The 115,343-nt window shown below is 59.9% G+C and carries 94 protein-coding genes and 3 pseudogenes (1 of these 97 running past the window's edge); 52 read left to right on the forward strand and 45 right to left on the reverse strand.

Annotated features, from left to right (window positions below; genetic code table 11):
• Positions 1-1,554, forward strand: a pseudogene (locus HU765_RS10875) (hypothetical protein); the annotation flags it as partial.
• 214 nt (positions 1,555-1,768) lie between these two features.
• Here the strand turns inward: HU765_RS10875 and HU765_RS26785 are convergent.
• Positions 1,769-1,921 (reverse strand): annotated as a pseudogene (locus tag HU765_RS26785) (RES family NAD+ phosphorylase); the annotation flags it as partial.
• Between the two features lie 549 nt (positions 1,922-2,470).
• Between HU765_RS26785 and HU765_RS10880 the strand changes: the two are divergent.
• Positions 2,471-2,830 carry a hypothetical protein gene (locus HU765_RS10880; RefSeq protein ID WP_186620359.1) on the forward strand — a complete coding sequence of 120 codons (360 nt, stop codon included), beginning with the start codon at positions 2,471-2,473 and terminating at the stop codon, positions 2,828-2,830.
• An 840-nt stretch (positions 2,831-3,670) separates the two neighbouring features.
• On the opposite strand, the gene HU765_RS10885 is transcribed toward HU765_RS10880, so the two are convergent.
• The 4 genes from HU765_RS10885 to HU765_RS10900 form a co-directional block, all read right to left on the reverse strand.
• Complete coding sequence (locus HU765_RS10885; protein ID WP_346727528.1) at positions 3,671-5,791, reverse strand: autotransporter outer membrane beta-barrel domain-containing protein; 2,121 nt, start codon at positions 5,789-5,791, stop codon at positions 3,671-3,673.
• 347 nt (positions 5,792-6,138) lie between these two features.
• Positions 6,139-8,076, reverse strand: coding sequence for a hypothetical protein (locus HU765_RS10890; protein WP_238344687.1), 1,938 nt, complete (start codon positions 8,074-8,076; stop codon positions 6,139-6,141).
• A 147-nt stretch (positions 8,077-8,223) separates the two neighbouring features.
• Positions 8,224-10,143, reverse strand: coding sequence for a hypothetical protein (locus HU765_RS10895; protein ID WP_186620361.1), 1,920 nt, complete (start codon positions 10,141-10,143; stop codon positions 8,224-8,226).
• A 399-nt stretch (positions 10,144-10,542) separates the two neighbouring features.
• On the reverse strand, positions 10,543-18,405 hold the full coding sequence (locus tag HU765_RS10900; RefSeq protein ID WP_186620371.1) for a retention module-containing protein: 7,863 nt from the start codon (positions 18,403-18,405) through the stop codon (positions 10,543-10,545).
• Between the two features lie 532 nt (positions 18,406-18,937).
• Between HU765_RS10900 and HU765_RS10905 the strand changes: the two genes are divergently transcribed.
• The 3 genes from HU765_RS10905 to HU765_RS10915 all read left to right on the forward strand — a co-directional run bounded on the left by HU765_RS10905 (position 18,938) and on the right by HU765_RS10915 (position 24,280).
• Complete coding sequence (locus tag HU765_RS10905) at positions 18,938-20,296, forward strand: TolC family outer membrane protein (protein WP_186620373.1); 1,359 nt, start codon at positions 18,938-18,940, stop codon at positions 20,294-20,296.
• A gap of 218 nt (positions 20,297-20,514) precedes the next feature.
• A complete protein-coding gene (locus HU765_RS10910) occupies positions 20,515-22,674 on the forward strand; it encodes a type I secretion system permease/ATPase (protein WP_186620375.1) in 2,160 nt (719 codons plus the stop codon).
• A gap of 244 nt (positions 22,675-22,918) precedes the next feature.
• On the forward strand, positions 22,919-24,280 hold the full coding sequence (locus HU765_RS10915; RefSeq protein ID WP_186548727.1) for an HlyD family type I secretion periplasmic adaptor subunit: 1,362 nt from the start codon (positions 22,919-22,921) through the stop codon (positions 24,278-24,280).
• A gap of 139 nt (positions 24,281-24,419) precedes the next feature.
• On the opposite strand, the gene HU765_RS10920 is transcribed toward HU765_RS10915, so the two are convergent.
• Together HU765_RS10920 and HU765_RS10925 are read right to left on the reverse strand one after the other, a co-directional pair.
• A complete protein-coding gene (locus HU765_RS10920; protein ID WP_186620377.1) occupies positions 24,420-25,016 on the reverse strand; it encodes a DTW domain-containing protein in 597 nt (198 codons plus the stop codon).
• A gap of 5 nt (positions 25,017-25,021) precedes the next feature.
• Positions 25,022-25,915, reverse strand: coding sequence for a LysR family transcriptional regulator (locus tag HU765_RS10925; protein WP_007956593.1), 894 nt, complete (start codon positions 25,913-25,915; stop codon positions 25,022-25,024).
• Positions 25,916-26,282: 367 nt separating this feature from the next.
• On the opposite strand from HU765_RS10925, the gene speB reads away from it, so the two are divergent.
• From speB to HU765_RS10945, 4 genes are all read left to right on the forward strand, one after another.
• Positions 26,283-27,233 (forward strand): agmatinase, encoded by a 951-nt coding sequence (speB, locus tag HU765_RS10930; protein WP_003222717.1) that lies wholly within the window; start codon positions 26,283-26,285, stop codon positions 27,231-27,233.
• Between the two features lie 10 nt (positions 27,234-27,243).
• Positions 27,244-27,666: a nuclear transport factor 2 family protein gene (locus HU765_RS10935; RefSeq protein WP_186620379.1), complete on the forward strand. Its 423-nt coding sequence runs from the start codon at positions 27,244-27,246 to the stop codon at positions 27,664-27,666.
• 51 nt (positions 27,667-27,717) lie between these two features.
• The gene (locus tag HU765_RS10940; protein WP_186620381.1) at positions 27,718-29,220 is read left to right on the forward strand and encodes a cytosine permease; all 1,503 of its coding nucleotides are present in this window, start codon (positions 27,718-27,720) and stop codon (positions 29,218-29,220) included.
• Positions 29,221-29,370: 150 nt separating this feature from the next.
• Positions 29,371-30,750, forward strand: a complete 1,380-nt coding sequence (locus HU765_RS10945; protein ID WP_186620383.1) for a sodium:solute symporter — start codon at positions 29,371-29,373, stop codon at positions 30,748-30,750.
• Between the two features lie 161 nt (positions 30,751-30,911).
• On the opposite strand, the gene HU765_RS27030 is transcribed toward HU765_RS10945, so the two are convergent.
• Positions 30,912-31,040, reverse strand: coding sequence for a PA1414 family protein (locus tag HU765_RS27030; protein ID WP_003184145.1), 129 nt, complete (start codon positions 31,038-31,040; stop codon positions 30,912-30,914).
• Positions 31,041-31,181: 141 nt separating this feature from the next.
• Positions 31,182-32,075: a LysR substrate-binding domain-containing protein gene (locus HU765_RS10950; RefSeq protein WP_186620385.1), complete on the reverse strand. Its 894-nt coding sequence runs from the start codon at positions 32,073-32,075 to the stop codon at positions 31,182-31,184.
• Between the two features lie 104 nt (positions 32,076-32,179).
• Between HU765_RS10950 and HU765_RS10955 the strand changes: the two genes are divergently transcribed.
• On the forward strand, positions 32,180-33,361 hold the full coding sequence (locus HU765_RS10955) for an MFS transporter (protein WP_186620387.1): 1,182 nt from the start codon (positions 32,180-32,182) through the stop codon (positions 33,359-33,361).
• On the opposite strand, the gene HU765_RS10960 is transcribed toward HU765_RS10955, so the two are convergent.
• The 3 genes from HU765_RS10960 to HU765_RS10970 all read right to left on the reverse strand — a co-directional run bounded on the left by HU765_RS10960 (position 33,306) and on the right by HU765_RS10970 (position 35,881).
• Positions 33,306-34,238 (reverse strand): EamA family transporter, encoded by a 933-nt coding sequence (locus HU765_RS10960; protein WP_186620389.1) that lies wholly within the window; start codon positions 34,236-34,238, stop codon positions 33,306-33,308. The two genes, HU765_RS10955 and HU765_RS10960, sit on opposite strands and share 56 nt — an antisense overlap.
• A 282-nt stretch (positions 34,239-34,520) precedes the next feature.
• A complete protein-coding gene (locus HU765_RS10965; RefSeq protein ID WP_186620477.1) occupies positions 34,521-34,913 on the reverse strand; it encodes a DUF2177 family protein in 393 nt (130 codons plus the stop codon).
• Positions 34,914-35,044: 131 nt separating this feature from the next.
• Positions 35,045-35,881: a S1-like domain-containing RNA-binding protein gene (locus HU765_RS10970; protein ID WP_016771157.1), complete on the reverse strand. Its 837-nt coding sequence runs from the start codon at positions 35,879-35,881 to the stop codon at positions 35,045-35,047.
• A gap of 339 nt (positions 35,882-36,220) precedes the next feature.
• Between HU765_RS10970 and HU765_RS10975 the strand changes: the two genes are divergently transcribed.
• The 3 genes from HU765_RS10975 (at position 36,221) to HU765_RS10985 (ending at position 38,279) form a co-directional block, all read left to right on the forward strand.
• Positions 36,221-36,409, forward strand: coding sequence for a hypothetical protein (locus HU765_RS10975; protein ID WP_016985943.1), 189 nt, complete (start codon positions 36,221-36,223; stop codon positions 36,407-36,409).
• Between the two features lie 206 nt (positions 36,410-36,615).
• On the forward strand, positions 36,616-37,332 hold the full coding sequence (locus HU765_RS10980; RefSeq protein WP_186548745.1) for a TorF family putative porin: 717 nt from the start codon (positions 36,616-36,618) through the stop codon (positions 37,330-37,332).
• Between the two features lie 77 nt (positions 37,333-37,409).
• On the forward strand, positions 37,410-38,279 hold the full coding sequence (locus HU765_RS10985) for a DUF6279 family lipoprotein (protein ID WP_186620390.1): 870 nt from the start codon (positions 37,410-37,412) through the stop codon (positions 38,277-38,279).
• 131 nt (positions 38,280-38,410) lie between these two features.
• Here the strand turns inward: HU765_RS10985 and HU765_RS10990 are convergent, their stop codons facing one another.
• Positions 38,411-38,803, reverse strand: coding sequence for a transcriptional regulator (locus HU765_RS10990; RefSeq protein WP_186620479.1), 393 nt, complete (start codon positions 38,801-38,803; stop codon positions 38,411-38,413).
• A gap of 175 nt (positions 38,804-38,978) precedes the next feature.
• Here HU765_RS10990 and HU765_RS10995 point away from each other — a divergent pair, with 175 nt between their 5' ends.
• The 4 genes from HU765_RS10995 to HU765_RS11005 all read left to right on the forward strand — a co-directional run bounded on the left by HU765_RS10995 (position 38,979) and on the right by HU765_RS11005 (position 41,023).
• Positions 38,979-39,722 (forward strand): thioredoxin family protein, encoded by a 744-nt coding sequence (locus HU765_RS10995; RefSeq protein WP_186620391.1) that lies wholly within the window; start codon positions 38,979-38,981, stop codon positions 39,720-39,722.
• 156 nt (positions 39,723-39,878) lie between these two features.
• Positions 39,879-40,049 (forward strand): YhfG family protein, encoded by a 171-nt coding sequence (locus HU765_RS26790; protein WP_225922823.1) that lies wholly within the window; start codon positions 39,879-39,881, stop codon positions 40,047-40,049.
• A complete protein-coding gene (locus tag HU765_RS11000) occupies positions 40,046-40,657 on the forward strand; it encodes a Fic family protein (protein WP_186548753.1) in 612 nt (203 codons plus the stop codon). The genes HU765_RS26790 and HU765_RS11000 overlap by 4 nt, the downstream gene beginning before the upstream one ends.
• A 90-nt stretch (positions 40,658-40,747) precedes the next feature.
• Positions 40,748-41,023, forward strand: coding sequence for a hypothetical protein (locus HU765_RS11005; RefSeq protein ID WP_186548755.1), 276 nt, complete (start codon positions 40,748-40,750; stop codon positions 41,021-41,023).
• Between the two features lie 51 nt (positions 41,024-41,074).
• On the opposite strand, the gene HU765_RS11010 is transcribed toward HU765_RS11005, so the two are convergent.
• Complete coding sequence (locus HU765_RS11010; protein ID WP_186548757.1) at positions 41,075-42,415, reverse strand: DEAD/DEAH box helicase; 1,341 nt, start codon at positions 42,413-42,415, stop codon at positions 41,075-41,077.
• A 192-nt stretch (positions 42,416-42,607) separates the two neighbouring features.
• Here HU765_RS11010 and HU765_RS11015 point away from each other — a divergent pair, with 192 nt between their 5' ends.
• Positions 42,608-43,906 (forward strand): mechanosensitive ion channel family protein, encoded by a 1,299-nt coding sequence (locus HU765_RS11015; protein WP_186548759.1) that lies wholly within the window; start codon positions 42,608-42,610, stop codon positions 43,904-43,906.
• 15 nt (positions 43,907-43,921) lie between these two features.
• Here HU765_RS11015 and HU765_RS27095 read toward each other — a convergent pair.
• Both HU765_RS27095 and HU765_RS11020 read right to left on the reverse strand, forming a co-directional pair.
• Positions 43,922-44,011: pseudogene (locus HU765_RS27095) on the reverse strand (metal ABC transporter ATP-binding protein); the annotation flags it as partial.
• Between the two features lie 22 nt (positions 44,012-44,033).
• Entirely contained in the window at positions 44,034-44,900 is an 867-nt protein-coding gene (locus HU765_RS11020) for a carboxylate/amino acid/amine transporter (RefSeq protein ID WP_186620392.1), read from the reverse strand.
• A 39-nt stretch (positions 44,901-44,939) separates the two neighbouring features.
• Between HU765_RS11020 and HU765_RS11025 the strand changes: the two genes are divergently transcribed.
• Positions 44,940-45,191 carry a hypothetical protein gene (locus HU765_RS11025; protein WP_186620393.1) on the forward strand — a complete coding sequence of 84 codons (252 nt, stop codon included), beginning with the start codon at positions 44,940-44,942 and terminating at the stop codon, positions 45,189-45,191.
• A 53-nt stretch (positions 45,192-45,244) separates the two neighbouring features.
• Here HU765_RS11025 and HU765_RS11030 read toward each other — a convergent pair whose 3' ends face one another.
• Together HU765_RS11030 and HU765_RS11035 are read right to left on the reverse strand one after the other, a co-directional pair.
• A complete protein-coding gene (locus HU765_RS11030; RefSeq protein WP_186548763.1) occupies positions 45,245-45,844 on the reverse strand; it encodes an FMN-dependent NADH-azoreductase in 600 nt (199 codons plus the stop codon).
• Between the two features lie 232 nt (positions 45,845-46,076).
• The gene (locus HU765_RS11035; RefSeq protein WP_101158571.1) at positions 46,077-46,391 is read right to left on the reverse strand and encodes a 3-phosphoglycerate kinase; all 315 of its coding nucleotides are present in this window, start codon (positions 46,389-46,391) and stop codon (positions 46,077-46,079) included.
• Between the two features lie 49 nt (positions 46,392-46,440).
• Here HU765_RS11035 and HU765_RS11040 point away from each other — a divergent pair, with 49 nt between their 5' ends.
• The 4 genes from HU765_RS11040 (at position 46,441) to HU765_RS11055 (ending at position 50,670) form a co-directional block, all read left to right on the forward strand.
• Entirely contained in the window at positions 46,441-47,364 is a 924-nt protein-coding gene (locus tag HU765_RS11040) for a LysR family transcriptional regulator (RefSeq protein ID WP_186548765.1), read from the forward strand.
• Between the two features lie 14 nt (positions 47,365-47,378).
• The gene (locus HU765_RS11045; RefSeq protein WP_186620394.1) at positions 47,379-48,182 is read left to right on the forward strand and encodes an alpha/beta hydrolase; all 804 of its coding nucleotides are present in this window, start codon (positions 47,379-47,381) and stop codon (positions 48,180-48,182) included.
• A 3-nt stretch (positions 48,183-48,185) separates the two neighbouring features.
• Complete coding sequence (locus HU765_RS11050) at positions 48,186-48,749, forward strand: peptidylprolyl isomerase (RefSeq protein WP_186548769.1); 564 nt, start codon at positions 48,186-48,188, stop codon at positions 48,747-48,749.
• An 88-nt stretch (positions 48,750-48,837) separates the two neighbouring features.
• A complete protein-coding gene (locus HU765_RS11055; protein ID WP_186620395.1) occupies positions 48,838-50,670 on the forward strand; it encodes an ABC transporter ATP-binding protein in 1,833 nt (610 codons plus the stop codon).
• Between the two features lie 117 nt (positions 50,671-50,787).
• Here the strand turns inward: HU765_RS11055 and HU765_RS11060 are convergent, their stop codons facing one another.
• Positions 50,788-51,912, reverse strand: a complete 1,125-nt coding sequence (locus HU765_RS11060) for a GNAT family N-acetyltransferase (RefSeq protein ID WP_186620397.1) — start codon at positions 51,910-51,912, stop codon at positions 50,788-50,790.
• Positions 51,913-52,192: 280 nt separating this feature from the next.
• Here HU765_RS11060 and HU765_RS11065 point away from each other — a divergent pair, with 280 nt between their 5' ends.
• Positions 52,193-53,515, forward strand: coding sequence for a putative porin (locus tag HU765_RS11065; protein WP_186620399.1), 1,323 nt, complete (start codon positions 52,193-52,195; stop codon positions 53,513-53,515).
• Positions 53,516-53,767: 252 nt separating this feature from the next.
• Here HU765_RS11065 and HU765_RS11070 read toward each other — a convergent pair whose 3' ends face one another.
• The 5 genes from HU765_RS11070 to aceK form a co-directional block, all read right to left on the reverse strand.
• Positions 53,768-54,004, reverse strand: a complete 237-nt coding sequence (locus HU765_RS11070; protein WP_186620401.1) for a zf-HC2 domain-containing protein — start codon at positions 54,002-54,004, stop codon at positions 53,768-53,770.
• Positions 53,998-54,609 (reverse strand): sigma-70 family RNA polymerase sigma factor, encoded by a 612-nt coding sequence (locus HU765_RS11075; protein ID WP_186620403.1) that lies wholly within the window; start codon positions 54,607-54,609, stop codon positions 53,998-54,000. The genes HU765_RS11070 and HU765_RS11075 overlap by 7 nt, the downstream gene beginning before the upstream one ends.
• A 135-nt stretch (positions 54,610-54,744) precedes the next feature.
• Entirely contained in the window at positions 54,745-55,866 is a 1,122-nt protein-coding gene (locus HU765_RS11080; RefSeq protein WP_186548782.1) for a beta-ketoacyl-ACP synthase III, read from the reverse strand.
• A gap of 403 nt (positions 55,867-56,269) precedes the next feature.
• A complete protein-coding gene (hrpA, locus tag HU765_RS11085; protein WP_186620406.1) occupies positions 56,270-60,181 on the reverse strand; it encodes an ATP-dependent RNA helicase HrpA in 3,912 nt (1,303 codons plus the stop codon).
• A 139-nt stretch (positions 60,182-60,320) separates the two neighbouring features.
• Complete coding sequence (aceK, locus tag HU765_RS11090; RefSeq protein ID WP_186620408.1) at positions 60,321-62,042, reverse strand: bifunctional isocitrate dehydrogenase kinase/phosphatase; 1,722 nt, start codon at positions 62,040-62,042, stop codon at positions 60,321-60,323.
• A 198-nt stretch (positions 62,043-62,240) separates the two neighbouring features.
• Here aceK and HU765_RS11095 point away from each other — a divergent pair, with 198 nt between their 5' ends.
• Positions 62,241-63,134, forward strand: coding sequence for an EamA family transporter (locus tag HU765_RS11095; protein WP_186620410.1), 894 nt, complete (start codon positions 62,241-62,243; stop codon positions 63,132-63,134).
• 115 nt (positions 63,135-63,249) lie between these two features.
• Here the strand turns inward: HU765_RS11095 and HU765_RS11100 are convergent, their stop codons facing one another.
• Positions 63,250-64,113, reverse strand: a complete 864-nt coding sequence (locus HU765_RS11100; protein ID WP_186620412.1) for a DMT family transporter — start codon at positions 64,111-64,113, stop codon at positions 63,250-63,252.
• Positions 64,114-64,208: 95 nt separating this feature from the next.
• Positions 64,209-64,373 (reverse strand): hypothetical protein, encoded by a 165-nt coding sequence (locus HU765_RS11105; RefSeq protein WP_186620414.1) that lies wholly within the window; start codon positions 64,371-64,373, stop codon positions 64,209-64,211.
• A 304-nt stretch (positions 64,374-64,677) separates the two neighbouring features.
• Between HU765_RS11105 and HU765_RS11110 the strand changes: the two genes are divergently transcribed.
• Positions 64,678-65,106 carry a hypothetical protein gene (locus HU765_RS11110; RefSeq protein ID WP_346727529.1) on the forward strand — a complete coding sequence of 143 codons (429 nt, stop codon included), beginning with the start codon at positions 64,678-64,680 and terminating at the stop codon, positions 65,104-65,106.
• A gap of 241 nt (positions 65,107-65,347) precedes the next feature.
• Here HU765_RS11110 and HU765_RS11115 read toward each other — a convergent pair whose 3' ends face one another.
• Together HU765_RS11115 and cysK are read right to left on the reverse strand one after the other, a co-directional pair.
• Entirely contained in the window at positions 65,348-66,286 is a 939-nt protein-coding gene (locus tag HU765_RS11115; protein WP_186548796.1) for an aspartyl/asparaginyl beta-hydroxylase domain-containing protein, read from the reverse strand.
• Positions 66,287-66,515: 229 nt separating this feature from the next.
• Complete coding sequence (cysK, locus tag HU765_RS11120) at positions 66,516-67,490, reverse strand: cysteine synthase A (protein WP_186548798.1); 975 nt, start codon at positions 67,488-67,490, stop codon at positions 66,516-66,518.
• A gap of 139 nt (positions 67,491-67,629) precedes the next feature.
• Between cysK and HU765_RS11125 the strand changes: the two genes are divergently transcribed.
• From HU765_RS11125 to HU765_RS11135, 3 genes are all read left to right on the forward strand, one after another.
• Complete coding sequence (locus tag HU765_RS11125) at positions 67,630-68,706, forward strand: DUF748 domain-containing protein (protein ID WP_186620417.1); 1,077 nt, start codon at positions 67,630-67,632, stop codon at positions 68,704-68,706.
• Between the two features lie 255 nt (positions 68,707-68,961).
• The gene (locus HU765_RS11130; protein ID WP_186548802.1) at positions 68,962-69,807 is read left to right on the forward strand and encodes a MoxR family ATPase; all 846 of its coding nucleotides are present in this window, start codon (positions 68,962-68,964) and stop codon (positions 69,805-69,807) included.
• Between the two features lie 10 nt (positions 69,808-69,817).
• Positions 69,818-70,996: a VWA domain-containing protein gene (locus tag HU765_RS11135; protein WP_007956512.1), complete on the forward strand. Its 1,179-nt coding sequence runs from the start codon at positions 69,818-69,820 to the stop codon at positions 70,994-70,996.
• Positions 70,997-71,086: 90 nt separating this feature from the next.
• Here HU765_RS11135 and HU765_RS11140 read toward each other — a convergent pair whose 3' ends face one another.
• The 4 genes from HU765_RS11140 to HU765_RS11155 all read right to left on the reverse strand — a co-directional run bounded on the left by HU765_RS11140 (position 71,087) and on the right by HU765_RS11155 (position 74,809).
• Positions 71,087-72,010, reverse strand: a complete 924-nt coding sequence (locus HU765_RS11140) for a biotin-dependent carboxyltransferase family protein (RefSeq protein ID WP_186548804.1) — start codon at positions 72,008-72,010, stop codon at positions 71,087-71,089.
• Entirely contained in the window at positions 72,007-72,711 is a 705-nt protein-coding gene (pxpB, locus tag HU765_RS11145; protein ID WP_186620418.1) for a 5-oxoprolinase subunit PxpB, read from the reverse strand. Before pxpB ends, HU765_RS11140 begins: the two co-directional genes overlap by 4 nt.
• Positions 72,708-73,460, reverse strand: coding sequence for a 5-oxoprolinase subunit PxpA (locus HU765_RS11150; RefSeq protein WP_186620420.1), 753 nt, complete (start codon positions 73,458-73,460; stop codon positions 72,708-72,710). Before HU765_RS11150 ends, pxpB begins: the two co-directional genes overlap by 4 nt.
• 62 nt (positions 73,461-73,522) lie before the next feature.
• Positions 73,523-74,809 carry an MFS transporter gene (locus HU765_RS11155; protein WP_186548810.1) on the reverse strand — a complete coding sequence of 429 codons (1,287 nt, stop codon included), beginning with the start codon at positions 74,807-74,809 and terminating at the stop codon, positions 73,523-73,525.
• 158 nt (positions 74,810-74,967) lie between these two features.
• Between HU765_RS11155 and HU765_RS11160 the strand changes: the two genes are divergently transcribed.
• Positions 74,968-75,882, forward strand: a complete 915-nt coding sequence (locus HU765_RS11160) for a LysR family transcriptional regulator (RefSeq protein ID WP_186620422.1) — start codon at positions 74,968-74,970, stop codon at positions 75,880-75,882.
• A 192-nt stretch (positions 75,883-76,074) separates the two neighbouring features.
• On the opposite strand, the gene HU765_RS11165 is transcribed toward HU765_RS11160, so the two are convergent.
• Genes HU765_RS11165 through HU765_RS11175 form a run of 3 tightly spaced genes read right to left on the reverse strand, consistent with a single transcriptional unit; the run spans position 76,075 to position 77,919 of the window.
• Positions 76,075-76,617: a DUF2937 family protein gene (locus HU765_RS11165; RefSeq protein WP_034153178.1), complete on the reverse strand. Its 543-nt coding sequence runs from the start codon at positions 76,615-76,617 to the stop codon at positions 76,075-76,077.
• A 12-nt stretch (positions 76,618-76,629) separates the two neighbouring features.
• Complete coding sequence (locus HU765_RS11170) at positions 76,630-77,406, reverse strand: class II glutamine amidotransferase (RefSeq protein ID WP_186620424.1); 777 nt, start codon at positions 77,404-77,406, stop codon at positions 76,630-76,632.
• 15 nt (positions 77,407-77,421) lie between these two features.
• Positions 77,422-77,919: an MFS transporter gene (locus tag HU765_RS11175; RefSeq protein WP_186548817.1), complete on the reverse strand. Its 498-nt coding sequence runs from the start codon at positions 77,917-77,919 to the stop codon at positions 77,422-77,424.
• Between the two features lie 225 nt (positions 77,920-78,144).
• On the opposite strand from HU765_RS11175, the gene HU765_RS11180 reads away from it, so the two are divergent.
• A complete protein-coding gene (locus HU765_RS11180; protein ID WP_186620426.1) occupies positions 78,145-80,199 on the forward strand; it encodes a S9 family peptidase in 2,055 nt (684 codons plus the stop codon).
• Between the two features lie 193 nt (positions 80,200-80,392).
• Positions 80,393-80,866 (forward strand): cyclic nucleotide-binding domain-containing protein, encoded by a 474-nt coding sequence (locus HU765_RS11185; protein WP_186620428.1) that lies wholly within the window; start codon positions 80,393-80,395, stop codon positions 80,864-80,866.
• Here the strand turns inward: HU765_RS11185 and HU765_RS11190 are convergent.
• Positions 80,863-81,147: a hypothetical protein gene (locus HU765_RS11190; protein WP_186548824.1), complete on the reverse strand. Its 285-nt coding sequence runs from the start codon at positions 81,145-81,147 to the stop codon at positions 80,863-80,865. The genes HU765_RS11185 and HU765_RS11190 overlap by 4 nt on opposite strands.
• A gap of 80 nt (positions 81,148-81,227) precedes the next feature.
• Between HU765_RS11190 and HU765_RS11195 the strand changes: the two genes are divergently transcribed.
• The 9 genes from HU765_RS11195 to HU765_RS11235 all read left to right on the forward strand — a co-directional run bounded on the left by HU765_RS11195 (position 81,228) and on the right by HU765_RS11235 (position 88,582).
• Positions 81,228-81,914: a hypothetical protein gene (locus HU765_RS11195; RefSeq protein WP_186620430.1), complete on the forward strand. Its 687-nt coding sequence runs from the start codon at positions 81,228-81,230 to the stop codon at positions 81,912-81,914.
• Positions 81,915-81,964: 50 nt separating this feature from the next.
• Positions 81,965-82,336, forward strand: coding sequence for a YajD family HNH nuclease (locus HU765_RS11200; protein WP_007944009.1), 372 nt, complete (start codon positions 81,965-81,967; stop codon positions 82,334-82,336).
• Positions 82,337-82,518: 182 nt separating this feature from the next.
• The gene (locus HU765_RS11205) at positions 82,519-82,989 is read left to right on the forward strand and encodes an RNA methyltransferase (protein WP_007911337.1); all 471 of its coding nucleotides are present in this window, start codon (positions 82,519-82,521) and stop codon (positions 82,987-82,989) included.
• Positions 82,990-83,070: 81 nt separating this feature from the next.
• A complete protein-coding gene (locus HU765_RS11210; RefSeq protein WP_186620432.1) occupies positions 83,071-83,448 on the forward strand; it encodes a DUF2892 domain-containing protein in 378 nt (125 codons plus the stop codon).
• A gap of 264 nt (positions 83,449-83,712) precedes the next feature.
• Positions 83,713-85,146, forward strand: coding sequence for a PLP-dependent aminotransferase family protein (locus tag HU765_RS11215; protein ID WP_186620434.1), 1,434 nt, complete (start codon positions 83,713-83,715; stop codon positions 85,144-85,146).
• Between the two features lie 123 nt (positions 85,147-85,269).
• Complete coding sequence (locus HU765_RS11220) at positions 85,270-85,563, forward strand: putative quinol monooxygenase (protein ID WP_186551684.1); 294 nt, start codon at positions 85,270-85,272, stop codon at positions 85,561-85,563.
• 235 nt (positions 85,564-85,798) lie between these two features.
• Positions 85,799-86,200, forward strand: coding sequence for a cupin domain-containing protein (locus HU765_RS11225; protein WP_186620436.1), 402 nt, complete (start codon positions 85,799-85,801; stop codon positions 86,198-86,200).
• A 269-nt stretch (positions 86,201-86,469) separates the two neighbouring features.
• Complete coding sequence (locus HU765_RS11230) at positions 86,470-87,024, forward strand: hypothetical protein (RefSeq protein ID WP_186620437.1); 555 nt, start codon at positions 86,470-86,472, stop codon at positions 87,022-87,024.
• A 325-nt stretch (positions 87,025-87,349) separates the two neighbouring features.
• On the forward strand, positions 87,350-88,582 hold the full coding sequence (locus HU765_RS11235) for a hypothetical protein (protein ID WP_186620438.1): 1,233 nt from the start codon (positions 87,350-87,352) through the stop codon (positions 88,580-88,582).
• Between the two features lie 67 nt (positions 88,583-88,649).
• On the opposite strand, the gene HU765_RS11240 is transcribed toward HU765_RS11235, so the two are convergent.
• On the reverse strand, positions 88,650-93,545 hold the full coding sequence (locus HU765_RS11240) for an NAD-glutamate dehydrogenase (RefSeq protein WP_186620440.1): 4,896 nt from the start codon (positions 93,543-93,545) through the stop codon (positions 88,650-88,652).
• A 504-nt stretch (positions 93,546-94,049) separates the two neighbouring features.
• Here HU765_RS11240 and HU765_RS11245 point away from each other — a divergent pair.
• From HU765_RS11245 to HU765_RS11290, 10 genes are all read left to right on the forward strand, one after another.
• Positions 94,050-94,403 (forward strand): hypothetical protein, encoded by a 354-nt coding sequence (locus HU765_RS11245; protein ID WP_186620442.1) that lies wholly within the window; start codon positions 94,050-94,052, stop codon positions 94,401-94,403.
• A 336-nt stretch (positions 94,404-94,739) separates the two neighbouring features.
• The gene (locus HU765_RS11250; protein ID WP_007913915.1) at positions 94,740-95,699 is read left to right on the forward strand and encodes a MoxR family ATPase; all 960 of its coding nucleotides are present in this window, start codon (positions 94,740-94,742) and stop codon (positions 95,697-95,699) included.
• 5 nt (positions 95,700-95,704) lie between these two features.
• The gene (locus HU765_RS11255) at positions 95,705-96,649 is read left to right on the forward strand and encodes a DUF58 domain-containing protein (RefSeq protein ID WP_186551679.1); all 945 of its coding nucleotides are present in this window, start codon (positions 95,705-95,707) and stop codon (positions 96,647-96,649) included.
• Entirely contained in the window at positions 96,646-97,143 is a 498-nt protein-coding gene (locus tag HU765_RS11260; protein ID WP_186620444.1) for a DUF4381 domain-containing protein, read from the forward strand. The genes HU765_RS11255 and HU765_RS11260 overlap by 4 nt, the downstream gene beginning before the upstream one ends.
• A complete protein-coding gene (locus tag HU765_RS11265) occupies positions 97,136-98,215 on the forward strand; it encodes a VWA domain-containing protein (RefSeq protein WP_186620445.1) in 1,080 nt (359 codons plus the stop codon). Before HU765_RS11260 ends, HU765_RS11265 begins: the two co-directional genes overlap by 8 nt.
• Positions 98,212-99,948 carry a tetratricopeptide repeat protein gene (locus HU765_RS11270; protein ID WP_186551676.1) on the forward strand — a complete coding sequence of 579 codons (1,737 nt, stop codon included), beginning with the start codon at positions 98,212-98,214 and terminating at the stop codon, positions 99,946-99,948. The genes HU765_RS11265 and HU765_RS11270 overlap by 4 nt, the downstream gene beginning before the upstream one ends.
• Positions 99,945-101,576 carry a BatD family protein gene (locus HU765_RS11275; RefSeq protein ID WP_186620446.1) on the forward strand — a complete coding sequence of 544 codons (1,632 nt, stop codon included), beginning with the start codon at positions 99,945-99,947 and terminating at the stop codon, positions 101,574-101,576. Before HU765_RS11270 ends, HU765_RS11275 begins: the two co-directional genes overlap by 4 nt.
• Before the next feature lie 270 nt (positions 101,577-101,846).
• On the forward strand, positions 101,847-103,091 hold the full coding sequence (locus tag HU765_RS11280; RefSeq protein WP_186620448.1) for an exonuclease SbcCD subunit D C-terminal domain-containing protein: 1,245 nt from the start codon (positions 101,847-101,849) through the stop codon (positions 103,089-103,091).
• Positions 103,088-106,729 (forward strand): AAA family ATPase, encoded by a 3,642-nt coding sequence (locus HU765_RS11285; protein ID WP_186620450.1) that lies wholly within the window; start codon positions 103,088-103,090, stop codon positions 106,727-106,729. Before HU765_RS11280 ends, HU765_RS11285 begins: the two co-directional genes overlap by 4 nt.
• The gene (locus HU765_RS11290; RefSeq protein ID WP_186620452.1) at positions 106,726-107,322 is read left to right on the forward strand and encodes a glutathione S-transferase; all 597 of its coding nucleotides are present in this window, start codon (positions 106,726-106,728) and stop codon (positions 107,320-107,322) included. Before HU765_RS11285 ends, HU765_RS11290 begins: the two co-directional genes overlap by 4 nt.
• 202 nt (positions 107,323-107,524) lie before the next feature.
• On the opposite strand, the gene HU765_RS11295 is transcribed toward HU765_RS11290, so the two are convergent.
• From HU765_RS11295 to HU765_RS11330, 8 genes are all read right to left on the reverse strand, one after another.
• Complete coding sequence (locus HU765_RS11295) at positions 107,525-107,782, reverse strand: hypothetical protein (protein ID WP_186551671.1); 258 nt, start codon at positions 107,780-107,782, stop codon at positions 107,525-107,527.
• A complete protein-coding gene (locus tag HU765_RS11300; protein ID WP_186551670.1) occupies positions 107,779-107,991 on the reverse strand; it encodes a hypothetical protein in 213 nt (70 codons plus the stop codon). The genes HU765_RS11295 and HU765_RS11300 overlap by 4 nt, the downstream gene beginning before the upstream one ends.
• A 332-nt stretch (positions 107,992-108,323) precedes the next feature.
• On the reverse strand, positions 108,324-108,503 hold the full coding sequence (locus HU765_RS11305; protein WP_016775003.1) for a hypothetical protein: 180 nt from the start codon (positions 108,501-108,503) through the stop codon (positions 108,324-108,326).
• Between the two features lie 155 nt (positions 108,504-108,658).
• Complete coding sequence (locus HU765_RS11310; RefSeq protein WP_186620454.1) at positions 108,659-109,834, reverse strand: lactonase family protein; 1,176 nt, start codon at positions 109,832-109,834, stop codon at positions 108,659-108,661.
• Positions 109,821-110,132: a DUF5629 family protein gene (locus tag HU765_RS11315; protein ID WP_076562525.1), complete on the reverse strand. Its 312-nt coding sequence runs from the start codon at positions 110,130-110,132 to the stop codon at positions 109,821-109,823. Before HU765_RS11315 ends, HU765_RS11310 begins: the two co-directional genes overlap by 14 nt.
• Before the next feature lie 168 nt (positions 110,133-110,300).
• On the reverse strand, positions 110,301-111,881 hold the full coding sequence (locus tag HU765_RS11320) for an aldehyde dehydrogenase (NADP(+)) (RefSeq protein WP_186620456.1): 1,581 nt from the start codon (positions 111,879-111,881) through the stop codon (positions 110,301-110,303).
• A gap of 9 nt (positions 111,882-111,890) precedes the next feature.
• A complete protein-coding gene (araD1, locus tag HU765_RS11325) occupies positions 111,891-112,883 on the reverse strand; it encodes an AraD1 family protein (protein WP_186620458.1) in 993 nt (330 codons plus the stop codon).
• Between the two features lie 144 nt (positions 112,884-113,027).
• Positions 113,028-114,350 carry an MFS transporter gene (locus HU765_RS11330; RefSeq protein WP_186620460.1) on the reverse strand — a complete coding sequence of 441 codons (1,323 nt, stop codon included), beginning with the start codon at positions 114,348-114,350 and terminating at the stop codon, positions 113,028-113,030.
• Positions 114,351-114,543: 193 nt separating this feature from the next.
• Here HU765_RS11330 and HU765_RS11335 point away from each other — a divergent pair, with 193 nt between their 5' ends.
• Positions 114,544-115,343 carry the 5' end (the start) of an IlvD/Edd family dehydratase gene (locus tag HU765_RS11335; protein ID WP_186551665.1) on the forward strand. Its footprint extends 937 nt past the window's final position, so 800 of the gene's 1,737 nt are visible here — the first part of the coding sequence; its start codon is at positions 114,544-114,546; its stop codon lies off the right edge, out of view.

Raw genomic sequence — 115,343 nt, forward strand, 5'->3', positions numbered from 1 at the left:
GAAGTCCCGTTCAACATCGAAGCCAAGTTGATCAAGGACAATGAAGGCGGAACGGTGATCGCCCGGTACGAAATCAAACGCGCGGCGGGCGGGACGAGTTATGCCGAGCCGCTGGAGTTCCGTGTTGGGGTGGCGATGGACCTGACCGCCCCGCGCATCAAGGAAGCGCCGAACGACACCAGCCTGAATCCCGTGGACGCCCAGACCGGCCTCACGGCCTTGGTGGACTATGTGGGGATGCTGGCCGGAGACAAGATCACCGTGACCTGGACCGGCGCCCCCGGCACGCCTGCCGGCGGCTCGCACACCGCCGCGCCGTGGCCGGTGACGACGGTCGGGGTGCAGGAGATCGCGCTAGTGAACTCGGTCATTGCCTTCAACCTCGGCAAACCGGTGACGGTGAGCTACACCGTGACCCGTGGCAGCAGTGAACCGGTACCATCGCAACTTCGTACCCTGGCGGTTGGGCGGCTGCCCGACAGCGCGTTGCGTGCACCCACCATCCTCCAAGCCGCCAACAATGGCGAAGGTCCGGAATTCGACGTGACCAGTCTTACCCAAAATGCCGTCATCCGGATCCTCAACTGGCCGCTGATTGCGCTGGGTCAGTATGTGTGGCTGCGCCTGCAGGGCACGAAGGCGGACAATACTGCCTGGAGCAAAACAGTGTTTCAGCCGCCGAGCGGGCAGACCAACCCTACCTGGATCGCCGCTGGCCGCTATGAGCACGCAACCGACAAGGCCGAGCTGCAAGAGTTGAAGGACGGTTCAAGCCTGACCCTGGAGTTCAAGGCCGCGCTGGGAGGCAGTCAGGTGGAAGCCGAAGCGGTGACCTTACCGGTGAGAACCTATATCGTGGCGCTCAAGCCTGTAATCACCTCAGTGAAGGACTCCAAAGACGTCGAGATTCCCAACGCAGGTTCCACCACCTACTACAGCGTGACACTGACCGGTACAGCGGAAAAAGGCCAGAGGGTGCAAGTGTTGGATGGTGACACGCCGAAAGGCGAGCCGACTGTAGACACGGCGACAGGGATCTGGGTATTGCCGGTATACGCCCTCAGTCCTGGACATCACAGTTTTACCGCCAAGGCGCTGTATGGCGGGGGGCACACCTCTCAACCACCTCGGACCATTACGGTCGTTGACTACACCTCTTTTGATGGTGGGGATTGGAATGAGTGGCGGCCGGTTAGAACTCAGCTAGTAAATGAAGGGGGTAACTATTTTGTTCGCCTGATTCCGGACAAGAACTCATGGTTTGACGGGATAATTAAAGATTACAGCTACTTAGTAAACGGAAGTAGATACAAAATCAGTTTCAAATTCCGATCAAGCCACGCGGGACACAATATCCTTATATATGCTGGGTATAAATTTGAGCCTATAGGAATAAGCCAGCCGACAATCGGATGGGAAAGTCACTCTGTGTCGATTACCTACGGTTTCGATGCATCTAATCCACAGTATTACTTTAGATTTGCCTTTACTCCCGGTGTTGTGGACGGCGCCTCATATGATTTAGATGATATAAGAATAGAACGCTTGGGATAGTATATAAATATTTATTATTGCTTGATTCTGTTGACTTTAAAAAACTGCATCTATTTTTAATGCTTTTATACAAAGCTGTTAGGCCTGAGCGGAAACCAGGGACAGGAAAACCAGGGACAGACCAATCGTGGTCTGTCGTTTCATGCCCCGGAAGGCGCACCAGGGTCTTATCGTTAAAACCAAGAAAAAGGGACACCCGTAGCCGGTCACGTCGTCAAGCAACGCTGACTTTATTCACGCTGGTGATTGATCCGTTCCAGATCATCTCGTAGTGGGCTGTTTGAATGACCGATAAGATGGGTCTGGGGGGCATCAGCGCCCAGCAGTAGTTGCCCTGCAGACGCACGGAGTTGTACCGAAGGCCAGGCAGAAACAGAAGGCAGAAAAAGTAAGCAGAACGCCAGGCCAGTAGCGACAAAGGGCGCGACAAAGGGGACGCATTTATTTATCGCGGCAGGGCTGGCCCCTTCGCGAGCAGGCTCGCTCCCACAGGAATCTTCAGTGGCATGAGGTTTTGCCTACAACAAGGATCAACTGCGTGCGAGCTTGCTCGCGAAGGGGCCATCAAGTCCGACGCAACTCTTCGTTTAAACGAAGCTGTTTAAAAGACACCTGCAGACACGGTCTCAAGGCTACAAATCCTTGCGCCATTGCCTACAGCCGAGCCAGAATCCGCCGGCTTGTGCGCCTTGGGGGCGGGTTCTATTGTGGGTCGTCGCTGACACATCAGCGATCGGGTCTCGCAGCCCGTCGATCTCTGGACGCACAACATCCGCCTTCCTTATGGCGGCTGTACGTGGGAGACCTTCGGGTCTGCCGGTTCTAGAGTCCCGGTCTGCGACCCGCGTATAGCTGCCACCTTACTTTTCGTATCGCAGCGAAATGTGGCGGCTCCATCGACTCTAGGAGCTTCACCATGATTAAACCAACACCCAACCCACCCGAATCCGACCCCACCTCCCCCTACGAATCCCTCGATTCAAAAAAACTCCACGGAGCCGCCGACCGCGCCCTCGATCACTACCTCTGCCCGCCCGGCGCCACACCGCCGCCCCGCAGTTCCCGCGCAATGTACGCTGTAACCGCCGACTTCAAAAACGAAGACCTGCTGGCCAACGCCTGCGAAACGCTCGCTTCGGCGAAAAACATTGCCAACGACTTCGCCAGCCTCATGCCAACGTCGCAGCGCCGAACGCTGCTGGGCATTGCGCAACTGATTATGCTGGGGGAACTGGCGGTGAACCGGGTGCTGGATAACCTGGAGTTACCAGGGTGATGCCGGCTGGCTGAGTTGTTCGGCGATCATGCCGGCCTCTTCGCGAGCAGGCTCGCTCCCACATTTGATCCTTGTCCGGCACAAAACTGAAGAACCCTGTGGGAGCGAGCCTGCTCGCGAAGGTTGACTCTCAGCCAACACATGGCTTCAGGCAGAAAAAACCCGCCGCCCAATCAACCGGGCCGGCGGGGTCAGGCCGTTTCCGTCCCACTGTGTCCACCTTCACTGGGTGCCCCGACAGCATAACCGTTGGTCGCAAAGGGGCATTCCCCTGTCAGATCTGACAGGTGCGCAAATCAAACAACACGCGTTCAATCATTCCATCCACGGATGCGAGTGTCAGTCCCATGAAGAGGGAACAAGCTCGAAATCTATTGCAACGGCGCGAAGGTCCTTGAGCGGTTTGTCGCGGCCGACGAAGTCAATGATCGGGCGTTCTTTTACTTGCCGGCGCCTGAGCAATCTGGATGATTGAAGATTGCCATTATGTGCTGACACGTGCAGGTGAGACCGTATCCGATCCACCTTCGGCGTCCCTGCGCTTACTGGTCAAGCTTTACAAGCCCGGGAACTTTGACAGAACGCCGCATTTACCCGGCATTCAGAGTTGCACATCGTCCAATTGCCTGCGGAACTGGTCGAACAGGGTGTCATCGGTGCGAAGTGGGCGAAAAAAGGCAGTCGATACAAATTTTCAATCAGGATCCATTTAACTGGCGCAACATCGGCAATTCTGCAGTATGAAAAATGCGCAAAAGCCGCTGACTTCTTACGAAGCCAGCGGCTATCTGATGAACAGCTCAGGTTTCAGTCAAGCAATAGTCCTGACGAGCACAACTACTACCAGCTGTACTTTATCCCCACATTCACCCCATAAGGCTGCTCAATATGCTCCCCTCTGGAGTAATCAAAATCAGCACGCACCTGCCATTTCTCCGACATGGCCACTGCCAGCCCTGCGCCGAACTCGGCCCGCGAACCTGACAAATCATTGTTGAACACGTTGTCGTTGACCTTCACCTCGTTGTTCGTAGCGAACTCATGGGCAATGGCGGCACGTACATATGGCCGGACAACGGTGCCGTTGCCGACGGCGAAGTTACGCCCGAATGTGGCACCGGCCTTGCCGAGCAATGAGCGCGTGCGATCACCATCGGCGCGCATGTCGTTATCGAGTGTGTAGCGCTTGTCCTGAATCTGCACCGCCGACCACTGAGTGAAGGGCTGGACAAAATACCCATCGGCCAATGTGAATTGACGACCGAACTCCACCGAGCCACCCACGCCCCAGTTGTCGTAATCGCCCTTGGCGCGACTGCCATCGCTCAGGCCGACTTTGGACTCGTTGCGATAGCGGTTGAACTTGAGCACGCCGTCCAGGTAGTAACCTTTGGCGCTGTCAAACCAGGTAACGTAAGGGCCGAAGTAGTAGCTTTTCACTGTGCCCGAGGTGCCGTTTTTCAGGTCCAGATCCGACTCGCTCGTACCCGCCAGAACCCCCACCAGCACATCGCTTTCACCCAGCCGCGCATCGGCGCCAAGGGACAGGCCCTGCTGCGTCTGTTGATAGCCCGCGCCGGAGCCATCAGCCACGTTGTATTTATTGCCATAGGTGCGGATCCAGCCACCGGAGCGGTCGCCGTTGAAATGCAACTCATCCAGACGGTTGCGTAACGGCCCCATGTCGCCGTACCACACGGTAAGCGCGGTGTTGAACAGCGCCAGTACCGAACGCGCACCGGGGCTGATCACCTCGGTGGTCGGGTCGAGAAACCACTCCTTCGCCCCCCCCTCGATTTCCCGACTGGCCAAACCGTAGGACCAGGTGCCGACATCCACCCTCTGCTCACCCGCCAGGGCAAAATTGGCACTGTCAGTGGTGGCGGTACGCACCAGCGTCAAGGCCTGTGGCGACGCGGCATCCAGGCCAGAGGCCGCAACTGCCAACGCGAAGTTCCCCGCCGAAGCGCCGGTCACGTTGAGAAAGTCATGCTCACCACTGGCGAAATTGCCCTTCATCAAAAACGTACCTGTACCCGCGAGCGCGCCGACGTTCAACTGGTAATAGGTATCGGGAGCATCCGCCGCGCCGAATGTCACACGCCCGCCGTCCATGCTCAGCGCGCCGATCGAGTCGTTGCCGGTCAGGGTCCAGTTCGAATTGCTGTTGATACTGACGCTGTCGACGTTGTCGAGGCGTCCCGTCAATTGCGAGTTGTTTTCCAGCGTGACGCTGGCAGTAGAGCTGCCGTCAACCAGCACATTGCCTGTTATTTCCCCTCGGTCGAAAAGAAGATTGGCCGTACTGTTATCCGCCACATTGACGTTTCCATTCAACGTGCTGTTGGCCACGGTCAGGCTCGCGATCGATGAGCCTTGAACATCCAATAATCTGCCGTTGCCAGCAACAAGGCTGGAACCGTCGAGAACGTTTATCGTGGCCTCAGTACCACGATCCACCAGAATCGCAGAACCACCAATACCTTGCACCGTGGAATTATCCAGCGAAAGGGTACGGCTTCCCACATTGAGGGCGTCATTGACCATCCGCACCCCTGTCGCCTGGCCGGTGATGGTCGTACGCGCGGAAGCACTCACCTCTCCACCAAGGATATTCACACCAATGCCATCGCTGGCCGCGCCCATGACTTGCGTATTGGTCAATGACAGGGAGCTCAGGCCCGTAACCTGCGAACCAATCAGTTGTCCACTGATCTGGCTGTCGGACACGGTCACGGTGGCTCCGCCCGCGGCGACACTGGAGCGATTGACCGCCAGCCCGATTTCATCACTGGTCACCGTCGTTCGATCGATGCTTGCCCGACTGCTGGTCACGGTTACGCCATCACCACCGTCGTTACCAACGATGGTGCTGCCGTTGATGCTTAGCGACGAACCGGATTGCGCCGTGATCGATCGGGTATTGGCATCGGAGGCATTCAGTACGCCTTTGTTGCGCACCAGGTAGTCGGTAGGCGCGGTAGACGAATCGATATTCAGCGTGGTGTTATCAACGATAGTGGCCGAATGGGCAAAGTTTGCGAAAAAAAAAACGGCTGGCAGGCAAAGCAATACTCCAGACCGTGCTGAAAAAGCGCGAACGTGTGATACATCCAACATTTTCATGATTGATTCACCTAGAAATTATTACGGGCCCGAGCAACTCAATAGCATTGACGGAAGCGAACGATAACCTGACCTCTCCACAACAAAATGTAGGAATAGTCTTCGATGCGCTCGGAAACTTCCTACCACTTGGTAATCCTTCAAAAAAAAGGGAGGCACAAATGCCTCCCTAACATCAACGATCAGATATCACAGACTGCCCCGTCGCCTTTCTTCATGTGTACCCTGACCAAGTGTCTCTGAGCTGATACCGGGCGCCCGTCAATCATTGCCGAATAAGTGATATCGCCCCAAGCGCTCTCCGTAGCCAATATTTTCTGATAGGGAATTTTTACGATAAACCCGTCATTCGCTTCCTGTGGTGTCGGCGCGTAAGAGACTTTTTGATCAGTGTTGGGTTTTACTACCGTACCGGCCGAATCGGTATAACCCTGATATGTAAATTCCAGAGTTTGACCGGCCAATTGCGGCTCGCCACCGGAAACCAGCACTTCTGCACATAGGGTCAGAACCGGGTCCGGGCGCAGTGAACCACAGTTAAACCATTCAATGAAGTCCGGATCAAGATGCTGAAACTTGACTTCGGGAATCACACCCTGCCGAATGAGCACGTCGACGTCCTGAGGCAATGAGTGCACTTCGTTTTGATTGATGTCAGGGTTGGTAATCTTGTAGGTGACCGGCAGCGGATTACCATTGCCACCCGCGTCTGCGACCTCCCAAAGTAAACTGAAAACCAAGTTCCCGGTTTCCGTCCCGTCCAACTCTTTTACACCACCTTGCGCGTCCGTAACGTCAACGCCTTTCCATATCAGTGTCATAACATCGTTGGCTTTGATACCGCCGAAAACCGGAACAGTTACAGTTACCTCCTGGTCTTTGTCCTCTTCCCGCAGAGTATTCGGAGTAGTCGTAACCGCACCTTGCACAATCGCAAGCGCCAGAGTTGGATCCGGATTCTCGCCGCCGTCGCCGTCTCCGGGCCGGCGCAGGTCAACGTCCACGTCTTTTGAAGGTGGCGTTGCGCCAAGTGGATAGCGCAGGTTATGGCGTTTGATCCGATAACTTACGGGTACCTTTTTTTCATCGAGGTTGCCGTTGAATACATCCCGATAAGGAATGTTCACGTAGAACGGAAACGTATTGATCTTCTGCGCCGGTTGCACGACCCCGTCGAAAGTCACTTCCAACTCGTCGACATCCGTCATATAGTTTGTATATTCAGCCAGAATACCGACCCCCAGAGGGGCCTGGGCATCAGCCAGATCTATCAGCTTGGGGGCGGCATCGTCATCAAACAAAGGGATACTGGGTGCTATAAGCCCTTCAGGCGGATCGGTCAGCGAGACATTGAGTTCCGTGTAGTACACTGGCGTGTTTCGGTTACCTTTACGGTCGCTGAGGTAATAAAAAATGGATCTCAGACCTTCCTCGGTTCCGACCAGTGCAGGGGTCAATTGAAATGTTATCGGAGCTGCCGGATCAGTTATGGTCACTGTTCCGATTAGCGTCGGAGTTGGCAAACTCGATCCAAAGAAACACTCAACGAGGTCACCAAGCTTTTTGCTTCCATAATTTGGAACGGTTACCAATACGAACCCGTGATCGTCGAGGTATTTTTTTGTAATGCCGTCTCTCTCCACCTCAGGAGGAACAGTTGCTTTGCCGAAAGCTACTGGGGGCGTTGTATCAATGTTGATTGGGAGTGGTGTTACATCCGATGGATTACCGCCAAAATTCAATACATAACTCAACTCATGAGGTCCTGAGGATGATGTGTAGCCCTCAGGCAAAACCAGATCAAACACCGTCGTAGCCGGATCAACCGGAGTTGTAAAATTGAACCGGATACCCCGGCTGGTGCCATCCCACAAAAGTTGAAGAAATCCTTGAACACCGTTTGGATCATCCGCTTCGGCAAATCGCGGGATCTGCACTTTCAGCGGAAATCCTTGAAAGCTTGAGTGCAGTTGGTTGGGAGCATCATCCGTTTCATCAGCCAGCAGCGGATTATCCGGATGAAGTTTCGGGGGCAATGCCGCCGCTTTCGGCCTGCGAAAACGAACATTAGAGAAACGTTCGCGGTTCTGCGCCGGTGTCAACGAGTGAAAACTTGTCATTTTTTATCATCCTCTGAGCAACTTTTTGATTGGCACAGGGCGAACAGCTTCCTGGCCAGAGCTTTGTACACAACGACTGCATGGGTGAAAAAAATTGAATAAAGCCTTGAATCAACTTCGACCGAACATCGTCAACCCGCCTGTAAGTTAAACTTCACACAGGTCATTGTCCGGGCTGCAAACGGCGCCACTCGGCCACGTTCGATTGATAAGGACAAACTCAGGCATTGAATTACCTATGCCACCATTAGCTTTTTTCAGGTGATAACTGCACAACGCCGAGCCATCGTTTACCATGGGCGCAATCAAACGCTCGTAGTCACTGACATGCACATCAAAACCTTCGCGAGCCTGCTCGGCGGTCAGCGTTGTTTTGAATGTTTCGTCCGTTCCGTCAATCGGATCGGTTCCATTCAGACCGGAACACCCCTGCCAAGACAACTCCACGATATCGTCTTCATCGAAGGCTGCATTACCGCTGATATGTACGAACACGCCTTCCCATAATCTGGGTTTGCTGCAGCAATGAAGTTGGCCATGCATGTTGGCATGAGGAAATGTCGGCTCTGGCAAGTTCTCGATAACAATGATCGCAATGTCAACGGTCGTTGCATCCGCCTGCTGCAGGTTCACGCCATTACTGGTGGTATACCAGGTCGGCAGCGACGGATTCACTTTGTCCTGCTCGATCGCCTCCCAGGGAACGATGAAGATGAGCAGCTTGCCGGCGACATCACCGGCTTGAACTTCATACTCTGCGATGGGCGTACTGATTGCGCCCCAGTAGAGGAACAGCTTTTCACCGAGTAACGGTGCGTCATACAGCCTTAGATGTGCCTCGGCTGGCTCCCCGAAATCGATGGTGAGTAGTTTGTTCAATTGCCTGGATCGGGCACCGTAAACTTCAACCTTGGCCAACGTGGTATTCAATAGTGCCGGGGCGTTGGCATGATCCTGCCCAGCGATCGTCAGATTCACCATCACCCGCGTATCGGCTGATGGCAAAGTCGGCGTACCGCCGCGCTGTATGCGGTAGCTCACGCGAACGTTCAGTGGCCCTAGTCCGTCTGCTGTCAGGGTCATCCAGGGCACAATAGCCACTTGCGGGAACTTGCCGGGATCGACGTCGAGCGGGGTGAGTGCGTGACCGTTCCAGTCAATCAACACCTTGTCGGAAGGATCCGGGTTTTCATACTCATCGATTTCGACGGTGACAGCCCGTTGGTTTACGGCGCCTTCACGGGCATGTTCACGGTCAATGAAGCCACGCACTGACAATGGCACCTTAGGCGGTTTGAGTTTGCCCGGGGCCGGATTCAGATTGACGAAAGCCGGCAGCAAAGTTGAGCGCGGCCCGCGATTTCCAGACCAGTCGCGGAGCCGGTAGTAAATGAAGCGCTGCCCGGGACCGCTATCACGAATATCTGCCTCAGTCATGGTGATGATCAAACGTTTCTGGTCGATGTCCTCCTGGCTGAACTCCTGCTCAGCTATTTCGATTTCCGAATCCGGGGGATCCGGGTCTTCCGTCCAGTAATAGATCGCACGATCCTTCCCCCTGGCGTCGACGTAGAACGGTACCTGAAACCGTACTTCGCCATGCTGGGAGAGGTAGTCGTCAGTGATGTCGCCAGCCACATCCAGCAAAATCAGAGGATCGGGTTCCTGATTATCGTTCGGCGGCGATCTGTCGACTGTGACTCGCTTTATCTCTGAGTCCAGCGGGTTGCCGCCATAGCTGACTCTGTACGACAGGGAATAAGTGCCGTGATCGAAGTTCAACTTGTCCCGGGGGACAACCAGCGTCTTCTCTCCGGGATCGTCGAAAGGTTCACGGTAGACTTCCGTGAACGGTCCGCCCTGTGCTACCCAGCTAATGATAACGATGAAGGGAATGGGATCTTCGAAGGGAGCGCTCCAATCCGGGATGACGACCGTCAGGTCTTCGGCCAACACGGAACGCGGCAACAGCCCATCGGGGCTTTCCTTGCCTTCTTCATCTTTGAGAATGGCAGGGACTTGAGGCACCTCAAGCAGGTCATCATCCGTGTATTCAGAGCGTTGCATTGAACGACCTCCCTCGCCTCATCCCGAGCAGAACATGCACGAATCACCAGGGGTGATGGGTTGCTGCTGGAATTGATTTAACGACGTTGAAGACGTCCTGCCTACTGTCAGAAATTACAGGTATTGCTACCGTTTGTCGGAAGGCGATTTGCAGGGGAAGGGTATTGGGCGGTGGATCGGGCGTCAGATAATCTGGAGTTGAGGCAGGCCGGCGCAATTATGCGCTGTTCACACGGGCCTCTTCGCGAGCAGGCTCGCTCCCACCGTTTGACCGCGTTCCAATGTGGGAGCGAGTCTGCTCGCGAAGTCTGATTCACAGGCAAGACACCTCTGCGCACAGACAAAACCCGCCGTCCCGAATCAACCGGGGCGGCGGGTTTTGTGTTTTCAGACCTCAGATCAAACGGTATCCACCTTCAGCGAATGGTCATTGAGCATCCCGCTGATGATCGTCGCCGTGTCGTGCCCGCTAGCGACCATCCCGCCGGCGCCCGGCGTGACACCATAGTGGCTGGCAAGGTTGACGCCGGCCAGGTCAATGGTCTGGTTCGGCGTGGCGCCGGCCATGGCGCTGACGTCGATGCTGGTGAGTACCGAAGCGCCGCTGCCAGTGACGGTGAAATGCAGGTAATCATCCAGCGACTCCGTGCTGCCGTTTTCACCTTGCAGCAGTTGCGACAGGTCGAGCTTGTCGGTGCCGGGAGTGAAGTCGGTGATCAGGTCATGGCCGCTATTGCCTTTGAGCCACTGGAACGTATCGGCCCCTGCCCCGCCGGTCAGGGTGTTGTTGCCCAGGCTACCGATCAGCAGGTCGTCACCGCCGCCGCCATTGAGCACGTCGTTACCCAAGCCGCCGTTGATCACGTTGCTATTGCCGTCGCCGCTGAGGCTGTCATTGAAGTTCGAGCCGAGCAGGTTTTCGATGCCGGTCAGGGTGTCCGTCCCGGCACCGAGGGTGTTTTGCGCACCGAGCAGGCCGAGGTTGACCGTGACCGCCGCCGTGGCGTGGGCATAGCTGGCGGTGTCGCTGCCCGTGCCGCCGTCGAGCAGGTCATTGCCGGCGCCGCTGTAGAGCAGATCGTTGCCGGCACCGCCGTGCATTTCGTTGTTGCCGGAACCTGCGGTGAGTACGTCGTTGCCGTCGCCAGCGTTGATCACGTTGTTGCCAGCGCCCGCCATCAAAATATCGTCGCCGGCAGTCCCGGTGAGGGTGTGGCCGTCCTGATAGCTGATGCCGACGTTGGCGGTGTCGCTGCCGCCGTGGTTGTCGCTGGCGGTGTAGCTGCCGTTGAAATCCGGGGCGACGTCGTGGGCTCCGGTGTAGTTGAGGGTCATGGTCAACTGATAGTTTTCCGCCGCATTGGCGTTGCCGCCACCGCCGTTGCTGATGTTGGTGATGTGGATCTGGTAGATGCCATCGGCTGAGGCGGTTAGGGTTTGCCCATCCGTCAATGGCAGGTAGGCGCCGCCGTTGAGCGAATACTCCAGGCTGATCTGACCGGCGCCCAGGTTGTGATCCAGGTTGAGGGTTTCACCCTGGCGCAGGTGGACGGTGATGCGGTCTTCATCGTTGGCGTTGCTGTTGCTCACCATGCCGAGGTAGCCGCTGACCACCAGCACCGCGGTCATGGTCGCGGCATTGGCACTGAAGGCGTTGCGCACGTTGGCCAGGGTCTGATTGGCGCTGTTATTGGCATTGGTGCCGGTGAAGTTGATCGTGCCAGTGCCGGTGAAATCCGCCGCTTTCGAGACCCAGCCGGTGTTGAAGCTGGTCGGCGTGGCGTTGAGGGGATCGCCGTTGGGGTCGGTGTCGTTGGCCAGCAACAGCTCGCCCGGCACCACGATATTGCCCGAGAGCACGTTGGTGATGACGTGGTCATCCATCGCCACGGGCGGCGCGTTCGGGATCACTTTCACGGTCAGCGTCGAACTGGCCAGGTCGCCGTCGTTATCGCTGACGGTGAAGCCGATGTTTTCGGTGATGACCACGGCGGTGGTTTTCTGCGAGATGTAGCTGTATTCGCCGGTGTCGAGGTTGATCACCAGAGTGCCGCTGTTGTTGGTGGCGATGCTCACGGTGTTATTCGCGGTGTTGAAGGTGCCGTGGTTGGCGCCGCCGCTGGCGGTCAACGAACCCTGACCGCTGAGGGATTTCGGATCGTAGGTGTAAGTGGTGCCGTCGACCACGATGGATTTGATGAAACCGCCATCGGCGCCAAACGAACCGCCCTCGCCCAGCAACGAACCGGTGACCGGTGCGCCCTGCACAGTGCCGGACAGCACCGAATTGAGTTGGTTGAGGTCGGTGACCACCACCGCGTTGGTGTTGGTGTGGCTGATACCGTCGTAGGCCAGCGGATCGAGGTAGGCGTTGCTCACACCACTGCCCAGGCCGATCGCGTAGTTCTTGATGTTGTTGGCATCGAGGAAATTTTTCAGCGCAGCTTCTTCGGCGGCGTTGATCTCGCCTTCATTGGGTTTGCCGTCAGAGAAGAAGTAGCCGACGTTCTGCGCCCCGGTGAGTTTGCCCGAGGTGTTGAATGCGCTCTGCATCACCGCCACAGCGGCGTCGTAGTTGGTGCCGCCGCCGGCATTGAGGCCGGCAAGAATTGTTTTTGCCGTCGCCACATCCACCCACACCGCCGTGCGGTCCGTGGCATCGCTGCTGAAGGTGACAAGCTGCACTTTCACATCGCCCAGATCGTCGTACTTGTCGAGCAAGGCGCTGATCGCCTGCTTGGCCAGCGCCAGTCGCGACAGGCCCGGCACGCCGGAGGGGTCGGCCATGCTGCCGGAGATGTCGAGGACGATCAGCAGGTTGGAATCGATCTCCACCGCCGCCACCGAACGGTCCGACGCCACCGCTTTGGGCACGTCATCGACAATGTTGACGACGAGGGTGCTGGTGGTGCTGTTGCCCAGCGAATCGGTGGCTTTATAGGTGAAGCTTTCACTCAGGGTGTTCGGCCCGTCGTTGGCGTTCGGCGCGGTTTTCGGTGCCGAGGTCAGCGTGTAGGTATAGGTGCCGTCAGCATTGAGCAGCAGTTGCCCATAACTGCCGGTGGCGCTGCCAACCAAGGTGTAAGTGATCGCGCCGCTGCCGCCGCTGACCGAACCGACCAGCGTGCCGCTCGCGGTTTCGCCGCTGTTGCCCGGTTCGCTGCCGGTGACCGTACCGGGGGCGAGATCCTGGCCGTCCTGGGTCAGGTCGAGGGCTTTTTCGTAGACGGTGACATCAGTATCGCTGATTGCTATCAAGCAGCTGTCATGCACGTCGATGATGAGGGTGGTGGTGCTTTCGTCCCCGTCGGAATCGCGCACGGTGTAAGTGAACACATCGACCGCGCCCGGACCGTTCACCGCGTCGGGATTGCTGTGGTAGACGGCGTTGCCGTTCGCGTCGAGAGTCAGGTAGCCGTAGGTGCCGTTGATCTGCGAATTCAAACCACCGATGGCGGAAGTGGATGTATCGGCGCCGGCACGCACGCCGATCACTGCGCCCGTGACGGCCGGCCCGTCAGCGCCGCCGATGTCATTGTTCAGCACGTTGCCGCTGACCGTGCCGCCCTCCGCCACCGATGCGGCATCCGGGTGTGCGGTGGGCAAGTCGTCGACGATGTTGACGTTGATCTGGCCGCTGGCAGTGCTGCCATCAGTGTCGGTCGCGACCACCTCGAAGTTTTCGCTGAGGCTGTTGGCGCCATTGGCGGTCGAATGACTTTCGTTATCCATCAAGGTGTAGCTGTAGCTGACCACACCGGTCGCCGGGTCGTAACCGGTAATCGTCAACGTGCTGCCCAGCGGAGTGATGGCCGATTGCGGGAAGCCTGCCGCGACGCCGTTGGTGACCACGGCAATGCCACCCACCGTGAGGGTTTGCAGGCCATCGAGGGCGGTGACGGTGAAGCTGCCGCTCTGGGTCAGCGCCGGAGTATCGGGGCTGCTGCCGTCGCTGAGATTTTTCTCGTAAACGGTGAGTTCGCCGCCCTTCACATTGAGGCCGTCGAGGCACACCGGGTCATCGTTGTTATGGACGTTCAGCACCAGGTTGGCAGTGCTGGTGTCGCCATCGGCATCGGTCAATGTGTAGGTGAACGTTTCGCTGCCGTTGCCGCCGCCGTGCAGATTCTTGAAGTCGACGTCATTGGTATTGAGCGTGTAGGTGTAAGTGCCGTCGGCGTTGAGCACCATCGTGCCGTAGGTGCCGGTGAAGGTACCGGGGGTGATCGGCCCGCTCGCAACGATGTCGGCGCCTTGTACGTCGTTGTCGAGCACGTTGCCGATCAGGGTCAACAGGGTCTCTGTTGCGCTGTCGGCATTGCTGTCGTTCAGCGCTTTCGGCACGTCATCGACGATGCTCACAACGATGCTGCTGGTGACAACGTTGCCCAGCGAGTCGGTGGCCTGATAGGTGAAGGTTTCGCTCAGGCTGTTGGCGCCATCGTCAGCGTGCGGTGTGGTGCTGGCCGGTGACGTCAGCGTGTAGGTGTAAGTGCCGTTGGGGTTGAGGACGATTTGTCCATAGTTGCCGGTAGCACTGCCGACCAGCGCATAACTGATTGCACCGACCGCGCCGGTGACCGAACCGACCAGCGTGCCGGACGCGGTTTCGCCCGTGCTGTTCGGATCGCTGCCAACCACGCTGCCCGCCGCCAGATCCTGGCCGTCCTTGATCAGGTCGAGGGATTTTTCATAGACGGTGGCATCGGTGTCGCTGACGGCTTTCAGGCAGCTGTTGTAGACGTCGATGGTAATGGTGGTAGTGCTTTCGTCACCGTCTGCATCGCGCACGGTGTAGGTGAACACATCCACCGCGCCCGGGCCGTTCACCACGTTGGGATTGCTGTGATAAACCGCGTTGCCGTTGGCGTCCAGGGTCAGGTAGCCGTAGGTGCCGTTGATTTGCGAATTGAGGCCGCCGATGGCGGAGGTCGAGGTATCGGCACCGGCGCGCACGCCGACCACTGCGCCCGTGACGGCCGGGCCGTCGGCGCCGCCGATGTCATTGTTCAGCACGTTGCCGCTGACGGTGCCGCCCTCCACGACCGAAGCCGCATCCGGATTAGCGGTCGGCAGGTCGTCGACGATGTTGACGTTGATCTGCCCTGCCGCCGTGCTGCCATCAGTGTCGGTCGCGACCACCTCGAAATTTTCGCTGAGGCTGTTGGCGCCATTGGCGGTGGGATGGTTTTCGTTGTCGGCCAGGGTGTAGCTGTAGCTGACCACGCCGGTCACCGGGTCGTAACCGGTGATGGTCAACGTGCTGCCCAGCGGAGTGATGGCCGATTGCGGGAAGCCTGCCGCGACGCCGTTGGTGACCACGGCAATGCCACCCACCGTGAGGGTTTGCAGGCCATCAAGCGCGCTAACGGTGAAGGTGCCGCTCTGGGTCAGCGCGGGTGTGTTGGGGCTGGTGCCATCGCTGAGGTTCTTTTCGTAAACGGTGAGTTCGCCGCCATTTACATCGAGGCCGTCGATGACAACTGGATCGTCGTTGTTGTGAATCTGCAAAACGAGGTTAGCGGTGCTGGTGTCGCCATCGGCATCAGTAATCACATAGGCGAAAGTTTCCGTGCCGTTGCCACCACCGGTCAGCGCTTTGAAATCGGCGTCGCTGGTGTTGAGGGTGTAGGTGTAAGTGCCGTCAGCGTTCAGCACCAGCGTGCCGTAAGTGCCGGTGAAGGTGCCGGGTGTAACCGGGCCGGTCGGTACGCGGTCGGCGCCTTGTACGTCGTTGGTGAGGACGTTGCCGGTCAGGGTCAGTTGAGATTCCGAGGCCGTTCCGTTGCTGTCATCGTTGGCCTTCGGCAAGTCATCAACGATGTTCACATCCAGCGTGCCGTTGGCGGTGGTGCCGTTGTCGTCCACCACCGTGACAGCAAATTGCTCCGGCAGGTTGTTTGCGCCGTCGGCATTCGGATGCGCTTCGTTGTCGGCCAGGGTGTAGCTGTAACTGACCACGCCAGTTGCAGCGTTGAAGCCGGTGATGGTCAGCGTGTTGCCCTGTGGCGTGGTGATCGATTGCGGGAAGCCTGCGGCTACACCGCCAGTGACCACGGCGATACCGCCAACGGTCAGCGTCGTTACGCCGTCCAAAGCAGTGATGGTGAACGTGCCGTTTTGCGTCAGCGCGCCGGCATCCGGGGCGCTGCCATCGCTGAGGTTTTTTTCGTAAACGGTGAGTTCGCCGCCATTTACATCGAGGCCGTCGATGATCACCGGATCATCGTTGTTGTGAATCTGCAGCACGAGGTTGGCGGTGCTGGTGTCGCCGTCGGCATCGGTAATCACATAGGCGAACGTTTCCGTGCCGTTGCCGCCACCGGTCAGCGCTTTGAAATCGGCGTCGCTGGTGTTCAGGGTGTAGGTGTAAGTGCCGTCAGCGTTCAGCACCAAGGTGCCGTAAGTGCCGGTGAAGGTGCCGGCGGTGACAGGACCAGTCGGGACACGGTCGGCGCCTTGTACGTCGTTGGTGAGGACGTTGCCGGTCAGGGTCAGTTGGGTTTCCGAGGCGGTGCCGTTGCTGTCATCGATAGCTTTGGGCAGGTCATCAACGATGTTCACATCCAGCGTGCCGTTGGCGGTGGTGCCGTTGTCGTCGACCACCGTGACAGCAAATTGCTCAGGCAGGTTGTTTGCGCCGTCGGCATTCGGATGCGCTTCGTTGTCGGCCAGGGTGTAGCTGTAGCTGACCACGCCGGTTGCAGCGTTAAAACCGGTGATGGTCAACGTGTTGCCCTGTGGCGTGGTGATCGATTGCGGGAAGCCTGCGGCCACGCCGCTAGTGACCACGGCGATACCGCCAACGGTCAGCGTCGTTACGCCGTCCAAAGCAGTGATGGTGAACGTGCCGTTTTGCGTCAGCGCGCCGGCATCCGGGGCGCTGCCATCGCTGAGGTTTTTTTCGTAAACGGTGAGTTCGCCGCCATTTACATCGAGGCCGTCGATGATCACCGGATCATCGTTGTTGTGAATCTGCAGCACGAGGTTGGCGGTGCTGGTGTCGCCGTCGGCATCGGTAATCACATAGGCGAACGTTTCCGTGCCATTGCCACCACCGGTCAGCGCTTTGAAATCGGCGTCGCTGGTGTTGAGGGTGTAGGTGTAAGTGCCGTCAGCGTTGAGCACCAAGGTGCCGTAAGTGCCGGTGAAAGTTCCGGGGGTTACGGGGCCGGTGGGTACGCGGTCGGCGCCTTGTACGTCGTTGGTCAGCACGTTGCCGGTCAGGGTCAGCAAGGTTTCCGAGGCTGTGCCGTTAGCGTCGTCAACAGCTTTGGGCACGTCATCGGTGATGTTCACGTCCAGCGTGCCGCTCGCCGTGTCGCCATTGCTGTCGACGGCAATCACCGTGAATTGTTCGCTGAGACTGTTGGCGCCGTCGCCCGCGGCGTGGGTTTCGTTGCCATTGAGCGTGTAGCTGTAGGTGACCGTGCCGGTTGCCGGGTTGTAGCCGGTGATGGTCAGGGTGTTGCCCAGTTGCGTGGTGATCGACTGCGGGAAACCCAGCGCCACGCCAGCGTTGATCAGGTTGATGCCGCCGATGCTCAGGCTGGTCAAACCGTCCGGTGCGGAGACGGTGAAGCTGCCGCTCTGGGTCAGCGCGCCTGGATTGGCCGCCGTGCCGTCAGGCAGATTGGCTTCATTGAGGTTCAGTTCGCCGCCAGACGTGTCGAGACCGTTGAGCGTGACCGGATTGTTCACCGGTGGCGGAGGCACCACGATCGGCGCGGGAGTGTCGTCGCCGTCATCGATCACCGCTTCGCGGCGTTCTTCAGGGAATTCGGGAATGCCGTTGAAACCGGCGGTTGGGAAACCGATCACCGGATCGACCCGTCCGCCCACTTCGGTCAGCAGGACAAAACTGTGCCCGCCGCCCGCATCGCCCGGTGTGGCGCTGGGGGCATTGGGACCGGCCGCAGTGGCTTCGGCGGTCTGGCTCGGGTCTTCACCGGCGGCGATGGCTTTCTGGATCTGCTCGACATCGGTCAGCTGCGCCTGGCTCGGAGTCTGCGCTTCGTCCACTTTCACGGCGACAGCCTGGTCGGCCAGCAACTGCCCGGTCATTGTGATGCTGCTGCCACGCCCGAGGGTCAATTCCTGGCCGTTTTGCAGTTTCACCGCCACCGCGCCTTCCGCGCCGGTGATCAGTTGATCGCCGGCGTTCAAGCGATCGCCTTCGATCAAGAGAATTTTCTCGCCGTTGGCCTTCTGGGCAAATACCTGACCAATGACTTTAGTGACCGTACCGATGAGCGTTGCCATGTGAAATCCTCCGCTGCCGACCACCGTCGGCACAGGTTCGCGAAGCAGCCCATGGCTCAATCGGGTTGCCGGGAGTGACGCTCGCACCCTCGACAGTTCGTTTCGCAGGTAGCGTTTGCAGGGAATCGCTCGTGCATCAAGCACTTGCGAGTCCCGGTCAAAACAGCCATTCCACTAACGCTACGTAACGGTGGTGAACCACCCGAGTGACAAAAATCTGTCGCTCCTCAACCGTTACGCGTCCCTCCCCTTCAGCAGTACTTCGCCGTGTCTCGCAAAGTGAATGGAACTTTCCTCAAGCCTTTTCGAGCTCCCTAAAGCGCATAAAACAAAGGCTTTCACGCTGAACAATGTGCTGCTTTTTACAAAGCGCATAAGTTTTTTTTGGCATAAGCCATATGAAAATTTTTTCTTAGCTACGCTTCAAGATGTTCTTAGCTCTGTTGTTACAAGAGTGAAACGCTTACACCCTTTAAATTCGTCAAATATTTGGCGACGGTAACACACCATCAGGACTCAGGGAGATGCACCCATGCGCGTTCTAACCCCCCTCTGCAGCGCGGTTTTGCTGGCCATGGCTTGCACATCCCAAGCCCAGGCCATGAACCTCACCGAGGCGATCCAAAGCACCATCGCCACTCACCCGGAACTGGCTTCGCGCGTGGACGCACGCCTGTCGGCTGACGAACAGGTCAAGGTCGCCAAGGGCGGGTTCTACCCGTCGGTCGATTTGAACGCCGCTTATGGTCGAGGCTACAGCGACAACACCAACACCCGGGCCTTTGGTAATCACAACACCGAGATCCTCAACTACACCCAGTCGGAGCTGCGTTTGCGGCAAATGTTGTTCGACGGTTTCAACACCGCCAACGAGGTCGAGCGCACCAAGGGCGTGTCCAACTCGCGCGCCTACTACGCGCAAGGCACCGCGCAGGATCTGGCCTTGCGCACCATCGAGGTCTACCTCGAAGTGCTCAAGCGTCGTGAGCTGGTGACTTTGGCCAAGAACAACCTGCAGGCGCACTTGCGGGTCAACGATCAGATCGGCCTGCGCACCGAACGCGGTATCGGCAGCAACGCTGACTCCGATCAATCGGTCGCTCGCAAGGCGCTGGCGCAAAACAACCTCGACACCGCCGAAGTCGATCTGGCCGACGCCGAATCGAACTTCTACAGCGTGGTCGGACGCATGCCCGATGAGCTGGAAACACCGGCCTCGACCCGCGGCGAATTGCCTGCCGAGTTGCGTGAAGCGCAGCAGAGCATGGTAGACAACAACCCATACCTGAAATCGGCTCAGGCCGACGTGCAGTCCGCCGAGAGCCAGTACGAAGTGGCCAAGTCGCCGTTCTATCCACGCTTCGACGCCGAAGCCGCGGTGGGCGCGAACAACAACGTGCAGGGCGACGAAGGCCACGACAACGAATGGCGCGTGGGCGTGGTGATGAACTACAACCTGTTCCGCGGTGGCAGCGACAAGGCGCGTCTGGCCGCCAACGCACACGATATCAACCAGGCGATGGACATCCGCAACAACGCCCTGCGTCAGCTCAACGAGAACATTCGTCTGGCCTGGAACGCCATGGAAAACGCGAAGAAGCAGACGCCGACTGCCCGCGAATACGCCGAAACCAGCAAACGCGTGCGCGCGGCGTATCAGGACCAGTTCGGCCTCGGCCAACGCACCCTGCTCGACCTGCTCGACAGCGAAAACGAGCTGTACAACGCCAACCGCCGCTACACCGAAATTCGCTACACCGAGGAGTATTCAATGTACCGCGTGCTGGCGAACATGGGCCAGTTGCTGAGCAAACAACGCGTGGTGCTGCCGGCTGATGCGATTGCCACGACCGAAGTGAAAAACCAGGCACGCCTGCCCGAACTGAAGTGACTCATTGTGGCGAGGGAGCTTGCTCCCGCTGGGATGCGCAGCAGCCCCAACGTGTTCCTGATCTTTGATCGTTCCCATGCTCTGCGTGGGAATGCCTCTAGGGACGCTCCGCGTCCAGTGACGCGGAGCGTCACGGGCTGCATTCCCACGCGGAGCGTGGGAACGATCCGACAAGAGCCGTGTTCATCTCGCATCGCCGTTCAACAGAGGCAGTCAATATGACCAGCATGGAACCCGGCGCCCCCGGGGTCGATCCGCGCGCAAGCTTCGATGATCCGTTACTCGACGGTCTGTTGATCCTCTGCAAACTGCATGGCGCGACGGTCAGTCGTGCCAGCCTGAGCGCCGGCCTGCCCCTGCACAACCAACGCCTGAGCCTCGATCTGCTGCCCCGTGCCGCCGCCCGGGCCGGGTTACAGGCACGCATTCTGCGCCGCGATCTGAAAGACATCTCACCGCTCAATCTGCCGATTTTGCTGCTGCTCAACGACGGTCGCACCGCCGTGCTGCGGCGTTTTGCCGATGACGGCAAAGCCCTCTTGCTGCCCAGTGAAGCCGATGGCGGCGAGCAATGGGTCAGCCGCGAAGAACTCAGCGAACACTACAGCGGCCAAGCCTTGTTCGCCCGACCGCGCCACGAACTCGAAGACCTGCGTGCGCCTTTGGTGCCCCGAGTCAACGCCTGGTTTCGCGATACCCTGAAGCTGTCGAAATGGCTGTACAGCGATGCGATTCTCGCCAGTTTCCTGATCAACCTGCTGGGCCTGATGGTGCCGTTGTTTGTCATGCAGACTTACGACCGCGTGGTGCCGAATCAGGCAACATCGACGCTGTGGGTGCTGTCGATCGGGCTGCTGATCGGCACCGGTTTCGAACTGGTGTTGCGCGTGGTGCGGGCGCACTTGCTCGATACCGCCGGCAAGAAAACCGACGTGATTCTCTCGGCGACGTTGTTCGAGCGCATCACCGGCATGTCGATGAAGGCGCGGCCGGCGACCATCGGCGGATTTGCCCAGAGCATTCATGACTTCCAGGGCCTGCGCGAGTTCCTCACGGCAGTCACGCTGACCAGCCTGATCGATTTGCCCTTCGTGGTGTTGATGCTGGTAGTGATCGGCCTGCTCGGCGGCTGGCTGGTGGTGATTCCGCTGTTGGCCTTTCCGATTACGATCTGCTTCGCACTGGCGATTCAGGCCCGCCTGCGCGACACCGTGCAGAAAAGCCTGAGCCTGGGCGCCGAACGGCAGGCGGTGCTGATCGAAACCCTCGGCGGCCTGGAAACCCTCAAGGCGTGCAGCGCCGAAAGCGAACGCCAGCACCGCTGGGAAAGCACTCACGGCGCCCTCACCCGCCTCGACAGCCATGCCCGCAATCTGGCGGCGCTGGCGACCAACGGCACGCTGTTCATCCAACAATTTTCCGGGATGGCGACGATTGTCGCCGGGGTCTACAGCATCATCGCCGGCAACCTCAGCGTCGGTGCGCTGGTCGCCACGTACATGCTCGGCAGCCGTGTGCTTGCGCCGCTGGGCCAGATCGCCGGGCTGATCACCCGCTATCAGCAAGCGCAACTGACCATGAAAAGCACCGACGCGCTGATGGCCCTGCCGCAGGAGCGCGACGGCAAGCAACGGCCGCTGGAACGCACGCAATTGCAAGGCGCACTGGACGTCAGCGGCGTGACCTTTCACTACAACGGCCAGAATGCACCGGCCCTGAGCAACGTCACCTTCAGCCTCAAACCCGGCGAGCGGGTCGGTATCATCGGGCGCAGCGGTTCCGGCAAAAGCACGCTGGCGCGATTGCTCATGGGCTTTTATGAACCCGAAGAAGGCCAGTTGCTGCTCGACGGTCTCGATCTGCGCCAACTGGATGTCGCTGACCTGCGCCAGCAGATCGGTTACGTCGCCCACGACTTGCCATTGCTGGCCGGTAGCCTGCGCGACAACCTGACCCTTGGCGCGCGCTACATCAGCGATGCACGGATGCTCGAAGTCGCCGAACTGACCGGCGTGACCGAACTGGCGCGCCAGCATCCGCAGGGGTTCGACCGGCCGGTGGGCGAACGCGGCCAACTGCTGTCCGGCGGCCAGCGCCAGGCCGTGCTGCTGGCGCGCTCGCTGTTGCTCGATCCGCCAATCATGCTGCTCGACGAACCGACCAGCGCCATGGACAACAGCAGCGAAGACCTGCTGCGCCAAAAGCTGCACACCTGGGTACAAGGCAAAACCCTGCTGCTGGTCACCCACCGTACCTCGATGCTGAGTCTGGTTGACCGGCTGCTGGTGCTGGACAACGGCCGGGTGGTCGCCGACGGGCCGAAAGATGCGGTCATCGATGCACTGCGCAAGGGCCGGGTCGGCTCGGCGGCGGTGTGAATGCGCATAGATTATTTACGGCATGCACAAAACCTGTGGCGAGGGGATTTATCCCCGATTGGGTGCGCAGCGCCTATGAAATTTTGGGGCTGCTGCGCAACCCATCGGGGATAAATCCCCTCGCCACAGGGAGGCTGTCTGGCCACTGGGTGGCTATCTGGATGCAGGGAAGTGCTCTGGACAAGATAGCTTGGGCTCCGATTTGCCATCCTGTTGATGTTTCTTAATTGAGGGGTATCGCCCCATGTCGGCTTCATCTGATAGCAAGTCACGCGGCTACTTCGACAGCTTCGGCAAAAGCGCCGAAGCCGAGTTCATGCCGGAAACCGCTGGCGCGGCGTTGCAGGACTCGCCGCGCAAATCACGCATCACCGTGTGGCTGGCGGCGGCGCTGCTGATCGCTGCGCTGGTCTGGGCCAAATTCGCCGTGCTCGAAGAAGTGACCATGGGCGAAGGCAAGGCGATTCCGTCGAGCAAGGTGCAGGTGATCCAGAACCTTGAGGGCGGCATCGTCACCGAGCTTTTCGTTCGCGAAGGGCAAATGGTCAACAAGGGCGACACCCTGCTGCGTCTGGATGACACGCGTTTCCGTTCGAACAAGGGCGAGAGCGAGGCTGATCGCTATGCGCTGACGGCGCAGGTCGAGCGGCTTTCGGCAGAGGCCGAAGGCCGGCCTTTCAAGCTCTCCGCTGAAGTGATCGCCAAGGCGCCGCAAGTCGCCGAAGACGAGCGCTCGTTGTACGAACAACGCCAACGCCGCTTGGCCAGCGAACAGCGCACCCTCAGCGAACAACTGCGGCAAAAGACTCAGGAACTCGCCGAGTTTCGCTCCAAGCAAGGCCAGTTCAGTTCCAGCCTGGCGCTGCTGCAGCAAGAGATGAACATGTCTGAACCGCTGGTGAAAACCGGCGCCGTGTCACCGGTGGAAATCCTCCGCCTGAGGCGCAGCGCTGTGGAAATTCGCGGTTCGCTGAACGCGACGACCCTGGCAATTCCCCGCGCCGAATCGGCCATCGCCGAGATCCGCAGCAAGATCGACGAATCGGAACAAACCTTCCGCTCCGAGGCTGCCAAGGAGCTGAATGAGAAACGCACCGACCTGTCAAAAATCACCGCATCGAGCATCGCCATCGACGACCGCGTCAGCCGCACGACGGTGACGTCGCCGGTGCGCGGAGTGATCAAGCAAATGAAGGTCAACACCATCGGCGGCGTGGTTCAGCCGGGCAGCGACATGGTTGAAATCGTGCCGCTGGAAGACAACCTGCTGATCGAAGCCAAGGTGCGCCCGCAAGACGTCGCGTTCCTGCATCCAGGCCAGAAAGCCATGGTCAAGTTCAGTGCCTACGACTACACGATTTATGGCGGGCTGAGCGCCAGACTCGAGCTGATCGGCGCCGATACGATTACCGACGACAAGGGCAACAGCTTTTATTTGATCCAGGTGCGCACCGATAAGAATCACTTGGGTGGCGACGTGAAACCGCTGCTGATCATTCCGGGGATGGTGGCGACGGTGGACATTATTACCGGGGAAAAAAGCGTCCTGGATTATCTGCTCAAACCGGTGCTGAAAGCGCGGACCGAGGCGATGCGTGAACGCTGAAGATTATCCGGAACTTGTGGTGATTGATCTGACGCCTTCGCGAGCAAGCCCGCTCCCACAGTTGATCGCATTCCATCTGGAAGAACCCGATCGAATGTGGGAGCGGGCTTGCTCGCGAAGAGGCCAGCCCAGACGACGACTATCTGCCGCCATGATTACGCTGAAAAGTCTCCGCCCCCATCGCCGCAATCTGCCCTTCGATCAACGCTTCAAACGGCTTGAGCAACGCCTCGAATGACGTCGGCGCCTCCAGCGTCTGCAACGCCTGCACAATGGCTTCGACCGTCGACAACGCCCCCGGCCCCGGTGCCTTGCGCAGGCGATAACGCGACACGCCACCTTCAGCCAGCGTCACCCGTGGCAACGCCGCCAGCAGCGGATTGAGGTGCAGCAGCTTGCGTGCCTTGCGCCAAGTGCCGTCGGGCACCACCAGCAACAGCGGTTCATCGCTTGGGGCGTAAGTCTGGAGCGGCTGCGCATCGTCAGCCGGAAACAGCAGCCGCGCCTGATAACCCGGACGGTTCAGCAGTGTCGGCAGATCCTCGAACACCTCACCGACGATCAGCTCGGCGTTAGTCAGCCCCAGCGCTGCCAGGCGCGCGGTATTCAACGCATGATTGACCTCGCTCGGATGTTGCAGCAGCAACACCCGGGTGCGGCTGTCGAGGCGTGGGATCAACTTGCACAGGCAATGAGTTTGAGGGCGCAGGCAGCGCGGGCATTGGGGTCTGGACATAAAGGTTAGGCCTGGTTGAGCTGAGCTTTGAGCAAATCGCGGAAGGTCTGGATCAGCGGCTCGCGACTGCGGCCGCGGCGCATGATCATCGAAAACGGCGCCTGATAACCGAACGTCGCCGGCAGCAAAACGCGCAAGTCGCCCTTGTCTGCCCAGGCCTGCGCGTAGTGCTCCGGCAAGTAGCCGATGTACGCGCCGGAGAGCACCAGAATCAGTTGCGCTTCCATACTTTCCACAGTCGCGGCGCTGTGTTTGAAGCCGTGACGGGCCAGCTCCGCCTGACTCCAGTAACCGCGCCCGACCATGCGTTGCTGGGTGATGACCTGTTCGGGGATTCGCCGTTCGTTGAACAGCGGGTGGCGACTGCTGCAATACAGCCAGTGCTGTTCGCGGTACAGCGGCATGTACACCAGACCGCTCATGCGCGTGGAGAACGCACCGATGGCGAGGTCGAGGCGGTTGTCTTGCACGCCCAGTTGCAGTTCGTACGGGCTCATCACCGACAAATGCAAATGCACCGCCGGGTGTTCCTGGCTGTAGGCGCCGATGGCTTCGGCAAATGGCAAGGCCTTGTCGCTGACGGTGGAGTCAATCACCCCCAGGTTAAGCGTGCCGCGCAGTTCGCCCTTGAGCGCGGCGGCGTATTGCTCGAAACCCTCAAGCTCAGCGAGCAGGCGCAGGGTTTCCTGATGGAACAGCTCGCCCTTGCTGGTCAGGCTGAACCCGCCGCGCCCGCGATGGCACAACACCAGGCCAAGCGCGGCTTCCAGCTGGCTCATGTAGGTGCTGATTGCCGAAGTCGACAGGTTGAGTTCCTGCTGCGCATTGGCAAAACCCTGATGCCGCACGACGCTGACGAAGATGCGCAGGAGTTTCAGGTCAGGTAAAGCGTTGGCCATGAGGGGCTCCGGTTGCAAGCATACGCACGGTGCTTGTGTTGAAACACAACCCTTGTGGGAGCGGGCTTGCTCGCGAAAGCGGTGTGTCAGGCAACATTGATTTCGACTGACAAGACGCCTTCGCGAGCAAGCCCGCTCCCACATGGGTTGCGGTGTTCAGCCAAAAATGACAGGCCTCAGCGATTCTGTGCATGGAAGAAGTCTATATCGAGCCTCAGCATTAGTTTAGAAAAATCTGAACTAAGTTTTTGCCCACAGCGATTCTTCCCCGCCACTGCATTTCGCATCATCGGCCCCACAGCGGCGCCCGGACCTGTGTTCGACGGCGCGCCGGCATAAATAAAACAAAGACGATGAGGCCCTACCCGTGGACAAGATTCTTCACCAACCACTGGGCGGCAACGAAATGCCGCGCTTCGGCGGCATCGCCACCATGCTCCGACTTCCCCATGTACCGACCGCTGCCGGCCTGGACGCTGCCTTCGTTGGCGTGCCACTGGACATCGGCACTTCGCTGCGCCCCGGCACCCGCTTCGGGCCGCGCGACATTCGCACCGAATCGGTGATGATCCGCCCATACAACATGGCCACCGGCGCTGCGCCGTTCGATTCGCTGTCGGTCGCCGACATCGGCGATGTGGCGATCAACACCTTCAACCTGCTCGACGCCGTGCGCATCATCGAAGAAGCCTACGACAACATCCTTGAGCACAACGTTATTCCGATGACGCTGGGTGGCGACCACACCATCACCCTGCCGATTCTGCGCGCGATTCATAAGAAGCACGGCAAGGTTGGCCTGGTGCACATCGATGCCCATGCTGACGTCAACGATCACATGTTCGGCGAGAAAATCGCCCACGGCACCACCTTCCGCCGCGCTGTCGAAGAAGGCTTGCTCGATTGCGACCGTGTGGTGCAGATCGGCCTGCGTGCGCAAGGCTACACCGCCGATGACTTCAACTGGAGCCGCGATCAGGGCTTCCGTGTAGTGCAAGCCGAAGAGTGCTGGCACAAATCGCTGGCGCCGCTGATGGCCGAAGTGCGCGAGAAAGTCGGTGGCGGTCCGGTGTACCTGAGCTTTGACATCGATGGCATCGATCCGGCCTGGGCGCCCGGCACCGGCACCCCGGAAATCGGCGGTCTGACCACCATTCAGGCGATTGAGATTGTGCGTGGCTGCCAGGGCCTCGACCTGATCGGCTGCGATCTGGTAGAAGTCTCGCCCGCTTACGACACCACCGGCAACACCTCGCTGCTGGCCGCCAACCTGCTGTACGAAATGCTCTGCGTACTGCCTGGCGTGGTCCACCGCTGAGGGTTCGGTCATGCACGAACATGATCAGGTTTTGCACGCAGCCGCCGAACTGGTCGCCGCGTTTGCGCGCAATGATCGCGAAGCTTACTTCGGCGCGTTCAGCACCGATGCCAGCTTCGTGTTCTACACCCTCGACCAGCCGTTGCTGTCGCGCGATGCCTATCAGGCGTTGTGGGACCGCTGGCGCGCCGAGGAGGGTTTCGAGGTGCTGTCGTGTACCTCGAGCAACGCCTTCATCAGCCTGCAAGGTGACGTGGCGATTTTCATCCATGACGTGGCCACCGAGCTGCGCATGCAAGGGGAGCAACACTTTAGCCAGGAGCGCGAGACGATTGTTTTCAAAAAACAAACGTCGAGCCTAGAACAACAAGGCCTCTGGCTGGCCTGTCATGAACATTTGTCCGCAATGCCGGAAGGGCTGCCATCCCCTTAGCCAAGGGTGACGCTCACGCACGATGAGCGCGCCTGATGATCGGAGCAGATCATGAATAACAACAACAACGAAAAACGCCTTAGCAGCATAGAAACAAACGGGGTCGAACAGATTCCCGACCACGAACGCGACGCCCGACCCGGCGACTTGTTTCGCTTGATCTTCGGCGGCGCCAATACCTTCGCCACCGCTGTACTCGGCAGTTTCCCGGTGCTGTTCGGCCTGTCATTTCAGGCTGGCGTCTGGGCGATTGTGCTGGGTGTGGTGGTCGGTGCACTGATCCTCGCGCCGATGGGCCTGTTCGGCCCGCTCAACGGCACCAACAACGCCGTGTCTTCCGGTGCGCACTTCGGCGTGCACGGGCGGATTGTCGGTTCGTTCCTGTCGTTATTGACGGCGATCGCGTTCTTCTCGCTCTCGGTGTGGAGTTCGGGCGACGCGCTGGTCGGCGGCGCCAAACGCCTGCTCGATCTGCCGGAAACCGACCTGACCCTGGGCCTGGCCTACGGCTTGTTCGCACTGCTGGTGCTGACCGTGTGCATCTACGGCTTCCGCTTCATGCTGTGGGTCAACCGCATCGCAGTGTGGGCCGCGAGTCTGTTGTTCCTGCTCGGCATCTTCGCTTTCGCCCCCGCTTTCGACAGCCAGTACGCCGGCAGCGTGGCGCTGGGTCAGGCCGGGTTCTGGGCGGCGTTCATCGGCGCGGCGCTGGTGGCGATGAGCAATCCGATCTCCTTCGGTGCGTTCCTTGGCGACTGGTCGCGCTACATCCCGCGTGAAACGCCGAAGGGGCGGATCATGCTGGCGGTGATCGCCGCGCAACTGGCCACGTTGATCCCGTTTCTGTTCGGCCTCGCCACCGCGACCATCGTCGCGATCAAGGCGCCGGATTACATCGCGGCGAACAACTACGTCGGCGGCTTGCTGGCGGTGTCGCCGAGCTGGTTCTTCCTGCCGGTGTGCCTGATTGCGGTGATCGGCGGGATGTCGACCGGCACCACCTCGCTGTATGGCACCGGGCTGGACATGTCCAGCGTGTTTCCGCGGGTGCTGTCGCGGGTCAAGGCGACCTTGCTGATCGGCGTGCTGTCGATTGCCTTCATCTTTATCGGCCGTTTCGCCGCCAACCTGGTGCAGAGCGTATCGACCTTCGCCGTGCTGATCATCACCTGCACCACGCCGTGGATGGTGATCATGATCATCGGCCTGCTGGTGCGTCGCGGCTTCTACTGCCCGGATGACCTGCAAGTATTCACCCGCGGCGAACAGGGCGGACGCTACTGGTTCAGCCATGGCTGGAACTGGCGCGGCCTCGGTGCGTGGATCCCGAGCGCACTGGTCGGCCTGTGCTTCGTCAACCTGCCGGGACAGTTTGTCGGCCCGCTGGGCGAGATGGCCGGCGGCATCGACATCAGCTTGCCGGTGACATTGGGCCTGGCGTCGGTGGTGTACCTGACATTGCTCAAGCTGTTCCCGGAACCACGAGAGGTGTTCGGGCCGACCGATGTGCGCAGCGAAGCCGCCATAAAACCCGAACTACGTCAGGCCGCCTGACGCGGCCCCCTGTAGGAGTGAGCCTGCTCGCGATAGCGGACTTCCAGCCACATCAATGTTGAATGTGCTGCAGTCATCGCGAGCAGGCTCACTCCTACAAGGAACTGATCTCAGCCCCACCATAAAAAAGACAATCGGAGACACGCCATCATGGCTTTGGATTTATTCGTCGTCCTCATCTACGCCGCCGGCATGCTCTTGCTCGGCTATTTCGGCATGCGCAAGGCCAAGACCAACGAGGACTTTCTCGTGGCCGGTCGCAACCTCGGCCCCAGTCTGTACATGGGCACCATGGCCGCGACCGTACTCGGCGGTGCGTCCACCGTCGGCACCGTGCGTCTGGGCTATGTGCACGGTATCTCCGGCTTCTGGCTGTGTGCGGCGCTGGGTTGCGGCATCGTCGCGCTGAACCTGTTCCTCGCCAAGCCGCTGCTGAAACTGAAGATCTACACCGTTACCCAAGTCCTGGAAAAGCGCTACAACCCGATGGCGCGCTCGGCGAGTGCGGCGATCATGCTGGCCTACGCGCTGATGATCGGCGTGACCTCGATTCTCGCCATCGGCACCGTGCTGCAAGTGCTGTTCGGCCTGCCGTTCTGGATCTCGGTGCTGCTGGGCGGTGGTGTGGTGGTGATTTACTCGGCGATCGGCGGGATGTGGTCGCTGACCCTGACCGACATCGTGCAGTTCATCATCAAGACCGTCGGCTTGATGTTCATCTTGTTGCCGATCTGCCTGTACCGCGTCGGCGGCTGGGACGAATTGGTGCTGAAACTGCCGGCCACCGCCTTCAGCTTCACCACGATCGGCTGGGACACGATCATCACCTACTTCATGATCTACTTCTTCGGCATCCTGATCGGTCAGGACATCTGGCAACGGGTATTTACCGTCAAGACCGCCAAGGTCGCGCAATACGCCGGCAGCATCGCGGGAATCTACTGCATCCTTTACGGCCTGGCTTGCGCGCTGATCGGCATGGCAGCGCACGTGCTGATTCCGGATCTGGACAACGTCAACAACGCGTTCGCCGCCATCGTCAAACTGTCGCTGCCTGACGGGATCCGTGGTCTGGTCATCGCGGCCGCGCTGGCCGCCATGATGTCCACCGCCAGCGCCGGCTTGCTCGCCGCCGCCACCACGCTGACCGAAGACCTGCTGCCGAAACTGCGTGGCGGCAAGCAGTCGAGCCTGGGCGTGAACCGCTTGTTCACCCTGCTGACGGGTATCGTCGTGCTGGGTATCGCACTGGTGGTGAATGACGTGATCAGCGCCCTCACCCTTGCCTACAACCTGTTGGTAGGCGGCATGCTGATTCCGCTGATCGGCGCGATCTTCTGGAAACGCGCGACCACCGCCGGCGCCATCGCCAGCATGGGCCTGGGCTTCGCCACGGCGCTGCTGTTCATGTTCAAGGACGGTCTGGACGCCAATACGCCGATCTATTACAGCCTGGCGGTGGGTCTGGTGAGTTTCGTCGTGGTCAGCTTGTGCTCGCGTCGCCCGGCCACGGTGGCGACTGCGGTCTGAACTTGATGTAACGACTTGATGTTTTCTTCAGCGGGTGTGGCGTCGGTGGCCACACCCGTTTTTTTTGCCTGGATAAAAGCAAAAGATCGCAGCCTTCGGCAGCTCCTACAATATGTAGAAACTGCCGACGGCTGCGATCTTGAAATCGCTGATCGGTGGTATTAACGCCGACGTGGCTGGCGCCGACGCTGCTCGTCATCAGTGCGAATCGGTACCGGTTGCAGAGGCGGTTCGATCAAGCCGAGGGCAACACCCAGGTCGTGCAGCCAGTTTTGAATTTTCTCTTTCATCGTATGCCCCCTTCAGGGTGGTGCTGAGCGGCCGGAATTCTGTGGCGGCTTCGCACTGATAATAGTCCGAAGTCCTACGCAATGCTCGGTGAAATCCGCAATGATCTGTTACTGAATTGAACAGAATCTGTTGCTACAGGTTCACGCTATTTCACGGGTCTCCAGCGCAGGCGCGGGATAGACCGCTTGCTGCACCTCGATCCATGCATTGAGATTCGCTCCGACCATGCCTTTGCGCCACATGAGCCACGTTGTCGCAGCCACGAACGGCTCGGCCAGCGGATGCGCCGCAACACTTTCGCGGCCGGGCAGACTGGCCAGCATCGATTCCGCCATCAGCGCCACGCCACTGCCGGCGATCACGCAGGCGAGCATGCCCTGATACGACTCGATCTCCATCGCCCGGCCCATGGCCGCGTGGTAGTGGGCGTACCACGCTTCCAGGCGCATGCGATAAGAGCAGCCCTGGCGAAAGGTGAACACCGCGCGCCCCTGCACATCCAGCGCGCTGCGCACCGGCGGATGATCGATTTCAGTGATCAGCACCAGCCGTTCTTCGCACAACGGCACGCCGTCGAGCCCGGCCAGTTCCAGCGGGCCATCGACCAACGCGGCATCAAGGCGTCTACTGAGCAGGCCTTCAAGCAACTCACCGCTCGGCGCCGACTGCACTTGCAGATTCACCGCCGGGTACTGCTTGTGATAACGCGCCAGCAACGCCGGCAGATGGATCGCCGCCGTGCTGTACATGGTGCCCAAGGCAAAGTCCCCTGCCGGCTGCCCGCCCATGACTGCGGCACTGGCCTGGTCACGCAGGGCGAACAACTTGCCGGTGTAGTCCAGCAGGACCTTTCCCGCAGGCGACAACTGCAAACGCTGACGCTCGCGGACGAACAGTTCGACGCCCAATTGCTCTTCAAGCTGTTTAAGGCGGGTCGACAGATTCGACGGCACCCGGTGCAGGCGTTCGGCAGCACGGGTGATCGAACCTTCTTCGGCAACGGCCTGAAAAATCCGCAGTTGGCTGAACTCCACAAGCTTTCTCCTGAACAGAACAAGTTACTCACTATTATTCAATTTTAAAGAAAGTCAATCAGCCCTAGCCTGACGGTCATTGTTCTTTTGACGGAAGCCCGACCATGTCGCCGCTGATTCGCTTATCCGCCTGCTTCGTTGCCCTGATGATGGCCATGGGCATCGGACGTTTCGCCCTCACACCGCAGATGCCGCACTTGCTCAGCGAAGGCCAGTTCGACCTGACGGCCGCCGGTCTGATTGCGGCGGCCAACTACCTGGGCTATCTGCTGGGTGCCGTGGATGCGATGTTCGCGCATCGTCCGCAGCAGGTGCAGCGCCGCCTGCACGGCGGTTTGTGGCTGTGCGTGCTGCTGACACTGGCCTCGTTTTGGGCCAACGGTTTCTGGTCGCACCTGATGCTGCGCTTTGGCACCGGCGTCGCCAGCGCCTGGGTGCTGGTGATGATCACGTCACTCAGTCAGCCACTGGCGGCGGCAGCGGGTCGGCCACGCTGGGGCGCGCTGGTGTTTGCCGGGCCGGGTCTGGGGATTTTTCTGACGGGGTTGCTGGCGCTGATCTCACATCGATTGCAGCAGACATCAGCGACGCTGTGGATGATTTATGCCGGCGCCGCGTTGCTGATAATGCTCGGGGTCTGGCGGTTCCTGCCGCAGCCCCCGGTTGTCACGACGGCAGCGACGACCCAAGTGGCCTCAGCAAGTCGTGGCATTGGCCGGTTGGCGCTGGTGTACGCGCTGTACGGCATCGGCTACATCATCCCGGCGACGTTTCTCGCGCAAATGGCCAATGCGCAATTTCACGGGCAATGGCAGGCGGATCTGTTCTGGCCGTGCTTCGGCCTGGGCGCGGCGATTGGCGTGTGGCTGGTGAGCTGGCGCCGGCATGATCGCGAAACCACGCGGCACTGGCTGATGGCGACGCTGTGGCTGCAAGCGGCCGGCGTGTTTGCCTGCCTGCTGGGCAGTGGCCTCGGCCTGGCGCTGGGCGTGATCCTGTGCGGTACGCCGTTTCTGGCCTGCATGCAATTGGTCATGCAGCGCTCGCGGGAGCTGGCGCCCCACGCTGTCCAGCGTAATGCCGGCCTGCTGACGGCGTGCTTTGCCATCGGCCAGCTCAGCGGCCCGTTGCTGGCGGCGCTGAGCAGTCATTTCAGTGGCGGTTTGCAGCCGGCACTGGTCATCGCCGGCGCAGGCCTGTTGATTGCCGGAGGTCTGGCGCGGCAGTCGACTAACGCTGGCCCAGCGCTTTGCGCAAACGCCGACGCAGCCACTGTTCGGCACTGACGAAGGTGATGCCGAGCAACACCAGTACGGCGCCGATGACGAAGTTCAGGCTCAACGCTTCTCCGAGCAGCAGCACGCCGAAGGTCACGCCGAACAACGGCGTCATGAACGAGAACACCGCCAGGTTGGCCGCCAGATAACGGCGCAGGAGCCAGAACCACACCAGGTAACTGAAGAACGACACCACCAGTCCCTGAAACAGCACGCTGGCCACCGCCACGGTGGTCAGGCTGACGTGGGTGATCTGGCCGCTGAACAGCGCAATCAACAGCAGGCCGATGAAACCGACCATCAATTGATAAAACAAGGTCAGCGTTACCGGCGCTTCCGACAATCGCGAGGCACGCACCACTACGGTGGTCGCGCCCCAGCAAGCGCCGGCCAGCACGCCGAAGGCATCGCCCAGCAGCATGCGCCGGTCGAGGTTATCCCACGACACACCGCCGGCGAAGGCAACCGCGATGCCGATGAATGCGAGCAGAATCCCAAGCCACTGCAACGGCCGCAGGCGCTCACTGGCCAGCAGGAAATGCACGCCGAGTGCAGTAAAAATCGGCGCGGTATACAGGAACACCGACATGTGCGCGGCGGTCGTCAGTTGCAGACCTTCAGCGATGAACAGGAACTCCAGACCAAACAACGCACCGGCCAGCAAGCCGCCACGCCAGGTGCTGCCGACCTGATCCCAGCCGCCCTTCCAGCAGATCAGCAGGCCGACCAGCAGCGCGGAAATCCCCGAGCGCCCCGCCGCCTGCATCACCGGCGCGATGTCCGCAGCAGCCCACTTGATCAGAACTTGTTGCACACCCCAGATCAGGCACAGGCCGATCATCACTTGCAGGGCAAACCCGTCGGCATTACGCCGCTCGGCACTCACCGCAACACCTCGTATGCACACAACATGGCAGGCCATCCAATGGTCAGAAATCAATGTTGAGGATTATCAATCAGACGCGCGGAAAAAGGCGTCTGGAAAAGACATTTAGTTCGCCAGTGACGCCAGTGCTGAATGGCTGACGGCTGCGCCGTCATTCGCGGGCAAGCCCGCTCCCACAGGGGATTTGTGGTGGATGTGGAATGTGTGAACGACGGGAATTCATTGTGGGAGCGGGCTTGCTCGCGAAGAGGCCAGCATTGCCAACGCAACTGAAAGATCAGCTCACGCGAATCGCTTCGCCATCAAATAACCCACCGTGCAGGCAACTGCAGTCGCCACCGTTCCCCAAGCCCAGTCCATCAAACTCACCTGCATCGACCAGCCGCGCAGGGTCGCCCAATTGGTCAGGTCATAGGTGCCATAGGCCACCAGCCCCAACAGCGCACCGAGCTTCGCCGCTCGCTGCCAGCTCAGCGCCGGCAACACCACAAACACCACACAGCCGAAAACGTACAGGCAATAAAAAACCGCTGCGGGGACCAGCAGCGGTTGTTCCAGCATCAGCGCACCGAGCAGTTCGCGATAGGTCGGCGCCATCAGCAGCCCGAGCCAGATGCCGTCGAGCAGCAGAAACGTCAGCAGCGTAGCGACGTACGCGATCAGCGGCTTTTTCATTTGCTCATCTCTCTTGATGTAGGCGCTGCCGACGGCTGCGATGTTTTGATCTGTTTTTTCAAGATCAAGATCAACAGATCGTCCGAACGCGGCCCGAGCCTTCGGCAGCGCCAACATGGGCCTGCGAGAACTCAGGTCAGTTCAATGCGATCGGCGTGAATGACGATCTTGCCTTCCTTGTACAGCGAACCGATGGCTTTCTTGAAGTTGCCTTTGCTGACGCCGAACAGGCTGCTGATCAACGCCGGGTCGCTCTTGTCGCTGACCGCCAGGGTGCCGTCGTTTTCACGCAACTTGCCGAGGATCTTCGAACTCAGGCTGCTGGCCGCTTCCTGGCCGACCGGTTGCAGGCTCAGGCTGATTTTGCCGTCGGCGCGCACTTCCTTGATGAAGCCTTTTTCGCGCATGCCCGAGCGCATGAACTTGAAGATTTCGTTCTTGTGGATCAAGCCCCAGTGCTTGTTGTTGATGATCGCCTTGAAGCCCATGTCGGTGGCTTCGGCCACCAGCAGGTCAACTTCCTGGCCCGGGCTGTAAGTCGCAGGGGTCTTGTCCAGATAACGATCAAGCCGCGCGGTGGCGGTGATGCGGCGGGTGTGTTTGTCGAGGTAGACATGCACCACGCAATATTCGCCGGCGGTCATCTGCCGTTTCTCTTCCGAGTATGGCAACAACAGATCCTTTGGCAGCCCCCAATCGAGGAATACCCCGATGCTGTTGACTTCAACCACTTTCAGGCTGGCAAATTCGCCGACCTGAACTTTCGGTTTTTCCGTGGTGGCGAGAAGTTTGTCTTCGCTGTCCAGATAAATAAAAACATTGAGCCAGTCTTCATCTTCGCTGGGAATATCTTTGGGGATATAACGGTTGGGCAACAGAATCTCGCCGTCAGCACCGCCGTCCAGATATAAACCGAAGTTAGTGTGTTTAACCACTTGCAAACTGTTGTAACGCCCGACTAAAGCCATTTCCTGAACCCTCATTGCGTGGGCGGCATTCTACCCGTTTTTGCCGGCAACGTCGGGCGCCAGATCCTCGCAGCGCTAAATCTGCTTCAACGTCTTGATTTTCCTCGTTTGCAGCCCGACGGAGATGCCGCTCGTCAGTCCAGCCGAGCGCGTGGCGGCCATCCGCCGAAGCACCGTCAGAATAAATGTTCGTATTTAAAACAGCAGCTTAGCCGCCTATTACGAATATCGAAGCGACAATAATGCAGCGCCGGGGTTGGTTATTCCGGGGGATATTTACCAAGCAATTGTCAAGTTATTCCTGTACGATGTCTGGCCGAGTTACTTTTCTAAAGGTTAATGGCCGCCATGCGTGTAAAAGCATCCACCAGCAAAGCAAAGCCAGCTCCAGCCGTTGAAACCAGCGAATCGATTAACGATCAAATCGCAGCGTTCCTCAAATCCGGCGGCGAAATTCAGCAAATTGCCAAAGGCGTCAGCGGCCAGACGTTCGGCCCGTCCAAGCAGATCAGCCTGGGCAAGAAGTAACAACCCGGTTTACCCCCGTCCAGAGGCGCTTTGAGCTTCGAAGCGCCTGGACTGGCACCGCGCAATTCCCCCTTCGCTTTAAACAAAAACCTCGAAAATCGACGAACGGCCATCAATGCCGAGCATTCGCCGGTATCCTTGCACGCGTCTAGATCAAGCGTTTCAGCAGGCCCATGGTCCTGCGCTCGCGGTTCATGGAGTGACGCATGCGCCTATCTTCCTGTTTATTGCTCGTCAGCCTGCTATCGGCAGCGACCGCGCACGCCCAGGTTTTTCAGCGCGAACTGGGCGATTTCGATCTCAAACTCGGCACGACTCCCAGCCGCAGCATGGCCCAGGGCCTGGTGAAACCGGCGGCGGTCGGCTCATTCCATGGCGGCCTCGACTTGAGTCACGACAGCGGCGTGTATTTCGGCCAATACGCACCGAGCATGGGCATCACGCCGGGCAAGAATCTTGAAATCGACTCCTACGTAGGCTTTAAGCAGCCTTTCGATCAGACCCTCGGCTATGAAGTCGGAATGATCCACTACAGCTATCCTCGCGTGGACACCCTCGACAGTCAGGAGGTGTTCGGCGGGCTGACCCTGCTCGGCAGCCGCTTCGGCGTCGCCTTGAGCAACGACCCGGATAAACAGAACAACACGCTGTTTGCCGATCTCGGCGGTAACCAACCGTTCGGCATCGGTGTCAGCATGAAATACACCACCCATCAACTGAACACCCCCGCCGCGGTGGACGGTGGCTATATCAGCAGTTTCACCGACTGGTCGGTGAAGTTGTCCCGGCCGTTCATGGGCGTCGATCTCGACCTGATCTATAGCAATTCCAGCCTCAGCGGCAGCGATTGTTCGGCCTATTCCGGGCACAACAGCCAGTGCGACGGTCTCGTCACCCTCAAGGCTGCCCACGCCTTCTATTGATCGGCTGAACTGCCGCGCGCATCCTGCATCACATAAGAATCAGATTCCCGAAGCCAGGCTCTCGCAAGGATTTGCCCATGTCTCGCTGGTTCAAACAGATTGCCGCCCTGCTGATCTTCACCCTCGCCCTCGGCGCCTGCAGCCGTGTCGGCCTGGCCTACCGCAACCTCGACGTGATCATCCCGTGGACGCTTGGCGACTACGTGGACATGAGCGGCGAGCAGAAAGACTGGTTCAACGAACGCCTCAAGGGCCACTTGAGCTGGCACTGCACCACTCAATTGCCGGGTTACCTTGACTGGTTGGACCGATTGCAGGCCATGGTCGAACGCAATCAAATCACCGACGCCGCCCTGCAGGAACGCACCGCCGAAGCCAAACAGGCGATCGCCGAAACCGCGCGGGAAATCACCCCGTCGGCCATCGAACTGCTGCAAGGCCTGGACGATAAACAGGTCGCGGAAATGAACGACGCGTTCGCCAAGGATCTGCGCAAGCGCCAGCAGGAATACCTCAAACCGCCCTTGGCGCAACAGATCAAGGAACGCGGAGAGCGCATGGAAAAGCGCCTGAATGACTGGCTGGGACCGTTGAGCGACACGCAGAAGCAACGCGTCGCGGCCTGGAGCAACGCGCTGGGCGATCAGAACACCCAGTGGATTGCCAACCGCGCCCATTGGCAGCAACAGTTCAGCGCCGCCGTTGCGCAACGCCAGAGTCCGCAATTCCCACAACGCATCGAGACGCTTCTGGTCAACCGCGAGCAGTTATGGACAGCGGATTACCGCAAGGCCTACGCCAACACGGAAGCGCAGGCACGTGCACTGTTTGTCGACCTTATGGCCGAGAGCACGCCGCAACAGCGAGAGCGCTTGCTGAAAAAGATCGAGGGCGTGCGCAAAGACTTCAATGACCTCAAATGCCTGAAGGCCGCACATAAATCTTGAGATCACTCGATTCCAATGTGGGAGCGGGCTTGCTCGCGAAAGCGGTGGGTCAGCAACGTTTGAGTTGGCTGAATCAGCGCTTTCGCGAGCAAGCCCGCTCCCACAGGTTTTTCATTACGCCCTTAACAAAATCAGGCGATTTGCGCTTTTGACGCCACCTCATCAAACGTCAGCTCATCCAGCGCATCCTCCTGCTCATCCAGCACCTGACGCGGATGGTCATTGCCGGGAATGCTGCTGTCGATCAGGCTCAGCAATCTCGAGCCACGCGGCGTCAGCACGAAGTTCTCGCCATTGCCGCCCTCTTCCTCCGGCCGAGGCTCGATGTAGCCGCGCTCCAGCAAGAGCTTTTCGTATTGGCAGGCCTCTGTTTTCAAGTGATCCAGATTCCCTACGGATTCACCGACCGCCGCCTGGTCCGCAGCATGCTGCTCGGCATAAGGTCGTGGCGTAAAACTGTGGCCAGCGCTGTTCTGCACTTCATGCAGCAAACGCTCAATCAAATCCCAGTTATAAGTCGTCATCCTGATCCAACCTCCGGTGCGGGTGATGTGTGCCGCGTTCAAAGGTTGTGACCGAAGCGCTGCGCAGCCGTTCAGCCGCATTTACGGCGTCCGACCGACCGACGGTGTGTCGATTCTTCGGTACGTTAAACGACTAGTCTGAAACAGCCGGTTTAACCCCGCAGGAGACATCGTCATGAACGTTGAGAACCATCCGGTGGTAACACGCGAAGCCTGGCTCGCCGCCCGCCAGCAACACCTGGCCCACGAAAAAGCCTTCACCCGGGAACGCGACCGCCTCAGCGCCGAGCGCCGCGCCCTGCCGTGGGTAAAAGTCGACAAGGATTACCATTTCCAGAGCGCGAGCGGCGAAGTGAAACTCAACGACCTGTTCGGCAAGCACAGCCAGTTGATCATTTACCACTTCATGTTCGCCAAAGATTGGCAGGAAGGTTGCCAGGGCTGCTCGTTCCTCAGCGATCACATCGACGGCGCCAATCAACATCTGGCCCACCACGATGTCGCGGTGGTGGCAGTGTCCCACGCGCCGTTTAACGAGTTTCAGGCATTCAAACAAAGGATGGGCTGGAAGTTCGACTGGGTTTCGTCCGAGGGTTGCGACTTCAATTACGACTTCGGCGTCTGCGCTCGGGCTGAAGACGTCGCGGAGGGAAAAGCCACGTATAACTACGAAAAAACCGACAGCGCCGAGGAAGAAATGCCGGGGCTGAGCGTGTTTTATCGAAACGACCAAGGCGAGATATTCCATACCTACTCCACTTACGCCCGAGGCCTGGACATGCTGGTCGGCGCTTACCACTACCTTGATCTGACGCCCAAGGGCAGAAATGAGGACGAGATCATGGAATGGGTGCGGCATCATGATCGGTACGACGAAGCGATGAAGCCGGGCTGCTGTCATGGCGAGCAGCGTTCTTGAGCGTAATCTGTGACCGTAGGCTAGCCTGGCGTACTTCTGCGCCGAAAGCGCACGGCGAGTGGATTCACCAGGACTTTCGATTGTGCGATGCTAGGTCATCGGGCCCATCGGGTGCCCGTCCGCTATAATAGGCGCACCTGACATTGAGGGGGCAGGATGGAAAAGCTCAGTTTAGAAACCAAGAAAGTTTGGTTCGCCAAGCATCGCAGAGCCAACTTCGCAGCTAGTTTGCGTCTGGAAGGTTTCGCTCCTTCGCCTTGCGATGGAGACATCAAACTTCCTACTCGGGAGGCTGCCTTGAAAGCCGTCCGGCACGTAAAACCTTGAGTAATGATAAATACGGTGCTGACCAAGCCCCGGATTGCTATCCGGGGTCAGACGTACTCATCAATCTGCTCGATTTACGCACTGCGGAGGATCTGGACGAAGCGGAACGCTATATCAACGAAGTAGCTGCCGCGAAGCTTGAATTCATTACCCCTCCGTACAGTCTTGCTACGTTGAGGGACGTTCACCGCACCTTATTCGAAAAAGTTTATTCTTGGGCGGGTGAAATCCGCACGCTGGCGATCAGCAAAGGCAGCACCCGTTTTTGCAGCCCGGACTTCATTGAGCGCGAGGTCGAAAAAGAGTTTTCGAAAATGGCCGCTGCGGGCTGGTTCGAGGACTATTCTCGTGATCACCTCATCCACACCGTGGCCGAGACGTATGGAAATATCAACGTTGCCCACCCGTTCAGAGAAGGTAACGGACGAACCCAGCGTATCGTCTTTGAGTACATTATTCTCAACGCAGGCTATTCAATCGATTGGCATTCAGTGGATCGCGAAGGATGGATTGATGCATGCATTCACTCCTTCTACGGAGTTGATCAACCTCTTATCGATATCTTTGATCGCTGCATCGGCACTTCGCTAAGTGAGTTGGACTTCTGATCCAAATTCTCACTGCTAAGCACACTGAACTTTTCCCAGGCTTTAGCCCTCAACCGGTTAACCCGCCTTAACCGGAACTGAGGCCTGCCCATGAAAACCCTGATCAAGCTGTCCCTCGCCGCTACGCTGGCCTGTGCCCTGCCCGTCTGGGCCTGTACGCCCGAAGAGGCCGCGGTCAAACGTGAGCAACTGGCCAAGGAGGTTGCGAAACTCACCGAGCAAAATCCGGCCAAGGCCAAGGAGATCAACGCCGAGTTGCAGAAAATGAATCTGGGCACGGCCAGCGCCGATCTACCGGACAAGTGTCAGCTGATCGATAAGCGCTTGCAGGAACTGGGTTCGGCGGAGAAAAAAGCCGACAGTTGAGACATAAAAAAACCGGACAATGTCCGGTTTTTTTATGCGCGATACTAAAGCTTACTCAGCCGCAGGCTCGGCCGGCTTGCGGCGCTTGAGCGGGGCCATGCCGTCGCTGCTCACCAGAGAATCCGGCTTTGGACGGTTGACGCTCTTGCGCTTGGTCGGCGTCTTGGCGGCGGTTTTCTTTTTGTCACCCTTGGCGTCGGTCTTTTTCTTCTTCACGCCGACGGCTTTGCCCGAGGCCTTGACCTTTTTCGGCCCGCCGTAGGTGCCTTTGACTTCCTTGATCGTGCGGCGCTCGAAGCTCTGCTTCAAGTAGCGCTCGATGCTCGACATCAGGTTCCAGTCGCCGTGGCAGATCAGCGAGATCGCCAGGCCATCGTTGCCGGCGCGGCCGGTACGACCGATGCGGTGTACGTACTCGTCGCCGCTGCGTGGCATGTCGAAGTTGATCACCATGTCCAGGCCATCGACGTCCAGACCACGAGCCGCAACGTCAGTCGCGACGAGGATCTTCACGCCGCCCTGCTTCAGGCGATCGATCGCCAGTTTGCGATCCTTCTGGTCTTTCTCGCCGTGCAGCACGAACGCCTTGTATTCCTGAGCCACGAGGCGGCCATAAATACGGTCGGCCATGGCGCGGGTGTTGGTGAAGATGATGGCTTTCTGGTAGGTCTCGTTGGCCAGCAGCCAGTTCACAATCTGCTCTTTGTGCTGATTGTGGTCGGCGGTGATGATTTGCTGACGCGTCGTCGAGTTCAGTTGGCTGACCGCATTGAGCTGCAAGTGCTCAGGATTGTTCAGCACCTTGGCGATCATCTCGCGCAGGCCGGAACCGCCAGTGGTGGCGGAGAACAGCATGGTCTGCTGACGGTTCGGGCATTCGTCGACCAGACGTTGCACGTCTTCGGCGAAGCCCATGTCGAGCATGCGGTCGGCTTCGTCGAGTACCAGCACTTCGACTTCTTTGAGGTCGAGGTTGCCGGCGTTGAGTTGCTCGATCATCCGCCCCGGCGTACCGATGAGGATGTCCGGCACCTTGCGCAGCATCGCCGCCTGGACCTTGAAGTCTTCACCACCGGTGATCAGGCCGGACTTGATGAAGGTGAACTGCGCGAAGCGCTCAACTTCCTTCAACGTCTGCTGGGCCAGCTCGCGGGTCGGCAGCAGGATCAGGGTCTTGATGCTGACGCGGATCTTCGCCGGGCCGATCAGGCGATTGAGGATTGGCAAAACGAATGCAGCGGTTTTGCCGCTACCGGTTTGCGCCGTCACCCGCAAATCACGCCCTTGGAGCGCCAGCGGAATGGCCGCGGCTTGCACAGGCGTTGGCTCGACAAATTTCAGCTCGGCCACGGCTTTAAGCAGGCGTTCGTGCAGGGCGAATTGGGAAAACACGGGTGCTACCTCGAAGATATGCAAAAAAACAGCTGCATAGATTACCGGTTTCGAGCACTCAGGCCGAGTTTCTTTGTGCAAACGGTGGCAATCAGTGGTTTTTTTGTTGCCCGTTTTGTCGCCGACCGCAATACGCAGCGTCTTAAATGCTCTAATTGCCCCTCGCGTCTTTATAGAAGAAACGTTTCGCTTATGGATATCAAACAGCTCTGGCTCAACGCCCAGGACCTCTGGGGCACCCTTGAACAGCATCCGCTCTTGCAGTCGGGACTGGCGCTGATGGTGCTGCTGGTGATCGCGCTCGTGCTCGGACGAGTGGCGCGCTACCTGATCCTGCACGCCAGCCGCATGCTCGGTCGCCAGCCGGCTCTGCACTGGATCAATGACTTCCGGCACAACAAGGTGTTTCAGCGCCTGGCGCAGATGACGCCATCGCTGGTGATCCAGTTCGGCCTGCATCTGGTGCCGGAACTCAGCAAAACCTCGATGAATTTTCTCGGCAACGTGGCGCTGGCGTTCACCATTCTGTTCCTGCTGCTGGCGATCAGCGCCCTGCTCAATGCCTTGCTCGACATCTATGCGCGTACCGAGCACGCCCGCACGCGCTCGATCAAAGGCTATGTGCAACTGGCGAAAATGGTCTTGTACGTGTTCGGCGCGATCATCATTGTCGCCACCCTGATCGACCGTTCGCCGCTGTTGCTGCTGTCGGGTCTGGGTGCAATGTCGGCGGTGATCCTGTTGGTCTACAAGGACACGTTGCTGTCATTCGTCGCCAGCGTGCAGCTGACCAGCAACGACATGCTGCGCGTCGGCGACTGGATCGAGATGCCGCAGGTCGGCGCCGATGGCGACGTGGTCGACATCACCCTGCACACGGTCAAGGTGCAGAATTTCGACAAGACCATCGTCTCGATCCCGACCTGGCGCCTGATGTCCGAGTCGTTCAAGAACTGGCGCGGCATGCAGCAATCCGGCGGACGACGGATCAAGCGCAGCCTGTTCATCGATGCCAGCGGCGTGCGTTTCATCCGCGATGACGAAGAAGAAAAGCTCTCGCAAGTGCACCTGCTGACCGACTACATGAGTCGCAAGAAAGCCGAGCTCAAGGCGTGGAACGAGGCCCAAGGCAATGTCGCGGCGATGTCGGCCAACCGTCGGCGCATGACCAATGTCGGCACCTTTCGCGCTTATGCGCTGGCGTACCTGAAGAGTCATCCGGAAATTCAGCCGAACATGACCTGCATGGTTCGCCAGATGCAAACCACCGCGCAGGGCATTCCGCTGGAAATCTACTGCTTCACCCGCACCACCGTGTGGGCCGATTACGAGCGGATTCAGGGGGATATTTTTGATTATCTGCTGGCGGTGCTGCCGGAGTTCGGACTGAGTCTGTATCAACAGCCCAGTGGCGGGGACTTGCGCGCGGGGTTATTGCCGGCGGTGTTGGGCTCGGCGAGCATTCCGGAGCCTGAAAAACACGTTATGTAACCCTGCAAATCGAAACTGTGGGAGCGGGCTTGCTCGCGAAAGCGCAGTGTCATTCAACAAAGAGATTGACTGACCTGACGCCTTCGCGAGCAAGCCCGCTCCCACATTGGTATTTGTGAATCAGCGGTTACGCGGTGGCCGCGGATTTTCGAATCCCCAACCGGCTGATCCACACAGCGGCGAGGATCACACTGCCGCCGAGGAACAACCGCCCCAGTTCCTCATGCTGATTCCAGATCAGCAAATTCAACAACAACCCCACCGGCACATGCAGGTTGTTCATCACCGCCAGGGTGCCGCCATTGACCATGCATGCGCCCTTGTTCCACCAGTACAGGCCCAATGCCGTCGAAACCAGCCCGAGGAACAGCAACACCGCCCATTGCAGTGGCGCCTCTGGTAGAAAGTTCGACTTGCCGAACAGCAGAAACGCCGGCAGTACCACCATCAATGCGCCCAGGTAGAAATAACCGAAGCGGCGGTAATGCGGCAGATCACTCGGGTGTTTCGCTACCAGATGCTTGTACAGCACCTGCCCGGCGGCGTAGGTGAAGTTAGCCAGTTGCAGCAACAGGAAGCCCATGAAGAAGTCCGGACTGATGCTGTCGAAACGAATCACCGCCGCGCCACCGACTGCCACCAGCGCGGCGATCAACGCCCACGGGTTGAAGCGGCGGTTCAGCGCGTCTTCGATCAAGGTCACATGCAAAGGCGTGAGAATGGTAAATAGCAACACCTCCGGTACGGTCAGCACGCGGAAGCTCAGATACAGACAGACGTAAGTCACGCCGAACTGCAAGGCGCCGATCAGCAGCATGCCACGCATGAACGCCGGCTCCACCGAACGCCAGCGCGTCAACGGAATAAACACCAACCCGGCCAGCACCACACGCACCAGCACCGCGAAGTAACTGTCGACATGCCCCGCCAGGTACTCGCCGATCAGACTGAAAGAGAACGCCTGGATCAGCGTGACAAAAAGTAGATAGCCCATACTCGCCTCGAAATCGAATGGCGGCGACGATAGCGTTTTTTGCGCCAGACCGCGAACCCACTGACAACACAATCCCCTGTAGGAGTGAGCCTGCTCGCGATGGCGGTGTTTCAGTCAAAACTGATGCGTCTGAACGACCGCTATCGCGAGCAGGCTCACTCCTACAAGGAAATCTATCCTGCTCATCAAATCGCAGACAAAAAAAAGCCCGATCTCGCTAAAGCGTTCAATCGGGCTACAGCACTCAGGAGCAAAAGTGCAAAGGGAGGTTCGATGCGCGTAGAGCCTTGAAGGGGTTGCGCCAGATCACTAGACCATCCAGCGATTATCTGGCGATTAACCGATCAAGCGACCTGAGACAATTTGGCGTTGGCCTGATTCAGCCCCCTCTCCTGGAAGTCACCGCCCAGGTTCATGCCCTCGGCATGGATAAAGGTCACGTCATGGATACCAATGAACCCCATGACCTGACGCAAATACGGTTCCTGATGATCCGCCGGACCACCGGCATACACGCCACCGCGGGCGGTCAACACAAAGGCACGCTTGCCGTTGAGCAGGCCTTGCGGGCCGGTTTCGGTGTATTTGAACGTCACGCCGGCACGCAGCACATGATCGAGCCAGGCCTTGAGGGTGCTCGGGATCGCAAAGTTGTACATCGGCGCAGCCATGACCAGCACATCGGCGGCGAGCAGTTCATCGGTCAAGGCGTTGGAGCGGTCCAGCGAGGATTGCTCGGCGTCGTTACGCTGCTCGGCGGGTTTCATCCAGCCACCCAGCAAGTTGCTGTCCAGATGCGGCACCGGGTTCACGGCGAGGTCACGCACGGTGATCTGATCGGCAGGGTGCGCGGCTTTCCATTGAGCGATGAAGGTCTGGGTCAGTTGACGGGAAACCGAGTCTTGCTGGCGGGCGCTGCTTTCGATGATCAGAACGCGGGACATGGTGTGTAGCCTCCATCCGAGAATGTTGTAAGTCGATGGAGTGGAGGTTAAACAGCGTCGAATCGATAAAAAAGCGCAAATATCCGCTGTAATCCATCGATAAATTCGTTTATAAGCTAACGCATACCCTTGTAGGAGTGAGCCTGCTCGCGATAGCAGTGTGTCAGGCAACATTGATGTACCTGATACACCGCTATCGCGAGCAGGCTCACTCCTACAAATGCAAAACCGCTTATTTCGGGGTGCAGGTCAGTTTGATGCGCAGCTTGATGATCTCGCGGGTGAACTTGGCCGTGGCGTTTTTATGTTTGCCGGCCGGTACGTCGATGCTGCGCGTTCGCGGTGCTTCCGGACCGTTGCTGAACACTGCGCGGCAGGTCGCGTCGACGTCACCGTAGTTGGCCACCCGGATCGAGCCGATGTCGTTGTCGGTATCGAAAGTCTCGTAGTCGATCTTCATGCCGTTGAGATCCTTCTGCACATCGATCGGATAGGCAAACGCGGTCAACGGCAGCAGCGCCAGCAGCACACAACAGAATTTTTTCATTCGGCAGTCTCCATGAGGGACGGCCAGCTTAGGACAAGAGGAGCTATTGATGAAAGCGCCCCGTGTAACCCTTGATCAGTGGCGAACATTGCAGGCCGTGGTCGACCACGGCGGATTCGCCCAGGCCGCCGAGGCCCTGCATCGTTCGCAGTCGTCGGTGAGCTACACCGTGGCGCGCATGCAGGACCAGCTCGGCGTGCCGCTGCTGCGCATCGACGGGCGCAAAGCCGTGCTCACCGAAGCCGGCGGCGTGCTGCTTCGGCGCTCGCGCCAACTGGTGAAACAGGCCAGCCAACTGGAGGACCTCGCCCATCACATGGAGCAAGGCTGGGAAGCGGAAGTGCGACTGGTGGTCGATGCGGCCTATCCGAGCGCCCGCCTCGTCCGCGCGCTGACCGCGTTTATGCCGCAAAGCCGTGGCTGCCGCGTGCGTCTGCGCGAAGAGGTCCTGTCGGGCGTGGAGGAAGTATTGCTCGAAGGCGTCGCCGATCTGGCGATCACCGGGCTGAGCATTCCCGGTTATCTCGGCGCCGAGTTGTGCGATGTCGAATTCATCGCCGTCGCCCACCCGGAACACTCACTGCACCGGCTCAACCGCGAGCTGAGCTTCCAGGACCTGGAAAACCAGATGCAAGTGGTGATTCGCGACTCCGGCCGCCAGCAGCCACGGGACGTCGGCTGGCTCGGCGCGGAGCAGCGCTGGACCGTCGGCAGCCTGGCCACGGCGGCCACCTTCGTCAGCAACGGCCTGGGCTTCGCCTGGCTGCCGCGCCACATGATCGAACGGGAATTGAAAGAAGGTTCGCTCAAGCTGCTGCCGTTGGATCAGGGTCGCAGCCGCAATTCCAACTTCTACCTGTACACGAACAAGGAAAAACCCCTGGGCCCGGCCACGCAAATCCTCATCGAGTTGTTGCGCACCTTCGACACCTTGCCGCTGGACGCACCGTTCGCTGCCCCCGAACAAGCCTGACACGGAGTTCACCGATGGCGTATTTCGAGCACGAAGGTTGCAACCTGCACTACGAGGAATATGGCCACGGTGCGCCGTTGCTGCTGGTTCACGGGCTCGGCTCGAGCACGCTGGACTGGGAGATGCAGATCCCGGCGCTGGCCGCGCACTACCGGGTGATCGTCGCGGACATTCGCGGCCACGGGCGTTCGGACAAACCGCGCGAACGCTACAGCATCGCCGGTTTCAGCGCTGACCTGGTGGCTCTGGCCGAACACCTGAAGCTCGGCCCGGTGCATTACGTCGGGCTGTCGATGGGCGGCATGATCGGCTTTCAACTGGCCGTCGATCAGCCGCAACTTCTCAAGAGCCTGACCATCGTCAACAGCGCGCCACAAGTCAAAGTGCGCACTCGCGACGATTACTGGCAGTGGTTCAAGCGCTGGAGCCTGATGCGCCTGCTCAGCCTGGAAACCATCGGCAAGGCCCTCGGCAGCAAACTTTTTCCAAAACCGGAACAAGCCGATCTGCGCCGTAAAATGGCTGAACGCTGGGCAAAAAACGACAAACGTGCTTATCTCGCCAGCTTCGATGCGATTGTTGGCTGGGGCGTTCAGGAACGACTTTCCCGGGTGTCCTGTCCAACGCTCGTCATCAGCGCCGACCGTGACTACACACCGGTGGCATTGAAAGAAACCTATGTGAAACTATTGCCGAATGCGCGGCTGGCGGTGATTGCCGATTCGCGCCACGCCACTCCGCTCGATCAACCCGAACGTTTCAATCAAACGCTGCTGGAATTTCTACAGGCAGCCGACCTTCAATCTCAGGATCACTGACCCATGCTGAAAAAACTCGCCCTCGCCGCTGGTACCGTGCTGTTCGCCGCCAACCTGATGGCTGCCACGCCGGCCAAAGCACCCCACGTGCTGCTGGACACGACCAACGGCCAGATCGAAATCGAACTGGACCCGGTCAAGGCACCGATCAGTACCAAGAACTTTCTTGAGTACGTCGACAGCGGTTTCTACAACAACACCATTTTCCATCGTGTGATCCCGGGCTTCATGGCCCAGGGCGGCGGTTTCACCCAGCAGATGCAACAGAAAGACACCAAGGCGCCGATCAAGAACGAAGCCAGCAATGGCCTGCACAACGTTCGCGGCACCCTGTCGATGGCGCGCACCTCCAACCCTGACTCGGCCACCAGCCAGTTCTTCATCAACGTTGCCGACAACGCCTTCCTCGACCCGGGCCGTGACGCCGGTTACGCGGTGTTCGCCAAAGTGGTCAAGGGCATGGATGTCGTAGACGTCATCGTCAACTCGCAGACCACCACCAAAAGCGGCATGCAAAACGTGCCGGTCGACCCTGTGATCATCAAGTCGGCCAAGCGCATCGACTGAGTTTCGCCGGGCATACCGAGCGGCGCCGGGCTGAGCCTGCGCCGCTCGCACTGATAAAAGGAGAGCCCGGATTCCGGGCGGTTATCTGATGCTCTATCGCCGTTTCGAACAACTGATCGATATCTTCCGCGACGCCCCGACGGCGTCCCCGCCGGACCGCGTCTGGCCCTTCTACATCTATTACCTGAAGCAGGTCTGGCCGAGCTTCGCCGCCCTGCTTGTGGTCGGCCTGTTCGCCGCGTTGATCGAAGTGGCGCTGTTCAGCTACCTGAGCCGTATCATCGATCTGGCCCAGGGCACACCGAACCCGAATTTCTTCAGCGACCACGCCCTCGAACTGACGTGGATGCTGGTGGTCGCCCTTGTGCTGCGACCGATTTTTTTCGGCCTGCACGATCTGCTGGTGCACCAGACCCTGAGTCCCGGCATGACCAGCATGATCCGCTGGCAGAACCACAGCTATGTGCTCAAGCAAAGCCTGAATTTCTTCCAGAATGACTTCGCCGGGCGCATCGCCCAGCGCATCATGCAGACCGGCAACTCGCTGCGCGATTCTGCCGTACAAGCGGTCGACGCGCTGTGGCACGTGGTGATCTACGCAATCAGTTCGCTGGTGCTGTTCGCCGAGGCGGACTGGCGCCTGATGATTCCGCTGCTGACGTGGATCGTCGCCTACATCGGCGCGCTGTACTACTTCGTTCCCCGCGTGAAAGACCGTTCGGTGGAAGCCTCCGACGCGCGCTCGAAACTGATGGGGCGCATCGTCGACGGCTACACCAACATCGCCACGCTAAAGCTGTTCGCCCACACCAACTTCGAACAGCACTACGCGAAAGAAGCCATCGAAGAACAGACCGTCAAGGCGCAGATGGCCGGACGCGTGGTCACCAGCATGGACGTGGCAATCACTGCCATGAACGGCTTGCTGATTGTCGGCACCACCGCGCTGGCTTTGTGGCTGTGGACACAATCGCTGATCACCGTCGGCGCGATTGCCCTGGCCACCGGCCTGGTGATTCGCATCGTCAATATGTCCGGCTGGATCATGTGGGTGGTCACCGGCATTTTCGAGAACATCGGCATGGTTCAGGACGGTCTGCGCACCATCTCGCAACCGGTCAGCGTCACCGACCGCGAGCAGGCCAGGCCGCTGGACGTGGCCCGTGGCGAAGTGCGTTTCGAGCAGGTGGATTTTCACTACGGCAAGCAGAAAGGCATCATCGGCGACCTCAACCTGACCATCAAACCGGGCGAGAAAATCGGCTTGATCGGGCCGTCCGGCGCCGGTAAATCGACCTTGGTCAACCTGTTGCTGCGCCTGTACGACGTCGAGGGTGGGCGCATCCTGATCGATGGGCAGAACATCGCCGAAGTCGGCCAGGAAAGCCTGCGTGCGCGGATCGGCATGATCACTCAAGACACCTCGCTGCTGCACCGCTCGATCCGCGACAACTTGCTTTACGGCAAACCGGATGCGACCGATGCCGAGTTGTGGGATGCGGTGCACAAGGCTCGCGCCGATGAGTTCATTCCTCTGCTGTCCGACGCTGAAGGCCGCACCGGTTTCGATGCGCATGTCGGCGAGCGCGGGGTGAAACTGTCCGGCGGTCAGCGTCAGCGCATCGCGATTGCGCGAGTGTTGCTCAAGGACGCGCCGATTCTGATCATGGACGAAGCCACCTCGGCGCTGGACTCGGAAGTCGAAGCGGCGATTCAGGAAAGCCTCGAGACTTTGATGCAGGGCAAAACCGTGATCGCGATTGCCCACCGCCTCTCGACCATCGCACGCATGGACCGGCTGGTGGTGCTGGAGAACGGCAAAATCGCCGAGAGCGGCACCCATGCCGAACTGCTCGCGCATCGAGGCTTGTACGCGCGGTTGTGGGCGCACCAGACCGGAGGCTTTGTCGGCATCGATTGAGATTGCCGATCACCGCCCCCCCTGTAGGAGTGAGCCTGCTCGCGATAGCGGAGTGTCAGCACCAATAATATTGACAGACACACCGCTATCGCGAGCAGGCTCACTCCTACAAGGGATCTAGGTTTGGCGATAGGGCAACGCCGTTCTCGCCTCTTCGGCATACGCCAGGACCCCGACGCGCTCTTGCTGAAGAAAATCTTTTACCGCCGCTTTCAATCCCGGATGGCGCAGGTAATGCCAGGAATGGGTGATCACCGGTTCAAAACCACGAATCAACTTGTGCTCGCCTTGAGCGCCGGCATCGAAGCGCTGGATGCCATGGGCAATCGCATAATCCATGCCCTGATAAAAACACGTCTCGAAATGCAGCCGATCAAACTCGGCCAGGCAGCCCCAGTAGCGCCCGTAAAAACTGTCGCCCCCGACCAGGCTGAAGGCCATTGCGACCGGCCTTGAGCCCTGCTTCGCCAGCACCACGCGAATCGCTTCGGGCATGCGCTCGGCCAGCAGGCTGAAGAATTCGCGGGTCAGATACGGCGCCTGACGTCGCACCGCATAGGTGTTGGCATAACAGGCGTAGACAAAATCCCACTGCGCCTCGCCCAGCTCGCGGCCTTCCAGCCATTCAAACTCAAAGCCCTGCCCCGTCACCTGCTCGCGCTCCTTGCGCATCTGTTTGCGCTTGCGTGAGCTGAGGGCGTCGAGGAAATCCTGAAAGTCGCGGTAATCACGATTCTGCCAGTGATACTGACAACCGATGCGTTGTAGCCAGCCCGGCTGCTCAGCCATCGCCGCGTCGGTAAACGGATCGGTGAAATTGATGTGCGCACTGGAAAGCGCTTCGATCTGCAGATACCCCGGCAGGCTCTTCAGTAGCTCGAACCCGTCCTCGACTTTTGCCGCCAGCAAGCGCGGGCCGCTGACCGGACTGAACGGCACGGCGGTCAACAGTTTGGGGTAGTAATCGATGCCGGCCCGCGCGCAGGCGTCGGCCCAGCCATGATCGAACACGTACTCGCCGTAGGAATGCCACTTGCGGTAACTGGGCAGCGCGGCGATCAGTCGATCACCTTCGATATGCAGCAAATGCTCGGGCTGCCAGCCCGAATGTGGACCGACACTGCCACTGTCTTCCAGCGCACTCAGAAAAGCGTGACGCAGGAACGGCTGGTTATCCGGCACCAGCGCATCCCAGCTTGCCGGGGTGATTTCTGACAGGTTTTGCAGGCGTTGCAACGGCATCCACTGGCACTCCACAGCTTGGCGACAAAGCCCGGCGAGTATCGCTGATCGCGAGCCGTTGCACACGCTCAATCGGCCGACAGCGCTCTAACTCAATAGTTCACGCCCGACCTGCATCGTCATCAACCTGCCATCACTGTGCCACCGCTCTGTCATAAACGATCGCGATACTGGCGCCTGTTTTTAGAGCGCCGGGTTCTAGCCCGGACACAGTTTTCCGACCTCGTGTCGGTTGTGCCCAGGATGGTTCAGCCATCCCCTTTCATCTTTGGAGATTGCTATGCGTCTTGCTTCCACCAAAACTGCAGCGGCCCTGTGCGGCGGCTTGTTGCTGGCCATGAGCGTTCCGGCCAGTGCTGCAGTCGACGCCAAACTGCTCGACATGCTCAAAGCCAACGGGTCGATTTCCCAAGCGCAGTACATCGAGCTGCAAACAGAACTGGCCAAGGATCAGAAGGCTCAGCAGATCGCCCGGCAGGCGCAGCAGGAAACCAACGAGCAAGTGGCGGCGGTCGCGAAAAAGACCAACGAACAGAGCGCTTTCGACCAGAAACTGGCCTGGGCGGCCAAGACCCAGTTCAAGGGCGACGTGCGTATCCGTCAGGAGAACATCAAGATCGACGGCGAGCCGAACAACGGCGGCCGCGACAAGGACCGTCAGCGCATCCGTGCACGTCTGGGCGCCTACACCGAGATCAACCCGCAGGTCGACACCGGCATTCGTATCGCCACTGGCGGCGGCGACGATGCCCGTTCGACCAACCAGGACCAGGATAACTACTTCGACAAGAAGCAGATCTGGCTCGACCTCGGCTACATCGACTACCACCCGGATCAGATCAAGAACCTGCACGTGATCGGCGGCAAGATGCTGCAACCGTGGGTGAGCATGGGCGACGTGATCTGGGACAGCGACATCAACCCGGAAGGTCTGGCCGTTACCTACAAATACCCGCTGGGCAGCAGCGCCGAACTGTTCGGCAGCCTGGGTAACTACAACCTCAAGGACAACGTTGACGGCGACGGCGTGCAATTTCGTCACGACCTGCGCCTGACCGCCGGCCAGTTGGGCAGCCGCTTCAACATCACCGACAACCTGAAACTGACTCTGGGCGGCAGCGTCTACGCCTACCAGAACGATGAAGACAGCCGCTGCACCGGCACGTCCACGCCGTGCGCCCTGGCGGTCAACGGCAACTCCGCCAACAACGAATTCCGTCTGTATGAGGGGTTCAGCCAGATCGACATCGGCGGTCTGCCGATTCCGCTGTCGTTCTACGGCCAGTACGTGAAGAACAACGACGCCGTGACCGATCAGGACACTGCCTGGTTGCTCGGTGCGAAGTCGAAAGTCTTCGGTTTCAACCTCGACTACAACTATCGCGACGTGCAGCGCAACGCCGTGGTCGGTGCCTTCACCGACTCCGACTTTGCCAACGGCACTACCGGCTCGCGCGGGCACAAGTTCAAGGTCGGTTACGACATCGACAAGAACTTCGCCGTCGGCGCCACGTACTTCCTGACCAAGGCTGATTTCGCCAGCCGTGGTCAGCGCGATGCCGATGCAAACACCTTGCAGCTGGATGCCGAAGCCAAGTTCTAGAACGGCAGTTACGAGCTACAAGCTACAGGCTGGAAGTGATGCCTTTACTTGCAGCTTGAAGCTTGAAGCTGCCTAACTCCGGTGCGGGCGGGACGATCCCCATCATCCGTTCGTTTCAGCCGCACTTGGGTTATCCATATGATCTGTGGCGAGGGAGCTTGCTCCCGCTGGACTGCGAAACAGTCCTCTGCTTTTGTAAAGCGGGGGCCGCTTTGCGACCCAGCGGGAGCAAGCTCCCTCGCCACATGTCCATCAAGGACTGTTGTTACGGCGATGCTCGGCCAAGCGCTCGGCCAGCGCATCGACATCCTCGTCAGGCTGTTCCGGCATGGCTTTAAGCGTCGCCTGCATCAAGCGCATCTGCCGCATGAAACGCCGACAGTTGGGGCAGAACAACAGGTGATGACGCACCATCAGCGTCTCGCGAAAGCTCAGTTGGCCGTCGAGATAATCGCTGGATCGTGCCACTTGCTCCTTGCAGGTCAACATTCTCCCGTCTCCTCAAAATGTTCCACGGTCGCAAAGACCTTCAAGCGCGCCCGGTGCAGCAGCACGCGGACATTGGAGAGCGATATTTCAAGAAGATTACAGATTTCATCCAGCTCCAGGCCCTGCCGTTCGCGCAACAGCAACACGCTGCTTTGCAACTCAGAGAGGCTCAGCAAGGTATGCTCGAGGCATTCGCGCAGTTCATTTTCGGTCAGCAGTGCTTCGGGAGTGTCCTGGTGCCAGGCGAAAGGCTCGACCAGCCAATGCCCGTCGCTTGAAGAGAAGCGTTCATCGCCAAGGGTGCCGTGCGGCGCCGGCAGATCGTCCATCAGCACTTCCCGGCGATTGAGCTTGTAGCGACTCTTGGCCGAGTTGGCGGTGATGGTCAGCAACCAGGTCTTGAGACTGGATCGGCCCTCGAAGCTACCCAAATGGCGCACCACCGACAGCCAGGCATCCTGCACCACTTCTTCGACATGACGCTGGCCGACAATCGCATAAGCCACCGCGCGCATGGCGCTTTGATAAGTGGTGACCACTTCCTTGAACGCCTGTTGCTCCCCCGCCAGCAAGCGCGCGAGCAGTTGGGTGTCGTCAGCCGCCATCCATCAATCCTCTTGTCCGGACTTCGAAAATGAACGCGGCAGGTATTCACCTGCCGCCATCTCCGAAAAAGTACAGCGTTTCAGCCGCTTCGGATGTAGGAAAGAGCGACGCGATTAAGGGGAAATTAACCTGTTTCAGCGCTTGCGCAGAATCACGCTACCGATCGAGTAACCGGCACCGAACGAACTCAGCACGGCCAGCGAACCCGACGCCAGATCATCCTGATTTTTGTGGAAGGCAATCACCGAGCCCGCAGAGCTGGTATTGGCGTAAGTATCGAGAATCACCGGAGCTTCTTCTTCGGTGGCCTCGCGGCCCAGCAGCTTGCGCACGATCAGGTGATTCATGCTCAGGTTGGCCTGGTGCAGCCAGAAGCGTTTCACATCGGCAACGTTGAGCTGGTTCTCTTGCAGGTGTGCACCGATCAGTTCGGCGACCATCGGGCAGACGTCCTTGAACACCTTGCGGCCTTCCTGCACGAACAGCTTGTCGGGGGCGCCGATGCCCTCCTCGGCGGCGCGGTTGAGGAAACCGAAGTTGTTGCGGATGTTGTTGGAGAACTTGGTCAGCAGCTTGGTGCTGACCACGTCAAACTGATATTTCGACGTCGCCAGATCCGCGCGCTCGATGATCACCGCAGTCGCCGCGTCACCAAAGATGAAATGGCTGTCGCGGTCACGGAAGTTCAGGTGACCGGTGCAGACTTCCGGGTTGACCATCAGGATCGCCCGCGCCTGACCCAGTTGCACGCTGTTGGCCGCGGCCTGAATGCCAAACGTCGCCGAAGAACACGCCACGTTCATGTCGAAACCGAAGCCCTGAATGCCCAGCGCTTCCTGGACTTCGATGGCGATGGCCGGATAAGCGCGTTGCAGGTTGGAGCAGGCAACGATGACGCCGTCGATGTCAGCGGCGGTCTTGCCGGCACGTTGCAAGGCTTGCTCGGCAGCGCCGATGGCCATCTGACACAGCACCGACCATTCGTCGTTGGAACGCTCCGGCAGGCGCGGGGCCATGCGTTGCGGATCAAGGATACCGTCCTTGTCCATGACAAAGCGGCTCTTGATGCCCGAGGCTTTTTCGATGAACGCGGCACTGGATTCGGTCAGGGCCTGGACTTCACCGCGAGCGATGGCCTCGGCGTTGTCCGCATTGAACTGCGCGACATAGGTATTGAAAGACTGCACCAGCTCTTCGTTGGAGATGCTGTTGGCCGGTGTGTACAGGCCGGTGCCGCTGATGACGACGTTATGCATGGTCGTTTCTCTAATCTGTTCAGGCAGAAAGTGCTGGAACCGTCGTACCAACACGCAAAGGGTCTATTCCCATCCGGGGGACGCAAACCTGGCATCGTTTTATTCCGCGGCGCGACACGGCCGAAGGCTCTGGGTCGCGAAACGGCGGGTTATGGTGGCGAAGTTTGCCATAAACCCGAGGTTTTGGCGCCATTCCCAAGCACAACTGCCGTTCACTATATGAACTCAACTCTGTGGCGAGGGGATTTATCCCCGTTCGACTGCGAAGCAGTCGCCAACCCACCACGCTCGGTATAACTGATGAACCGAGGTTGTAGCTTTTGGGGCGGCTTCGCCACCCAACGGGGATAAATCCCCTCGCCACAAAACCCGCTCCCAGAGGGGGATTGTGCAAGCCTGAAAATCAGGGCTCTACCTGGCTCCACTGTTTGTTCAGGCGCTTGTCGGAGATCGGTACTTTCGTGCCCAACTGCTGGGCAAACAGCGACACGCGGTATTCCTCCAGCCACCAGCGGTACAACTCCAGCTGCGGATCGCGTTTGCCTTCCTGCGCATGCTTGGCCGCGCGGGTCTGGTATTGCGCCCACAGGCCGGCGAGTTCGCCGCTCCAGACCCGGTCCTTCTGTACTTGCGCGCCGAGTTTCTCGAAACGCTGCTCGACCGCCTTCAGATAACGCGGCAGTTCCTTGAGCCACTGCATCGGCGTTTCACGGACGAAGCCCGGATAGACCAGATGGCCGATCTGCTGCTTGATGTCGTTGAGCGCCACTGCCTGAGCAAGATCGATCTTGCCCTTGAAGCGCTTTTGCAGGCCGTGCCAGATCTTGAGGATTTCCAGGGTCAACCGCGCCACGCGCTCGGCATGCTCGGTCCAGTTGCCACGCTTGCGCTCGGCCAGTGCGGCCAACCCGGCGCCGTCGCGGGGCAACGGGTCTTCGCCTTCGAGAATGCAGCTGTCGAGGCTGGCCAGCAAAATGTCTTCGATCAGTGCATCGACCCGGCCCAGCTCGCGATACAGCAGCCCCAGCTCTGTCTGCCCCGGCAACTTGCCACGCAGGAATTTCGCCGGCTCGGCCAGTTGTTGCATCAACAAGCGCTGCAAGGCACGGCGATGCTGGAACTCGGCTTCGGCCGGGGTGGAGAAACGCCCTTCCTTGACCGTTCCGCCCTCTTCCACCAGCGCCGGGTACACCGTCATCGACAGCCCGGCGATCTTCTGCTGAGTCTTTTCCGCCACCGGCGCGAAGACTTTCGCCTCGACCGGTTGCTGGCTTTTCGCACTCTGCGGCACCGCCAGTGCGGCCTGACTGGCTTCGGCAAAGCGTGCGGTCAGCTCGGCCAGATCGCGACCTTCACCGAGGAACTTGCCTTGGCCGTCGACGATTTCCAGGTTCATGCGCAGATGGCTTTCGACCTGTTGCGCAGCTTCCGCCCACGCTTCATCGCTGACCCGCGCGCCGGTCATGCGCAGCAGCTCGCGGCCGAGCACTTGCGGCAGCGAGCCGTCGGCGAAGGTCATGCGTTGCAACGCGGCTTTGATGAAGTCCGGTACCGGCACGAAGTTTTTGCGCAGAGCTTTCGGCAGGTTGCGCACCAGCGCAATGCACTTGGCCTCGATCAGCCCCGGCACCAGCCATTCCAGACGTTCCGGCGGCAGCATCGGCAGCAGCGGCGCCGGTACGCGCAAGGTCACGCCATCGCGCGGGTGATTCGGTTCGAAGTGGTAAGTCAGCGCCAGCTCCAGATCGCCGATGTGCAGCGTATCCGGGTAATCGCGGGCGGTGACTTCGCTGGCCTCGCGGGCCAGCACGTCTTCTTCGCGCATGATCAACAACTGCGGGTCTTTCTGGCTGTTGACCTTGTACCAACTGTCGAAGGTCGCGGTCTGGTGGATCTCCGCCGGCAAACGCGCATCGTAGAAGGCGTACAAGGTTTCTTCGTCAGCGAGGATGTCGCGGCGCCGGGCCTTGGCTTCCAGTTCGTCGAGCTGCTCGAGCAGCTTCTGATTGGCGCTCAGGCATTTGGCCCGCGACTGAATCTCGCCGCGCACCAGGCCTTCGCGGATAAACAGCTCACGCGAGACCACTGGGTCCACCGGACCGTAATGCACCGGACGACGACCGACCACGATCAGCCCGAACAGGGTGATCTGCTCGTACGCCACGACCTGGCCGCGCTTCTTTTCCCAGTGCGGTTCGAAGTGGTTTTTCTTGATCAGGTGCCCGGCCAGCGGTTCGATCCAGTCGGCATCGATCTTGGCGACCATGCGCGCGTAGAGCTTGGTGGTTTCCACCAGTTCGGCGGTCATCAACCACTGCGGGCGCTTCTTGCCGATGCCTGAAGAGGGGTGAATCCAGAAACGCCGCTGACGCGCGCCGAGGTAATCGCCGTCCTCGGTTTTCTGACCGATCTGACTGAGCAGGCCGACCAGCACCGCTTTGTGCAGCTTCGGATAATCCGCCGGCTCTTTATTCAGGCTCAACTGCATGTCGCGGCAGATCAGACTCAACTGGCGGTGGGAATCACGCCATTCACGCAGACGCAGATAATTGAGGAAATTCTTTCGGCACCAGTTGCGCAACGGGCTGGCGGTCAGCGCCTGGCGTTGCTCTTCGAAACCACGCCACAAATTGACCAGTCCGGCGAAATCCGAGTCAGGGTCCTTCCATTGCGCATGGGCCTGATCGGCGGCTTGCTGACGTTCCGGCGGTCGCTCGCGCGGATCCTGAATCGACATGGCGCTGGCGACGATCAGCACTTCCTGCAGACTGCCAAGTTTTGCCGCTTCGAGCAGCATGCGGCCCATGCGCGGATCCACCGGCAAGCGCGCCAACTGCCGACCGAGTGGCGTCAGTTGGCTGTTGCGATCCACCGCCGAAAGCTCTTGCAGCAAATTGAAGCCGTCGCTGATCGCCTTGCCGTCCGGCGGCTCGATAAACGGGAACGCGGTAATTTCGCCGAGGCGCAGGTGCAGCATCTGCAAAATCACGGCGGCGAGGTTGGTGCGCAGAATTTCCGGATCGGTAAATTCCGGACGACCGAGGAAATCTTCCTCGCTGTACAAACGCACGCAGATGCCCGGCTCGACCCGCCCGCAACGGCCCTTACGCTGATTGGCACTGGCCTGGGAAATCGCTTCGATCGGCAGACGCTGGACCTTGGCGCGGTAGCTGTAGCGGCTGATGCGCGCGGTGCCGCTGTCGATCACGTAGCGAATCCCCGGCACGGTCAGCGAGGTCTCGGCAACGTTGGTCGCCAGTACCACGCGGCGGCCCGGGTGCGACTGGAAAATCCGCTGCTGCTCGGCCGGCGACAGGCGCGCGTACAGCGGCAGGATTTCGGTGTGTTTGAGCTGGGCCTTGCGCAGCATGTCGGCGGCGTCGCGAATCTCGCGCTCACCCGGCAGGAATACCAGCACGTCACCCGGACTGCGGCGTTCGCTGCGCTCGTACGCGGCGATTTCGTCGAGGGTGGCGAGGATCGCCTGGTCAACCGTCAGGTCGTCCTCGACGCGGTTGCCCTCTTCGTCCTGCTCCAGGGTCAGCGGTCGATACCAGGTTTCAACCGGAAAGGTACGACCCGACACCTCGACAATCGGCGCATCGTCGAAATGCCTGGAGAAGCGCTCCAGGTCGATGGTCGCCGAAGTGATGATGACTTTCAGGTCGGGACGCCGCGGCAGCAGGGTTTTCAGATAGCCGAGAAGGAAGTCGATGTTGAGGCTGCGCTCGTGGGCTTCGTCGACGATGATCGTGTCGTAGCGTTCGAGGTAACGGTCGTTCTGGGTTTCCGCGAGCAGGATGCCGTCGGTCATCAGTTTGATCAGGGTGTTGGCATCGCTCTGGTCTTCAAAGCGCACCTGATAGCCGACCAGTGCACCGAGCGGTGTGCCAAGCTCCTCGGCAACGCGACTGGCAACGCTGCGCGCGGCGATCCGACGCGGCTGGGTATGGCCGATCAGACCGTGCTGGCCGCGACCGATCTCCAGACAGATTTTCGGCAATTGCGTGGTTTTGCCCGAACCGGTCTCGCCGGCGATGATCAGCACCTGATGTTGCTCCAGGGCCTTTTTGATCTCGTCGCGCTTGGCGGCAATCGGCAAACTGTCGTCGTAACGGATCACCGGCAGGCTGGCGCGGCGCGCCAGCACCTGATCACAGGACGCCTGCATGCGCGTCACCCACTGCGCCAGTTTGGCTTCGTCGGGTTTCTTGCGCAGCTCAAGCAACTGCCGCCGCAGCCGGTGACGGTCGGCGAGCATGGCGTGATCGAGATTTTTCAGCAGTTTGTCGATGGAGGGCGATTCGTCGGTCATCGGGTAGGCAATTCGGTCGTCTATTTGTGCAGGGGGCGGATTGTCGCAGAAAAGCAGCTATTAGCGGCAAGCTACAAGCTGCAAGTCACTGCGGCTTTTAACTTGCAGCTTGAAGCTTGCCGCTTGCAGCTGCTTTTTGTTATTCGTTATCAAGGCCCTTGCGCCGATACGGGAACACGTCGATGACTTTACCGGCACGAATCGCCTCTTGCAGGCTCTTCCAGTAATCGGCGTTGTACAACTCGCCATGCAACTGATCGAACAGCTTGCGCTGCCCGGCGTCGGCAAACAGAAACGGCGGGAACTCCTCGGGAAACACATCCAGCGGCCCGATCGAATACCACGGTTCAGAGGCCATTTCGTCTTCCGGTGTGCGCGGTGCCGGGATGTGGCGAAAATTGGCTTCGGTCAGAAAGCAGATTTCGTCGTAGTCATAAAACACCACTCGGCCGTGGCGGGTGACGCCGAAGTTTTTCAGCAGCATGTCGCCGGGGAAAATATTCGCCGCCGCCAATTGCTTGATCGCCAGACCGTAGTCCTCAAGCGCTTCACGTACCTGCGCGTCGTTGGCGTTTTCCAGATAAAGGTTGAGCGGGGTCATCCGGCGCTCGGTCCAGCAGTGGCGGATCAGCACGCTTTCGCCTTCGACCGAGACCGTGGACGGCGCGACTTCGAGCAATTCCTCGAGGCATGCCGGATCGAATTTGCTCAGCGGAAAACGAAAATCGGCGAACTCCTGGGTATCGGCCATGCGGCCGACCCGGTCGACACTTTTCACCAGTCGATACTTCTCGATGACCGTGGCGCGGTCGACGTTTTTCGAGGGCGAGAATCGGTCCTTGATGATCTTGAACACGGTATTGAAGCCCGGCAGGGTAAACACGCTCATGACCATGCCACGCACGCCCGGGGCCATGATGAATTGGTCGTCGGTGTTGGCCAGGTGATTGATCAGCGCGCGGTAAAATTCCGACTTGCCATGCTTGTAGAAGCCGATCGAGGTGTACAGCTCGGCGATGTGCTTGCCGGGCAGAATGCGCCGCAGAAATCCGATAAATTCCGCCGGCACCGGCACGTCGACCATGAAATAGGAGCGGGTGAAGGAGAAGATGATCGACACGTCAGCTTCGTCGGTGATCAACGCGTCGATCTGAATCCCGCGCCCTTCGCGATGCAACAGCGGAATCACCAGCGGCCACTGTTCGTCGCGGGTGTAGATGCGCCCGACCAGGTACGCGCCCTTGTTGCGGTACAGCACCGAGGAAAACAGCTCGACGCTCAGTTCCGGGTCCTTGCACACCCAGTCCGGCAGGTTTTCACGCAATTGCGCTTCGAGGCGATGCACGTCGCCTGGCAGGTCGGCGTAATCCTCGCTGAAGCGATAGTCGGCGAAAATGCTCGCAAGCATCGCCGATAACTGCCCCTGCGGCTTGTACGTGCGCGTTTGCGCAGCCCGGGCACGGCGCAGGCTCGGACGCGTGGTGTGGATGAACATGCAGCCGTCGCTGATCAAGTCGTGGCTGAACAGCCCGCAGAAGATCGAGTTGTACCAGGTCTCGGACAGTTCATCGTCGAAGCGCAGGTCGATGACACTGATATAGGCGCTTTTCACCAGCGGCCAGCAGCTGACATTCATCAGCGTCTCGTCATCAAAATACTCGCGCAGGCGGGCAATGGTTTCGCCGACCTTTTCCTCGTAGAGGTTGATCCGCGCCGCCGATGCGGTTTGTATTTCCTGCCAGCGCGCCTGCTCGAAACGCTCCCGGGCGCCGTCGGTGATCCGGCGGAAATGCTCGCGGTAATCGTCAAAGCCATCGAGGATCATGCGGGCGATGTCGGTGGCTGGCCATTGCTGCGGCATAGATGGAACCTCTGCGTGCGCTCGAAAGCTTGAGCTTAGCCACGGAACGGGCCTTTGGAGAAGTGCAATATCGGCCAAAAGCCGAACCCGGACGTACGGTGCGGTATTTTTCGCCGAGACAATTAATTGCCCGAATTACGGTTGCCATCGCCAGGCCCCTCGGCAACACTCTCGTCCCGATCAAGCCAGGAGCCGCCCGTGAGCCCCGTCGATATTTTCCGCATGTTGTCGCTGGCCGCTATCTGGGGCGCGAGTTTTCTGTTCATGCGCATTATTGCGCCAGTGATCGGCACCATTCCGACCGGTTTTTTCCGCGTGTCGATCGCCGCCGCAGGCCTGCTGGTGATTCTGGGCCTGATGCGCATCAGCTGGGATTTCAAGGGCAAGCTGAAAACAGTGATGTTGCTGGGCGTGATCAATTCGGCGATCCCGGCAACGCTGTACTCGGTGGCCGCGCAAGTGCTGCCGGCCGGGTATTCGGCGATTTTCAACGCCACCACGCCGCTGATGGGCGTGCTGATTGGCGGACTGTTTTTCAGTGAAAAACTCTCGGCGGCGAAATTGGCGGGGGTGTTCCTCGGTCTGTTCGGGGTCGGCGTGCTGACCCGTGCCGGGCCGGTGGCGTTCGATCTGCAACTGCTGCTGGGGGCGGTCGCCTGCCTGCTGGCGACTACCTGCTACGGTTTCGCCGGATTCCTCGCACGGCGCTGGCTGGATCAGGCGGGCGGGCTGGACAGCCGTCTGTCGGCGCTGGGCAGTATGCTGGGCGCAACGTTGTTTTTGCTGCCGTTGTTCGGTTATAGCGTCATCAGCGCTCCGCCGGTCAGTTGGGGCGGCTGGAGCGTCTGGCTGTCGCTGCTTGGCCTAGGCCTGGGTTGCACGGCGTTTGCCTACATCATTTATTTCCGCCTGCTCAGCTCGATCGGCCCGGTAAAGTCGATGACCGTGACCTTCATGATCCCGCCGTTTGGCGTGTTGTGGGGGGCGTTGTTGCTCGATGAGCCGCTGTCGATGGCGCATGTTTATGGTGGGGTGTTGATTGCAGCGGCGTTGTGGCTGGTGTTGAAGCCGGCGCACGTGTCAGTCCGTTAGAGTTTTTTCGCAGACATTCGCGAGCAGGCTCGCTCCCACATTGAAATGCATTTTCCTGTGGGAGCGAGCCTGCTCGCGAAGGCGGCGCAACAAGCGCCGCCTGCCTGACGACTAACTAATGGGTCTTACGGAACACAAAAGCCAATCCAACAATAATCAACACCATCCCCAACACACTCAACGCCGCCAGCCGATTACCAAAAATCAGGTAATCCATCACCGCTGTCACCGCCGGCACCAGATAGAACAGGCTGGTGACGTTGACCAGGTTACCCCGCGCGATCAGGCGATACAGCAACAGCGTCGCCAGCACCGAGACGACCAGACCCATCCACAAAACCGGCACGACAAAACCGCTGCTGTGCTCGAAGTGGAATGGCTGAAACGGTACGAAAACCGCGCACAGCAGCAACCCGGCCAGATACTGCACCGGCAGCGTGCCGAGGGGATTGTCGGTGATGCGTTTCTGCATGATCGAGCCGAGTGTCATGCTCGCCAGCGCCAGCAGTCCGAACAACATGCCAGTCCAGGACATGCCGGCAAGACCGATGCCTTGATAGACCACCATGATCAGACCGGCCAGCCCCAGGGCCAGCCCGAACAGGCGGCTCGCCGACCGTTGACGCTCCATCAGCACGACGGTGAGGATCGGCTGCACGCCCATGATCGTCGCCATCACCCCCGGGGTGACTTTGCAGTCGAGCGCCAGCAGATAAAAAATCTGATAGGCGCCAAGCAACACCAGCCCCGTGGCGATCGCAAACAGCATCGGTTTGCCGCCCTTGGGCCACCTCAATTTCAGCAGCGGCGCCAGCAGCAACAGCCCGCACAGCGCGATCGCGAAGCGAATCAGTAGAAAGGCAAAGGGCGAAGCATGGGCCAGGCCCCATTTGGAGAAGATCGCCCCGCTGCTCCACAGCAGAACGAACAGGCTCGTGGACGCCGCCGCGAGCGCGGATTGTTTCGAAAGGACAAACATGAATACCACCTGTAGTCAGGCAAATAGCCAACTCAGCCGAAGCTGAAATTCAGTAGGTTTTTGTGGCGGGCGCGGGAGTCGGCAGAAACGGCCGATCAGCCCGGAACACCGACGCCCGGCGGCGCTACGACTGCGCACACCGGCGTGCTACTGACAGGTGGGGGGTAATGGCTGATCTGCGCAGGCTGCTGATTCCCGCACGGCACGACGCCAGCGTTGACCGCTGAATCGACTACCGCGTTGATGAGGGATGCAGGCATGGATACAGATCTTCATTGAGAGATGAAAGCGTGAGCACGGCGGCTCACACGAGCTGACTATAACCAGCGCAGGACACAGATTGCAATGACTTGGGCAAAGGGCCGGTAGCGACTGTGCGGCGCTGGGTGATTAGGGTGATTGGCGGTGACAGCGGATTGTCAGGAGACATGGAATGCACGGGATTACATGCCAAGGGAACGGACGTATTTGCGGTATCAGTTGTATCGGTCAGAGGCGCGGAAGCGGGCAGCTTCGCATCTCGCCTGCTTACAGGGTCAACTCAAGACGGCCGACGCTTCGATTATGGATTTATCCCTGATTCGATTCGAACCTATAAACAGGCAGGCGCTGAATGCCTTGGAACTATGGGAAGACCCATACTTTTCCTGGCATGAAGTCATCGCATGGAAAGCGCGTGAGCCACGCTCCCTGGATTTCTCTATCTGGTTCGATGGGCTGCTCTGCGGCCTGTGCTTTGCGAACCCGAACAATAGTCGACGAAGATTACGAATTGTCAGGTTAGAGGGGCGCCCTGGTGGAACACATCCTTTAAAAAACCGGATAGGAGTGTTAGCGATGATCATCATTGAATACTTTGCGCAATTCATCGGCTGCGATGTCATCGAAATACAAGAACCGTTGAGCGGTGCGATATCCGTCTATCAGACGCTGGGTTTCAGCTTCGACATTGAAGGCCGCCTTGTCAAAACCTTGGAGAATCCAGTACTGTGAAAACCAATCAGTTAATAACCAAAACGGGAGGGGCTATGAGTAAATCAAGAAAAAGACCTCCCGAGACGATAGTCAGGTCGCTGAAAACCAAAGGATCGGCTGATCGTGCATTGACAGCCAGTCAACGGCGTCTTTTGCAACTGGTAATCAACGGCATCGAAGACGAGCCCTGTGTGCTTGCTGCTGGCCGACTCTGAAAAAAACCGCTCCAAAGGAGCGGTTTTTTATTTCTGGTCCGACTTCAACCAAACAACCAATACCCCAACAACGTCAGCACCAGCACCGCCAACACCGGCCGCATCACGCGGTAGGCCTTGGGATGGCGGCGTTTCCACTGTTTGACCATGCCGCTGAACCGGTCGCTGAAACGCTTGCTCCAGGCATAAGCCTGATTGATACCGCCAACGCGTTCGTCATCGAGGTTCTGTGGCGCGGTGGCGCGGCCGAGCCAGCCGCTGATAAAGCGGTTGATGCGCGTCATGAAGCGGTTGCTCAGGGGACGTTCGATATCGCAGAAAAGGATCACGCGGGTCTGCTCGGTTTCATTCTTGACCCAATGCACGTAGGTCTCGTCGAACATGACGTCTTCGCCGTCGCGCCAGGCATACACCTGACCGTCGACGAAAATCCGGCAATCGTCGGAATTCGGCGTCGATAACCCCAAGTGATAACGCAGCGAGCCGGCGAAGGGGTCGCGGTGCGGGTTGAGGTGACTGCCGCCCGGCAGCAAGGCGAACATTGCGCCTTTGACGTTGGGAATCGCACTGACCAGCGCCACGGTTTTCGGGCACAGCGCCTCGGCCGATGGCAGCGGTTTGTCGTACCACTTGAGATAGAAACGCTTCCAGCCCTTCTTGAAGAACGAGCCGAAACCGGCGTCGTTGTTCTTCTCGGCGGCGCGTATATAGCCCTCGTCGAACAGGTGCATGGCTTCGTCGCGGATGGTTTGCCAGTTTTCGCGCAGGACATCGAGCTCAGGAAACTTGCTGCGATCCAGATACGGCTTGGACGGCACGCCCGAAAACAGGTACATCAAGGCGTTGTACGGTGCGAACAGCGCCGAGTGGTTGACGAACTGACGCAGGACCGGCAAACGCGCCCTGCCGCGCAAATGCACAAAGAGCGTGCTGCCCAGAAACAGCAACAGCACAAACGCCTTGGCGGCAAACGAAAAGGTCATCAACAACTCCTTGAATAAAGACAACGCTGCACAATGCCCTTTACCCGACATGGCAGCCGGCCATGATAAACACTACCGGCCTCGGGAAAAACCCGCCTGACAGAAGATTCAGTATCAAGCGCTGCGCAACAAAGCATTTATTAACATGCGACTCCTGAACCCTGGCTGACCTGCATCAAAAAGCCTCAAAGATCGCAGCCCTCGGCAGCGCCGGCGGCTGCGATCCGCTTTATTGCTGGGTTTCCTGCTCGGTGAACAGGTCACTGAACAACATGCTCGACAGATAGCGCTCGCCCGAGTCCGGCAAAATCACCACGATGGTCTTGCCTTGCATCTCCGGGGTTTCTGCCAGGCGCACCGCGACCGCCATGGCTGCACCGCAGGATATCCCGCACAAAATCCCTTCTTCCTGCATCAGGCGCAGGGCCATGGCTTTCGATTCTTCGTCGGTGACCTGCTCGACCCGGTCGACCATCGACAAATCGAGGTTTTTCGGCACAAATCCGGCGCCGATGCCCTGGATCTTGTGCGGGCTCGGCTTGATCTCTTCGCCTGCCAGCGCCTGGGTGATCACCGGGGACGAGACCGGCTCGACCGCCACCGACAGAATCGGTTTACCCGCCGTGTTCTTGATATACCGCGAAACACCGGTGATGGTTCCGCCGGTGCCGACGCCGGCGACCAGCACGTCAACCGCACCATCCGTATCGTTCCAGATTTCCGGGCCTGTGGTCTTTTCGTGAATCGCCGGGTTGGCCGGGTTATCGAACTGCGCCGGCATGAAGTACTTGCCGACATCGCTGGCAACGATTTCAGTAGCTTTCTCGATGGCGCCTTTCATGCCTTTGGCCGGTTCGGTCAGCACCAGTTCTGCGCCCAATGCCTTCAGCACCTTGCGACGTTCGATACTCATCGAAGCCGGCATGGTCAACATCAATTTGTACCCGCGCGCAGCGGCAACGAAGGCCAGGCCGATACCGGTGTTGCCTGAAGTGGGTTCGACAATGGTCATGCCTGGCTTGAGTCTGCCGCTGCTTTCGGCATCCCAGATCATGTTCGCGCCGATCCGGCACTTCACCGAGTAACCGGGGTTGCGCCCCTCGATCTTGGCCAGAATGGTCACGCCACGCGGCGCGATGCGGTTGATCTGTACCAACGGCGTATTGCCGATGGAGTGGGCGTTGTCAGCGAATATACGGCTCATGGCTGGGTCCTTGTGCAGCGTTGAATTCAGCTTTTCAAGGTAAGCCTGTTGTCCATCACAGTCCAGTCGGGTCGAACGTCTGCGAATGCCGGCAGTCAATCGCATTGAGTCATCAAGGAACCCTGACCAAGGAACCATCATGAAGCGTCGTTACAGTTGGCCGCTCTGGACCCTCGCCGGGGTCGTTGTGCTGCTGGTCGCCCTGCACATCGCCCTGCCTTATCTGGTGCGCGACTACCTCAATGACAAGCTGGCGGACATGGGCGATTACCGCGGCCAGATCACCGATGTCGATCTGGCGCTGTGGCGCGGCGCGTACAAAATCAACGGCCTGAAAATCGTCAAGGTCGACGGCAAGGTGCCGGTGCCCTTCGTCGACGCACCGCTGATCGACCTGTCAGTCAGCTGGCATTCACTGTGGTACGACCATGCCGTGGTCGCACAGGTGCAATTCCTCAACCCTGAGATCAACTTCGTCGATGGCGGCGCCAACAAACAGAACTCGCAGACCGGTCAGGGCACCGACTGGCGCGAGCAATTGGGCAAATTGTTGCCGATTACGCTCGATGAGGTGCAGATCAACGATGGTCGCGTCACGTTCCGCAACTTCAATTCCAAACCGCCGGTAAACCTGAATGCCAGCAACGTCAACGCCAGTTTTTACAACCTGACCAACGTGGTCGACAAGGAGGGCAAGCGTGACGCCCGTTTCGAAGGCAAGGCCCTGCTGCTCGGCCACGCGCCAATGGAAACCACCGCGACATTCGACCCGCTGAGCAACTTCGAAAACTTCGAATTTCGCCTGCGCGCTCGCAACATCGAGCTCAAGCGCATGAACGACTTCGCCGCGGCCTACGGCAAATTCGATTTCAATGCCGGCCACGGTGATGTGGTAATTGAAGCCAAGGCAGAGAACGCTCGCCTGACCGGCTATATCAAACCCCTGCTGCGCGACGTCGACGTGTTCAACTGGCAGCAGGACGTCGAGAACGAGAACAAGGGCCTGTTCCGCTCAATCTGGGAAGCATTGGTCGGCGGCACCGAAACCGCGCTGAAAAACCAGAACAAAAACCAGTTCGCCACCCGCGTCGAACTCAGCGGCAATGTCCACCAGCAAAACGTCAACGCCTTCGAAGCGTTCTTGCAGATTTTGCGTAATGGATTTATCCAGGCCTTCAATGCGCGGTACGAGCGGCCGACGCCGGATGAGGGTTAAGTTTTGCGGCTGACGACATATCGACCAGTGTCCTCAGCCGCTATTGATGAGCGCTGTTGCAGCGAATCCCAGCCCAGACAGGCCAATGTGAATACTGGCCATCCGCCGAGACTGAGTCAACATGTGACGCTCCATTCAGAGACTGAATAAGCCGTCTGCGTTCACAGTCGACCGGACTGCGCGTTATAGTCGGGCATCCGATTATTTCGCCCCGCCCTGCCCGTAAGGTCAGCGTTACCGTTCGAGGATTAACAGATGAAGTTCGAAGGCACCCAGGCCTACGTCGCCACCGATGACCTGAAGCTGGCCGTCAACGCCGCCATCACCCTGGAGCGACCGCTGCTGGTCAAGGGCGAGCCGGGCACCGGCAAGACCATGCTTGCCGAGCAACTGGCCGAATCGTTCGGCGCCAGGCTGATCACCTGGCACATCAAGTCGACCACCAAGGCTCATCAAGGTCTGTACGAGTACGACGCGGTCAGCCGCTTGCGCGACTCGCAACTGGGCAATGAAAAAGTCCACGACGTGCGCAATTACCTGAAGAAGGGCAAGCTGTGGGAGGCCTTCGAGTCCGAGGAGCGGGTCATTCTGCTGATCGACGAAATCGACAAGGCCGACATCGAATTCCCCAACGACCTGCTGCAAGAACTCGACAAGATGGAGTTCTACGTTTACGAGATCGACGAGACCATCAAGGCCAAAAAGCGCCCGATCATCATCATTACCTCCAACAACGAGAAAGAGCTGCCGGATGCGTTCCTGCGCCGCTGCTTCTTCCACTACATCGCGTTCCCCGACCGCACCACGCTGCAGAAAATCGTTGACGTGCATTACCCGGACATCAAAAAGGATCTGGTCAGCGAAGCGCTGGACGTGTTCTTCGACGTGCGCAAGGTGCCGGGCCTGAAGAAAAAGCCTTCGACATCAGAGCTGGTCGACTGGCTGAAGCTGCTGATGGCCGACAATATCGGCGAAGCGGTGCTGCGCGAGCGCGATCCGACCAAGGCGATTCCGCCGCTGGCAGGCGCGCTGGTAAAGAACGAGCAAGACGTGCAGTTGCTTGAGCGCCTTGCATTCATGAGCCGTCGCGGCTCTCGATAAGGCCATCGTCATGCTGCTCAACCTGTTCAACGAAATGCGTGCAGCCAAGGTGCCGGTGTCGGTGCGCGAACTGCTCGACCTGATCAATGCGCTGAAACAGCGCGTGACCTTCGCCGATATGGACGAGTTTTATTACCTGTCGCGGGCGATTCTGGTGAAGGACGAGCGCCATTTCGACAAGTTCGACCGGGCGTTCGGCGCCTACTTCAACGGTCTGGAGAAACTCGACGATCACTTGCAGGCGCTGATTCCCGAAGATTGGCTGCGCAAGGAATTCGAGCGTTCGCTGACCGACGAAGAACGCGCGCAAATTCAGTCCCTCGGCGGTCTGGACAAGCTGATTGAAGAATTCAAGAAGCGCCTGGAAGAACAGAAGGAACGCCACGCCGGCGGCAACAAATGGATCGGCACTGGCGGCACCAGCCCGTTCGGTTCAGGCGGTTTCAACCCCGAAGGCATTCGGGTAGGCGACGCCGGCAAGCGCCAGGGCAAAGCGGTGAAAGTCTGGGATCAGCGCGAGTACAAGAACCTCGACGACTCGGTGGAACTGGGCACGCGCAATATCAAGGTCGCCCTGCGCCGTTTACGCAAATTTGCCCGCCAGGGCGCGGCGGAAGAGCTCGACATCGACGGCACTATCGACCATACCGCCAAGGATGCCGGCCTGCTGAACATCCAGATGCGCCCGGAGCGCCGCAACACGGTGAAGCTGTTGCTGCTGTTCGACATCGGCGGCTCGATGGACGCACACGTGAAGATCTGCGAGGAACTGTTTTCGGCCTGCAAGACCGAGTTCAAGCATCTCGAATACTTCTACTTCCACAACTTCATTTATGAATCGGTGTGGAAAAACAACATGCGCCGCACTTCCGAGCGCACCTCAACCCAGGACTTGCTGCACAAGTACGGCGCCGACTACAAAGTGATTTTCATCGGTGACGCCGCCATGGCGCCCTATGAAATCACCCAGGCCGGCGGCAGTGTCGAGCATTGGAACGAAGAACCGGGTTATGTGTGGATGCAGCGCTTCATGGAGAAGTACAAGAAGCTCATCTGGATCAATCCGTATCCGAAAGACACGTGGGGTTATACCTCCTCGACCAATATCGTGCGGGATCTGATCGAGGATCAGATGTATCCGTTGACGTTGCGCGGGCTTGAGGAAGGGATGCGGTTTCTTTCCAAATAATCCCGCTGGCTGGACCGACGCCTTCGCGAGCAGGCTCGCTCCCACACTGGAACGCATTTACCTGTGGGAGCGAGCCTGCTCGCGAAGCTTTTAGCGATCTTCAAAGCGCTGCAAATACGCGACATGCTCGCGATGAGCCACTTCCTGCACCACCGGCCTCAATCTCACCTTCGCTCCCGGCAGGCACTGCGCCAGCCGCGCCAATGCCAGCGGTGTCAACGCGCCCAGTCGCGGATATCCGCCAATGGTCTGCCGATCATTGAGCAACACAATCGGCTGTCCGTCCGGCGGCACTTGCAATGCTCCTGACGGAATGCCCTCCGAAATCATCGGTAAGCCTTGGTAGTGCAGCGTCTTGCCCAGCAAACGTATGCCCATGCGATCGGCGCGGCTGTCCAGCGTCCAGGCACTGTTGAAGACATCAAACAGACTCTGCCCGCTGAACTGACCAATCTGTGCGCCCAGTACCAGATGCAGAGGTGTGTCCCTGGTGAAATCCGGCCGCAGCGCCAAAGGCACTTCACGCGCCGCCAGCCCTTCCCCGCCATAACCGAGCGTCGCTCCTTTGCCGAGCGGCGAACCCATCCCATCGAGACCGCCCAGTTCTTCGCGCACCACCGTGGCACGGCTGCCCAGCACCTGCGGCGCGGCAAAACCACCGGGCGCTGCGAGGTAGGCGCGAGCACCGAGCAAAGGCTGGGTGAGCCGCAATGTCTGCCCTTTCGCCAGTGCGAAACTGCGCCACGGCGCCAGCGGCTGGCCGTCGATTTGCGCGCCAAGATCTGCCCCGGCCAGCGCCAGCAGGCAATCCTCCTCAGCCGTCACGGCGAACCCGCCGAGGGTGATTTCTACCACCGCGGCATCCAGCCCATTGCCCAGCAGCCAGTTGGCCCAGCTCATCGAACACCAGTCCGCCGCACCGCCCTGGGTCACGCCCAAATGCCGTACGCCAAACCGCCCGGCGTCTTGCAACAGGCACAGCGGTGTACTCGCTTCAATCGTCAGCCGACTCATGCCCGCGCCCCCAGTGGCGTGTCGTCGCCGCCCAGGTTTACGAATTCGGCGTGGTCGACCGCTTCGAAGCGTACCGTGTCGCCGGGCTGCATCAGGCTGTAACCGTCGCGATGGCGATCGAACAGTTTTGCCGGGGTGCGCCCGATCAGGTTCCAGCCACCGGGCGATACCACCGGATAAGCCGCCGTCTGTCGCTCGGCGATGCCGACGCTGCCGGCGGCGACTTTTTTGCGCGGTGTGTCCAGGCGTGGTGCTGCCAGAACTTCTTCGACCAGACCCATGAAGGCAAACCCTGGCGCAAAACCGAGGGCGAACACTTGATACTCACGCGCACTGTGGCGACGAATAACTTCCTCCACCGCCAGCCCGCTGCGTTCGGCCAACAGGCTCAGTTCCGGGCCGACACTCAGGTCATACCAGACCGGCAAGACGTGACATCGGCCACCGGTTCGTGCAGTCGGCGACAGGTCGATCAACGCATCGGCGATCAGCTCTCGCGCCTGAGCCGGAGACAAAACCATCAAATCGTAATGCACCATCAACGTCGTATACGACGGCACCAGATCGATGAGCTGTGCGCCAAACCCCGCCCGCAAGCGCTCTGCAGCGGCGAGCATCCATGGCATGTTGACTTCGGCAATGTCGTCGAACAGACGTAGCATCAGGCAGTCCACCGCCACGACTTCGATCCTTGGATTCATGACGCGCCCTGCGCATTCAGGGCTTGGCGGATACGCTGCACCGCGGCCACCGAGCTGGCATTGTCGCCGTGTACGCAGAGGGTATTGGCGTGCAAGTGCAAAGCGCTGCCATCACTGGCAATGAGCTCGCCGCCACGGGCGATGGTCAAAGCTTGCGCGACGATGCTTTCGGGGTCGTGATGCACCGCGCCGGGCAGTTGCCGCGAAACCAGCCGGCCTGCGCTGTCGTAGGCGCGATCGGCGAAGGCTTCAAACCACAGCGTCACGCCGTGTTCATCGCCAATCTGCTGCGCCGCCGCGTTGTCACGGGTTGCCATCAGCATCAACGGCAGACTGCGGTCATAAGCGGTCACGGCCTGAATGACCGCACGCAATTGCGCTGGATTGGCCATCATGTCGTTGTACATCGCGCCGTGGGGCTTGACGTAACTGACCCGTCCGCCCTGCGCCTTGCAGATGCCGTCGAGGGCACCGATCTGGTAATGCAGGATGTCTTGCAGTTCCTGCGCGGAATACGCCATGGAGCGGCGACCGAAACCGACCAGATCCTGATAGGCCGGGTGCGCGCCAATCTGCACACCGTGCCTGAGCGCCAGCGCCACGGTTTCGCGCATGATGCTCGGATCACCGGCATGGAAACCGCAGGCGACGTTGGCGCAATCGATGAAGGGCATGACCTCGGCGTCCAGACCCATCGTCCAGCTGCCGAAGCTCTCGCCAATGTCGCAATTCAATAGCAGGCGGCTCACGGTGAACACTCCTGTAGCTGCTTGTCTTTTTATCTGTAGGACAGTGCCCCGCAGGTTATCAGTTACTGCGCGTCCAGTTGCTTGCCCCGCGTCTCTGGCAGGCTCAACGCCGCGAGAATGACCACGCCGTAGGACACCGCCGCGAAGGCACCGATGCCCATGCTCAGCGGCACTTTCTGACTGAGCAGACCGATCAGCAGGGGAAACAGCGCTGCCAGCGCTCGACCGATGTTGTAGCAGAAGCCCTGTCCCGAACCGCGAATGCGCGTGGGGAACAGTTCGGTAAGAAACGCGCCCATGCCGCTGAATATGCCTGAGGCGAAGAAACCCAGCGGAAAGCCCAGCCACAGCATCACACCGTTGCTGACCGGCATCTGGGTGTACAGCAACACAATCGTGAAGGATCCGACGGCAAACAGGATGAAGTTTCTTTTGCGTCCCAACAGATCGGTCAGATAAGCGCTGACCACATAGCCGACGTAGGAGCCGACGATGACCATCGCCAGATAACCGCCAGTGCCAAGCACGCTCAAACCGCGCTCGTTTTTGAGGAAGGTTGGCAGCCAGGACGTGATCGCGTAGTAACCGCCCAGCGCGCCGGTGGTCAGCAACGAAGCGCGAAAGGTCGTGAAGAGCATGCCCGGGGCAAAAATCTCGTAGAACTTCGCTGGATTCTCAGGCGTTTGCGCGGCTTTGGCTTGGCGATAGATCTCCGGATCTTTCACCAATCGACGGACGAAAATCACGAACACCGCCGGCACGATGCCGAGGATGAACAGCGCGCGCCAGGCATCTTCCGGTGGCAACACCGAAAACAGCAGCGCATACAGAATCGCCGTCAGGCCCCAGCCCAGCGCCCAGCCAGATTGCACCATGCCCACCGCTTTGCCGCGATCCTGGGCGCGGATCACTTCACCGATCAGCACGGCGCCGGCGGTCCACTCGCCACCAAAACCGAAGCCCATCAGGGTGCGGGCAATTAACAGTTGTTCGTAGTTTTGTGCGAAGCCGCAGAGGAAAGTGAAGAACGCAAACCACAGCACGGTCAGTTGCAGGGTGCGCACGCGACCAATGCGGTCAGAGAGAATACCGGCGACCCAGCCGCCAATGGCCGAGGCGATCAGTGTGCTGGTGTGGATCAGTCCGGCTTCACCGGTGGTGATGCCCCACATTGCAATCAGCGTCGGCACGACGAAGCTGAGCATCTGCGTGTCCATGCCATCCAGGCCATAGCCGATCTTGCAGCTCCAGAAAGTGCGGCGCTCCTGCTGATTGATGTTGCGATACCAGTCGAACGGCCCCGGACGTGCCGCAGGCTTGGGTAAAGGGACGGTGTCGGGAGCACTCATGGCAAATCTCCGCAGGTTTTTATTGGTCTTGTTCGCAGCCCCGACGACGCCTATCGTGGGAACCGGATGCGCCGATTTTTCGCCGCCCTGCCCTGCGCAGTCCAACGAATAAAAACCCGCCTTAGGCATAAGAAAAATTTGTCACCCGAGCCTTGCCCATGAACCTGAAGTTTCTCGAGACCTTTGTCTGGGTCGCCCGACTGAAGAGTTTTCGCCTGACCGCCGACAAGCTGTTCACCACCCAGGCGTCGATTTCCAGCCGCATTGCAGTGCTTGAGGGCGAGCTGGGGGTGAAGCTGTTTCTGCGCGATTCGCGCGGCGTCAGCCTGACGCCGGAAGGTCTGAAAGTGCTGGACTACGCCGAGCAGATGCTCGACACCATGGCGGCGCTGAAACAGTCGATCGAGACCCGCTCGAGCAAGGTCGGCCGGGTGCGCATCGGTGTGATGGACACGGTCATCCATACCTGGCTCAGCCCGTTGGTAGCGCAGATCACCGATCTGTATCCGCGGCTGGAAATCGAACTGGTGGCCGATACCGCGCTGAATCTCTGCGATCAGCTGCAAAAAGGCTTTCTCGATATCATTCTGCAGACCGACCTGGTACGCCATGAAAGCGTGCGCAGCCTGGAATTGGCCAGCCATCCGCTGGGCTGGATTGTCGCCAGCAACTCGATCTACAACCGCGACTACGCCGACCTCGCCGAACTGGCGCAGGAGCGGATCATCACCTACTCGAAAAACTCACGACCGCACCAGGACATACTCGCGCTGATGCAGGCCAACGGCATCATGGCACCGCGCTTGAACTGCGTGAATTCGGTGTCGGCGATTACCCGATTGCTGCGTGATGGTTTTGGTATTGGCGCGCTGCCACCGGTGCTGGTGGCTGAAGAGCTGGCGCGCGGGGAATTGACCTTGCTCGACATCGATCAGCAACCGGCGAATCTGCCAGTGGTGGTGTCGTGGCGGGTCGGGGTTGAGTGGGTCGAGGAGATTGTGACGTTGTGTCAGCAGGTGCTGGTGGGGTATGCGCACAAGGTGGGCAACGACTACATCACCCTCACCGACTGACCACATCCCGTGGCGAGGGGATTTATCCCCGCTCGGCTGCGCAGCAGTCGTCATTACGGCCAATGCGATCTTTCAGAGGCCCCGCAGTTGCAGGTTTTGGGGCTGCTGCGCAGCCCAACGGGGATAAATCCCCTCGCCACAGGATCCCCCTGCCACAGAATCCCCTCTTGACTCAGCGGATTGTCTTAAGCCTTACAAGCCACGTACGTCGCGATCTTCGATCGGCCGGCTCTGGCGCAGACGCCGGCCACCGAGCACCACCCAATCGATCAGGCGGAACAGGCATTCAATGCCGAACGACAGCAGCAACGCCCCGCTCATGCCCCAGATCATCGCTTCGGGCGTCAGCAGAATCTGATAGCTGTAGCCATTCCAGGTCTCCTTGCGGATGTCCGGATCGGCGGCCAGTACTACCTGCAGGAAGCGGATGTACCACGGCCCCTGCATCGCCTGAAACTGTTTATCCAAGGCAACCTGTCGGGTGAGCAAGGTATTCAGGCTGTCGGCATCGCTGCGAAAGATCGGGTCTTCACTGGCACGGTAATGCGCAACCAATGCCTGCATATCGCCTTTGAAAAACTGCTCGGCCGTGCCCTGAAAACCACGCAGGCCCGTCTGCGCTTCGATCAGGTGCGCCTCGACGCGCTTGGCGTAATCGTTGATGAACCCCGGCACCTGGACACCGATCAACAGACCCGCTGCAAACAACACCAGCCGTACATAACTGAGCAACATGAGGTGCAATCCTTATTCGGTCTTGCCGTGGCTTACGCATTCACCGCGTCGCCACAGGCTCCATTGGCCCGGTTCGTAGCGGGTCCAGGTTTCGTTTTCGGTCAAAGGCTCGGTGGCGATAACGGTGACCACGTCGTTGGGCGTGGTTTCCGCCTGGAAATCGACGATCACATCGACATCCTTCAACCGCGCCGGGCCGAACGGTGCGCGCCGGGTGATCTGTGCCAGTTTGGTCGAGCAATAACAGAACAGCCAGTCACCGTCGCTGAGCAGGCAGTTGAACACGCCCTTGCTGCGATACTCGGCGCAGGCAGCGACCAGATCGGGCAACAGCGCTTCGATATCGACGGGTTCCGGAAAGGCTGCACGCACACGGTTGAGCAAATCGCAGAAGGCCGCCTCGCTGTCGGTATCGCCGACCGGGCGGTAGAAACTCTTGATCGGGGTGAAATCGGCGAGTTGGCCGTTGTGCGCAAAGCACCAGTTGCGCCCCCACAGCTCGCGCACGAACGGATGGGTATTGGACAGGCAGACCTTGCCGACGTTGGCCTGGCGGATGTGGCCGATGACCACTTCACTCTTGATCGGATAGCGCTGCACCAGATTGGCGACTTCGGACTCGCTGCTCGCCGCCGGATCCTGGAACAGGCGCAGGCCACGGCCCTCGTAGAAGGCGATGCCCCAACCGTCGCGGTGCGGCCCGGTGCGACCGCCGCGCTGCATCAGGCCGGTGAAGCTGAACACAATGTCGGTCGGCACGTTGGCACTCATGCCCAGTAATTCACACATGTGCGGACTCTCGGATTACAGACGCGGCTCGACCCGCATGCGCTGCGGATTGCTCGGTACCGGTGGGCGACCGTAACGGTCATCACCGGCCGCGCCGAACGGCTGGTCGTCGTCACGCTCATCGGCGCGGGCCGCCGCCCTGGCCGCCTCGGCCTGTTCGCGGCGGGCTTTCGACGCGCGTTCGAGCGGGAAGCGGATCAGCACGAAGATCAGATACAGACCGAAAGCGATCATGCCGTACATGAACAAATCGGAAACCGCCCGCCAGGCGTTATTGCCGACCTTGAAGGCGAGGTCCAGCGCGGTGATGGCGACCGACGGCGCGACCTTGGCCTTCACCGGGTCGACGATGGTCGGGCTGAACAGCAAGACTGCCATCAGTACCCGCAGCGGTTCACGCAGCCAGCGCCACATCCAGGTGGTCAGGCGCATTCCCACCAACAGGCAGCCCACAGCGGCAAAGGCGTAGAGGCCCCAGGCGATCAGATAGTCGTTCTCGGTCATGGTGTCCATGGCAAGGCAGGCAAAGAGACGCTTATAGTAACGACTTTTCGCCCATGCGGCTTGTCCCAATAGACACATCCCTTGTAGGAGTGAGCCTGCTCGCGATAGCGGTGTATCAGTCAGAATTGATTTGAATGCCCCACCGCTATCGCGAGCAGGCGAAGGCCTACAGGGTTTGCGGCAGTCTCAAGTGCTGCGAAAAACCTCATTTGTATATTTGTCCGAGAGCCTTCCATGCCCCAATCCGCCAATGTCATCACTGCCCCGATTGCCCACCGGGCCGCCGGCGTCGACCCGTATGCCTGGCTGCAGGAACGCGACACCGACGCGGTGCTTGATTACCTCAAGGCCGAAAACGCGTATCAAGAGGCGCAGACCGCCGATCAGGCCGAGTTGCGCGAGCGCCTGTTCGAAGAGATCAAGGGGCGGATTCTTGAAACCGACCTGTCCCTGCCCTCGCCGTGGGGGCCGTATCTCTATTACACGCGCACCACGGCCGGTGACGAATACGCTCGGCATTACCGCTGCCCGCGTCCGGCGGACGACAGCCTGACGCTGGACGAAAGCCGCGAGCAACTGCTGCTCGACCCGAATGAGCTGGCCAACGGTGGCTTCTTTTCGCTGGGCGCGTTCAGCATCAGCCCCGATCACCAGCGTCTGGCCTACAGCGTCGATGCCTCGGGCGATGAGGTCTACACGCTGTTCGTCAAGGAACTGGCCAGCGACAAGGTCAGCGAGCTGGAATTCACAGACTGCGACGGCAGCATGACTTGGGCCAACGACAGCCTGACCCTGTTTTTCGGCGTGCTTGACGACACCCACCGCCCGCACAAGTTGTTCCGCTACCGCCTCGATGGCACCGCCGCCGAAGAAGTCTTCCACGAAGCGGACGGGCGCTTTTTCCTGCATTGCTATCGCGCCAGCTCCGAGCAGCAATTGCTGCTGACGCTGGGCAGCAAGACCACCAGCGAAGTCTGGGTGCTGGACGCCAATCAGCCGCACCTGCCGTTCACGTGCCTGGCGCCACGGGTTGAGGATCACGAATACGATGTCGACCACGGCCTGCTCGACGGCGAGTGGACCTGGTTTATCCGCACCAACCGCGACGGTATCAACTTCGCCTTGTATCAGGCGCCGGATACCGGCGTGCCGCCGAGCGAGGCCGACTGGCAGAACCTGATTGCGCACAGCGACGAGGTGATGCTCGATGGCGTCAGCCTCAACACCCGGGCCATGACCCTCAGTCTGCGCGAAGGTGGCCTGCCGATCATCGAGGTTCACCCGCAGGGGCTGGCGCCGTATCGCGTGCAATTGCCGGACGCGGCCTACAGCCTTTATGTGCAGAACAGCCTGGAATTCGAGAGCGATCGCATTCGCCTGCGCTACGAAGCGTTGAATCGTCCGGCCCAGGTGCGTCAGTTGATCCTCGCCACTGGCGAGCAAGCCGTGCTCAAGGAAACTCCGGTTCTCGGCCCGTTCGACGCCGATGCCTACGTCAGCCAGCGCCTGTGGGCGAGCGCCCCGGACGGCACCCAGGTGCCGATCAGCCTGGTCATGAAACGCGAAATGGTCGGTCAAGCGGTGCCGCTGTACCTGTACGGTTACGGCGCGTACGGTTCGAGCCTCGATCCATGGTTCTCCCACGCGCGCCTGAGCTTGCTGGATCGCGGCATGGCGTTCGCCATTGCCCACGTGCGGGGCGGCGGTGAGCTGGGCGAAGCCTGGTATCGCGCCGGCAAGCAGGAACACAAACACAACACCTTCAGCGACTTCATCGCCTGCGCCGAATTTCTGATTCTCAACGGCATCACCACAGCGGAACAACTGGCGATCAGCGGCGGCAGCGCCGGGGGTTTGCTGATTGGCGCGGTACTCAATCAGCGTCCGGACCTGTTCGGCGTGGCGATTGCCGAAGTGCCGTTCGTCGATGTGCTCAACACCATGCTCGACCCCGAACTGCCACTGACCGTGACCGAATACGACGAATGGGGCAACCCGGAAGAACCGGAGGTCTATGATCGGATCAAGGCTTATGCGCCGTACGAAAACGTCACCGCGCAGGATTATCCGCCGATGCTGGTGATCGCCGGCTACAACGACAGCCGCGTGCAGTATTGGGAAGCGGCCAAATGGGTGGCGAAATTGCGCGCTACCAAGACCGACGACAACCTGCTGTTGCTCAAGACTGAGCTGGGTGCCGGGCATGGCGGGATGAGCGGGCGCTATCAGGGATTACGTGACGTAGCGCTCGAATATGCGTTTGTGTTCAAGGTTTTGGGGATTGCCTGAGGAACTCTGTCGGTGGCTTGGGTCTTAACACCAGACCCAAGCCACCGAAGATCCAATGTAGGAGTGAGCCTGCTCGCGATAGCGGTGTGTCAGCCAAAGTGATTTTGAATGACACACCGTATCGCGAGCAGGTTCACGCCTACAAGGGACTGTGTAACGCCTAAAAATGTGAAATCCAAAAGACCGCATCGACATGTCAGAACCGACCCTACTGAACAACGAAATCCGCGACTGGCTGATGGACTGTGGCCTGTTCGATCAATTGCAGCTGGCCGACTTCGCGGCGGCGTCCGGCTATTTCAGCATCAGCACGGTGGCTGAAGGCGAGGCGATTTTCCGTGAGGGCGATGCCGGCAGTTTCATGTGCATCCTCCACACCGGCCAGGTCGCCGTGCAGAAAACCGGCGCCGACGGTCAGGTCATCACCATGGCCACGCTGCGCAGTGGCCGCGCCTTCGGTGAGATGGCCGTGCTCGATGGCGAACGCCGTTCGGCCACCTGCATCGCCGCGAGCAACTGTCAGTTACTGAACCTGGGCAAGGACTCGCTGGAAAAAATGCTCAACGACGCGCCGAAGATTGCCGCCAAGATCATCCGCGCCCTTGCCGTCTCGCTGTCCAGGCGCCTGCGCATGGCCGACGGTCAATTGGCCGCGCAGCAGGTTTAGCCGCCGGGGGATTTAGCCTTGCCGCCGTTCGGCTCGAGGCCCGGCACCGGCTGATCCTTGCTCGGCGGGCTGGGCATTTCGATCGGCACCAGCGGCGGACTGCCACTGCCGGCGCCCGACTTGGGCAGGGTAATCGGGGTGATCTGTGGATACGGGGTGGGCGTCGCGGTGCCGGGCGAGCCGGGCTGCGGCGTCGGGCTGACCGGAATGCTTTGCTGGGCCTGCACTGCAGTAATCGCGAGCGCGGCCAGGGTAATGACCGTTAGAATGGTGCGCTTCATCAAGGGCTCCGTTTGGCCTTAGTCTGTGTTCAGGCTACTCCCAACGCGCCTGCTTGCCTTCCCCCCTTGTAGAGATTTCCATGAAACGTTTCGTTCTGCTCGACACCACGCCGATCCCTGAAAGCGGCGGTGCCCTGTGCCTGTTCGAATATGGCGAGGATTTCGTCATCAAGATCCAGGGCGGCGACGGCGGGCAACTGATGAATACGCGCATGCACGGTTCGGAAGACGCACTGGCCGAGATTCCGTGCCGCAAGGTCGCCGGGCGGCCGAATTCGCGCGTGCTGATCGGCGGGCTGGGCATGGGCTTCACCCTCGCCTCGGCGCTTAAGCACTTGGGCAAGACCGCCGAAGTGGTGGTCGCCGAACTGGTGCCCGGCGTGGTCGAGTGGAATCGCGGCCCGCTTGGCGAGAAGTCCGGTCGTCCGCTGCTTGATCCGCGCACGGTGATCCGTCAGGAAGACGTAGCCAACGTGCTGCAAAGCGAGCCAAATGGTTTCGACGCGATCATGCTCGACGTCGATAACGGCCCCGAAGGCCTGACCCAGAAAGCCAACAGTTGGTTGTATTCCGCTGCGGGCCTGAATGCCTGTGCCAAGGCACTGCGCCCCAAAGGCGTGCTCGCCGTGTGGTCGGCCAGCGCCGACCGGCAGTTTTCCGACAAATTGAAGAAGGCCGGTTTCAAGGCCGAAGAAGTCCAGGTCTTCGCCCACGGCAACAAGGGCACGCGGCACACGATCTGGATTGCCGAGAAGCTCAAGGGCTGAGCTAAACTCTGCGCATAACCGTCATCCGTCTTTTTTACAAAGGTGAACCCATGAGTTCGTCCACCCCCACCAACACGTCGAAACTGGATCGCATCCTTGCCGACAACCAGCGCGACAAGGAAATGGGCTACCGCGACAAGGCCCTGAAAATGTACCCGCATGTGTGCGGCCGCTGCGCCCGTGAATTTTCCGGCAAGCGCCTGAGCGAACTGACCGTCCACCACCGCGACCACAACCACGACAACAACCCGCAGGACGGTTCGAACTGGGAGCTGTTGTGCCTGTACTGCCACGACAACGAACATTCGCGTTATACCGACCAGCAGTATTTCGGCGAGGGCTCGCTGAGCACGCCGAAGATTGCCAAGGCGACGCATAACCCGTTTGCGGCCCTTGCTGGCCTGATGAAAAAAGAAGACTGAAGATCTTTGTTGGCCGTAAGGGCCTCATCGCGAGCAGGCGAAGGCCTACAGGGGAACGCATTCCAAAAGTAGGAGTGAGCCTGCTCGCGATAACGATCTCCTGAACACCACAAATCTCGAATCTGCCCGCCCTCCCCCAATCCCCGTATAATCGCCCTCTTTTTCCGGAAGGCACCCCGCTCGTGGCAGACAAACGGTACAGCTGCATTGGTTTGTATAACCCCAAATCACCGGAGAACGTCGGTTCGGTGATGCGCGCCGCAGGCTGCTACGGCGTGGCGTCGGTGTTCTACACCGGCAAGCGTTATGAACGCGCCGCCGACTTCGTCACCGACACCAAACGCGTGCACTACGACATCCCGTTGATCGGCATCGACGACTTGAAGAAGATTCTTCCGCTCAACTGCGTGCCCGTGGCCGTGGAACTGGTCGAAGGCGCCCGCCCGCTACCGGAATACACCCACCCCGACCGCGCCTTGTATATCTTCGGCCCTGAAGACGGATCGCTGGATAAAGAGATTCGCGACTGGTGCGAAGACGTCGTGTACATCCCGACCACCGGCTGCATGAACCTCGCCGCCACGGTCAACGTCGTGCTCTACGACCGCATGGCCAAGGGCTTGAACACCCGCTCCGGGCCAAAATTCCGCTGAAACGCCGCACATCCGATGGAACGAGCTGAGCGCCCCGGCAGTCAGCTTATCTATCAATCGCACACTGCCTGGAGATAGATCATGAGCGAGCTCAAACGCGTTGAACGCATCGACACCACCCCGTTTCAGACGCCATCGCAGCAGAACGTCCACGGTTGGGAACGCATTGGTTCGTTGACCGGCGGCGTGATCATGCTCGGCAAGGGCCTGCGCCGCGGCGGCGTGTTCGGCCTGATTCAGGTGGCGCTCGGCGGCATGGCGGTGGCCCGTGGCATTACCGGCCATTGTTCGGCGAAGAGTCTGCTGGAGAAAAGCCGTCAGGACATGAATAACGTGCGAGCGAAAATCGAGCGGGCCGGGGAAGAGCTGAACAAGCTGAAAACCAATGCCGAGGTGGCCACCGAAACGGCAACCGTCACCGGCAATGATTCGCTGGCTTCGCCGAAAGCCGGGGTTTGATCCCCATATCGCGGTGAGGCGAATCGCCCTATCGCGAGCAGGCTCACTCCCACAATTGGAATGCGTTCACCTGTAGGAGTGAGCCTGCTCGCGATAGCGGTGTGTCATTCAACATTGATGTGGCTGATCCACCGCTATCGCGAGCAGGCTCACTCCTACAAGGGTTTTGCGCCAATTTGCGGTTTTTACTCCACGCAACTTCTGCTCAATGCACAACAGCGCTAATCTGCCCGACACTTCAATCGCCCCAGGAGCCGCGCCGGTATGGAACTTCACGTCGTGATCAACGGCCGCAAGGACCTCGCCGGTCAGTTGTACCAACAGCTGCGCGGCGCCATCGAATCCGGGCGTCTGGCGGCGGGGACGCAACTGCCGCCCAGCCGTTTGCTCGCCGAGCAGCTAGGCATTTCACGCAAGACCATTTCCGACACCTACGCGCAACTGACTTACGAGAACTTCCTCACCGGCGTGGTCGGCAAAGGCACTTACGTCAATGCCCGCCCGGCGCAGGTTCAGCGCAAACAAAGCCACAGCGAGCTGGCCAGCGCCGAACTGATCGAGCGCTGGCGCAACCTGCCGGTTTTTCTGCGGCATCCGACGCTGGAAGGTTCGCTGCGCTACGACTTTATCGGTGGCGCCACCAGCAAGGGCCAGTTTCCCCACGATGACTGGCGGCGCTGTGTTGCCCATGCGATGCGCCAGATGGCGACGTCCAAAGGCTTCTACAGCGTGCCCGAAGGTTTGCCGGCGCTGCGCAACGCGATTGCCCGGCACATCGCCTATTCCCGTGGGGTGACCTGCCAGGATGAAGACATTGTGGTGTGCAACGGCGCGCAACAGGCGCTGGACCTGCTCGCCCGCGTACTGATCAGCCCCGGCAGCCGGGTGGCGATCGAAGACCCCGGCTACCCGCCGGCACGTTTGTTGTTCGCCAGCCACGGTGCCGAAGTGGTCGGCATCCCGGTGGACGCCGAAGGCATTCAGGTCGAGATGATTCCCGATGACACACGGCTGATCTATGTCACGCCGTCGCATCAGTTCCCACTGGGCATGCCGATGAGTCCGGCGCGGCGTGAGGCCTTGCTGGCCCGGGCCCATGAGCTGGGTGCGATCATTATCGAGGACGACTACGACAGCGAATTTCGCTATGAAGGCCGCCCGACGGATTCGCTGTACAGCCTGGACCCGCGCGGCATCGTTGCCTACGTCGGCACCTTCTCGAAAACCCTGCTGCCCGAGCTGCGTTTGGGTTATGCGATCCTGCCGCCGGCGATCCTCGAAGCGGTGGTCCGCGCCAAACAGCTCACCGACCTGCATGCGTCCACTCTGCCGCAATGGGCGCTGGCCAAATTCATCGCCGAGGGCTGCCTGCTCAAGCATATCCGCCGCTGCCACACGATTTACGCCCAACGTCGCGAGCGGATTCTCGCGCGTATGGCCAGCGACCTCTCGCCGTGGCTCGAAGCGGTGCCGCCCAGCGCCGGATTCCACATGGCGGCGCTGCGCAAGAAGCCGATCGACTTGGCGCTGGTGATCGAGCTGGCAAAAAAGGTCGAGGTCGGGCTGTACGCCATCGACAGTTTCTATTACCAGCAACCGGTGCAAAGCGCGTTGTACTTCGGCTTTGGCGCCATCGAGACGCTGGATATCGACATCGCCCTGGACCGCCTGCATGACATCCTCGAACAGCTGTCATGAGCCGTTGGTATAAGGCTTTAACTGCCGATTGGTTATTGGTGATTCACCCGCGCGGGCCTATTCTGCACAGGCGTTATCCCTCAATGAGCAGGATTCGTCCGGCCTGATTCAGGAGTGTGAGCAATGTCCAACGAAGTGATCAACACCGTCCAGGTGCAGGCCGCCGCCGGCCGTTCGGACGAACTGGGCAAGCAACTGCAGAAAATCGTCGACACCCTGCGCGAAACCCCAGGCTGCGACTCTTACCTGGTCGACCGCTGCCCCGAGGATAGCCACCGCTGGATGGTCAGCGCCCGCTGGCAGTCCGAAGCGGCGATGCAAGCGCATTTCAACCGGCCCGAGGCGCAGGGGTTTATCGATTTGATTGATAGTCGACTGGCCAATAGCGTGGACTTCAACAGCTTCCCGATCGTCTGAACCGGCCCGTTCGCGAGCAAGCTCGCTCCCACAAGGTTATTCGTTGCTCCCAAGATAGCTGAGCAACCCCGAACCCTGTGGGAGCGAGCTTGCTCGCGAAGGCGTCTTGCGCCGCGCCGCAAATTCCTCTGACACCGCCAATTGGCCCCCCCATCTTCGCGAACATTGGCCGTTTGAATGCCCCGCCCCGCGGACTACTGTGATCAGCAACACCCGACCTCACAGGTAACCCGCCATGAAAGCCCTGCCCCTGCTCGCCGCCGCCCTCGCCTTTAGCCTTTCGACCGCCGCCCTGGCCCACGATCCCTCGGAGAAAGTCACCGTGCTGCAAGAACAACTGCTGAAAAACGCCCCCGGCAAAAAAGCCATGATGATCGAAGTCGACTACCAACCCGGCCAATCCTCGATTGCTCACAAACACGAAGGCACCGCCATGGCCTATGTGCTCGAAGGTGAGGTGATTTCTCAGGTCAAGGGTGAACAGGCGATCACTTACAAAAAGGGTCAGTTCTGGTACGAACCCGCCGGCTCCGAACATTTAGTGTCGAAAAATGCCAGCCAGAGCAAGCCTGCCAAGTTGCTGGTGTTCATGGTATTGGCGCCAGAGGAGCAAGTGTTGATCCCGTTGGAACATTGATGGCTGTTGCTCCCGGCGATAAATAAAAAGGCGTAAACCTGCCGTTTACGCCTTTTTTATTCAAGCCAATCAGCAAGCACTTTCAGCCGAGTTATAAATGGCAAATCATTAAGCATCGACAAAACCACACGAAAAATCTTTAACACATACACATTCACTCACGCACTTCTCTTGGACACCACAAGCATCGCCAATTACTGTTTGAACGCGAGCCAACGCTCGTTCAGTTTAACTAAATTCGAATTCGATTTTTATACAAAGAGAAGTTCATGAGCACAAATACAGAGAAATCCTTTATCGCTCGAATAAGCGCCGGCAATGCCCCGGCTATTTTTGTCGATCAGCATCCCATCCAGTTTCCGAAGCATTCGGACCATATTCTCACAACCGCTCACGCCTATTCGGAAATAGCAGAAAGCATGGTCCCCTATGATGGCGGCAATGACGATACGCAGGGTATCGTGGCTTACTTCCGCTGCTACGGCGACTATTACAACATTCAAATACGCAGCGCCCAGCATTTTGGTTACTTCATCAGCAAGGGCCGTGACGGCCTCCTCGGCGCCTATTTTCCAGCCGGAGGCGACACCACTTCGTACAACCTTGTTGATAGTAAGGGCCGCTACGTCACGCTCGACCAATTCACAGGCAACCGCGCAGATATTCGACTGAAAGCACGAAACGACGCCTTCATTAAACGCAAACTGCGGACGGATCCGAATATCTATCTTTATGGCGAAGCACCAGGGGAGTCCGTGACGTTCACTTTGGATATTCTCGAACGCAATGTCGATTACCCGACGTCGACACAACCTTATAGCTAAGCGCGACGATGCATTGAAACAAAGGGCGCCATCGCGAGCAGGCTCACTCCTACAAGGGAACGCATTCCAACTGTGGGAGTGAGACTTACGATGAAACCAGACAACCCAACACAAAAACCTCATACATGAAAAAGCCCCGCCATTCCGCGACACTGGGACTTACAAGCTCTATTCGCCCTGAACTTGCGGCGCAACAATCATATAATCCAAGCCCTGTCTACTGTCAGATTTTACAGTAGACAGCCCTGCTCACCCGCCCCCTAATACATGACCGCTCCGCGAAATATGCTGATGCCTGCAGGAGCGTCAATTTACGGAGCAAAAAATGAAGACTGAAGAGTACAAAGCAGGAGACCTTGATTTAACTTTCGGCGATGACGGCGCCGCTTACTTCCGCGACGTTGACTACCTTTTTGGGATGACGACGGACACGAATGACAATACCTATGCAGCGGGTAGGACTCATGATGACAAGTTTTATGTGGCTCGCATCACCGCCGATGGCAAATTGGATACCAACTTTGGCGGCGCCGGTTACGTCATTGACACCTTTCTTGATGATCACAAATCACAGGCATTGACAGTCAACATAGATCAACAGGGTCGAATATTGATCACCGGTGATCTACGCGGTTGGGGTGACAGAATTTGTGTAGCACGATTTACTCCAGATGGCAGTCTGGATGAGACATTTGCCGACAAAGGCAAAGTGGCGATCCCACCTCCCTCCGACGTTTTTATGAGAGAGCGCTCGCAAAGTGCTGAAGCGAGCTCCCTATCCAATGGTGCGACGGTGTTGAGCGACGGAAAAATCCTGATTTTCTGGAAGTACTTCGGCTATATCACTTACCTCGTACGACTTACCGAAAAAGGAGAACTGGACCTGACATTCAACGGCAGCGGGTATGTCAAAGTTTCCTACAAGGACTACGATCTATATCCCAGCTCAGTGAACGTCATCGAGAGTGAGCGGCTTATCGTCGGTACCTTCGTAATGACCCAACGTCTTAGTTACGGATTGCTGGTGGGGTATGACTTGAATGGACAACTCGATCGCACATTTGCAAAAGACGGATATGCGCTACTCGAAGAACCGTCTGATGCAGGCTCGGAAATATGGAATTTGCAACAAGTGCAGGGCCATCAGATATGGGCAATCGGAAGAACTACAGCGCCTTCCATGGGCTCTGATCTACCACCCACTCGAGGTTTCTTGACCAGACTGAACAAGGATGGCCATCTCGATACAACATTCAACCTCGGCAAGCCGGTGCTCACTCCTGCGGGTTTTTCGGACGAGTGGATTGCAGGAGCTCTCCAGGATGACGGAAAAATCGTATTGGCAGGTTCACGCTTCGCTGCAGGCACCGGCATGCTGGGACGTTACAGATCTGATGGAAGTCTTGATGCAGATTTTGGCGAAAACGGCATCAGATTTTTCCCCAGCGGCGGTAATGCCAGGCTTGTGATACTGCAAAAGGACGGTCGCATACTCGCTGGTGGAGCCGTGTCACAAAATGGTTCCAGAGTTGCCGCAGTATTGCGTTATCACAAATAGCCAAGAAAAAACGTATAAAAAAGCCCCGGCATCTCACGATACCGGGGCTTTTTCATTCAGCCACTACTTATGCCAATTCAAGCTCGGCAGTCGCAGTCACCGCAGGCACAACCGCTTGCCCGCTCAGTGCCAGATCCAGCAGCTCACGGTTGGCCACCGCGTACATGGCGTAGTCCGTGCCGCTCGCCGCACGGATTTCCACCAGCATGGCGCGCCAGCGCGAGATCATGCTGTCGTGCTGGGCCATCCACAGCGCCAGGCGTGCTTCCACGTCCTGGGTGCCGTCGCCCTGTTGCAGGACGGAGATGGTGATGGCGCGCTGTTGCCAGTCGACGTCATCGCGGAACGCTTCACGGGCCAGGGCTTGCCAGTTGTTTTCAACCGGCAATGCGCTGATCTGTTGCAGGTACCAGGTGATGTCCAGTGCACTGCCGACGGCGAAGTAGGCCTTGGCCACTTCGGCCGGGTTCTGCCCGGTGACGTCTGCGGCTTCGATGATCGGCAGCAGCGTGTACAGGTGCGAGGTGCCCGCAACCATACGCGCCAGCAACTCCGGTACACCGGCTGCGACATAAGCCTGATAACGCGCCTGCCAGTTTTCACGGATTTCACCGCTGAGCAGTTCGTCGAGCTTCAGACCCAGTTCTTTCAGGTGCGGACCGAAGTGCGCGACGTCACGGGCAGCGTTCTGCTCGTTGCGACGGGCACGCAGGAACCAGCGCGTGGCACGGCGACCCAGACGCATCAGCTCGTCCATCAGCTCCAGCTGCACGTCAGCGGACACCTGATAGTCCAGCGCTTCGATCTGACGGAACCAGTGCGGGAGGTGGAAGATGTCGCGCACGATCACATAAGCGCCAGCCACGTTCGCCGGGCTCATGCCGGTCGACTCTTTGAGTCGCTGAACGAAGGTGATGCCCATGTGGTTGACCAGATCGTTGGCGATCTGGGTGCTGACGATCTCGCGCTTCAGACGGTGGCGACGCATGGCTTCGGAGAACTTGCTGACCAGGGTCGGCGGGAACGCCGTTTCCATGTCGCGGGTCAGGTAATCGTCGTCCGGCACCCGCGAGCCCAACAGCTGCTCTTTCAGGTCGATTTTGCTGTAGGAGATCAGCACCGACAGTTCAGGACGGGTCAGGCCGTGGCCCTCAGCGACGCGCTCGGTCAGTTGCTCTTCGGTCGGCAAGAACTCGATGGCGCGGTCCAGCTTGCCACGGCCTTCCAGATCGCTCATCAGACGCTTGTACTCGGCAATGCGCGCGTAAGCACGACGCGCCGCCAGGGACAGGGCCTGAGTCTGCTTGTAGTTGTTGCCAAGCACCAGATTGCCGACTTCGTCGGTCATGCTCGCCAGCAACTGGTTGCGTTGCTTGTCGGTCATGTCGCCGGCCTGAACCACTTCGTTCAGCAGGATCTTGATGTTCACTTCGTGGTCGGAGCAGTCCACGCCACCGGCGTTGTCGATGAAGTCGGTGTTGGAACCGCCACCATTCAGACCGAATTCAACACGGCCCAGCTGGGTCATGCCGAGGTTACCGCCCTCGCCCACGACTTTGCAGCGCAGTTCGTTGCCGTTGACGCGCAGTGCATCGTTGGCCTTGTCGCCCACGTCGGCATGGCTTTCGGTGCTGGCCTTGACGTAAGTACCGATACCGCCGTTCCACAACAGATCCACCGGTGCCTTGAGCAAGGCATTGAGCAGTTCGGTCGGGGTCAGCTTGTCGGCCTGGATGTCGAAGCGTTCTTTCATCTGCGGCGAGATCGCGATGCTCTTCGCGCTGCGCGAGAAGATACCGCCACCTTCGGACATGATGCTGGTGTCGTAGTCGGTCCAGGCCGAACGCGGCAGGTCGAACAGACGCTGACGCTCGACGAAGCTGGTCGCCGGGTCCGGATTCGGATCGATGAAGATGTGCATGTGGTTGAACGCAGCCACCAGTTGCAGCTTGTCGGACATCAACAGGCCGTTACCGAACACGTCACCGGCCATGTCGCCGACGCCCACCACGGTGATGCTGTCTTCCTGAACATTGATGCCGCGCTCGCGGAAGTGGCGCTGTACGCCGACCCACGCGCCCTTGGCGGTGATGCCCATTTTCTTGTGGTCGTAACCGGCCGAACCACCAGACGCAAACGCGTCACCCAGCCAGAAGCCGTAGTCGATGGCGATGCCGTTGGCGATGTCGGAGAAGGTTGCAGTGCCCTTGTCCGCGGCGACCACCAGGTACGGGTCATCGTCGTCGTGACGCACGACATTGACTGGCGGCACCAGCGCGCCGTCCTTCAGGTTGTCGGTGATGTCCAACAGACCCGAGATGAAGATGCGGTAGCAGGCGATGCCCTCGGCCGCGATCTCGTCACGGCTGCCGCCCAGTGGCAGGCGACGCGGCAGGAAGCCGCCCTTCGCACCCACCGGTACGATGACCGAGTTCTTCACTTGCTGGGCTTTTACCAGGCCGAGGACTTCGGTACGGAAGTCTTCTTCACGGTCGGACCAGCGCAGGCCACCACGGGCAACGTTGCCGAAGCGCAGATGCACGCCTTCGACGCGTGGCGAGTAGACGAAGATTTCAAACTTCGGCACTGGCTTCGGCAGCTCAGGGATTGCATGCGGGTTGAACTTGAAGCTGAAGTACGACTTGTTCTGGCCGTTAGCGTCAGTCTGATAGAAGTTGGTACGCAGGGTGGCTTTGATCAGGTCCAGATAACGCCGCAGGATGCGGTCTTCATTGAGCACCTGAACATCGTCCAGTGCAGTCAGAATCGCTTGTTCCAGACGCAGTTGCTTGTCTTCCAGATCATCGCTGCCGAGCTTGCGCGCCAGATAGAAACGGGTCTTGAACAACCGGGTCAGTTCGCGAGCGATGTCGGTGTGGTTGTTCAGGGTGCTGGCGATGTAACCCAGATCGAAGCCCAGACGAATCTGCTTCAGGTAACGGGCGTAGGCACGCAGCAGCGCAACGTCGCGCCATGGCAAGCCGGCGGTCAGCACCAGACGGTTGAACGCATCGTTCTCGGCATCGCCACGGACGATGTGGACGAAGGCGTCCTGCAGGGTGTCGTTGAGTTGCTGGATGTCGAGGTCCAGGCCTTCAGCGGCAGTGAAGGCGAAATCGTGGATCCAGAACTCGCGGCCATTGGTGTGACGCAGGCGATACGGGAATTCACCCAGCACGCGCAGGCCGAGGTTTTCCAGAATCGGCAGGACGTCGGACAGCGCCAGCGGCGTGTCGGCGTGATACAGCTTGCAATGCAGCTCGCGCTGGCCGGAAACCTGGCCCAGCGGCTGATAGAAGCTCATCACCAACGGATTTTTTTCGTTGAGGCTCAGCAGGTGCTGCATGTCGACCACGGCCGAATGCGCCGCGAAACGCTCGCGATAGCCGGCCGGGAAGCCTTTCGGGAAGTCGGCCAGCACGTTGGTGCCGTGGGCTTCGCCGAAGCTTTCGATGGTCAGTGCGGCGTAGTCGTCCTGCCAGCTGCGGCAGGCCTGGACCACTTCCTTTTCCAGCAGCAGCGGATCGATGTCGAGACGGTTTTTCGGATCGACACGCAAGATCAACTGCACGCGGGCCAGTACCGACTCGGAGAAGAACGTCCAGAATTCGCAATCGGAGGCCTTCAGGCGCTCCATCAGCACTTGCTGGATTTTCTGGCGAACTTCGGTGGAATAGATGTCGCGCGGCACGTAGGCCAGGCAGTAGCAGAAACGCCCGTACGGGTCTTTGCGCAGGAACACGCGAATCTTGTTGCGCTCCTGGATCTGCACGATCGACATGACCGTGGTGAACAGTTCATCGACCGGGGTCTGGAACAGGTCATCACGCGGCAGCACTTCGAGGACCTGTGCCAGTTCCTTGCCCAGGTGAGCCTTGGACTGGAAGCCGGAGCGGCGCTCGATCTCTTCGACCTTGCGGCGGATGAACGGGATGACCCGCACGCTCTCGCCATACACCGAAGAGGTGTACAGGCCCATGAAACGGTGTTCCTTGATGACTTTGCCGTCGGCGTCGATTTCACGGATCGACACGTAGTCCGGATAAGCCGGACGGTGCACACGGCTCGGGTGCGCGGCCTTGGCGAACGACAGCAGGGTCGGCTCGCGCAGGTAGGCCACGGCGTAGTCTTCGATGCGCAGGTCTTCGTAGGTCAGGCCGGTGCGCAGCAATTTGGTCAGGCCGAGGAAGGAGCTCTGGTCGTACTCGATGTGGCCGCCGTCGGCCTGATCGGTGACCACGAACTCTTCGTAGCCGAGGAAGGTGAAGTGGTTGCCCACCAGCCATTCCAGGAAACTTTTGACTTCGTTCTTCTCGTCGGCATCGACGGCAAAGGCGCTGTTGTCGAGACGGGTGAGGATGTCCTGCACCTTGGCCTTCATCGGCTCGAAATCGGCGACCGCGACGCGGACTTCACCGAGAACCTGTTCCAGCTCTTTGCTCAGCACGTTCAGTTCGGCCGCGTTGGCGCAGCGGTCGATTTCCAGGTACATCAACGATTCGTGCAGCACGCCTTCGCCGGTGCTGCCTTTTGGCAGGATTTCCAGCAGCTCGCCCTTGCTGCCACGGCGTACGCTGAGCACGGTGGTCTGCAGGGTATGAATGCTGTAGCCGCGACGGTTCAGCTCGGTGCGGACCGAGTCGACCAGAAATGGCAGGTCGTGGTGCAGGACTTCGACCGCGGTGTGGGTCGACTGCCAGCCGTGGCGTTCGTAATCAGGGTTGTAGACGCGCACTTGCGGTTGCGCGTGATCGAAGCGCTCAAGCAGGCGCCACGCAGAGAGAGTACAGCCAGCGAGGTCGGAGAGGCGACGTTGGGTCAGCTCGTCCAGGGAAATGATGCCGAAGAATTGTTCAGCGAACAGCGCCACTTGTGGCAGTGCCTGTTCACTGATGTGCTGCGCCAGTGCCGCTTGCAGTTGGTGCTGGAAGTCGGCTTTGCTGGCTGCGGTGAAGAACGCCATCTGTGGTACTCCGCTTAAGCTTGTTATTGATGGAAAGCGTCGCGTGCAACACCCCTTGCGGGGCTTGTGTCGCCCTGTTCCTGATTCTCGGGCAGAGGAAACAGGGTGACAGGTGGGTGAAGCTGGACGGGACACTCAGGTCACATTCACCTTCCATTGAATGAGCATCTGCAAAAGCGACTGTGCGGACCTGCAACAATGCCTTTACGGGTGCTCATCCGTTGCGCAGCTTAAAGGGTGCGACAATGTGTCTGCTTGCGGTGCTGCGACATATTCGGTCATTGGCACGTAAACCGAAGCCCGGGCACCGATAAACACTAGCAGGCATGGCGGAAAACGGCGGCGTGAATACCCGTTTTTACGGGACATCCGTGCCAGGTACGACCCTTGATGCGCGTCGAGCTCACGACACATCTTCTGACACTCTCACATGCAGAAATTCCCGCGGGCTGGCAGAATCGCGGCCAATTGCGCCCCACACGTCCGTCGAGACAGGAATTTCCCATGCAAATGACCACCGCCCTACTGATCGTCAACCCGTGCGACGACGAAGAAGACAACATGGCCATGCTCTGCTGCCACAGCGACAAGGGCGAGATGTTCTTGATGAGCCGCTATCCGGATGAGGATGAGCTGGAGATCACCCTGGATGGCGAGCCGTCGACGCTCGATGGCGTTAAAGTCACCCTGACCAAAACTCTGCTGAAGATCGAAATCGCCGCAGCGGATGCCGATGCGCTGAATGGCGATGATGTGCTGGAGATCAGCTTCAACCCGGATATGGTGGACATGGATGAGGTTGTCGAGACCCTGAAGAATATTCTGGATGGCACCGGGACCTTTATCAGCGAACTTTGAGGGTGGCTGGGCGGGCCTCATCGCGAGCAGGCTCACTCCTACAGTACGGTGTACGACAATCCCATGTAGGAGTGAGCCTGCTCGCGATAGGGCCAGAACTGCCGCCCGCGAAATTTCCTGCTGCCAGAAGATCAAAAGATCTTCCGATCGCGGCCCGAGCCTTCGGCAGCTCCCACAGGGGATCGCCCTCCAATCCAGAAGCTGCCCGAAGCCGCGATCTTTTGCACTTTGCGCAAAATGCCGTTAGTCGCCACCCCCCGCGATGGATTAAAGTAACGCCCCCAGCCCCGGCGTTATCCGAACGCTCGGGCCACCCCTTTCCAGGAACAGTCACCGATGGAACATCGTGAAGCGCTGCTGGCGCTGCGAACCTTTCTTTCAACGCAGATTCTCGGCCAGGAAAAACTCATCGAGCGTTTGCTCATTGCCCTGCTCGCCGACGGCCACATGCTGGTCGAAGGCGCTCCCGGTCTGGCCAAGACCAAAGCGATCAAAGAACTCGCCGAGGGCATCGAAGCCCAGTTCCATCGCATTCAGTTCACCCCGGATCTGCTGCCCGCCGACATTACCGGCACCGAGATCTATCGCCCGGAAACCGGCAGTTTCGTGTTCCAGCAAGGGCCGATTTTCCACAACCTTGTGCTGGCGGACGAAATCAACCGTGCGCCGGCCAAGGTGCAATCGGCGCTGCTCGAAGCGATGGCCGAGCGTCAGGTCAGTGTCGGCCGCAGCACGTATGAGCTGTCGCCGCTGTTTCTGGTGATGGCCACGCAGAACCCGATCGAGCAGGAAGGCACCTATCCGCTGCCGGAAGCGCAGCTCGACCGTTTCCTGATGCACGTGAAGATCGGTTTCCCCGACGCCGCCGTCGAACGCCGCATACTCCAGCAGGCCCGTGGCGAAGCACTGAATGGCGAGACCAAGCCCGAACGCCGGGTCAGCCAGCAGGCGATTTTCGCCGCACGCAAGGAGATTCTTGGTTTGTACATGGCCGACGCCGTGGAGGAATACCTGGTGCAACTGGTCATGGCCACGCGCAACCCGGCCAAGTTCGACCCGGAGATGGCCGAGTGGATCGCCTACGGTGCCAGTCCACGGGGTTCGATTGCCCTGGATCGCTGCGCCCGTGCCCACGCCTGGCTGGCCGGGCGTGACTTCGTCAGCCCGGAAGACATTCAGGCGGTGCTGTTCGATGTGTTGCGCCATCGCATCATTCTGTCGTTCGAAGCGGAAGCCGCCGGCATCGATCAGGATCGCGTGGTGCAGCGGATTCTTGACGTCGTCGCCGTCGCTTGACCCCCATGAACGCCGCCCTGCCCACCGAACCCGGTATCCGCATCAGCCTCGCCGAGCTGATCGAGATGCGCCACCGTGTCCGCGAGGTGCAGTTGTTCTCCACGCCGAGCCAGCGCAGCCCGTTGATCGGCCTGCATCACTCGAAATTCCGCGGTCGTGGCGTCGATTTCGACCAAGTGCGGGTGTATCAGGCCGGCGACGACGTGCGCACCATCGACTGGCGCGTCACCGCCCGTACCCAGGAACCGCACACCAAGCTGTTCCATGAAGAGCGCGAGCGGCCGATTTTCATCATGGTCGAGCAAAGCACGCGGCTGTTTTTCGGCTCGGGACTCATGTTCAAATCGGTGCTGGCGGCACAAGTCGCCGCGCTGATTGGCTGGGCCGCGCTGGGCCACAATGACCGCGTCGGCGGGCTGGTGTTCGGCGACAACGAGCATTACGAAATCAAGCCACGACGCAGCAAGCAAAGCCTTTTGCAGTTGCTCAATCGTCTGGTCAAGGTCAATCAGTCACTGCACAGCGAACGCGAGCCGGATCGCGATGCCTTGGGTGTAGCCCTGCGCCGTGCCCGGGAGGTGTTGCGCCCGGGCAGTCTGGTGGTGGTGATCTGCGATGAGCGCGCCCTGTCCGATGGCGTTGAGCAGCAATTGGGCCTGCTGTCGCGCCATTGTGACCTGCTGATGCTGCCGCTCTCTGATCCGCTCGACCACGCCCTGCCTGCCGCCGGCCTGCTGCGATTCGCCGAACGCGGCGCGCAATTGGAACTCGACACGCTGAACTTCGATCTGCGCCAGAGCTATCGCGCCCAGGCCGAAGCACGCATCGCTCGTTGGGAATTGCTCGCGCAGAAGCTGCGGGTGTTGTTGATGCCGCTGAGCACGCAGAGCGAAATGGTCGAGCAGATGCGCGAGTTTCTTAATCCGCAGCGTCCGGGGAAAGGTCGATGAGCGGCCTCGATCAACTGCAACCGCTGATCTCGCCGCCACCGATAGCCTTCTGGCCACCGGCGCCGGGCTGGTGGCTACTGCTTCTGTTGCTGCCGCTGCTCGGTTTCGCGGTGTGGCGTTTGCGCGGTTTTCTTCCGATGAAAAAACGCCCGGTCGCGCGCGCCGAACAGCCGCTCGACCCGGTGCGCATCGCGGCGCTCGCCGAACTCGCGCAAATGCCCAAGCCCTATGATGGCGCGCCGGCCGGCGCCTGGCTGCAGCAACTCAACGGTCTGCTGAAACGCCTGTGCCGCAACCACTATCCTTACAGCCAGAGCCACACACTTAACGGGCGCAAATGGCTGGCGTTCCTCGATAACCGCTGCCCCGCCGCCGGCCTGACGCGGTGGATGGTGCTGGTCGAAGGCGCCTACAAGCCCGAATGCAAACTCGACGACAAAGCCATCGCCGGCCTGACCCAAGCGGTCGATACGTGGATTCGCAAACATGTTTGAATTCGCCTGGCCGTGGATATTTGCCTTGTTGCCGTTGCCGTGGCTGATGCGCCTGGTGCTGCCTGTGGCCGACAGTGGCGAGCCGGCGCTGAAAGTCAGTTTCCTCGCCGATCTGGAAGGCCTCGCCCGCCGCCGCGCCCGCGCCCATCTGCCGGGCTGGCGTCAGCAGGCGCCGTTCGTGCTGTTGTGGCTGGTTCTGCTGATGGCTGCCGCCCGTCCGCAATGGCTCGGCGAGCCGCTGCCGATTGCCGCCAGCGGGCGCGATTTGCTGGTCGCGGTGGACGTATCCGGTTCGATGGACTTCCCCGACATGCAGTGGCAGGACGAAGAAGTCAGCCGCCTGTCACTCGTCCAGCATCTGCTCGGCGATTTTCTTGAAAGCCGCGACGGCGACCGGGTCGGTTTGATCCTGTTCGGCAGCCAGGCCTATCTGCAGGCACCGCTGACGTTCGACCGCCATACCGTGCGCGTCTGGCTCGACGAGGCGCGGATCGGCATCGCCGGCAAGAACACCGCCATCGGCGACGCGATTGGCCTGGGCCTCAAACGCCTGCGCCTTCGGCCAGCACAAAGCCGCGTGCTGATTTTGGTCACCGACGGTGCCAACAATGGCGGCGAGATCGATCCGCTGACCGCTGCAAAACTGGCCGCCAGCGAAGGCGTGAAAATCTATCCGATCGGCATCGGCGCCAACCCTGAAGACAGCGGCTCGACCGGTCTGCTCGGCGTCAACCCGAGCCTGGACCTTGACGAGCCGTCGCTGAAGGCAATTGCCGAAGTCACCGGCGGCCAGTATTTCCGTGCCCATGACGGCAAGGAACTGCAAACGATCAAGGACACCCTCGACCAGCTCGAACCGGTGACTCAGCAACCGACCCAGGCGCGCCCGGCCCAGGCCTTGTATCACTGGCCTCTGGCGCTGGCGCTGTGGTTGAGCCTGTTGCTGGTCGCCCGCGAACTGTGGCCGGACAACCCGCTGCAACGCCTGCTCAACAAGGAGCTGAATCTGCAGAGTCCGTTGCCTGACTGGCGCGAACGCCTTAAACGCTTGCGTTTGCGGAGGCGCCGATGATCGCGCTCTGGCCGCACTGGTTCCGTCCCTGGTGGCTGTTGCTGTTGCCGCTGCTCGGCTGGCTGCTCTGGCAACTCTGGCACCGGCAGAAACGCGCCGGACGCTGGCAGATGATTCTTCCGCCAGCCTTCCATTCAGCGTTGCTCAGTGGGGGCAATGGTCGCGAGAGCAAACTGCCGTGGATTGCCCTCGGCGTGGCGTGGCTGCTAACCCTGCTGGCGTTGCTCGGGCCGAGTTGGGAACGGGTTGAACAGACCAGCCAGAAACCCGCCGATCCGCTGGTGGTGGTGCTGGAGTTGACCGCGGAAATGCTCGCCACCGACTCGCCGCCGACGCGCCTCGAACAAGCCCGGCGCAAGTTGTTCGATCTGTTGCAGGCACGCAGCGATGCGCAGACGGCTATCGTGGTTTACGCCGGCAGCGCGCACACGCTGGTACCGCTGTCCGATGACCTGGCGACCAGCCGCAATCTGCTCAACGCCCTCAAGCCGTCGCTGATGCCGCAAAGTGGGCATCGCGCCGACCTCGCCGTCAGTAAAGCGCTGGCGCTGCTGCAACAGGGTGCCCTCGGCCAGGGGCGGATTTTGCTGGTGGGTTCAGCCCTGACCGAAGAAGAACGTCAAGGCATACGCCGCGCGCTCAACGGCGAATCGGCGCAGTTGCTGATGCTCGGCATCGGCACCGCCGAAGGTGCGCCGATTGCCCAGGAAGACGGCAGCTTCCTCAAGGACGAGCAGGGGGCGATCCGCGTGCCGCAACTCGACAGTCCGGGACTGGCGGCATTCCTCAACAGCGTCGGTGGCGAATACCGAGCGGCGCAACTGGACGAAGGCGATCTCGCCGCGCTCGGCCTGCTCAGCGGCCCACGCAGCCTGCGTGACGATGGTCGCACCGTGCGTCTGGATACCTGGGCCGATCAAGGTTACTGGCTGCTGCTGCCACTGTTATTGCTCGCCGCGTGTGCGGGTCGGCGTGGCTGGCTGTTCTGTCTGCCGCTGCTGTTCTGCCTGCCGCAGCCCAGCTACGCGTTCGACTTCGAAGACCTGTGGCTGCGCCCCGACCAGCGAGGCCTGCACCTGCTCAAGCAGAAGCGTCCGGCCGAAGCCGCGCAACATTTTGCCGATCACCAGTGGCAAGGGGTGGCGTTGTACGAGGCCGGCGACTACAGTGGCGCCGCCCAGCGCTTCGCCGAAGGCAGTGATGCCCGTGCGCACTACAATCGTGGCAACGCACTGGCGAAAAGCGGTGAGCTGGAAGCGGCCATCGACGCCTATGAACAGGCCCTGGAGCTGCAACCGGATTTGCGTCCGGCGCAGACCAACAAAGCGCTGGTCGAAAATCTGCTGAAGCAGAAAAACGCTCCACCACCGGCCGAACCGGACAATCAGCCAAACCAACAAAGCCTGCCCGGCGATGAGCCACCGCCCGCCACCGCGCCTCCCCCGGCGGTGACCAGCGAAACCCAAAGCCAGGCGCAACCGGCAGAGTCGGCCAGTGAACCGCCACCGACCACCCCGCCGCAGCCAGGCCCCAACGAAATCGCGGGCAGCGTGGAAGAAGAACAGACCGACACGGTGCCGACCCTGCGCCCGAGCGAAAACAACCTCGAAGGCGAACAGCGGCAGGCACTGGAGCAATGGCTGGGGAAGATCCCGGACGACCCGGGCGAACTGTTGCGACGCAAATTCTGGTACGAACAGCAACAACATCAGGATCAGGAAAACACTCGATGACCCGTTTCACCGCTCTCTTGCTGCCCCTGCTGATCTGCACGGCCACCGCTCAAGCGGCCGAGCTGACCGCCAGCGTGGATCGCAGTCGCCTGAACTCCGGCGAGACGGTCGAACTCACCCTCGAAACTGACGACGTCACGCAGTTCGGCAAGCCTGACCTGTCGCCGCTGGAGCCGTTGTTCGAAGTACGCGGCACACGGCAGGTCAACCAGCTCAACACCCTCAATGGCGACAACCGCGCCACCACGCGCTGGATCGTCACCCTGCTGCCGAAAGAAAACGGCAGCGTGGTGATCCCGCCATTGCAACTGGGCGAAGTGCAGAGCCAGCCGATCACCGTACAAGTGGTTGCCAGCGACACCGTCGAGGACAAGAGCAGCCTCGATCCGGTGTTCATCGAGGCCAACCTCGATCAGTCCAGCGTCTATGTGCAGGCCCAGGCCATCCTGACCTTGCGCATCTACCATTCGGTGTCGCTGTACGACGACAGCAGCCTGAGCCCGCTGCAAATCGCCGACGCGCGGATCGAACAACTGGGCGACACGCGCACCTACGAAAAAGACCTCAACGGTGTACGCCACGGCGTGATCGAGATGCGCTACGCGATCTACCCGCAACACAGCGGCTTGCTGACCATCGCCCCGCAAACGTTCAGCGCCACGCTGGTCGATACGGCGCCATCACCCGATTCCTCGGGGCCGAAACCCGGCAAACTGATGCGCGTGAGTTCCTCATCCATCCCGCTGACGGTCAAACCGAAACCGCTGACCTATCCGGTCGATGCCCCGTGGCTACCGGCGCGCAGCCTCAGCCTCAGCGAAAGCTGGAGCCCGGAACCGGAACACACCCAGGTCGGCGATTCCCTGACCCGCAGCCTGACCCTGAAAGTCGAAGGCCTCGCCAGCTCGCAACTGCCAGCGCTGCCCGCCACCGACGTCAACGGCCTGCGCCGCTACCCCGATCAACCCGTGCTGAGCAACCAGAGCAGCGACCGCGGCATCATCGGCAGCCGTGAAGAACGCGAAGCCCTGGTGCCGAGCCGCAGCGGCGCGATCGACCTGCCGACCGTCGACGTGGTCTGGTGGAACACCTTCGAAGACCACCTGGAACACAGCAGCCTGCCGGCGCGCACCCTGCAAGTGGCGAACAACCCCAGCCTGCAAATCGACACGCCGGCCGGCACGCTTCAACCCGCCATGCTCGACAACGACACGCTGTGGTGGTGGAAACTCAGCACGCTGATCCTCGCCTGCACCACCCTGCTCGGCTTCGGCCTGTGGTGGCGTGCACGCTGGCAACCGGCAATCCACCGAGCCGCCCAGACCGGCCCGAGTCCACGCACATTGCTCGACGACATCAAGCGTGCGAGCCAGGCCAACGATCCCCACGCCACCCGCCAGGCGCTGGACGCCTGGGCGCGGCAACAGCCAGAGACACTGGCGGACATGGCGGCGCGGTTTGTGCCGCTGTCGGACGCGCTGGACGGGCTGAATGGTGCGCTGTACAGCGAGACGGGGCAGCATTGGCAAGGTGAAGATCTCTGGCGGGCGATCCGGACAATTCCGGCGGCGGAACGGGTGCAGGACCCGGTGAGTGAGAGTGGGTTGCCGCCGCTTTATCCCAAGTAGCGCTGCACAGGGACCCTGTGGCGAGGGGATTCAGCGAAACGTCGCACCGCCCCGTTGGGCTGCGTAGCGGCCCCAAACCGGTACCCGTGATCTTTCTGAGGGACCGCGTTGGCTGATTTGACGACTGCTTCGCAGCCGAACGGGGATAAATCCCCTCGCCACAGGGGGCTTAGCGTCCACAGACCAGGGTTTTGCCAGTAAACTCTCCCCCTTTAGCCGCCTCTTCGTCTCTTTGCGGCCATCGCCCCTTTAGCTATTGCGGAGTCCACCTTGCGTCTGTTTCACACCTCCGACTGGCACCTTGGGCAAAACCTGCACGGCCAGGAGCGCGATTTCGAGCACGCGTGTTTTCTCGAATGGCTGCTGCGCCAACTGCAACAGGCGCAGCCGGATGTGCTGCTGATTGCCGGGGACATCTTCGACACGGTCAATCCGCCGGTCAAAGCCCAGGAACGCCTTTACGACTTCATCGTCAGTGCCCACGAACAGCAGCCGCTGCTGACCATCGTGATGATCGCCGGCAACCATGATTCCGGCTCGCGGATCGAACTGCCCGCGCCATTGATGCGGCGTTTGCGCACCCATGCGTTGGGCCGTGTGTTGTGGCTCGATGACGGGCAACTGGATGCCGAACGCCTGCTGCTGCCGTTGCCGGATAAAACCGGCGAAATTGCGGCATGGTGCCTGGCGCTGCCGTTCCTGCGCCCGGCGGAAGTCACCGGTGCGCACTTGGGCGACAATTATTTACGCGGCATCGGCCAGGTGCATGAATGGCTGATCGCGGCGGCCAATGCCAAGCGTCAGCCCGGGCAGGCGTTGATCGCGATCAGCCATGCACATATGGCTGGCGGTTCGGTGTCGGAGGACTCCGAACGCAGCCTGATCATCGGCAACGCCGAAGCCCTGCCCGCCAGCCTGTTTGGGTCGAGCATCAGCTATGTCGCCCTCGGCCATTTGCACAAGCCGCAGAAGGTCAACGGTGAGGAACGCATTCGCTACAGCGGCTCGCCGATTCCATTGTCGTTCTCGGAGATCGGTTATCAGCACCAGATTCTCGACGTGACACTCGACGGCGAAACCCTGGTCAGTGTCGAGCCGAAGCTGATCCCGCGCTCGGTCAATCTGCAGCGTATCGGCCCGGCGCCGCTGGCCGAAATTCTGCTGCAACTGGCCGACTTGCCAAACATCGATCTGCTCGCTGAAACCCAGCGTCAGCCGTGGCTGGAGGTCCGCGTACGTCTCGACGAGCCGCAGCCGGATCTGCGTCATCAAGTGGAATCCGCGCTGCAAGGCAAAGCCGTGCGTCTGGTGCGCATCGCCGCTGAATACGCTGGCAATCGCGGCGCCGATGGTAGCGATGACGGCAACACGCTGATCGAACTCGACCAGCTCACCCCACAGGAATTATTCAGCCGTGCCTGGCTCGACAACTACGGCAGCGAGGTCGATGAACAGACGCTGAAAGACTTCACCGAACTGCTACAGGACGTGCAACTGGAGGGCGAGCAGCCATGAAAATTCTCGCCATTCGCTTGAAGAACCTTGCCTCGCTGGCCGGGCCTTTCGAGATTGATTTCACCGCCGAGCCGCTGGCCAGCGCCGGTCTGTTTGCGATCACCGGCCCGACCGGTGCCGGCAAAAGCACCCTGCTCGACGCCTTGTGCCTGGCGCTGTTCGGCGCCGTTCCACGCCTGAACAACACCGGCCGCGACGCGAAAGTCCCGGACGCCGACGGCGAAATCGCCACTGGCGACCCGCGTACCTTGCTGCGTCGTGGTACCGGCGAAGGCTATGCCGAGGTGGATTTTGTCGGCGTCGATGGCCGTCGCTATCGGGCGCGCTGGGAAGCCAACCGCGCCCGCGAGAAGGCTGGGGGCAAGTTGCAGGCCAGCCGACAGAGCCTGCGCGATATCGATCAGGATCAATTGCTCGCGAGTCAGAAAGGCGAATACAAAACCCAACTGGAAGCCGCGCTGGGCCTGAACTTCGAACAGTTCACCCGCGCCGTCCTGCTGGCGCAGAGCGAGTTCAGCGCGTTCCTCAAGGCTGACGACAACGACCGCAGCGAACTGCTGGAAAAACTCACCGACACCGCGCTCTACACCCGCCTCGGCCGCCGCGCTTTCGACAAGACCAAAGAAGCCCGCGAAGCGCACAAGCTGTTGCAGGATCAGGCCAGCGGTGTGACGCCACTGGCACCCGAAGCCCGCGCCGAACTCGATGAGCGTTTCAACGCCGCGCAGCAACAGATGAAGGCGCAACAGGCGCAGCTCAAACAACTTGAGCAGCAACACAGCTGGCTCAAGGATTTGAGTCAGTTGCAGGACGCGCAGCAGGCGGCCAGCGAACAATTGCACAGTGCGCAGCAGCATTGGCAGGCGCTGGCCGGCGAGCGGGTAAAACTGACGCGCCTGGAGCAGCTCGGCCCGCAGCGGCATCAGTTCGCGCGCAAGGCCGAGCTCGATGCACTGCTGGCGCCACTGGCGGCGCAGATCGCCGCGCACACCCAACAACACGCGGCGCTGGGCGAACGTCAGGCGCAACTGGAACAACGCCTCGACGCCGCGAAAGTCGCCCTCAGCGAAGCGCAGCAGCGGCAAAGCGAGAATGCGCCGCTGTTGCGTCAGGCGTTCGAAGAACAAAGTACCCTCGCCCGCCTGATCAAGGACACTGCCAGCAGCGCCGAAGCCCGGCAAACAGCCGAGCAAACGTTCAAGGATGGCCAGAGCGCCATTCAGGCGTTGCAGGAAAAACAGACTCAGGTCGCTGAGCGCTTGCAGCGCATCGCCGCCGAGCTTGAACAGAGCGCGCATCTGGCCCCGCTGAGCGATGCCTGGAGCGCCTATCGCGACCGTCTGCAGCAATTGATGCTGATCGGTAACCGTTTGAACAAGGGCCAGGCTGAACTGCAGTCCCTTGAACAAAACGCCGCGCGCAGTGCTGAAGAGTTGGCGTCGCACAAGCAGCGACTGGAAGTGCTGTTCAAAGAGGCCGGTGCCGAACCCGACGCGGTCGCAGAGCAGATCGGCATTCTCGGCACTCTGTTGCAGGACAACCGCAAACAACTGCGCGCCGTCGAAGACTTGTCGCGCCTGTGGGCCACTCGGCAGGATCTCGACAAGCGCAGCGAGGAGCTGCAACAGCGCCAGCTCCACGCGCAACAGCAGCGCGAACGCCTGACCCAGGACGGCGTTAAAACCAAGGCCGAACTGACCGTCGCCGAGCAAACCCTCAGCGTCACCCGCGAACTGCTCGAGCGCCAGCGTCTGGCGCGCAGTGCCAGCGTCGAAGAGTTGCGTGCGCAGTTGCAGGACGACCAGCCCTGCCCGGTTTGTGGCAGCAACGAGCATCCGTATCATCAGCCCGAAGCGCTGCTGCAAAGTCTTGGTCGCCACGATGAAAGCGAACAGGCCAACGCGCAGCAAATGGTCGATCAGCTCAAGGAAAAACTGATCGACCTGCGCGGCGAAGTCGGCGGCGTGATCGCGCAACAAAAAGAGTTGCTGCAACAGCAGGAACAACTCTCTGCCCAGCAACAAGCCTTGGCCCCAAGCCTTGATGCGCATCCGCTGTCGGCACAATTGCTGAACCAGGACCCCGACAAACGCGACGCCTGGCTCAGTCGCCAGAACGAGCAGTTGAACCAGAGCATTACCCAGGATGAACAGCGCCAAAGCGCCCTGCTCACGTTGCAGCAGGACGCGGCGCGTCTGTCGCAGCAGTTGCGTCAGGCTGAAGTCGCCCACCAGCAAGCGGCGCAACACCTGAGCAACCAACAGCATGAACTCAACAGCGACCGTCAGCGTCTGGAAGAAGAGCTCACCGCGTTTGGCCCGCTGTTGCCCGCTGACACTCTCCAGGCCCTGCGCCTTGAGCCAGCCGCGACGTTCATGCAGTTGGACCGGCAGATCGCCGAGCGTCTGGCGCAGCTTGAACAGCAAAAGGAAGAGCTGGGCGAACAGCAGCAACGCCAGCAGACGCTGGAAAAAGAACTGGATCGCCAACAGATTCGCCGCCAGCAATTGCAAAGTGCCGAGCAGCAATTCAACACGCTGACCGAGCAACAGCAGAACTGTCAGGAAAAACTAGCGCAACTGCTCGGCGAACACAGCAGCGCCGAGCACTGGCAGCAGTTGCTCGAACAGGCCGTCGAGCAGGCGCGCACGGCCGAAACCAGCACGACCGAAGAACTGCAAAGCGTGCGCACGCAACGCGTGCAAATCGCGGCGGAACTCAAAGCACAGCAGGAACGATTGCAGGCGCTCGAAAGTGAAGACAAAGCGCTCACTGACAAGATCGCCAGTTGGCGCGCCAGCCATCCTGAACTGGATGACGGCGGCCTCGAAGACCTGCTGCGCTTCGACGACGCGCAAGTCGCCGAATTGCGCCAAACCCTCCAGCTCAACGAAAAAGCCATCGAACAGGCCCAGGTCTTGGTGCAGGAACGCGATCAGCGTCTGCTCGATCATCAGGCGCAGCACAACGGCAACCTCGATGCCGAGCAGCTCGCCAGCGCCCTCGTCGACGTGCAGAACCAGTTCGCCGCCAGCGAACAGCAATGCGCCGAACTGCGTGCCGAACAGGCGGAGGACCAGCGCCGGCAGAACGCCAACCAGGCCCTGGCCCAGCAGATCGCCGAGGCCTATGCCGAGTATCAACGCTGGGCGCGCCTGAGTGCCTTGATCGGCTCAGCCACCGGCGACACCTTCCGCAAAATCGCCCAGGCCTACAACCTCGATCTGCTGGTGCATCACGCCAACGTGCAACTGCGCCAACTGGTCAAACGCTATCGCCTGAAACGCGGCGGCAGCATGCTCGGTCTGCTGGTGATGGACACGGAAATGGGCGATGAGCTGCGCTCGGTGCATTCGTTGTCCGGCGGCGAGACGTTCCTCGTGTCGCTGGCCTTGGCGCTGGGTCTGGCTTCGATGGCGTCGAGCACGCTGAAAATCGAATCGCTGTTTATCGACGAAGGCTTTGGCAGCCTTGATCCCGAATCTCTGCAGTTGGCCATGGACGCCCTGGACGGTTTGCAGGCGCAGGGGCGCAAGGTTGCGGTGATTTCTCACGTGCAGGAAATGCACGAACGGATCCCGGTGCAGATTCAGGTGCGGCGCCAGGGTAATGGTTTGAGTACGCTGGAGGTGAAATGAACACGCTGTATTCGTTCCGCCGCTGCCCCTACGCGATGCGTGCGCGGATGGCGTTGCGTTATACCGGCGTGTCGGTGGACATCGTCGAGGTCAGCCTCAAGGACAAGCCGGCAGAGATGCTGGCGATCTCGCCGAAGGGCACCGTGCCGGTGCTGAATGCTGATGGCGTGGTGATTGATGAGAGCCTGCAAATCATGCGTTGGGCGTTGGCGCAGAATGATCCGGATGACTGGTTGTTCAAGGATGATCCGGGGGCTGAGGTCATCATGGATATGCTGATCGAGACGAACGACCAACAATTCAAGACATCGCTGAATCACTACAAATACGCTGAGCGTTATCCAGAGCAACCGATGGAGGTCTATCGGATGCAGTGCGAGATGATCGCCCACTATTTGGATCTGACGCTCGCGGAGCACGACTACCTGCTGGGCGACCGGCTCAGTCTCGCCGACATCGCCCTGCTGCCCTTCGTGCGGCAGTTCGCTCACGTTGATCGCGAGTGGTTTGCGCAGACGCCTTATGTTCGCTTACAGGCCTGGTTGCAGCGCCTGCTCGAATCCGAGCTGTTCACCTCGATCATGAAGAAGTAACCCTCTCGCCCTTGCTGAGTAAAAAACTGTGGCGAGGGGATTTAGCGAAACGTCGCACCGCCCCGCTCGGCTGCGCAGCAGTCGTAAACCGGCGAACGGGATGTACCTGATGCAGCGGGTTGTTTGATTTCACGACTGCTTCGCAGCCGAGCGGGGCGGTGCGACGTTTCGCTAAATCCCCTCGCCACAATGGTCCGCATTTCTACGCCAGTGCGTTGCACATGCCCAGTGCCATGCAATCCACTTCAAACGGCCCGAGAAAATCGACTGCGATTCTGGCCGGTGGATTGCCCGCCATCAGCCCCAGCGTATTCGCCCGCTCGATGTTGTGGGCGATGTTGTGGTTGGCCTCTATGGCCCGGGCCAGTGCGCCCACCGAACCTTGACCGAAACCCAGCAATGACGCGCCGTTGGTCATCAATGCCAGGCTGGCAATAACCCAAAGTCTATAGCCTTTCATGCGCCACCAACTCCCGCGAGTTCAGCCCGGTCGACCATCACGCTCTGCGAACGGACTTCGAACTGGATGCCAGGGTGGGCGACGGCGATTGGCGCGTCGAAGCGGTGTTCCATCTGCGAGCCGATGCTGACGATCAGCACCACGGCCAGGTACAGACCGATGGCCAGGTAGGCGCCGCGTTTGGCGGAAGTGAGGATTGCGCTGGCCATGGTGTTCTCCCGTGGGCAAGTTTCGATGCCCACAGAATCAATCAAACGAACCGAAGCAACCACTCAGCGTTTGCCATAGTAAACATCAGCTTCGTTGATTATTTACTGGCTCTATTTGCCCGCGAGAAAAAACCTATGAGCGAAGAACGCGCACACGCGTAGGAGCTGCCGAAGGCTGCGATCCTGATCGTTCCCGCGCTCTGCGTGGGAATGCAGCCCGGGACGCTCTGCGTCCCATTGGAACGCGGAGCGTCCCTAGAGGCATTCCCACGCAGAGCATGGGAACGATCAGGATCGCAGCCTTCGGCAGCTCCTAAAGGGGAACGGTGCGCTCAGGCTTGGGTTTTATGATCCAGAGCGGCATAGAAGTTGGCGCTTTGTTGCAGGTATTTCTGGGTGTAGCTCTGGGTGTGGGATTTTTTGCTGGCGATTTCGACGTTGGCACCGGCTGGCAATACCACGGTGGCGGAAATGGCGGAGGCGGCGATAACGGAGAAGAGATTGAAGTTCATGGCGGTAACCCTCGTGTTCGTTTGCTTGGTTTGCCCGGTCGGGCTGTGAAACAAACGTAACGCTGGAGGGTTGGCGCTTGAAATCTTTTGTAGCATTAGCCGTTATCAGTGCAATTAATACAACGACACAGGCCCCGCGAACCGGGGCCTGTGGCTTATTGTCGCAGCATGAACTTGAGGTCGCTGGGTGCGTCCATCGGCAGTTTTTGCACGGTTTTGCCGAGCAGACCGGTCTTGGCATCGCGCTCGACGACGACAATCTGGTTGCTCTTCTGGTTGGCGATCAAGACGAACTTGCCGCTCGGATCAAGGGCAAACTCACGCGGGTGGTCGCCGTCGACCGAGCGTTTTTGCAGTTCTTTGAGCTGCCCGGTCGCAGGATCGATAGCGAACACCACGAGTTGATTGGCCGTGCCGCGATTGCTCACGTAGAGGAACTTGCCATCGGCCGAGGCATGCAGCGCTGCGCCCGCCTTGTCCGAGGTCGGCTGGCCTGCTGCGAGGTCAACCAGTTGCGTCTGGGTCAGCACCCCGTCGTTGTAGTCGAACACCGCGACCTGCGCGCTCATTTCCATGGTCAGCCAGGCGTGCTTGCCGTCGGCGCTGAACAGCAGATGGCGCGGGCCGCTACCGGCCGGCATCGACACCGAGGCTGTTTTCGCCGGGGTCAGCGGCAAGTGCGGGTTGGCTTTGGGGTCGAACTGGTAAATGAACACCTTGTCCGCACCGAGATCGTTGGAAAACACGTAGCGGCCGTCCGGTGAGGAAACTGTCGCATGCACGTGGTTCGAAGCTTGCCGCTCAGGATTGACCCGACTCGCCGGGTGCGCGCTCATCTGCACCACCGGTTTGAGCTTGCCGTCGGCATCGACCGGCAATACCGCCAGGGTGCCGCCCGGGTCTTCCATCACCGAATAATTGCTGACGAACAAATGGCTGGCATCAGCGCTGAGGCTGGAATGGGTCGGCTCGTTGCCCAGGCTTTGCACTTGGCTGATGAGGCTCAAGGCGTGGGTTTTCGGGTCGATGGCATAACTGCTGACGCGACCGACAGGGTCAGTCTGCCCAGGGCCGTTTTCGTTGACCACGAACAGACGTGTCTGATCTTTGGACAGGGTCAGCCACGACGGGTTTTCGCTCTTGACCACTTGCAGCGGCTTGGGGTTGATCTGGCCGGTGGCGCTGTCGAACTGCATCCGATAGAGGCCTTCGCTGCTGCCGGCGGTGTACGACCCCACCAGCAACTGGAAGCTTTCGGCGGACGCCGTGGAAAACCCCATCGCACCGACGCTGCCGGCCATCAACAAGGGCCAGAAATTACGCATCTTCATTATTGTCATCCTCGTCGTCGCTGCTGCTGACTACGTCGCCGAGACACACCAGACGATGCTCGCCCGTGGTCTTGGTGTCGCTGGCGTAGCCGACGATCAGCCAGCTCTGCAGCGTCTCATCAAACGTCGCCGCCGCGACCTGCGCCGGGGTGAATTCCCAGTGCTTCGCTTCACGACCATCGATGCATTCGATGTGCAGGTTATCGTCCTCGTCGAGGGCGAATTCGAAGGCGTGCAGGCCATCGATTTCGACCATGCCGCAGTGTTCGAGGGCGTTGAGAAGGGTTTGGGCAGTCATGGCAAACAGTCTTTCTTGGGGGGGAAAGTGCCAATGATAACCTATTGTCGAAACAGTCCCCTTGTAGGAGTGAGCCTGCTCGCGATAGCGGTGGGTCATCCAGCAGAGATGCTGAATGTAAGACCGCTATCGCGAGCAGGCTCACTCCTACAGGGGTTGTCGTTGGCTTTAGAGCGCGTCGCGCGATGGCTTGCCATCGACCAGACGCTGAATGCGCAGCGGGTTGGCGTTTTTCAGCGGCTCCGGCAGCAGGCTGTCCGGGTAGTTCTGGAAGCACACCGGACGCAGGAAGCGGTCGATCGCCAGCGTGCCTACGGAAGTGCCGCGCGCATCGGACGTCGCCGGGTATGGCCCGCCGTGGACCATCGAATCGCAGACTTCGACGCCGGTCGGATAGCCGTTGAGCAGGATGCGCCCGACCTTTTGTTCCAGCAGCGGCGTCAGTTCGGCGAATTGCTCGAAGTCCGCCGGCTCGCCGATGATCGTCGCGGTCAGTTGACCATGCAGTCCGTGCAGCGCCGCGCTGAGTTGAGCCTGATCGGCGACTTCAACGATCACCGTGGTCGGCCCGAACACCTCTTCCTGTAGCACTTCTTCACCGTTGATCAACAGGCTGACGTCAGCCTTGAACAATTGCGGCTGCGCCTGATTGCCCTGCTGCGGATTACCGGCCAGATGTTCGATGCCGCTGTGCGCCAAGAGTTTTTCCAGACCTTTGCCGTAGCTGCCGAGGGTGCCGGCGTTGAGCATGGTTTGCGCCGGTTGATCGCCGATCAGGCCGGCCAGTTGCTGGATGAACGCGCTGAATTGTGGCGAGCGAATACCGATGACCAGACCCGGATTGGTGCAGAACTGACCACAGCCCTGGACCACCGAAGCGGTGAGATCGCGGGCCACCGTTTCCGACCGCGCGGCGAGCGCCTGCGGCAGGACGATGACCGGGTTGATGCTCGACATTTCGGCAAATACCGGGATCGGTTGCGGGCGCGCCGCAGCCATGTCGCACAAAGCGCGACCGCCCTTCAGCGAACCGGTGAAGCCGACCGCCTGAATCGCCGGATGCTTGACCAGCCATTCGCCGACGCCGCCACCGTAGATCATGTTGAACACACCGGCCGGCATGCCAGTTTTCTCTGCTGCGCGAATCACCGCGTCAGCAACCCGCTCAGCGGTGGCCATGTGGCCGCTGTGGGCCTTGAACACCACCGGGCAACCGGCGGCCAGCGCCGCTGCGGTGTCGCCGCCAGCGGTGGAGAACGCCAGTGGGAAGTTGCTCGCGCCGAACACTGCGACCGGGCCGAGGCCGATGCGGTATTGACGCAGGTCCGGACGTGGCAGTGGCTGGCGATCCGGCAGTGCCAGGTCAATGCGCGCACCGTAGAAATCACCGCGACGCAGGACTTTGGCGAACAGACGCATCTGGCCACTGGTGCGGCCGCGCTCGCCCTGAATGCGACCGGCTGGCAGCGCAGTTTCGCGGCAGACCAAGGCGACAAAATCATCGCCAAGGGCATCCAGTTCATCCGCGACTGCGTCGAGGAACTGTGCGCGGCGTTCTGCGCTGAGGCTGCGATACGTCGGGTAAGCCGCTGCGGCAGCTTTGGCGGCGGCGTCGACTTCCTCCGCCGTGGCCTGAATGAAGTCGTGCGGCAAGGCTTCACCGGTGCTGGCGTCAACCGATTGCAATTTGACGGTGCCGGCGGCGCTGCGCTGCCCGCCGATGTAGTTGTGACCGAGAATCTGAGTCATGGGATCTCCTTAAAGGGTGCCGATGCTGTCCGGTTCAAAAGCCGCTTCGACCGGTGCGATGCCGTTGACCAGCGGTGCGCCGAAGTCGGCCTGGCTGATCTCGAAGGTATCGCCCGGCTCGGTGCGGATGCCGTCGGCAAACGACAGGGTCGCGGTGCCGAAGAAATGAATGTGCACGTCGCCCGGACGCAGGAATTGACTGTATTTGAAGTGGTGGTATTCGAGGTTCGCCAGGCTGTGGCACATGTTGGCCTCGCCGCTGAGGAACTCGTTCTGCCACAGCACCTCGCCGTCACGCAGGATTCGGCTGGTGCCGGCAAGGTGTTGAGGCAATTCACCGGTGCGAAGTTCCGGACCATAACTGCAACTGCGCAATTTCGAGTGCGCCAGGTACAGGTAATTTTTGCGCTCCATGACGTGGTCGGAGAACTCGTTACCGACGGCGAAACCGAGGCGATACGGTTTGCCGTCGTTACCGATGATGTACAAGCCAGCCATCTCTGGCTCTTCGCCGGCGTCTTCGGCAAACGGCGGCAGCGGGAACGGCTGGCCCGGACGCACGACGATGCTGCCGTCGCCCTTGTAGAACCATTCCGGTTGCACACCGGCCTGCCCCGCCGCCGGTTTGCCGCCCTCCACGCCCCACTTGAAAATGCGCATCGTGTCGGTCATCGCCGCTTCGTCGCCGGCCTGCTGGTGCATCTTGTCGCGGGCCGAGGCGCTGCCCAGGTGAGTCAGGCCGGTACCGCTGACCAGCATATGCGCCGGGTCCGGGTGGTCCAGCGGCGGCAGGATGCGCAGGTCGTTGAGCAACTGCGCGTAGTCGTGACTGGCGCCGAGGCCGAGGGTCTGCACCTGCTGCTCAAGGGTGCTGCCTGCTTCGATCGCGGCCAACGCCAGATCGCGCACACTGCGGGCTTCTTGCACTTCGCGGACCTGCCCGTTGTCGACCACGCCGACGCGGCGTTCGCCGTTGGTTAATTCGAATTGCACCAGATGCATGTTTTTCTCCTGTTTTTCAAAGCCACCGCCAATCCTTGTAGGAGTGAGCCTGCTCGCGATGGCGGTGTGTCAGTTTGCAAATTTTTCGCTGATACACCGCCATCGCGAGCAGGCTCACTCCTACAGGGGACCGGTGTTAGTCAGTCAGGTGCGGGTTGCGCCCCGCGCGCTGGCGGCGAATTGGTCGACGGGTAAAACGTGCTTGCGTTCCAGCACACGATAAACAATGCCGGTCAGAATCAGGCCGAACACCATCACGCCAGAAAGGAAGTACAACCCCGAAGCCAGATTGCCGGTGTATTCCTTCAATGCACCAATCACGAAAGGTCCGATGTAACCGCCAAGGTTGCCCACCGAGTTGATCAGCGCAATCCCCGCCGCCGCACTGGCACCGGCAAAAAAGCGCCCCGGCAAAGTCCAGAACACGGCGGTGCACGAGAACAAGGCAAACGCCACCAGACACAGCGCCGCCAGTTGCGCCACCGGCAACGAAAGCCAGGCGCTGAGGAACAGACCGATCGCACCGAGTACATAGAGCACGGCGAGATGCCCGTAGCGATCATTCAAGCGGTCGGAGCTGCGCGGAATGATCAGCAGGCCGATGATCCCGAAGATGTACGGCACCGATGAGACGAACCCGGTCACCAGGTCGCTGCCGCCGAATTGTTTGATCAGCGTCGGCAGCCACAGGCCCAGGCCATAGATGCTCAGTGTTACCGGCAGATAGAACAGCGCCAGCAGCAGCACACGTTTGTCTTTGAGCGCATGCAGCGGATTGCCGTGGCGGGTCTGGCCGTACTCCTGCAAGTCCTTTTTCAGCTCGCCGGTCAGCCAGTCTTTTTCAGCCTGATCCATCCACTTCACTTGCTGCGGGCCGTCCGGCAGCCAGCGCAGCACCGGCCAGGTCAGCAGGATCGCCGGGGTGCCGATAACGATGAACAGCCACTGCCAGCCGTGCAGGCCGAGGATGCCGTCCATGCCGAGCAGGCCACCGGACACGGGGCCGGTGATCATCATGGCGATCGGTTGCGAGAGGATGAACAGCCCGAGGATCTTGCCGCGATGGCGCACCGGGAACCATTGAGTGATGTAGTACAGAACGCCCGGGAAGAAGCCCGCCTCCGCCGCGCCGAGCAGAAAGCGCATCACGTAGAAGCTGTGCGGCCCTTGCACGAAGGCCATGCCGATGGTGATCGCGCCCCAGGTAATCATGATCCGTGCGAACCAGCGCCGGGCGCCGAAGCGTTCGAGCATCAGGTTGCTGGGGATTTCGAAGAGGAAGTAACCAATAAAGAACAGCCCGGCGCCCAGGCCGTAGGCCGCATCGCCGATGCCGATGTCGGCGCCCATGTGCAGCTTGGCGAAGCCGACGGCGGAGCGATCCACATAGGCGATCAGGTACAGCAGGATCAGGAAGGGAATCAGTTTCAGCGTGATGCGCCGGATAAGCCGCAATTCCTGGCTCATGAGATCGGTCTCCGATTGTTGTTTTTATAGAACCTCGGGGGACGCCTCTCACGGAAAACCGTCAGGGCCATCCCTCCGTCGAAAACGACTATATAGTAATACTATTTACTCAACAACACTTCCAAACGGCGGATTTTGAGCTTATGTTAAGCCATCGCTGGAACACTATAGTCATACAATAAGAGAAACGATCATGTCTGATAAGAAACCCACCCTGCGCTCCGCCCAATGGTTTGGCACGGCCGACAAGAACGGCTTCATGTACCGCAGCTGGATGAAGAATCAGGGCATCGCCGACCATCAGTTCCACGGCAAGCCGATCATCGGCATCTGCAACACCTGGTCGGAATTGACCCCGTGCAACGCGCACTTCCGCCAGATCGCGGAGCACGTCAAACGCGGGGTGATCGAGGCCGGTGGTTTTCCGGTGGAATTCCCGGTGTTCTCCAATGGCGAATCGAACCTGCGCCCGACCGCCATGCTCACCCGCAACCTGGCGAGCATGGACGTTGAAGAAGCGATTCGCGGCAACCCGATTGACGGTGTGGTGCTGCTGACCGGTTGCGACAAAACCACCCCGGCCCTGCTGATGGGCGCGGCCAGTTGCGACGTGCCGGCGATCGTCGTCACCGGCGGACCGATGCTCAACGGCAAGCACAAGGGCAAGGACATTGGTTCCGGCACCGTGGTCTGGCAGCTCAGCGAACAGGTCAAGGCCGGCACCATCACCATCGACGATTTCCTCGCGGCCGAGGGCGGCATGTCGCGCTCGGCAGGCACCTGCAACACCATGGGCACCGCGTCGACCATGGCCTGCATGGCTGAAGCGCTGGGCACTTCGCTGCCGCACAACGCGGCGATTCCGGCGGTGGATGCACGGCGTTATGTGCTGGCGCACATGTCCGGCATGCGCGCGGTGGAGATGGTTCGTGAAGATCTGAAACTGTCGAAGATTTTGACCAAGGAAGCCTTCGAAAACGCCATTCGCGTCAA

The sequence above is a fragment of the Pseudomonas sp. SWRI81 genome (assembly GCF_014268545.1).
Classification (GTDB): Bacteria; Pseudomonadota; Gammaproteobacteria; order Pseudomonadales; family Pseudomonadaceae; genus Aquipseudomonas; species Aquipseudomonas hamedanensis.

What these genes read in the sequence shown, in the direction of transcription:
- HU765_RS10880 (WP_186620359.1), top strand. Translation starts at nt 2,471, where the DNA reads ATGATTAAACCAACACCCAACCCACCCGAATCCGACCCCACCTCCCCC.
- HU765_RS10890 (WP_238344687.1), bottom strand. Translation starts at nt 8,076, where the DNA reads ATGACAAGTTTTCACTCGTTGACACCGGCGCAGAACCGCGAACGTTTC.
- HU765_RS10895 (WP_186620361.1), bottom strand. Translation starts at nt 10,143, where the DNA reads ATGCAACGCTCTGAATACACGGATGATGACCTGCTTGAGGTGCCTCAA.
- HU765_RS10900 (WP_186620371.1), bottom strand. Translation starts at nt 18,405, where the DNA reads ATGGCAACGCTCATCGGTACGGTCACTAAAGTCATTGGTCAGGTATTT.
- HU765_RS10905 (WP_186620373.1), top strand. Translation starts at nt 18,938, where the DNA reads ATGCGCGTTCTAACCCCCCTCTGCAGCGCGGTTTTGCTGGCCATGGCT.
- HU765_RS10910 (WP_186620375.1), top strand. Translation starts at nt 20,515, where the DNA reads ATGACCAGCATGGAACCCGGCGCCCCCGGGGTCGATCCGCGCGCAAGC.
- HU765_RS10915 (WP_186548727.1), top strand. Translation starts at nt 22,919, where the DNA reads ATGTCGGCTTCATCTGATAGCAAGTCACGCGGCTACTTCGACAGCTTC.
- HU765_RS10920 (WP_186620377.1), bottom strand. Translation starts at nt 25,016, where the DNA reads ATGTCCAGACCCCAATGCCCGCGCTGCCTGCGCCCTCAAACTCATTGC.
- HU765_RS10925 (WP_007956593.1), bottom strand. Translation starts at nt 25,915, where the DNA reads ATGGCCAACGCTTTACCTGACCTGAAACTCCTGCGCATCTTCGTCAGC.
- HU765_RS10935 (WP_186620379.1), top strand. Translation starts at nt 27,244, where the DNA reads ATGCACGAACATGATCAGGTTTTGCACGCAGCCGCCGAACTGGTCGCC.
- HU765_RS10940 (WP_186620381.1), top strand. Translation starts at nt 27,718, where the DNA reads ATGAATAACAACAACAACGAAAAACGCCTTAGCAGCATAGAAACAAAC.
- HU765_RS10945 (WP_186620383.1), top strand. Translation starts at nt 29,371, where the DNA reads ATGGCTTTGGATTTATTCGTCGTCCTCATCTACGCCGCCGGCATGCTC.
- HU765_RS27030 (WP_003184145.1), bottom strand. Translation starts at nt 31,040, where the DNA reads ATGAAAGAGAAAATTCAAAACTGGCTGCACGACCTGGGTGTTGCCCTC.
- HU765_RS10955 (WP_186620387.1), top strand. Translation starts at nt 32,180, where the DNA reads ATGTCGCCGCTGATTCGCTTATCCGCCTGCTTCGTTGCCCTGATGATG.
- HU765_RS10965 (WP_186620477.1), bottom strand. Translation starts at nt 34,913, where the DNA reads ATGAAAAAGCCGCTGATCGCGTACGTCGCTACGCTGCTGACGTTTCTG.
- HU765_RS10970 (WP_016771157.1), bottom strand. Translation starts at nt 35,881, where the DNA reads ATGGCTTTAGTCGGGCGTTACAACAGTTTGCAAGTGGTTAAACACACT.
- HU765_RS10975 (WP_016985943.1), top strand. Translation starts at nt 36,221, where the DNA reads ATGGCCGCCATGCGTGTAAAAGCATCCACCAGCAAAGCAAAGCCAGCT.
- HU765_RS10980 (WP_186548745.1), top strand. Translation starts at nt 36,616, where the DNA reads ATGCGCCTATCTTCCTGTTTATTGCTCGTCAGCCTGCTATCGGCAGCG.
- HU765_RS10985 (WP_186620390.1), top strand. Translation starts at nt 37,410, where the DNA reads ATGTCTCGCTGGTTCAAACAGATTGCCGCCCTGCTGATCTTCACCCTC.
- HU765_RS10990 (WP_186620479.1), bottom strand. Translation starts at nt 38,803, where the DNA reads ATGACGACTTATAACTGGGATTTGATTGAGCGTTTGCTGCATGAAGTG.
- HU765_RS10995 (WP_186620391.1), top strand. Translation starts at nt 38,979, where the DNA reads ATGAACGTTGAGAACCATCCGGTGGTAACACGCGAAGCCTGGCTCGCC.
- HU765_RS26790 (WP_225922823.1), top strand. Translation starts at nt 39,879, where the DNA reads ATGGAAAAGCTCAGTTTAGAAACCAAGAAAGTTTGGTTCGCCAAGCAT.
- HU765_RS11005 (WP_186548755.1), top strand. Translation starts at nt 40,748, where the DNA reads ATGAAAACCCTGATCAAGCTGTCCCTCGCCGCTACGCTGGCCTGTGCC.
- HU765_RS11015 (WP_186548759.1), top strand. Translation starts at nt 42,608, where the DNA reads ATGGATATCAAACAGCTCTGGCTCAACGCCCAGGACCTCTGGGGCACC.
- HU765_RS11020 (WP_186620392.1), bottom strand. Translation starts at nt 44,900, where the DNA reads ATGGGCTATCTACTTTTTGTCACGCTGATCCAGGCGTTCTCTTTCAGT.
- HU765_RS11030 (WP_186548763.1), bottom strand. Translation starts at nt 45,844, where the DNA reads ATGTCCCGCGTTCTGATCATCGAAAGCAGCGCCCGCCAGCAAGACTCG.
- HU765_RS11035 (WP_101158571.1), bottom strand. Translation starts at nt 46,391, where the DNA reads ATGAAAAAATTCTGTTGTGTGCTGCTGGCGCTGCTGCCGTTGACCGCG.
- HU765_RS11040 (WP_186548765.1), top strand. Translation starts at nt 46,441, where the DNA reads ATGAAAGCGCCCCGTGTAACCCTTGATCAGTGGCGAACATTGCAGGCC.
- HU765_RS11045 (WP_186620394.1), top strand. Translation starts at nt 47,379, where the DNA reads ATGGCGTATTTCGAGCACGAAGGTTGCAACCTGCACTACGAGGAATAT.
- HU765_RS11050 (WP_186548769.1), top strand. Translation starts at nt 48,186, where the DNA reads ATGCTGAAAAAACTCGCCCTCGCCGCTGGTACCGTGCTGTTCGCCGCC.
- HU765_RS11055 (WP_186620395.1), top strand. Translation starts at nt 48,838, where the DNA reads ATGCTCTATCGCCGTTTCGAACAACTGATCGATATCTTCCGCGACGCC.
- HU765_RS11060 (WP_186620397.1), bottom strand. Translation starts at nt 51,912, where the DNA reads ATGCCGTTGCAACGCCTGCAAAACCTGTCAGAAATCACCCCGGCAAGC.
- HU765_RS11065 (WP_186620399.1), top strand. Translation starts at nt 52,193, where the DNA reads ATGCGTCTTGCTTCCACCAAAACTGCAGCGGCCCTGTGCGGCGGCTTG.
- HU765_RS11070 (WP_186620401.1), bottom strand. Translation starts at nt 54,004, where the DNA reads ATGTTGACCTGCAAGGAGCAAGTGGCACGATCCAGCGATTATCTCGAC.
- HU765_RS11075 (WP_186620403.1), bottom strand. Translation starts at nt 54,609, where the DNA reads ATGGCGGCTGACGACACCCAACTGCTCGCGCGCTTGCTGGCGGGGGAG.
- HU765_RS11080 (WP_186548782.1), bottom strand. Translation starts at nt 55,866, where the DNA reads ATGCATAACGTCGTCATCAGCGGCACCGGCCTGTACACACCGGCCAAC.
- hrpA (WP_186620406.1), bottom strand. Translation starts at nt 60,181, where the DNA reads ATGACCGACGAATCGCCCTCCATCGACAAACTGCTGAAAAATCTCGAT.
- aceK (WP_186620408.1), bottom strand. Translation starts at nt 62,042, where the DNA reads ATGCCGCAGCAATGGCCAGCCACCGACATCGCCCGCATGATCCTCGAT.
- HU765_RS11100 (WP_186620412.1), bottom strand. Translation starts at nt 64,113, where the DNA reads ATGTTTGTCCTTTCGAAACAATCCGCGCTCGCGGCGGCGTCCACGAGC.
- HU765_RS11105 (WP_186620414.1), bottom strand. Translation starts at nt 64,373, where the DNA reads ATGCCTGCATCCCTCATCAACGCGGTAGTCGATTCAGCGGTCAACGCT.
- HU765_RS11110 (WP_346727529.1), top strand. Translation starts at nt 64,678, where the DNA reads ATGGATTTATCCCTGATTCGATTCGAACCTATAAACAGGCAGGCGCTG.
- HU765_RS11115 (WP_186548796.1), bottom strand. Translation starts at nt 66,286, where the DNA reads ATGACCTTTTCGTTTGCCGCCAAGGCGTTTGTGCTGTTGCTGTTTCTG.
- cysK (WP_186548798.1), bottom strand. Translation starts at nt 67,490, where the DNA reads ATGAGCCGTATATTCGCTGACAACGCCCACTCCATCGGCAATACGCCG.
- HU765_RS11125 (WP_186620417.1), top strand. Translation starts at nt 67,630, where the DNA reads ATGAAGCGTCGTTACAGTTGGCCGCTCTGGACCCTCGCCGGGGTCGTT.
- HU765_RS11130 (WP_186548802.1), top strand. Translation starts at nt 68,962, where the DNA reads ATGAAGTTCGAAGGCACCCAGGCCTACGTCGCCACCGATGACCTGAAG.
- HU765_RS11135 (WP_007956512.1), top strand. Translation starts at nt 69,818, where the DNA reads ATGCTGCTCAACCTGTTCAACGAAATGCGTGCAGCCAAGGTGCCGGTG.
- HU765_RS11140 (WP_186548804.1), bottom strand. Translation starts at nt 72,010, where the DNA reads ATGAGTCGGCTGACGATTGAAGCGAGTACACCGCTGTGCCTGTTGCAA.
- pxpB (WP_186620418.1), bottom strand. Translation starts at nt 72,711, where the DNA reads ATGAATCCAAGGATCGAAGTCGTGGCGGTGGACTGCCTGATGCTACGT.
- HU765_RS11155 (WP_186548810.1), bottom strand. Translation starts at nt 74,809, where the DNA reads ATGAGTGCTCCCGACACCGTCCCTTTACCCAAGCCTGCGGCACGTCCG.
- HU765_RS11160 (WP_186620422.1), top strand. Translation starts at nt 74,968, where the DNA reads ATGAACCTGAAGTTTCTCGAGACCTTTGTCTGGGTCGCCCGACTGAAG.
- HU765_RS11165 (WP_034153178.1), bottom strand. Translation starts at nt 76,617, where the DNA reads ATGTTGCTCAGTTATGTACGGCTGGTGTTGTTTGCAGCGGGTCTGTTG.
- HU765_RS11170 (WP_186620424.1), bottom strand. Translation starts at nt 77,406, where the DNA reads ATGTGTGAATTACTGGGCATGAGTGCCAACGTGCCGACCGACATTGTG.
- HU765_RS11175 (WP_186548817.1), bottom strand. Translation starts at nt 77,919, where the DNA reads ATGGACACCATGACCGAGAACGACTATCTGATCGCCTGGGGCCTCTAC.
- HU765_RS11180 (WP_186620426.1), top strand. Translation starts at nt 78,145, where the DNA reads ATGCCCCAATCCGCCAATGTCATCACTGCCCCGATTGCCCACCGGGCC.
- HU765_RS11185 (WP_186620428.1), top strand. Translation starts at nt 80,393, where the DNA reads ATGTCAGAACCGACCCTACTGAACAACGAAATCCGCGACTGGCTGATG.
- HU765_RS11190 (WP_186548824.1), bottom strand. Translation starts at nt 81,147, where the DNA reads ATGAAGCGCACCATTCTAACGGTCATTACCCTGGCCGCGCTCGCGATT.
- HU765_RS11195 (WP_186620430.1), top strand. Translation starts at nt 81,228, where the DNA reads ATGAAACGTTTCGTTCTGCTCGACACCACGCCGATCCCTGAAAGCGGC.
- HU765_RS11200 (WP_007944009.1), top strand. Translation starts at nt 81,965, where the DNA reads ATGAGTTCGTCCACCCCCACCAACACGTCGAAACTGGATCGCATCCTT.
- HU765_RS11210 (WP_186620432.1), top strand. Translation starts at nt 83,071, where the DNA reads ATGAGCGAGCTCAAACGCGTTGAACGCATCGACACCACCCCGTTTCAG.
- HU765_RS11215 (WP_186620434.1), top strand. Translation starts at nt 83,713, where the DNA reads ATGGAACTTCACGTCGTGATCAACGGCCGCAAGGACCTCGCCGGTCAG.
- HU765_RS11220 (WP_186551684.1), top strand. Translation starts at nt 85,270, where the DNA reads ATGTCCAACGAAGTGATCAACACCGTCCAGGTGCAGGCCGCCGCCGGC.
- HU765_RS11225 (WP_186620436.1), top strand. Translation starts at nt 85,799, where the DNA reads ATGAAAGCCCTGCCCCTGCTCGCCGCCGCCCTCGCCTTTAGCCTTTCG.
- HU765_RS11230 (WP_186620437.1), top strand. Translation starts at nt 86,470, where the DNA reads ATGAGCACAAATACAGAGAAATCCTTTATCGCTCGAATAAGCGCCGGC.
- HU765_RS11235 (WP_186620438.1), top strand. Translation starts at nt 87,350, where the DNA reads ATGAAGACTGAAGAGTACAAAGCAGGAGACCTTGATTTAACTTTCGGC.
- HU765_RS11240 (WP_186620440.1), bottom strand. Translation starts at nt 93,545, where the DNA reads ATGGCGTTCTTCACCGCAGCCAGCAAAGCCGACTTCCAGCACCAACTG.
- HU765_RS11245 (WP_186620442.1), top strand. Translation starts at nt 94,050, where the DNA reads ATGCAAATGACCACCGCCCTACTGATCGTCAACCCGTGCGACGACGAA.
- HU765_RS11250 (WP_007913915.1), top strand. Translation starts at nt 94,740, where the DNA reads ATGGAACATCGTGAAGCGCTGCTGGCGCTGCGAACCTTTCTTTCAACG.
- HU765_RS11255 (WP_186551679.1), top strand. Translation starts at nt 95,705, where the DNA reads ATGAACGCCGCCCTGCCCACCGAACCCGGTATCCGCATCAGCCTCGCC.
- HU765_RS11260 (WP_186620444.1), top strand. Translation starts at nt 96,646, where the DNA reads ATGAGCGGCCTCGATCAACTGCAACCGCTGATCTCGCCGCCACCGATA.
- HU765_RS11265 (WP_186620445.1), top strand. Translation starts at nt 97,136, where the DNA reads ATGTTTGAATTCGCCTGGCCGTGGATATTTGCCTTGTTGCCGTTGCCG.
- HU765_RS11270 (WP_186551676.1), top strand. Translation starts at nt 98,212, where the DNA reads ATGATCGCGCTCTGGCCGCACTGGTTCCGTCCCTGGTGGCTGTTGCTG.
- HU765_RS11275 (WP_186620446.1), top strand. Translation starts at nt 99,945, where the DNA reads ATGACCCGTTTCACCGCTCTCTTGCTGCCCCTGCTGATCTGCACGGCC.
- HU765_RS11285 (WP_186620450.1), top strand. Translation starts at nt 103,088, where the DNA reads ATGAAAATTCTCGCCATTCGCTTGAAGAACCTTGCCTCGCTGGCCGGG.
- HU765_RS11290 (WP_186620452.1), top strand. Translation starts at nt 106,726, where the DNA reads ATGAACACGCTGTATTCGTTCCGCCGCTGCCCCTACGCGATGCGTGCG.
- HU765_RS11295 (WP_186551671.1), bottom strand. Translation starts at nt 107,782, where the DNA reads ATGAAAGGCTATAGACTTTGGGTTATTGCCAGCCTGGCATTGATGACC.
- HU765_RS11300 (WP_186551670.1), bottom strand. Translation starts at nt 107,991, where the DNA reads ATGGCCAGCGCAATCCTCACTTCCGCCAAACGCGGCGCCTACCTGGCC.
- HU765_RS11305 (WP_016775003.1), bottom strand. Translation starts at nt 108,503, where the DNA reads ATGAACTTCAATCTCTTCTCCGTTATCGCCGCCTCCGCCATTTCCGCC.
- HU765_RS11310 (WP_186620454.1), bottom strand. Translation starts at nt 109,834, where the DNA reads ATGAAGATGCGTAATTTCTGGCCCTTGTTGATGGCCGGCAGCGTCGGT.
- HU765_RS11315 (WP_076562525.1), bottom strand. Translation starts at nt 110,132, where the DNA reads ATGACTGCCCAAACCCTTCTCAACGCCCTCGAACACTGCGGCATGGTC.
- HU765_RS11320 (WP_186620456.1), bottom strand. Translation starts at nt 111,881, where the DNA reads ATGACTCAGATTCTCGGTCACAACTACATCGGCGGGCAGCGCAGCGCC.
- araD1 (WP_186620458.1), bottom strand. Translation starts at nt 112,883, where the DNA reads ATGCATCTGGTGCAATTCGAATTAACCAACGGCGAACGCCGCGTCGGC.
- HU765_RS11330 (WP_186620460.1), bottom strand. Translation starts at nt 114,350, where the DNA reads ATGAGCCAGGAATTGCGGCTTATCCGGCGCATCACGCTGAAACTGATT.